The following is a 107,546-nucleotide window of genomic DNA, read 5'->3' as shown; positions in this document are numbered from 1 at the left end:
CCAGCGGCCGGTTTTGCGCTGCTTTTAGATGCGGCACGCAAGACCAACGATGTTCAGTTGTATGCGCGTGCTGTGGATGTCGCACTGCAAGCCCGCTCGGGCGACGGGGCCTTGATGGCCGCACGCAGTTGGACCCAAGCCGCACCGCAAGACCGAAAGGCCAACGGGCATTTGCTGCAAATTTTGATTGCCCTCAACCAAGTGACAGACAGTTTGGGGCCACTCAAGAAAGAGCTGAGTTTCGCGCCAGAAGCTGAGCGCAACGCCGTGATCAGCCAGATTCCGCGTCAGTACGCACGCGTCAGCGACAAAAAACAAGCAGCCGACATCGTGCAGCAAGCGCTCGAACCGTATTTGCGCAACAACGCCACTGCGAGCGAGGCTTGGACCAGCGTGGGCCGCATGCGCTTGGCCCATAACAACACGGCGGCGGCACTGGAAGCCGCACGTCAAGGCAGCGCGGCGGACAACAAGGCCCTGAGCCCTGCCCTGTTGGCGCTGGAACTGATGGGTCGTCAAATCAAAGAAGCAGAGCCTCTGGTGACGCAAGCCTTGCGCCGCCAAAATACGCCCGAGTTGGCCATGAGCTACGTGCGTGTGTTGATTGAATTGCAACGCTACGACACCGCCAGCGAGCAGCTGCAAACCATCACCCAAAACTTCCCGCAGCACGCGGATGCCTGGTTGGTTTTAGGCTCACTGCAATTTGAACAAGGCCAAGACGCGTTAGCCGAACAGTCACTCTCGCGTTATGTGGCGCTGGCCGCCAACAGCGACAACGAAAACACGGCACGCGGACTCGCTCAAGCCCAAACACGCCGCGCCAGCTTGCTCGCTCGTCAAGGCAAACTCAGCGAAGCGCGTCAATTGTTGGCGCAACTGCCATCGCGCAATGCCGACGAACAACGCAGCCGACTGCTGGCCGAAGTGCAGTTACTGCGCGAGCACCGTCAATGGCAAACAGCCTATGAGCTGCTGGCCACCGTCAGCGCGAACGACACCGATTTGTTGTACGAACAAGCCATGCTGGCCGAAAAGCTCAACCGCCTCGACGACATGGAAAAACTGTTGCGCAACGTGATGCAGCTCGATCCGTCGTACCACAACGCCTACAACGCTTTGGGGTTTTCGCTGGCAGATCGCAACTTGCGCTTGGACGAAGCCAAACAACTCATCATCAAAGCGCTGACATTTGTGCCAGATGACCCCTTCATCACCGACAGTTTGGGCTGGGTTGAGTTTCGACTGGGTAATGCATCCGCAGCGTTGACCTATTTGCAAAAGGCCTACAAAGACCGCACAGACCCAGAGATTGCCGCGCATTTGGGCGAAGTGCTGTGGCACCTCCAACGCACCGACGACGCACGCAAAGTGTGGCGCGAAGCACTCGACGTCGCCCCCAACAACGAGACCTTGCAAGAAACTTTGCAGCGCCTCAAGCCTGCGCTCTAAACCATGCGGTTTGGTGGCTGTGATGCGTGGCGACTTTGGCCTGTGTTTGTCGCATGCATGTGTGCGCTGGCAGGCTGCGCGTCACCCAACTTGCCAACCACAGAGCCGCCAACCGTCATCAACGATGTGCCCGTCAACGCTCCCGAATGGCAGGGGCGTCTGAGCTTGCGCATCCAAAGCGATCCCGCCACATCGATGAGCGCTGGTTTTTTACTGCGCGGCGAAGCCACCTACGGACGTTTGGATTTGTACTCGCCCCTAGGCACCACATTGGCGGCACTGCGGTGGACCCCAAGTACGGTTCAATTACAACAAGGAGGCCAACTGCAACGGTTCGATTCGCTGGACGAACTCACCGAGCAAGCCACGGGCGCAGCCCTTCCTGTGCATGCCTTGTTTGACTGGCTCAATGGGGTGCCCAGCATGGCGCCAGGTTGGCAAGCAGACCTCTCTCAATTGCCTCAAGGCTTGCTCATCGCGCAACGTGTCTCGCCCACACCCACTGTGCATCTCCGCATCAAACTCGATTAAGCACTCACACACCATGCGCGCGCTGACCCATGTTTTGGCCCCTGCCAAATTGAATTTGTTTTTACACATCACAGGCCAGCGCCCTGATGGCTACCACTTGCTTCAATCCGTTTTCATGCTGATTGATTGGTGCGACACGCTGCACTTTGACGTGCGAGACGACGGACAAATAAGCCGCGAAGACTTGACCACCCCCCTCCCCGCCGATGACTTGATCGTTCGTGCCGCCAAAGCGTTACAGGCCGCTAGCGGCACGTCGTTAGGCGCACATATCGCGATTGAAAAAAACATTCCCGCACAAGCGGGCATGGGTGGCGGCTCGTCGGACGCAGCCAGCACCTTGCTTGCGTTAAATCGTCTCTGGAAGCTGAATTGGCCCCTCTCGCAACTGCTGCCTATTGGTTTGCGGTTGGGGGCGGACGTGCCTTTCTTTTTGCAAGGTCACAACGCTTGGGTGGAAGGTATTGGCGAAAAAATCACCCCCATTGAATTGCCACCCAGTCGGTTTGTGGTGGTCAAACCCAACGCCGGACTGAACACCGAAAGAATTTTTCGCGACCCGAATTTGAAAAGGGACTCAGAAACTGCTATACTGCCGGTCTTCGCTGTTCATCCTTTCGACTTCGGTAGAAACGATTTGCAGCCAGTTGCTCAGGCGCTGTGCCCTGAAATAGATCAAGCCATTCAATGGCTGACCTCTTTCGGTTTAAGTCCACGCATGACAGGATCTGGCAGTGCAGTTTTTGCGCAAATGCCCAGTGATGTGTTGATAGAATCAGCATCGCACAATTGGCAAATGCGGGTGTGCAGCAACATGATGGTTCATCCCTTGGCTGGGTGGGTTGTCAGAGAAAGTTAACGGTTAGCAGCTGCAAAGCTGTTGACCTGTGTAGGGGAGTCGCCAAGTTGGTTAAGGCACTGGATTTTGATTCCAGCATGCGAAGGTTCGAGTCCTTCTTCCCCTGCCAAAATTTATGTTTCTATTCGACGGCATGTTGGCGTCATTGGTCCTGAAGCGAAAGTCACTCCGTCATCATGTCCACCCCTACCCCAGACTTCATGATTTTTACCGGCAACGCCAATCCTGCGATGGCTGCCGAAATCGCCACGCATCTTGGCATTGAAGTGGGTGCAGCCCACGTCGGACGCTTTTCTGACGGTGAAGTGACTGTCGAAATCAATCAGAACGTGCGCGCTCGTGATGTGTTCGTGGTGCAAAGTACTTGCGCCCCCACCAACGAAAGCTTGATGGAATTGCTGATCATGGTCGACGCCTTAAAGCGCGCCTCAGCAGAACGCATCAGCGCCGTGATTCCTTATTTCGGTTACGCCCGTCAAGACCGTCGTCCTCGCTCAAGCCGCGTGCCTATCTCCGCCAAACTCGTGGCTGACTTGCTGCAAACTGCTGGCGTTGCACGCGTGCTGACCATGGATTTGCATGCCGATCAAATTCAAGGCTTCTTCGATATCCCCGTGGACAACATTTACGCCTCGCCGGTGTTGCTGGGCGACTTGCGTCAAAAGAATTACGAAGACCTGATTGTGGTCTCGCCTGACGTCGGCGGCGTGGTGCGTGCTCGCGCCTTGGCCAAGCAACTCGGTTGCGATTTGGCCATCATCGACAAGCGTCGCCCCAAAGCGAACGTGTCTGAAGTCATGAACGTGATTGGCGACATCGATGGTCGCAACTGCGTCATCATGGACGACATGATCGACACCGCTGGCACCTTGGTGAAAGCAGCAGAAGTGCTGAAAGCACGTGGCGCTAAGAAGGTTTACGCCTACTGCACACACCCTATTTTTTCAGGTCCCGCCATCGAACGTATTGCCCAAGGCGATGCGCTCGACGAAGTGGTCGTGACCAACACCATCCCACTCAGCGAAGCTGGGAAGGCTTGCAAAAAGATTCGCCAACTCACCGTGGCCCCGCTGATCGCAGAGACGATCCAGCGCATTGCCAAAGGTGAGTCGGTCATGAGCTTGTTCTCCGACCAAGACCAGCTGTTCTAAACAGCTCGTTTCGTCGCGGAACATTAACCTGGGCTGCTTCGGCAGCCTTTTTTTGAAACGAGAGCCACACTGGTCGCGGTGGGTTCCTACAGGAGTTAATTATGAAATTTGTCGCTTTTGAGCGCGCTAAGCAGGGAACGGGTGCGAGCCGCCGTCTGCGTATCACAGGTCGTACACCAGGCATCGTCTATGGTGGCGCTACTGAAGCTTCGTTGATCGAAATCGATCACAACGCTTTGTGGCATGCCCTGAAAAAAGAAGCCTTCCACGCTTCTGTGTTGCAAATGGAAATCGACGGCAAGAGCACTGAAGTGTTGTTGCGCGACGTGCAATACCACCCCTTCAAACAACTCGTCTTGCACATCGACTTCCAACGCATCGATGCCAACACCAAGATGAAGAAAAAAGTGCCTTTGCACTACTCAGGTGAAGAAAACTCGCCAGCTGTGAAGGCTGACCAGTGCTTGATCAACCACATCGCCACTGAGTTGGAAATCTCTTGCATGCCAAAAGATTTGCCAGAGTTCATCGCTGTGGACTTGAGCAACCTGACCAAAGGTCACTCGTTGCACGCCAAAGACATCACCCTGCCCGCAGGCGTGACTGTTGTGGCTCCTGGCAGCTCCAACCCCGTGTTGGTCGCTGTGGTGGCAACAAAGGCTGAGGCACCTACACCTCAAGAAGCCGCCGCTGCTGCTGGCGACAACAAAAAGAAGAAGTAATTTCTTTTTAGCGTTTGCTTTGAACGGCCCACCTCGGTGGGCCGTTTTGCTTGTGGGCACCTAGATAAAGCGCGCCACACACCCTCACGGATAATTTGCACATGATCAAGCTGCTCGTTGGCCTTGGAAATCCAGGCCCAGACTATGAATCCACCCGCCACAACGCTGGCTTCTGGTGGATAGACACCATCGCTCGCGACCTCAAAGTTCAGCTGCAGCCAGACCGTGCCTACCACGGCTTGGTGGCACGCACCACCGTCAAAGGCCAAAACGTGTGGTTGCTGGAGCCGCAAACCTTCATGAACTTGTCTGGCAAATCCGTCGGCGCTTTGGCTCGGTTCTTCAAGATACAACCCGATGAAATCTTGGTGGTTCATGATGAGCTGGACATCCCACCTGGCGAAGCCAAACTCAAACTCGGCGGCAGCCACGCCGGACACAATGGCCTGCGCGACATCCATGCGCAACTCGGCACCGATCAATATTGGCGACTGCGTATCGGCATTGGCCACCCCGGGAATAAATCTGAAGTGGCCAATTGGGTGCTGAAAAAACCAGCCCCCGACCAACGCAGCGCCATTGAAGACTGTGTGTCGCGTACCAGTTTGGCTTTGCCCCATTTGCTCGCAGGCGATATGGTCAAAGCCACGCAAATGATTCACACGGCGAAGCCCCCCCGGCCCAAACCCCCTAGGCCGGCGAACTTAGCCGTCAAAGAGGAGTCCAGCCATGCGACAACGCCACCTTCTGCACCAGACCTCGCCATCAAGCCAGCGTCTCACTAACCACAAGATAGCCCTGTTAACTTGGGCCACCCTCCTGATCGCGCCTGAAGCTGCAGCGCAAACGGTATACCGCTGTGGTGATCAATACAGCGCCAGCCCCTCATGCAACGGCGCGATCATCCCCTCGGTCGCGGATGCCCGCAACGCGCGCCAAGCCCAAACACAAAAAACGCAAACCTTGCAAGCCCAGCAAGAAGCAGATGCTTTGGAAAAAAATCGACTCAAGTCGGAACAACTGGGCAAACGCAATGTGGCAGCGCTTCCCACGTACAACCGTGACGCCCTGTTCAGCAACACCGTCGAACACGCAGCGCCTGTGCCGCCTTCTCACGGCAAGCATCAAAAATTGGCCAATCCCTATTTCACAGCCAAAGACAACACGCCCAAGCCACCCAAAACAAAGGTTGAAAAAAATGGCGCTAGCCCGAAAGCTGCGCCATAGACCGCCTAGGCCTGGGAAGGTTCACGGATTTTGTTGCTGCAACAGCCGAAATTTAGCCATCAAGGCATCACGTCCTTCTAACCGCTGCGGATTCACAGGAATACACGCCACAGGACACACTTGCACGCATTGCGGCTCATCAAAATGCCCCACGCACTCCGTGCATTTGTCGGGGTTGATCTCGTAAATTTCAGGGCCTAAGAAAATCGCCTCGTTGGGGCACTCGGGCTCACACACATCGCAGTTGATGCATTCGTCGGTGATCATCAAGGCCATAAAAAATCCGCAAAATTCAAAGATAGAAAAGGATTATCTCCGCCAGCAACATCCGCACAGGCCGTGCGGTTGCTTGTCACAGCTTGGCGTCTGCTGGCGTGGCTTTGGCAACGGTTTGACGGTAAAGCGGTTGCGGCGGCATATCTGCCAAATGCGCCGTATCGGCCCAGTCAAGGATATGCAGCGTGGCGTCACGCCAAACCACCTGATTCAAGCCAGCATTGGGAATATCGCAGACACGCGGGCCATTCAAGGACAAGGTTTGGGCATGGCGCCAGATCATGTCGAGTACACCGCCGTGGGTGACCACCACCAAGCGCTCACCGGCGTGCTGCTGCGCCAATAAAGCCATCGCCGCGATCACGCGGTCATAGAACACCTGCGTGCTCTCCGCGCCCTCCACGGCGTAATGCGCATCAAATTTCAACCAACGCTGCCAAGCATCGGGGTGCTGAGCCTGAATGTCGGAAGCACGCAAGCCCTCAAACACGCCAAAGCACTGCTCGCGCAAACCCGTTTCGGTCACACACGACTGGCCCAAGGCTTGCGCCACGGCTTGGGCCGTTTGCTGGGCACGTACCAAGTCACTGCTGATCAAACGCGTGGGCACACGCCCCTCTCGCTGCCAAGCCGTCAAGCCGTCTTCAAAACGGCGTTGCAAGCGTTGTGCTTGCAACAGCCCTATGTCATTGAGCGGCACGTCAATTTGGCCTTGAAAACGCAGTTCGCGGTTCCAATCGGTCTCCCCGTGGCGGATGAGCAAGAACTCGGTCATGCGGGCATCAAGCAGCGGCTGCTTTTTTGGCCATCAAGCGCTGATAAACGCCTGGCGACACCAGGTTACGGCCATCACCCTCGCCACCGAGCATCGAAATTTCACGCACAAACGTGCTGGAGATGAATTGGTACTCTGCGCTTGGCGTGAGAAACACGGTTTCCACATCGGGCATGAGTTGGCGGTTCATACCCGCGAGTTGAAATTCGTAATCAAAGTCGGTGACCGCACGTACACCACGCACCATGACTTTGGCGTTGTGTAAACGTGCAAAGTCGCGCACCAAACCCGTAAAAGGTGCCACCTCAATTTGGGGGTGCGCCGCCATGGCCTCACGCGCCATGTCCATGCGCTCGTCCAAGGTGAACAAGGTTTTCTTGTGATGCGCTGTGGCCACGGCCAAGATCACCTTGTCAAACATGGCGGCAGCGCGCAACAAGATGTCTTCATGGCCCAAACTGATGGGGTCAAACGTGCCAGGGTAGATGGCAATCACGGGCTTGGACATGGACGCTCCTGCAAATTTCTAACGATGAAACACATCAAGCGATGCGGCGTAACAAATGCGCATGAACCGCACCCGCCTTCAAATGGCGATGCTGCATCAAGCCCAAAGGCGCCAACGCCTCGTCGGCCCACGCCGCTGGAGCCTCTAAATACACCCACCCCTCGGGTTTGATGGCTTTGGCTGCGGCCTGCAAAGCGGGCTCAAACAAGGCGCTGTCAAACGGCGGGTCTAAAAAGACCAAATCCACACTGGACGGCATGAGTTGTTTGAGACACGCCACGCCATCGGTGCGCTGCACATGCACAGTTGTGGCTTTCAGGCGCGTGACCTGGTTGTTCAATTGCGCGACCAAGGCTGGGTCGACCTCGCACAGCAACACATGCGCCGCATAGCGTGAGGCCGCTTCAAGACCCAAAGCCCCCGTGCCTGCAAACGGATCCACACAGCGCCAACCGAACAAGGACTGGCCCAACCAGTTGAACAAGGTCTCTCGCACGCGGTCAGGCGTAGGACGCAAGCCCGGTTTCAACGCAACGGGCAACTTGGTGCGGCGCCATTGGCCGCCGATGATGCGAACTTCGCCAGCACCTTTGTGCGGCTTGGCTGGCTTTTGGGGAGTGGGGGTGATGGGTTTCATAGAATGGCTTGATTCTAGAAACCTCCGCACATGTTTAGCTTTTTCAAGAAAAAAATCTCCCCCCCTGTCGACACGCCTCAAAGCGCCCCCGCCCCTGAGGCGTCCGCGCCAAGCGCGGCCATGGCAGAACCCGCTGAGCGCCCCCGTCAAAGCTGGCTCAAACGTTTGGGCGCAAGCTTGCGTCGCACCGGCCAAAGCATCAGCACCGTCTTCACGGGCACCCAAATTGACGATGCCCTGTACGAAGAGCTCGAAACCGCGTTGCTCATGGCCGACACCGGCGTGCAAGCCACCGAGTACTTGTTGGCAGATTTGAAGCAACGCGTCAAAGACACGCACACCACCGAGCCATCCGCCGTCAAGGCTTTGTTGGCGGCCAGCATTGCGCACTTGCTCCAACCTCTCGAAAAGCAACTCGTCATTGGTGCGCACAAGCCCACAGTGATCATGGTGGCGGGCGTCAACGGGGCCGGTAAAACCACATCCATTGGCAAGCTGACACGCCATCTCAGTGACAACGGCGCTTCGGTGCTGTTGGCTGCGGCCGACACCTTCCGCGCGGCCGCCAAAGAGCAACTGGCGATTTGGGCCAACCGCAACACCGTCGAGATCGTCAGCCAAGAAGGCGGCGACCCGGCAGCCGTCAGTTTTGATGCCGTCACCGCAGGCCGTGCGCGCGGCAAAGACGTGGTGCTGGTCGACACCGCAGGCCGCCTGCCCACCCAACTTCACCTGATGGAAGAGTTGAAAAAAATCAAGCGCGTGGTGCAAAAGGCCGAAGCCAGCGCGCCCCATGAAGTGCTCTTGGTGATTGACGGCAACACAGGTCAAAACGCCTTGGCACAAGTCAAAGCCTTTGACGACACCTTGGGCCTCACCGGCCTGATCGTCACCAAACTCGACGGCACGGCCAAAGGCGGCGTGCTGGCTGCCATTGCCTTGTGGGGCCAAACGCGCGCCGCTGCGGGCGGATCGGTCGTGCCGGTTTATTTCATTGGCGTCGGCGAATCTGTGGAAGACTTAGAAACCTTCAACGCCCAAGAATTTGCCGAGGCGCTGCTCGGTTAAATCACCCACTCAAATGCAAGGAACCTGCGCATGAACGTCAACGATCCCGTCCACGACCACGCGCTAGGCGATGCCCCCGAACGGCGCATCGATGCCTTGATCGCCCATTACGCGCAAAGCCATCAAAACGCCACCAACGAAGCCTTGCATTGCGTGTGCGTGCCGCTCATCATGTACAGCTTGGTGGGTCTGATTCATGCGCTGCATCCTGTGGCGGCGTTGGTATTTCTCAGCGCCAGCATGGTGTATTACCTGCGTTTGTCGCAACGTGCCGCCGTTCTGATGTTGCTCTGGAGTTCCGTGCTGTGGATGGCCATCACCTCTTTGCATGCACAACAGGTCCTGATTTACACCAGCGTCTTTGTCTTGGCGTGGATTGGACAATTCATCGGGCACAAACTGGAAGGCAAGAAACCTTCGTTCTTTGAAGATCTGCAATACCTCTGGATTGGCCCTTTGTTTGTGGCGCAAGTGTTGTTGCGCCGTTTTGGTTGGCGCTGGTAAGCACCACCCGTCCTTTCAGCGCCACAAAAAAAGCCCGCTGTTGCATGCAACAGCGGGCTTTGTCATTCAGCGCATGGCTTATTTTTGGGTCATGTTGCCGCGGAATTGGCCACCACGTTGGATTTCCAGCTCGTGGTACTCCAAGGTACCCGACACTTTGCCTGTGCTGTGAATCAACAAATGCTCTTTGCAAATAATGTCTTCGTTCAGCTCGCCGTGCACATCGATTTCGCGTGCGCGGACCGTGCCAGTCACTTGGCCTTTGTTACCGATCAACAAGTCATCCGCGATGAGTTCGCCGGTCACATTGCCGTTGATCACAGCCTTGCCAGGCGCAGCGATAGAGCCCTTGAATGTGACGCCCTCACCAATCACGAGGTTGTTGTTGTTTGGGTTGATATCAGCCATGCGTGTCCTTTGGATTCTGAGTTGATCTTCAATAAAGATAGATGAATTTTAGAGCCATGCACGCCTCTGAAAATGAATAGATTTTGAGTAGATAAAACCTAAATAAAATCATAAAACATAGACAAATAAGAATGAAAACCAGATAATCCTACGCAATACATCAGAAAAACTATTCATGATCTCCAATAAAACAGATTTCGCCTTGAAAACAGTGCTGGCCATCGCCAGTCAGCCTGCAGGCCGGCCTTTGACCACCAAAGCCATGTCCGAGCGACTCAACTTGTCGGTCTCCTACTTAGAAAGTATTTTGAAAGCCCTCAAAGCACAAGGCTTGATCCGCTCCGGCAAAGGCCCAGGCGGCGGCTATCAAATGGATGCGGACCCGTCCTTTGTCACGGTGTGGGACATCGCCAAGATTTTTGAAACACCACTCATCACCAGCCCAGCCAACCCACACGAAGGCGCGTTGGTCAGCACCGACTTTGAACTGGGATTGCAGCAAGTCATTGAGCGCCACCTGACGGCCACCACCTTGGCCGAGTTGGTCGACGTGCGTGAGTGGGACACGCCAGCGAGTGGCACATCCAACAATCGCTTCAAATTCAAACCCCTGCCCGAGATGTTCATTCCGCGCGCGCCCAACTCCGTCTTTCAGCTGTCCATGCGCTGCTGAACCACAGCGTGTTCGTTAGGCGTCTTCTTTTTGAAACGCGCCTGCCAAACACGTCAACACCAAGGTGTCGCGATGGCCGCTGGGCGCCAAGGGCTGAATAGGCGTGGTTTCATGAATCACCCGAGCGTCATCTAACAAGAGCAAAGACCAAGGCTCGGTCAAGGTAAATCGCTGGCCGCCAGGGCCTTGCGCTTCAAACACACGCGTCTCACCGCCTTTGATACCCGTGCGATTGACCATAAACACCCCCACCAAATCCACGCCATCACGATGCGCGCCTTCGGGTGTGGGGCGTCCAATGCCATCGGTGGTGTCAATGCGAAATTGATGCGCTTCGATGCAACCTTGGGTGCGTGGCGCATCAGGATGTTTGAATGCTCGAAGGGCTTGCGCTGTCTCGCCAAAGGCGCCTATCAACTGCTGCCACACAGGCAGCGCAACGGTGTCCGAGCGCATCGGCTCAAACCAACGCTGCATGCCCCCGTGCAACGCGTTGTAATCGAGCGATTGCCAATGCGCCCTGTGCGCCACTTGTGTCAACACGCCAGCCTGATACGCAAAACATGAATGACGGCGGCGGCGGTAATGGCCACCGTCTTTCAAATAAAGATCTGGCGGCATGTCATGCCAGTCGCTGCATAAGGCGTTCAGTTCAGCGAGGCTGCAATGCGCCCACCGCGCCACATCGTGCGCACCCAAGACCGCATAACCTTTGGTTTGCAACTCAGGCAACATCTGTTCGAGTGCAACGGCGGGGGGTAAAAATTGAGGTTCGGACATAGGCCCAATTTAACCGAGGCTAAGCCCTCACTTCTAAAATAGGGGATGCAAATTTCTTCACCCATCGACATCGTTTACCTCTGGGTCGATGGCAACGACGATGGATGGCGTGCCAAACGCCAAAACGCCTCTGATCTCTTGAGCCCACAAGGCAACCAAACCATCGCCCGCTTCGGCAATGTGGAGGGCCGCTTTCGAGACAACGACGAGTTGCGTTACAGCTTGCGCGCACTGACGCAGTTTTTTCCTGATCACGGCCATATCTACATCGTCACCGACGGGCAAGTGCCCGCATGGCTGAAACCCTCCAACCGGCTGAGCTTGATCGATCACCGTGATTTGATTCCAGAAGTCTCCTTGCCCACGTTCGACTCGGGCAATATCGAGTCTTACATTCACCGCATTACTGGGTTGGCGGAGCGTTATTTCTATTGCAACGATGACGTGTTCTTTGGCGCCCCCGTGCAAGTCAGCGATTGGTTTTTTGAGGGCGGCTTTTACGTCGCGTGGTCTGACGACCCCGAGGTCGTGGGGCATGCCATGCAAACCGATGCCACGTCGCTCGAAAACGCCAGCCGTCTGTCAAAAGAATGGCTCAAGGCAGCAGCAGAGGCGCAGCCCGGCGCATGGATTCAGCCCAAACGTGTGCACCAGCTCGACCCGGCGTACACACACACGGCACGAACCTTTGCACATTCGCCGCGCCCCATGCTGAAGTCCATCTTGATGGCGCTAGAAGACGAAGCGGCCGACATGTTTGCGCGTGTGCGCTCTACCGTTTTTCGCAGCTGGGACAAGCCCACCATCGTCTCGGACTTTGTCCTGCGCTGGGCTCTGGCGCACGGCATCGCCCAAATCAAAGACCACTCACACCTGTACGTCGCCACTGGCGATGCGCAGGTCGGTCCAGCGCTTGAGCAATTGAAAACACAATTTGGCCAGCTCGATTTCTTTTGCATCAACGACACCACCGATGACGCCATGCCAGATGATCCGCGCTTGATCCAAGTGCGCCACACCTTGCAGCAACTGCTGCCGACGCCGTCTGCGTACGAACTTAACGGAAACCATCAAGGCCGCAACGCCCACCATGACAGCGCCATGCCGCTGAACAGCGCACGCAACACGCGCCGCCACGCAAAAGGGTAAACCCTAATTTTTCTAGGTTTTAGCACTCTCCCCTTGCAAGTGCTAATATTGAGTTATTGGTATCCGAAAGGACTACAAAATGACAAATTTGACACATGCTGCGCCCCTCTCCGTCGTGAACCCATGGTCGATGGTGCCCCCGCTGGGCAACATCGATGCGTACATCACGGCGGCAAACCGCTTGCCCATGCTGACGCTGGAGCAAGAGCAAGAGTTCGCCCGCAAATTGCGCGACAACAACGACCTCGAAGCCGCTGGAAAGCTGGTGCTCTCACACCTGCGTTTGGTGGTGTCTGTGTCGCGCCAATACTTGGGCTATGGCCTGCCCCATGCTGACTTGATTCAAGAAGGCAACGTGGGCTTGATGAAAGCCGTGAAACGCTTCGATCCCGACCAAGGCGTGCGCTTGGTGAGCTACGCCATGCACTGGATCAAAGCCGAGATTCACGAATACATCTTGAAGAACTGGCGCATGGTCAAGGTCGCCACGACCAAAGCCCAACGCAAGCTGTTTTTCAACTTGCGCTCGATGAAGCAAAGCTTCAAAGCCGATGCGGGCGAAGGCGATGCCTCCACGCACCGCAACACCTTGAATGCGGTCGAAATTGACACCGTCGCCCACAAGCTCAACGTCAAACCCGAAGAAGTCATCGAGATGGAAATGCGCATGTCCGGTGGCGACGTGCTGCTCGACCCCACGCCCAGCGATGACAACGAAGACGCCTACGGCCCCATCGCCTACTTGACCGACACCAACCACGAGCCCACCGCCATGATCGCCGCGCACCAACGCGATGTCTTGGCCTCGGACGGACTGACAGCAGCGCTGAACGTGTTGGACGCACGCAGCCGCCGCATCGTGGAAGAGCGCTGGCTCAAAGTGCAAGACAACGGCTCAGGTGGCATGACCCTGCACGACTTGGCCGCCGAATACGGCGTCAGTGCTGAACGCATTCGCCAAATCGAAGTCGCGGCGATGAAGAAAATGAAAACAGCCTTGGCTGAATACGCCTAAGCAATTTCTTCGTGCAGATCTGAAAATGGCCGCAATTGCGGCCATTTTTCTTTGAAAAGAAAATCAAAAAATTTGACAGCAGTGACAACCATATGTAAAATTAAATTATAAATTTAGGAAGCAAGCATGACCATAAAAAATTTAATATCTCTTTTGGCAATCTCCTTATTGTTATTTGGATGCGCTCAAAATCAAGGAAACTTGAAAAGCAACTATACAGAAAACTCTCAAGAAAATAGACAAATTATTCTTAATGCAACAAAAAAGGAAAACACCTACGTCGATGCTATCAAGAATAGCCTTGCAAACGGAAAATCTTGTAACGAAGCAGCATTCAAATCGACCGAGGCACAACTTGTGCTAAAAGAGGTTTTATACAAAGATGAAAATAGTTCGAATAAAATTGAACTCATGAGTACAAACAAAAAAATATCTCAATCACAAAATATTGCATTGCAAGCTGTATTGCCTGAGTTTAGGAGATGCAGAAACTTAGTTAGAGAGTCTATGTCCAGCGTGCCACACTTAAATGAGGTTCCAGTTTATTTTGCAAATAAGTCTGATTACATATATGCAAAATTAACTTCAAAGGAATGGTCAATAGCACAAGCAAATCAAGCTCGTTCAGAACTAAATCAAGAAGTTTCAAGCAAAATGTTAATCGCTGTTCGAAAACTTACTGATGATCTTAGAAATGAAGCGCAACAAGAAGTGTCATTATTATTACAGCAACAGGCAATTAACAACTCACAAGCTTTTTCAATTAGGCAACAACAGTCACAACAACAACAGCAAGGCTTAAATCAATTGGAGCAGGGCTTAAGAATGCTTAACAACCCAAGAGCAGCGTCTTATGCGCCACAACCTCCCATGAATATTAACTGTACATCTACGAAATGGGGGAATTCAGTAAACACAAGCTGCAACTAGTAATTATGAGAGTTTACTATTTAACGCCAAGCCAATATGGCATTAGCAATTTAAATTTAAGCCGTTTAAAAATATCTCGAATAAATCAATTAAATGATCCATTTGAATTTATGGAATTTAACTTGCAAGATTTAAGAAACAAAAAGGCAATAGAAAATTTTAAAGAAAAAATCAACCATGAATACGGTTTAACATGCTTCAGTGAGAACTGGAGAAATCCCTTACTTTGGAGCCATTATGCAAACAAGCATGAAGGAATCGCACTAGGGTTCGACATCTCAGATGAAATTTTGAGTAAAGTAACGTACACCAACGAACGTGTAAATATATATTATGACGAATTTCAGAAATTTATTCTGAATGGCGAATTGATGATTGACAAATTAATACGAACAAAATTTTATCACTGGCATTACGAAAAAGAGCAGAGATTCTTCATCCCTCTGAGAGATGCCGTGTTAGATAATGACAATTATTATTTCAACTTCAATGAACACATCAAGTTAAAAGAAATTATCCTAGGCGTTCGTTGCATCTACACTAAAGATGAAATTCAAAAAATTACAAATCAGAATTTTCAAGAGATCAATATAAGAATAGCAAAAATGGCACCTAATACATTTGAGATGGTGGAATAAAAATCTATAATTAACGAGTTTTTAACAGCCCTTGAATGTCTTGCGCCAGCGCCTGAGCCCCACTACCGTAACGGCTGTAAAGACGCAAGTTGCCCTGTGTGTCGTACACGTAGCTGCCGGCCGAATGGTCCATGGTGTAGCTGGTGGGTGTTTTACCCTCGGACCGTTTGTAGTACACCTTATAGTCTTTGGCGACAGCGGCCAATTGCTCAGGCGTGGGAATAAAAGCCACAAACGTCGGCTCAAAGTTGCCCATGTAGGCCTTGAGCAACTCAGCGGTGTCTCGGGCAGGATCGACGGTGATGAACGCACCCTGCAACTTCTCGCCATCCGCCCCCAACAAATGTTTGACCTCGGCCAGCTCAGCCATTGAGGTGGGGCACACGTCAGGGCACTGGGTGTAGCCAAAAAACAGCACCACCACTTTGCCCTTGAAGTCGCTCAAACTGCGCGTTTGTCCGTGGTGATCGGTCAAGGTGAAGCCTTTGGCGTAATCGGCCCCTGTCACATCAATGGCGTTGAACTTGGGTTTGTCAGGCGCACAAGCCGTCATAGCCATCGCCAAAATAGCCAGGGCACATGCGCTGAAAAAACGTCGGGTTGGAGTCATCACAGGTAATGGTCGATTAAGAGCGCTGCGAACAGCAAGCTCAGATGAATGAGCGAAAAGCGGAAGGTCTTGCGCGCCAACTCATCCGAGTAATTGCGCCAAAGTGCGAACGCGTAGCCACAAAAACCCACACTCAAAATGATCGCACTGACCAAGTAAAACCAACCGCTCATGCGATAAATGAAAGGCATCAAACAAGCCGCAAACAGCACAAAGGTGTAAAGCAACACTTGCAAGCGTGTGAATTCATTGCCGTGGGTCACCGGCAACATAGGCAAGCCCGATTTGCGGTAATCCTCGACGCGGTACAAGGCCAAGGCCCAAAAGTGCGGCGGTGTCCACAAGAAAATGATGAGGAACAAAATCAAGGCTTCAGGCCCCACATCGCCCGTCATGGCGGCCCAACCCAACACAGGCGGCATAGCCCCCGAGGCGCCACCGATCACGATGTTTTGCGGAGTCAGGGGCTTCAAGATGACCGTGTAAATCACGGCATAACCGACGAACGTGGCAAAGGTCAGCCACATGGTGAGCGGGTTGACCAAGGCATACAAAATCCAAGAACCGACCACGCACATGAGGGTTGAAAACACCAGCGTCTCGGCGTCACTCAATTCACCCTTGGCTGTGGGCCGCCAAGCCGTGCGTTTCATGCGTGAATCGATGCCTTTTTCCACCAAGCAGTTGAAGGCAGCCGCGGCTCCGGCGACGAACCAAATGCCCAAGCAGGCCCAAGCGCCGAGTTTGACTTCGTCCCATGAAGGAACGCTGGGCACAGCCAACACCATGCCAATCAAGGCGCAAAACACGATGAGTTGGATCACGCGGGGCTTGGTCAGTGCATTGAACTGACGCAAACGAATGAGGAAAGGCACAGCGAGGCTCATAAAACGGGTCTCGTAACAATCAATTCAAAGCGGTACGCGACACACGCGCACCCGTTAACAACCACACCAACACCACCACCATCGCAGCGGCACCACCGGTGTGCAACACAGCAGCCACCAAAGGCCAATCCAACACCACGTTGGACAACCCCGTCAGCAACTGCAAGAACAACAAACCCAACAACAACTTTGCGGGCGATTCAGCGACACGACGCAAACGCAAGGCGAGCCACATCAAATAAGTCAACACCAAGTACGCTGCGAGTCGATGCACGTAATGAATGGCCGTGAGGGACTCAAATGTCAAAGGCTCGCCTTGTGCGTTTTGCCCTAAGTGACGCCACAGGGTAAAGCCCTGCTCAAAGTCCATCAGCGGCCACCAGCTGCCTTGGCACTGCGGAAAAGTGTTGCAAGCCAACACCGCATAGTTGGTGCTGACCCAGCCACCCAACAGCACTTGCACGGTCAGCGCCACCAACCCCAGCAGCGTGGCCATGAACATCCCAGTAGACATGTTCGAAGCCGTTGCCGCACCACTTTGCAGACGATCACGCTGGACTTGCAAGGTCAACAAAGCCAGCAACACCAAAGCCCCCATCAAGTGCAAAGTGACGATCAGCGGGAACAGCTTCATCGTAACCGTCAAGGCACCAAACGCGCCTTGGACACACACCCAAACCAAGGTGAAAGTTGGCCACGCCACACCCCCGTAGCTGCCGCCACGCCAGCGGCGTGCCCAAGCAAACGTCGCCAAAGTCAAGATGAGTCCGCCCACCGCCATGGCCATGTAACGGTGCACCATTTCAATCCAAGCTTTGGTGTGCGTCACAGGGCCGGTGGGCATTTGGCTTTGCTCTACGGCAATGCTGGCTTGTGCGCCCACAGGACTGGCGTGTCCATAGCAACCCGGCCAATCGGGACAACCCAGACCGGAATCGGTCAAGCGGGTGAACGCACCAAACAACACCAAATCAAAGGTCAAGAAAAGTGTCACCAAAGTGAGCAGCTGAACACGTCTGGCCGTTGAGGCGCGCGGATTACGCAGCCAAACCCAACACAGTGGAACCATCGCGACGAGCGCGCCCATCACCAACAGGTGAAGAACTGGGCCGAAGTCAAAGTTTTGCATCAACGGCCTGCTTCGTCCCAAGCGGCTGCAGCACGCAGCAAGCGCTCTAAATCTTTTTTGGCTTTGAGGGCACCTTCATCGCTGAGTTGCGCAGGGAAACGCATCATCCATTCGCCATGTGGATCGACCACAAACAAATGGTCCTTCAAAGCTTGCCCCTCGGCAGGAACCAACCATGGCTGCAAGGCTTGCGGGTCAATGCGCAAAACATTCGCCTCTTTCAAACCGGGCATGATTTCAGCGGGCACATTGGCCTTGTCGGTAACCAACCACACCCACTCCGTGCGATCGCGCTCTTTGCCTAGGCTCATCAAAATTTGGCGCTGCAAATACAAATTGCGCAGACAGGTGGCATCACAAGCGGCATCAGCCACGCTGACCAACAGCCATTGGCCTTTGAGTTCAGGCAACTGAATTTGCTGCCCCTCCAGACTTTGCACCGTGACGTTGGGCAACGCACGCGTAGGCTGGATCAACTCACCAAAGTTGCGACGCCCTTCAGGTCGCACCACGTAATAGGTGAAGTAGGACGCCAGCACGGGCGCCGCACAAATGAGCAGCACAGCCAGCATTCGCAAGCGACCCATCTGGGTGCGTTTGGCATCGGCTTGCGCGACGGCGTTCGGTGAAGGCAAGTCGTACACCGTCATCCCTAAGGGATGATCGGATTCAGGGCGTGGAGCGTCGGACATGGCGATAAGGAATGATGAATTGAAACCAAAGATAAAGCATGAGCTGCACAGCAGCCAAGGCAAACCATTGAAAGGCGTAGGCGAGGTTTTTGTCGATTCCAGAGGCAATTTCAGGCCACTCACGCAGCAACCCATCCGATGCCGGATCGGTTTGCAGCACAGTCGCAGAAAAATGGGCACCCACTTGCGCAGCCATTTGATCGAGGTCTAGATTTTGCCGAATGTTGGAAGTCCTTGAGTCAGCGCTGGCATCTGCCTCAGCATGACCTAAGCTCAACACGGACGATGGCGGTGGTGCCAAGCGGCCTTGCAACTGAACCACACCTATTGGCGTCTCGATGGGCGCTAGCTGCAAGCGATCTTGGCTGTTGCGTGGTATCCAGCCGCGCTGCACCAGCACGGTGGTGTGATCATTCAAGGCCAAAGGCGTCACCACCCAAAAGCCCGCACGACCTTGCATGGGGCGGTTGTCCAAATAAACGGTGTGCTCGCGCAACCAACGCCCTTGGAGCTGCACGCGACGGTGCAATTGTGCAAACAACGCAGGCTCAGCCAGCAAAGCTTCGGTACTCAATACAGGCGCAGACTGTTGCGCCACGATGGCAGCATGCTGCGCTTGCTTTTGATCGGCACGCGACAGTTGCCAAAAACCCAAACGCACCGTCACCGCCACACCGACCCACATGGCCAGCGTCACCCATGCGAAAGCACGGCTGCGCGGTAAAGAGATAATGGTGCTTATGAAATTCATTGTTGCAATTGCGTTCTTGGCTATTTTGGTGAGCTTGGGCTCCGCGCTTGTGTTCATGATGCGAGACGGTCGCAATGGGCAAGCAAAATCAAACAATATGGTGAAAGCTTTGGCTTTTCGCGTCGGATTTTCAATCCTGATTTTTTTGTTTATTTTGATCGGCTGGAAACTTGGATTCATCCACCCAACAGGCATCGCAGCGGGTCAATGATCGAAACATCCACCGTTCGTGATCTCAACAAAAAAGGCCGCACATGCGGCCTTTTTCACGGGTGATCTGTTTGACTTACAACCAGTAGATCAGGATGTACAAGCCCAACCACACCACGTCCACAAAGTGCCAATACCAAGCAGCGCCTTCGAAACCGAAGTGCTTGTCTGCCGTGAAGTGACCCTTTTGCAAACGCAAGGTGATGACCAACAGCATCAACATGCCCAAGAAGACGTGGAAGCCGTGGAAGCCGGTCAACATGAAGAAGGTAGAACCGTAAATGCCCGACGTGAGCTTCAAGTTCATTTCATGGTACGCGTGGTAGTACTCGTAGCCTTGAACAAACAAGAAGACCACACCCAACAACACGGTCAACCACATGAACTTGATCGCGGTCGAGCGATGGTTTTCACGGATTGCGTGGTGAGCCACCGTCAAAGTCACGCCAGAGCTCAACAACAAGGCCGTGTTGATGGTGGGCAACCAGAAAGGTGTCATGGTTTGGAACGGCTCAATGATGCCGGCGGGTGAAGCAGTCATACCTGCAGCCATCGAAGGCCAGACAGCTTTGAAATCAGGCCAGAGCAAGGCGTTGTCCAAGCTACCCAACATTGGCACTGAGTGCGAGCGAGCCCACCACAAAGCCGAGAAGAACGCGCCAAAGAACATCACTTCTGAAAAGATAAACCAGCTCATGCTCCAACGGTAAGACAAGTCAATTTTGTGACCGTACTGACCGCCTTCGCTTTCAGCGATGGCGTCGCCAAACCATTGGTACAACACGCCCAGCCAAACAGCAAGACCGAAGAACAAAGAATATTTGCCCCAATCTGCGCCATTGATCCATTGGCCTGCACCCAAGATCACAAAAAACAAACCCAATGCAGCAAACGCCGGATGGCGCGACTCGTGGGGCACAAAGTAATACGGTGTTGAACCGTGTGCGGTGCTACTCATGTTCACTCCTTCAATTCTTATTTAGCAACGACCAGATTGACCAACACGATCAACCCAATCACAAACAACAACGCTGCCACAACACCCACACCCAGCACATGTAAAGGTTTGATGTTGGCAACATCTTCTTGAAACCCGCTACCTTTGCGAATTCCGATAAACGACCAAGCTACCGCGCGCACAGAACGCCACAAAGAGCCTTTGTTACTCACACGCCTTCTCCTGTTTGATGCAGCACACCCAAGGCAGCTGTCGGTGCAGGTGGGGTCTTAGAGCCCACCTCAAAGAAGGTGTATGACAAAGTGATGGTGGTCACATCCTTGCCTAATTTAGGATCAATTACAAACACCACGGGCCACTGCTTTTTCTCGCCAGGTGCCAAGGTGTATTGGTTGAAACAAAAACATTCCAGCTTGTTGAAATGGGCCGCCGCTTGGCGTGGCGCATAACTGGGAATGGCTTGGGCCGACATGACACGGTCTTGCACGTTTTCAAATTCGTACATGACCGTCATCATCTCGCCCGGATGAACTTGCAACGAGCTTTGCGCAGGCTTGAACTTCCAAGGACCACGGGCATTGGCATCAAACTCCACCGTGATGGTGCGGCTGGTGTCAATTTGCGTGTTGGTCACTTTGGCACGAGCAGAGCCCGCGCCTGGTAACTCACGCTCGCCCAAAGCCAAGATGTTGATGCCCGTGAACTCGCAAATGGCTTTGTACATGGGCACCAAGGCATACCCAAACGCAAACATGCCAGCTGCCACGACGAGCAGCTTTTTGAACATCAGCAAGTTATTGCGTGTGGTGGACATGGCTTCAGCGATTCAACAGCATGACTTTGGCGAAAAAGCCAACAAAGAAGACCACCGCCACAGAGGCCAAGATCAGGCCCATGCGGAAGTTTTTTTTGCGCTGCTCGGGCGTCGTCATCATTAACCAATCACGCGGGTTGCAGTGGCATCCAGCTTGGGTGGGTTTTCAAAGGTGTGGAAAGGTGCAGGAGAAGGAACTTCCCACTCCAAGCCTTCCGCAGCTTCCCAAGGCTTGGCAGAAGCTTTCACACCGTTGCCGCGCATGGCGGGCACCACGACGAACAGGAAGAAATAAACCTGAGCAAAACCGAAGAAGAAGGCACCGACCGAAGCCAGGGCATTGAAATCGGCAAACTGCATGGGGTAGTCAGCGTAGCGACGTGGCATGCCGGCCAAGCCCAAGAAGTGCATGGGGAAGAAGGTCACGTTGAACGAGATCAGGGTCCACCAGAAGTGAATCTTGCCGCGTGTTTCGTTGTACATCACACCGGTCCACTTAGGGCACCAGTAGTAGAAGCCAGCGAACATGGCAAACAAGGAACCTGCCACCAACACGTAGTGGAAGTGAGCCACCACGTAGTACGTGTCTTGCACTTGCGTGTCAATCGGAGCCATCGACAAAATCAGACCGGTGAAACCACCCATCGTGAACACGAAGATGAAGCCCACAGCAAACAACATGGGGGTCTCGAAAGTCATCGAGCCTTTCCACATGGTCGCGATCCAGTTGAACACTTTCACGCCCGTTGGCACAGAGATCAACATCGTGGCGTACATGAAGAACAACTGACCGGTCACAGGCATGCCTGTGGCGTACATGTGATGCGCCCACACGATGAACGACAAAATCGCGATCGACGAAGTGGCGTACACCATGGAGGCGTAACCGAACAAACGCTTACGTGCAAATGCAGGCACGATGTGGCTGATGATGCCGAAGGCCGGCAAGATCATGATGTACACCTCAGGGTGACCGAAGAACCAGAAAATGTGCTGGTACATGATCGGGTCACCGCCACCAGCGGGGTTGAAGAACGTAGTGCCGAAGTGGCGGTCCGTCAACGTCATGGTGATGGCACCGGCCAACACAGGCATCACCGCGATCAGCAAGTAAGCCGTGATCAACCATGTCCAAACGAACATAGGCATCTTCATCAAGGTCATGCCAGGGGCGCGCATGTTCAAGATGGTCACGATGATGTTGATCGAACCCATGATGGACGAAGCACCCAAGATGTGCATGGCAAAAATACCAGCGTCCATCGAGGGACCCATTTGCAGGGTCAAAGGTGCATACAAAGTCCAACCCGCAGCGGGAGCGCCACCGGGCATAAAGAACGAACCGGCCAACATGGCAGCCGCAGGAATCATCAACCAGAAGCTGAAGTTGTTCATACGGGCAAAAGCCATGTCAGACGCACCGATTTGCAGCGGGATCATCCAGTTCGCAAAACCCACGAAGGCCGGCATGATGGCGCCGAACACCATGATCAAACCGTGCATGGTGGTAAGTTGGTTGAACAACTCAGGGTTGATCAGCTGCAAGCCGGGCTGGAACAGCTCAGCGCGAATCAACAGCGCCAAAACGCCGCCAATCATCAACATAGCAAATGCGAACAACATATACAAAGTACCAATGTCTTTGTGGTTGGTCGCGTAAACCCAACGGCGCCAGCCGTGTGGGGCACCGTGGTGGTCGTCGTGGCCGTGGTCGCCCACTGCGTGACCGTGAGAGTCGAGTACTGCGCTCATGATGTTTTCCTTCTAAACGCTAGTGAATTAACGGGCGGCTTTGACATCAGCAGGCTGAACCAGCTGGCCGGTCTTATTCGACCAATTATTTTTTGTGTATGTGATGACGGCCGCAATGTCGGTGTCGCTCAGTTGCTTCCAAGCTGGCATCGTCAAGTTATTTTGACCATTCAACAATATTTTGATTTGCTTGGACTTGTCAGCGTCCAACACGACAGCTGCGCCGTCGAGTGGCTTGATCGGGCCTGCACCTTTGCCGTTAGGCTGGTGACATGCCGCGCAATTGGCTGCATAGACTTTTTCACCACGCTTGGTGATGTCGTCCAAGGTCCACACTTTCGATGGATCGTCTTGCAACGCAGCCATTTTCTTTTGCTGATCCGCCACCCATGCGCTGTAGTCTTCTGCGCTCAACACTTTGACGTGAATGGGCATGTAAGCGTGCTCTTTGCCGCACAACTCTTGGCACTGGCCGTAGTAGCTACCGACCGCTTCGGCACGGAACCACGTGTCACGCACAAAGCCGGGGATCGCGTCTTGCTTCACGCCCAAGGAGGGCACAGCAAAGGCGTGAATCACGTCATTGGCGGTGGTGATGATGCGAATCTTTTTGTTCACAGGCACGACCAAAGGATTGTCAACTTTGAGCAAGTAGTCATCCAAGTCAACGCCTTTGGCGCCGTTGTTCGACATTTCGCGCTGTGCGTTGTCCAAAGTCGAAATGAAGGCAATGCCCTCGCCTTGGCCTTTGAGGTAGTCGTAACCCCATTTCCACTGGTAACCCGTCGCTTTGATGGTCAGGTCAGCATTGGAGGTGTCTTTTTGAGCGACCACGGCCTTGGTGGCGGGAAGCGCCATCAAGATCACGATCACAAAAGGAATGACGGTCCATGCAATTTCAACTTTGACAGACTCGTGAAAAGAAGCAGGCTTGTGACCCACGGATTTGCGGTGTTTCCAGATGGAATAAAACATCACACCAAACACGGCCACAAAAATCACCGTACAGATGATCAGCATGAACCAATGCAACCAACCTTGCTCTTGGGCAATTTTTGTCGCACCGGCTTGCAAATTCAGTTGCCTGACGCCCGGGCCTCCGGGCAAGTCATTCACAGCCCAAGCTGCTGTACTCGCCCAGGCGGCGGCGAACAGCAAACCCGAAGCCACCTTTTGTAAAAGATTGTTCTTCATCACGTTAGATTGCCTCAATTGATAGCTTTCAGCATTACAAACACAACAAACACTGATTTAACTCAATGCAAAGTGTTGGTGTTTGTCCTATAAATATCCAGCAAGGATTCTAGCAAGGCTCAATCCCGCTTTGACTGCCCCAGCAGTGAGCGCATATCTTGCAGGGTCACCGTACTTTGGCTGGCCATTTTGGCGCGAGGCAAAGGTTTCAGTGCATGGCCATAAATGACCTCAACCGTGACGGCCAAACGACCGTCTGGCGAAGGCTGGGCCAGCGTCAACAGCATTTGTTCCAGTTGAGCTCGCCAACCGCGTCCCCGCATCCCAGTAAACCGGTCTTGATGCAAATTACGCCCCAAAGCTCGGCATTCGGCCAACAAACTCGCTGGGCTGTCATACGTGAGGGTGATGCGCTCCATGTCCATGACTGGCTCAGCAAAACCCGCTTGCACCAGCATATCGCCCCAATCATGCATATCGGTGAAGGCATGGCAGGCAGGCGGCCACCCCGCATGGGCATAGACCGCGTTGAGCTCGCGCAAAGTGTCTGGTCCGAGACACGAGAACATCAAAAACCCATCTGTCGCCAGCATTTGGTGCCATTCACGCAGCAGAGCCTGTGGATCAGCGGCTGTATGAAGCGCCATGTTGGCCCACACCATATCGGCACAACCAGGCGCTGGTTGGGCAACCGACATGTGGTCAAGGCGCCCCAACCGTTTCCACCACGGGGTTTGCAGCGCTTTTTGCGCCTGCGTTTGACGCGCGGGGGTTGGCTCGACCACATCGCACTGCGCCTTGGGGTAACGCGCGCGCACGGTTTGGTGGGTATGGAGGCCACCGCTGACAGGCGCCCAGTCCACCCAGCGCTGTGGTTCTAGGCGAATCCATTGCAGGCGGTCCGCCATGCGACGTCCCACCTCTTCGTTCAGCCAAGGCGACTCGGCGTGTGGCCACTGCGCCCAACGGGCGCTGGCAATGGGGTCAAGGGTTGGGGGGCGGTCGGCAGGTGTATCAGACATGGGTCAGCAGTATATTGAGGCATGACGTTCGCATCCCGCAGCAAAGCCTTGTTCGGACATGGGTTGGGTCCATGGCTCAAGGCGCGCCAGTGGCCCAGCCTTTGCCAGATTTGCCAAGCCTGGCCCAGCCGACCGGTGTGTGAAAACTGCATGGCGCTCTTCGCGCAGCCACGGCCACGCTGCCCCACCTGCGCATTGACCCTCACCCAAACCACATGCCCGCATTGCAACCCAAGCCCACCACCGCTGGATGCTTGCGTCGCCGCTGTGAGTTACACATTTCCATGGTCCGAGTGCGTCGCACGCTTTAAATTTCATGCAGATCCAAGCTTAGGTCGCAGCTTGGCCGAGGTCATGCGGCATGCGCCTTGGGTAGAACCAGCTCTCGAAGCAGCCTCTGCCGTGATCGCCATGCCTCTGTCTGCCCAACGACTGCGCGAACGCGGTTTTAACCAAGCCTTTGAGCTGGCCCGTCATCTCGCGCCAGACAAAGCGGATGCCCACACCCTGAGACGCGCGACAGACAGCGCACACCAAGTTGGCGCCGAACGCGATGCCCGATTTGACAATGTGCGCGATGCCTTCTGGGTCGACCCATCGCGCATGACACGCGTCAAAAACCAGCGCTTGGTTTTGCTGGACGATGTGATGACCACGGGCGCCTCACTGTTTGAAGCCGCGCGAACCTTGCGCGCAGCGGGTGCAACGCACATCACGGCCTTGGTGTTGGCGCGCACCGAAACGCGCGATCACATTCAAGACGACTGAAGCATGCGAGACAATGGGGGCATGTTTCATATCGTCCTCGTTCACCCTGAAATTCCGCCCAACACGGGCAACATCATTCGCTTGGCGGCCAACACCGGCTGCACCCTGCACTTGGTTGAGCCCTTGGGATTTTCGATGGACGACAAGCACATGCGCCGTGCGGGACTCGACTACCACGAGTACGCGCCCGTCTTGCGCCACGCCGATTGGGCCACGTTCTTGACAGATGCCCAGCCAGCCCCAGACCGCATGTTCGCCCTCACCACAAAAGGCTCGGGAACGGCTCACGACATGGCGTTTCAGCCGGGCGACTGGTTTGTCTTCGGTTCAGAAACCAGCGGCTTGCCCGCTGAAGTGCGCGACACCTTTGCGCTCAACCAACGCCTGCGTTTGCCCATGCGCGAGGGCCAACGCAGCCTCAACCTCTCAAACGCTGTGGCGGTGATCGTGTTTGAGGCTTGGCGACAAAACGGTTTTACGCATAAAGCCTAGTCAACGACTCGGCCACGCAAACGGGCTTGTCAGCGCCCTCTCGCTGCACAGACACGAGCCATGTCAGTTGCATGCCGTTGTTGTCAATCGGCTCGCAAGCTTGAAGCGTCATGTGTGCACGCAAGCGGCTGCCAACTGGCACAGGCGCTGTAAAACGGACTTTGTTCAAGCCGTAATTCACGCCCATGCGCACGTTGTCGATCTTGAAAGCTGTGGCAAAAAAACGCGGCAGCAACGACAAGGTCAAAAATCCATGCGCAATGGTGGTCCCAAAGGGGCCTGCTTTGGCCCGCTCAAGATCGGTATGAATCCATTGATGGTCGCCCGTGGCTTGGGCAAATTGGTCGATTTGATCTTGGGTCACAGTCAGCCAATCGCTGACAACGCCCTCTTGACCCACCGATGCCTGTACGTCTTGCAATGTGTTGAATATCTTCATAGGCAAGACTTTGACGCACATTGAAACAACTGCAAAGCTTGCCCTGTCGACGAAGAGACAGGACGCCTAAGCCAAACAAGCACCTTATTCCACGCTGCGCGGCGCGCGGCTGGCATCGTTGTTGGCCTCGACCAAGACCGTCAACATGCGCACAAATTCTTGCCGCTGTACCTCGGGCAAAGGCGCCAAGATGCGTTGCTGCGTGCGCAACACCGAAGGGCTCACCTGCGCCAGCAACTGCGCCCCTTCAGGCGTGGCATGCAGCAAGCGTGCTCGCCGGTCCTCGGGCGACACTTGGCGTCGCACCCAGCCATGCGCCTCCAAGCGGTCGACCACGCCGCCAATGGTGGAGGTGTCAAACCCAATGCTGGCAGCCAAAGTTCGTTGGTCAATGGCAGGCTGAGCCACCACCGCATTCAAGGCCGCAAACTGAACGGGCGTGAGCCCAAACGCTTGGGTCTCTTCCATGAACAAGCCCACCGCAATTTGTTGCAAACGGCGGATATGGTGACCCGGTAAATCGGTCAAGGGCAAAGAAGTTGTAACGTCAGACATCAGGCGAAAAACACGAAAAATGAGGCAATGAAGCAGAAGAATGTATCACTCAAGCCCTCAACGAGAGGCTCCCCATATGCGACAGCGTGCAAGGCCTTATAGCCAAGCGTTAGAAGCACTGACCTACACTAGAGGCTTGATTTCTATAGATTTATTCAACCCATGAGTGCATTTCTCGAAGAAGAAGTTTTGTCCGTCCACCACTGGACCGATCGCCTGTTCAGCTTCACCACCACGCGTGATCAAGCGCTGCGTTTCTCCAACGGCCACTTCACCATGATTGGCCTGCGTGGCGAAAATGGCAAGCCGCTGCTGCGCGCTTACAGCATCGTCAGCCCCAATTACGAAGAGCATTTGGAGTTTTTGAGCATCAAGGTGCAAGACGGCCCGCTCACCTCCAAGCTGCAACACATCAAAGTGGGCGACAAAATCGTGGTCGGCCGCAAGCCCACTGGCACCTTGTTGATCGACTATTTGCTACCCGGCAAAAACCTGTATTTACTCTCCACAGGCACAGGCATGGCGCCGTTCTTGAGCGTCATCCGCGACCCCGACACCTATGAGCGCTTTGAAAAAGTGATCTTGGTGCACGGCGTGCGTGAAGTCAAAGAACTGGCCTACCACGACTACATCACCCAAGAACTGCCCAAGCATGAGTTTTTGGGCGAGATGGTCAGCAAACAACTGCTGTACTACCCCACCGTCACCCGCGAGCCGTTCCGCAATCAAGGCCGCCTGACCGATGCGATGGAAAGCGGCAAGATGTTCAGCGACCTCGGTCTGCCGCCCCTCGACCCAGTGAGCGACCGCGTGATGATTTGCGGTAGCCCACAAATGCTCAAAGACTTGAAGCACATGCTGGAAGAGCGCAAGTTCCAAGAAGGCAATACCACTAAGCCCGGTGACTTCGTGATCGAACGTGCCTTCGCCGAGCAATAAGCCAAGACACGCATGCCAAGCACTCAGCGGACCACGCTGAGTGCTTTTTTTACGCCTGAATACTCAACCCCACCAACTGCTCCAGCTCGGCGTGAGACAAACCTTCCACGCAATCGACCAGCTGCAAACCTTGAGACGACACCACCAAGGTGGCCAAGTCGGTGTAAATGCGTTTCACGCAAGCCAAACCGGTAAGAGGGTAAGTGCATTCACGCACCACTTTACTTTGGCCTTGCTTGGTGAGCAAATCCATCATCACCCAGGTTTGCTTGGCGCCAATCGCCAAATCCATGGCGCCACCGACCGCTGGAATTGCACCGGGCTCGCCCGTGTGCCAATTGGCCAAATCGCCACGCTCGCTGACCTGAAACGCACCCAGCACGCAAATGTCCAAGTGCCCGCCACGCATCATGGCAAAGCTGTCGGTGTGGTGAAAATACGACCCGCCCGGCATCAAGGTGACGGGCTGCTTGCCCGCGTTGATCAAATCGAAATCTTCTTCGCCGGCAGCGGGCGCAGGGCCCATGCCCAAGATGCCGTTCTCGCTGTGCAAAATAATTTCTAAGCCTGCTGGCAGGTGATTGGCCACCAAGGTGGGCATGCCAATGCCCAAATTCACATACGCGCCTTCGGGCATGTCTTGCGCCACACGGGCGGCCATTTGGTCTTTGGTTCTGCGGATGTAGGCCATGCTCAAGCCTCCTTCTTAAAACCACCACCTTGGGTGGCGACACGCGGCACTTTCACCACATGGGTGACAAAAATCCCCGGCGTCACGATGACCTCGGGGTCCAAAGCCCCCAACTCAACCACCTCATGCACGGAGGCCACGGTTCGCTTGGCGGCCATGGCCATCGAAGGTCCAAAGTTGCGGGCCGATTTGCGGTACGTCAGGTTGCCCCAACGGTCGCCCTTTTCCGCCTTGATCAAGGCCACGTCGGCATGAATCGGGTATTCCAAAACATACATGCGACCCTGGATTTCACGGGTTTCTTTGAGGGAACCATCGGCATTTTTGGCCAGTTCGGTGCCGTAGCCCGTCGGCGAGAAAAACGCGCCCACACCTGCGCCCGCCGCACGGATGCGCTCAGACAAATTGCCTTGCGGCACCAACTCCAGCTCCAATTTTCCTGAGCGGTAAAGTTCATCAAACACATAGCTGTCGGCTTGGCGCGGGAAGCTGCAAATGATCTTGCGCACGCGCCCCGTTTTCAACAACGCCGCAATGCCCGCATCACCGTTGCCGGCGTTGTTGTTGACCAACGTCAAGCCTTGCACCGCGCTGTCAGACAGCGAAGCGATCAGGCCCTCAATCAGTTCATCGGGAATGCCTGCGGTACCAAAGCCACCAATCATCACGGTGGCTTGGTCGGGAATATTCGCCAACGCTTGCGCGATGGAGTCAGCCACTTTGTTGATCATGGTGCTTACACGCGCTCAACAATCATGGCGATGCCCTGCCCCACGCCAATGCACATGGTGCACAAAGCGTAACGGCCGCCAGTGCGGTGCAACTGGTTGATGGCTGTCGTCACCAAACGTGCGCCGCTGGCACCCAGAGGATGGCCCAAAGCAATGGCGCCGCCGTTGGGGTTGACACGTGGGTCGTTGTCTTGCAAACCGAGTTGACGCAACACAGCCAAGCCTTGCGCGGCAAAGGCTTCATTGAGCTCGATGACATCCAAATCAGCCAAGGTCAAGCCCGTCAGCGCCAGCACTTTTTGTGTAGCAGGTGCGGGGCCAATGCCCATGATGCGAGGTGGCACACCAGCGGTGGCCATGCCCACAATGCGCGCGCGGGGCGTCAGGCCTTGCTTGGCCGCTGTTTTTTCGTCAGCCAACAGCACGGCACAGGCACCGTCGTTCACACCGCTGGCATTGCCTGCGGTCACTGTGCCGTCAGGGCGAACCACTGGTTTGAGCTTGGCCAGCGACTCCATGCTGGTCGCGCGTGGATGCTCGTCTTGACTGACCACCACGGCATCGCCCTTTTTCTGAGGGATGGTGACGGGGCAAATTTCAGCGTCGAAGTAACCCGACTGCTGAGCGGCCACCGCTTTCATTTGACTGGCGAAGGCCATCTTGTCTTGGTCTTCACGGTTGATGTTGAAGTCGGTGGCCACGTTCTCTGCGGTCTCGGGCATGGAATCGACGCCATACTTTTCTTTCATCAATTTGTTGATGAAGCGCCAGCCAATGGTGGTGTCGTACACGGTGTTGCTGCGGCTGAAGGCGCTTTCGGCCTTGGGCATCACAAAGGGGGCGCGGCTCATGCTCTCCACACCGCCGGCGATCATCATCGTGGCTTCACCGGCTTTGATGGCGCGAGCGGCCGTGCCAATCGCATCCATACCCGAACCGCACAAACGGTTGATGGTCGCACCAGGCAACTCCATCGGCAAGCCAGCCAACAAACTCGCCATGTGGGCCACGTTGCGGTTGTCTTCACCGGCTTGGTTGACGCAGCCATAAATCAAATCTGTCACAGCCAACCAATCGACATTGGGGTTACGCGCCATCAACGCTTTGAGTGGCACAGCGGCCAAATCGTCTGCACGCACAGAGGACAAAGCGCCGCCGTAGCGACCAAAAGGTGTGCGAATGGCATCACAAATAAAAGCTTGGTTCATGGTCTTCCTCGTTCATTTTGAATCTCGATGACTGAATATAGCCAATCGCACCTCCTTGCGACTCAGTCAGGACGCCTGAGTGACAATGCAACCATGTTTGAACCCAGCCAAGCCGATGTTCGGCGTTTTTTCTGTTCGGTCTATGCCAAATGGCGCGACGCGCAACCCATGGATGCGCTTGAAACGCTTGCCAGCCAATGGGTGGCCGAACACCCCGAGTACCACGCCGACTTTGCCGATGTCGATGCCGCTTTGGCACGCATGTACGAGGTCAAGGACGGGCAAGTCAACCCCTTCCTGCATTTGTCCATGCACCTCTCAGTGAGTGAGCAATGCTCGATTGACCAACCGCGTGGCATCCGTCAAGCCGTTGAGTTACTGACTGCGCGACGCGACAGCTTGCACACGGCCCACCACGAAACCATGGACGCCTTGGGCCAAATGATTTGGGAAAGCCAACGCAGCGGTCGCCCACCCGATGGCCATGCCTACATTGACGCCGTGCAGCGGCGCGCCACACGCGATTGAAAACTCAATGGCCTCAGACGTGAAAAAGCCCGCTAGCAGCGGGCTTTTTCATAGCGGAACAGAAGCAGTTCAGCGGAATTTCGACTGTGGCAAGGTTTTGATGTCGCCTTGTTGTGAAGCCACGTAGTTCGCCAATTCTTTCAGTTCAGCGTTGCTGAATTGCTTGGCGACACCACCCATCACACCATTGCTACGGCCCCATGACGAGGTGCCTTCAACTTTGTAAGACTTCAGAGCGACAAACAAGTAGTCGGCGTTTTGGCCGGCAATCTTGGGGTAGCTTGGATCGATAGGCTTGGCAAAGTTAGCGCCGTGGCAAGAGGCACATGCGCCCTTGGTCAACAAAGCGGCGACATTGCCTTTGGCTTCGGTAGCGGCTTCGGGCAACGCAGCGCCCTCGACCTTGCCGTGTGCAGCGTAGTAAGCAGACACATCCGCAATGTCTTTCTCGGTCAAGCTCACAGCAATGCTGCGCATGGTGGGGTGCTTACGCTCGCCCTTTTTGTAAGCCGTCAATGCCGAGGCGATGTACTTCTCGCCTTGGCCTGAGATTTTGGGGACTTTGTACACTTCAGGAAAGCTGGCCTGATAGCCAATGATGCCGTGGCAACCAATGCACATGGCGATTTTGGATTCACCAGCTTTGGCATCGCCTTTGAGCTCTTGAGCTTGGCTAGAAAAGGTCGCAGCGGCGACAACGAAAGCTAACGCGGTTGAGAGAAACTTGTTCATAGTGCAAATCCAGCCAAGACAGATTGATTAAAGTCAACCACGAATTATATAGAGCGCCTCACCATGAAATTCACCGGTACCGAGAACTACGTCACCACCCCCGATTTGATGCTCGCCGTCAATGCGGCCATGACCCTCAAACGCCCCTTGTTGGTCAAAGGCGAACCTGGCACAGGCAAGACCATGCTGGCCGAAGAGGTCGCGCAGGCACTGGGCATGCCCTTGCTGCAATGGCACATCAAATCGACCACCAAAGCACAGCAAGGCCTGTACGAGTACGACGCGGTCAGTCGTCTGCGCGACAGCCAAATGTCCGATTTAGATGGTGGCGAGCGCGTCAAGAACATCGACAACTACATCATCAAAGGCGTTCTGTGGCAGGCCTTCATGGCTGAAGAGCCTGTGGCACTGTTGATTGACGAAATCGACAAAGCCGACATCGAGTTCCCCAACGATTTGTTGCGTGAACTCGACCGCATGGAGTTTTATTGCTACGAAACGCGCCAGCTGATCAAAGCCAAAAACCGTCCGCTGGTGTTCATCACCTCGAACAACGAGAAAGAGCTGCCCGACGCCTTCTTGCGCCGCTGCTTTTTTCATTACATCAAGTTTCCAGATGCGGACACCATGCGCCAAATCGTGGCTGTGCATTTCCCCAACATCAAGCAAGAGTTGTTGAGCATGGCGATGAAGACCTTCTTCGACATCCGCAACTTGCCAGGCTTGAAGAAAAAGCCATCCACGAGCGAATTAATCGACTGGCTCAAACTGCTGGTCGCCGAAGACATTCCCTTGTCTGCCCTGCAAACGGCAGACGAAAAAGTCGCCGTGCCGCCTTTGGTCGGCGCCCTGTTGAAAAACGAGCAAGACGTGACCCTGTTTGAAAAACTGGTGTTCATGCAAAGCCGCAACCGTTGATCGACACCCATGCTTGCACAATTGATTGAAGGCTTGACCGATGCCTTGGGTTTCGTGATTGGCGCCCTGCTCGGCTACGGCTTGGGCGTAACATTTGGACTGAACTTGTTTGCCGAAGGTTACGGCGCGGGCAGCATGATTGCGATTTTGCTGGTCGGCTTGGGCGGCGGCATCGGCTTGCAAGCTGCCCGCCACCTGCGCACACGCAAGGCGCAACAAGACTAAAGCGCCATGCTGATCGATTTTTTTTACACCCTGCGCGCAGCCAAACTGCCGGTCTCCGTCAAGGAATACCTCACGCTCTTGGAAGCTTTGAAAGCCCAAGTCGTAGGCCCTGGCAGCGATGCCTGCAGCTTGGATGACTTCTATTTCTTGAGTCGCCTCATCTTGGTCAAAGATGAAAAGCACTACGACAAATTTGACCGTGCCTTTGGCGCGTACTTCAAAGGCGTCGACATGCTGACCGACTTCACCAAAGAAGTGCCGTTGGACTGGCTCGAAAAAATTCTGCAAAAAGAACTCACCCCAGAGCAAAAAGCCGCCATTGAAAAAATGGGCTGGGACGAGTTGATGGAGACGCTCAAGAAACGTCTCGAAGAACAAAAAGAACGCCATGAAGGCGGCAACAAATGGATTGGCACCGGCGGCACATCGCCGTTTGGTAATGGGGGCTACAACCCGCAAGGCATTCGCATTGGCGGCAAAGGGGGCAACAAAAGCGCCGTCAAAGTGTGGGACCAACGCAGCTACCAAGACTACGACGACACCCAAGAACTGGGCACCCGCAACATCAAAGTGGCCTTGCGCCGTTTGCGTCGGTTTGCACGTGAAGGCTCCGTCGAAGAACTGGACTTGGACGGCACCATCCACAAAACCGCGGCCAACGCCGGTTACCTCGACATCTTGATGCGTCCCGAGCGCCACAACAACGTGAAAGTGCTGCTGCTCATGGACGTGGGCGGCACGATGGACGAGCACATTGCCCGCGTGGAAGAAATGTTCTCAGCCGCGAAGGCTGAGTTCAAGCATCTGGAGTTTTATTACTTCCACAACTGCGTCTACGACTTCATGTGGCGCAACAACAAACGCCGCTTTGCCGAGAAATTCGCCACCGTCGACATCCTGCGCAAGTACAACAAAGACTACAAACTCATCTTCATTGGCGACGCCACCATGAGTCCGTATGAAATTGTGCAGCCCGGCGGCAGCGTGGAATACAACAACGAAGAAGCGGGCGCGGAATGGCTGCAACGCCTCACCCATGCGTTCCCCAAATACGCTTGGATCAACCCAGAACCCCAAGGCGTGTGGCAATACCGTCAAAGCGTCAGCATCATCCAGCAGCTCATGAGCAACCGCATGTACCCCATGACGTTGAAAGGCTTGGAAGAAGCCATGCGGATGCTGAGCAAGTGAGCCTCTAAAATACCTACTGGCCGCCGCCGTAGTTCAATGGATAGAACGACTCCCTCCTAAGGTGTAGATATGGGTTCGATTCCCGTCGGAGGCACCAGCGCCTCCATTTTTATCTAACGCCTATTGCGCAAAAAAAGAGGCCTCTTGCGAGGCCTCAATACCTTGGAAAAGCATGGATCTGAGGCAATCCATGCGCAGATTCAAGCATCAAAATGTGTAGCGCATGCCAAGCATCGTGGCTGTGTTGCTTGCGCCAGCGGGTGCCGGTGTACCAAAAATAGGACTCAAGTTCATATTGCTCCCTGTATTGCTGGTGCTCGCAGTTTGCAAATAAACAATAGTGTCCTTGAACATGACGTAGTCCACGCTGATAGCTGTTTGGGTAGCTTTGTTGCCGTCATTCGTCTTGTCTTTGATGTCGTAGTAACCACCAGAAATCGTGATCTCCGGATTCAGTTTGTAGGCCAAACCGAGTGCAGTGGCTGTGGTGTGTGTTGAACCGGCCACGATACCGCCACTTGCCGGCACCTGTGCCCCAGAGGGAATCTTGCCGTCAAACAAAGCAGCGCTCATCGTCCAATCGCCCATGGTGTAAAGCGCCCCCACTGAAGTCAATCGGTTGGTGTTTGCCGCATTGGTGAAACCGTAGGCGGTTGCGTTCGTGCCAGTGCCAACAGCACCATTGCCCTTACCGTTGTAGTACAGCGCCGATAGGCGCAACCCGCCATCGCTGTACATCGCGGTGATTGAGTCTTGGGCATTGGCGCTGTCGTTGCCGTTCGTGTTGCCAAAAACGTGCTGAACGCTGACTGTGGTGTTGGCGAACTTGGGGGACGTGTAGGTCAATGAGTTGTCGTTGTAGACGGTGCCAAACATAGCATTACCCGTGCCATTCCAAGCGCGAGTAGCGCTGTTCATGCCGACCAATGTTGTCAACGTAGAACCAAAGTAACGGGCACCACGGGCATCCGTACTGGCCATGGCAAAGTACATGGGGGCGACTTGGCGACCCAGTTTCAAATCACCTGCTTTGCCAGACAACCCGATGAGGGCCATTTGGTTGAAGTTTGTTGTTGTGCCCGCAGAATTAGCACCGCCGGTGGCGCCATCGTTGAGTTTGATGTTGCCCTGCAACTGGAAATAGGCCTTGTTGCCATTGCCCATGTCGCGTTGCCCTTTGATGCCCAAGTTGCTACCGCCAATGCCGCCGTCTTTGATGCCTGTGGATTTTCCTGCGTCAGCAGTAGTCGGTGTATAGGCTGGGCTGGCAGTGCTGGAGGACATGTTCAACACGCCAGCATCGAGTGCCCCGTAAAACTCAACACTGTTTTGTGCTTGGGCGACGCCAACACAGCTCAGGGCAGCGACGGCCAGTAGATTCAATTTTTTGTTCATAAAGTCTCCTCGTTGAATAAAGTGGATGAAATTTGGATGCTCATTGGAAAATTTTGAGTGCAAGCGATTCCAAGACGCGATTTTTCTTGAATTGATGGAACTTCATTTACCTATTTGTGACAGAGATTTATCTATTGACGACACGTGCTATGCCTTCAAGGGATAACCCCATGACTGTCAAATGACGCGATGCCATCTGCTCAGGCGTAACAGATAACTGGTCAATCAAAACCCGGGCCATGGGCCATTCGCCATAGCCCGAGGCCGGGTTGAGGTGACCGACCGCCCCCAGGTCCACGGTCTCGCTGCCCCAGTCCTTTGCCAGTGCCAGAACACGCGCACGATCCGCCAGCGGGTCGTTGTCGCTGGTAGCGACCAGACTGCGAAACGGCAAAGGCTTGCGCGGTACCGGCAGCCAGCCACCGGCCTGCAGCGCGGCCAGTGTGGGGTAGCCCTCGGGCATGGGCTGGTCAAAGTCGGGCGGTGTGGCCAGCAGGGCACCCACCACGCGGTGCGCATGCGCGCTGGTGTGCGCCCAGTGCGCCACCATCACGCAGCCGCCGCTGTGCGCCACCAGCACCACCGGCTCGGTGATGGTCGCCATGGCCGCTTCGATGGCTTGCACGCGTTGGCTGCAGTCGAGGTCTTCGCGGCCCATCGGCGGCACGGTGCACACTTGGGGCAGTTGGGCTGCGAGCCATGTTTGCCAATGGGTTTCCACGTGGTCGCGCAGACCGGGAACGATCAAAACAGTGGGGGACATCGGGAGCTTTCAGGGGCTTTCAGGCAAGGCTCTGGCCAGCGGCGAGCAGGGCCGAGAGCAAGGCCTCGGGAGGCTGTGCGCCTGACACGGCTTCACGTTGGTTGAAGACAAACAGCGGCACACCCGAGGCTCCGCCGGGCAAGGTCCAAATCGGTGGCGCATCGAGGGCTTCGGCTTCGGCGCTGTCCACGCCATGGGCTTGCGCCAGAGATGCCAGAACTTGGTCGTCGCCGATGTCGAGGCCCTGCACAAAGAAAGCCTCGAACAGGGCGTTCAACAGCGATTCGTGCTGCTTGGGGTGTTGCTGCGCGGCGAAGGCCAGCAGGCGGTGGGCACGCCAGGTGTTGGGGAACACGGCAATGCGTTCGTGGTGGATCGTCAGACCGGCACGGGCCGCTGCGGCCTGAACCTGTGCGCGGCGCGCACGCACCGCCTCGGGGCCGCCGAGCCGGTGTTCGTAAAACGCTTGGTAAGGCCAGCCCTGCGGTGGCGTCTGCGGGATCAGCTGCACCGAATGCCAGCGCAGCTGAACCTGCACGCCCGGCTGGCGCTCGGCCAGCCGCTGGCGTGCTGTGTTCAGGTGCGTTTTGCCGATCCAGCACCAGGGGCAGATCAGATCGAAGTACACATCGATCTGCACCGAGGCGCTTGGCGCGACAGGCATCAGGCCGCCTTGCGCAAAAAGCCCTGGTTGCCGCCGTTGCGGTTGGGCGAGAAGCCGTTGGCGGCCAGCGATTCTTCCACCGTGTCGTAGAACACGCCGATCTTCAGGATCTCGCGGGCTTCCTTGCCGGTGGCCACTTCGCGGCCGAATTCGCGCGAGATGCGCACCAGCTGTTCGATCTGCTCGACGGAGCTCATCTTGGCGGTACGCGCCTGGTTCCACAGGTTGTCTTCGATGCCGCAGCGCACATGCAGGCCCATGGCGATGCCCATCATGTTGATCGGCAGCACATTGCGCATGCTGCTTTCCACGGTGAGCTTGGTGCCGTCGGGGATGGCGCGCAGGAAGTTGGCCAGGTTGTAGACATTGGGCGCGTCCATACCGCCGCTGATGGCGACCCAGTTGCAGACCAGCGGGCCTTTGTAGACGCCACGGCGCATCAGGCGCTCCACCGTCTCAAAGCTGTTGAGGTTGTAGAACTGGAAGGCGCTCTGGATACCGGCGGCGCTCAGGCGGCGGATGTGCTCTTCGTACCAGGCGGGGTTGGAGGGCACCACCATTTCGCTGTAAGCGCGGCGGCCTTCGGGCGTGGCCATGGAGGTGCCCGCGATGTCGGCCTCTTCCATGTGCTCAATCACGTTCATCTGCACGGTGTTGATGGTCACCGTGACTTGGTCGGGCTTGGGGTCCAGCTCGGCCAGCATGTGACGGGTGTCGTCGGACAACCACTTGGCGATCTCGCCTTCACCAACCGGTGCGAACGAGATCGAGCCACCGACTTGGATGATCATGTCGGGCACGGCTTGGCGCACCCCGGCGATCAGCTCGTTGAACTTGGACAGGCGCTTGCTGCCCTTGCCATCGAGTTCGCGCACATGCAGGTGCAGCACGGTGGCACCGGCGTTGTAGCAGTCCACCGCCTTTTGAATCTGTTCTTCCATCGTGACCGGGATGTCTTCGGGGTAGTCCGAAGGAATCCACTCGGGGCCGTAGGGGGCGGCGGTGATGATGAGTTTTTCCTGGTTTTCAGGATAGAGGTGGCCGTCGAGAAAATACATAAGGGGTCTCCAAAAAAATCAAAAATCAAAAAGGTTTGGTGCCGACGATGCCTGCGCGTTCCATCTTGCGGTGGCAGGGCGGGTAGTCCATCACGGCGTAGTGCTGGGTGGCGCGGTTGTCCCAGATGGCCACGCTGTAGGGTTTCCAACGCCAGCGCACCTGGTATTCGGGGATGTAGGCCTGGCTGATCAGGTACTGCAGCAGGTCGCCTGCACCCTGGTTGAAGTCCTGGCCGTAACGCACCTTGTCTTTGTTGTGAAAGTTCACGAAGTGCGTGGTGAAGCCGTTGACGAAAAGCACCTTCTCGCCGGTGTCGGGGTGGGTGCGGATCACCGGGTGTTCCGAATCGGGGTATTGCGCCTTCATGGCCAGACGTTTCTCGATTGGCATGGCGGCCGCGAAGGTGGCGTTGAAGCTGTGGTTGGCGATCAGTCCTTCAATTTGCTGCTTCACACCTTCGGGCAGTTTCTCGTAGGCCAGTGCCATGTTGGCCCAGATGGTGTCGCCACCCACGGGCGGGCATTCGATGCAGCGCAGCACGCAACCCAGCGCCGGTTTTTCACGGAAGGTGCCGTCGGTGTGCCAGGAGTTTTCGTAGCGGTCTGGCGGGTTTTCGGGTGTCTTGTAGATTTGCACCAGACCAGGGGCTTCGGGATGGCTGGGCACCATGGGGTGGGTTTCGAGTTCGCCCAGTCTCCGGGCAAACGCCATGTGGTCCAGGCGCGAGAGTTTGTCCAGCGTCTGGTCCCGCAAGAACAGCACCTTGTGCTGGAGCAGGGCGGCGTAAATTTCTTGGAACAGGCCGTCGTCGCGCACGGCGTCGGCGAGGTTGACATCCACGAGTTCCGCGCCGATGGCGCAGGTCAGGGGTTCGATGCGCATGGTGATCCTTCAGATGACAAAGATGGACGAGCCGATGGTTTTGCGGGCTTCGAGGTCGCGGTGGGCCTGCACCGCGTCTTGCAGTGCGTAGCGCTGGTTGATCTCGATGCGGATGCGGCCAGCGGCGATGTGGCCGAATATTTCACTGGCCAGCTCGGCCTTTTCGGCCGGATCAGCGATGTAGTCGGCCAGCGCGGGGCGGGTAAGGTAGAGCGAGCCTTTTTGGGCCAGCAGGTTCGGGTTGAAGCCATCAATCGTGCCGCTGGCGGTGCCCACGCACACCATCAAGCCGCGGCGGCGCAGCGAGTCGAGCGAGGCGATGAAGGTGTTCTTGCCGACGCTGTCGATCACCACATCCACACCTTGGCCACCGGTGAGTTCACGCACGCGTTTGGCAATGTCCTCGTGGCTGTAGTTGATGGTGTGGTCGCAACCGTGCGAACGGGCCACGGCCGCTTTTTCTTCGGTCGAGACCGTGCCGATCACATTCAGGCCCAACAGCTTGGCCCATTGCGACACGATCAGGCCCACGCCACCGGCGGCGGCGTGCAGCAAGAGGGTCTCGCCCGGTTTGAAGTCGTAGATGCGGCGCATCAGGTAGGCCGAGGTCAGGCCGCGCATGGTCATGCCGGCAGCGGTTTCAAAAGGGATGGCGTCGGGCAGTTGGATCAGCGGGGCCGCCGGGATCAGGCGTTCTGTGCTGTAAGCCCCCAGCGTGTTGAGAAAACCGGTGTAAGTGACCCGGTCGCCCACCGCCACGTTGGTGACGTCGGGGCCTATGGCTTCCACCACACCTGCACCTTCGACGCCCATGCCGTTGGGCAGCGGGATCGGGTAGGTGCCGTTGCGAAAGTAGGTGTCGGCGTAGTTGAGGCCGACGGCCACATGGCGCAATCGCACTTGGCCGGGGCCGGGCTGGCCGACTTCGGCGTCTTTGTACTGAAGGACTTCGGGGCCGCCAATGCGGTCGAATGTCACGGCTTTGGCCATGGAAAGTCTCCTAAATTGGTTTTTATCAAGGTTTAAATTTAGGTTTGTTTGCGTAAATCCCATTTGCCAATTCACGACTTTCAATTAGCATTTCGTGACACTTTCATAGAGCAAGCAAGCGTCACATTCTTTTTTTAGGAGATTTCATGAATCACCGAAATGCCCTGCAAGTTCGTGCTGCCGTGCTCTCGCATTACGGTGATGTCGCTAAAAATTTAGGACTAAGCCCGCATCTCATGCTGCGTAAGGTGGGTTTGACGCCGCGCATGCTCGCATCACCAACGCAACTGATTCCATTCAAAAGCGCCCTTGATCTGCTGGAAATTTCTGCCAAAGAAAGTGGTTGCAGCACGTTCGGACTACAGCTGGCCGAAGCACGTTTGCTTTCCGACTTCGGTCCAATTAGCTTGCTACTGACCCATCAACCGTCTATACGCATGGCTTTGCAGACGATTGCCCAATACAGACATCTGCTCAATGAAGCCTTGGGTATGCACATCGAAGATGTGGGTAAAACCACACTCATCCGAGAGGAGATCATCAGCGACTCCCCTGGCGGAACGCAGCAGTCCACAGACATGGCGGTGGGTGTGTTGATGCTGATTTTCCGAGCCATGCTGAGTCAACATTGGCGACCACAAGCGGTTCACTTCACCCATCCCGCCAATAGCGATCTACAAGTTCACAGACGCCTGTTTGGTTGCCCGCTGCATTTCAACAGTGACTTCAATGGGCTGGTTTGCCTGAAAGCAGACATGGACCGCCCCAACGAACGTGCGGATGCCACGATGGCCAGTTATGCACAGTCTTTCATAGAGGCGATGCCCAAACGCGGTCAAAGTTCGGTGCTTCAAGATGTACGTCGTTCGGTCTACTTACTGCTCCCCATGGGGCGAGCCAGTGTTGAGCAAATCGCTTCAGGCTTGGGCGTGAACGTGCGCACGCTTCAACGTCGACTGGACGACAGTGGCGTGAGTTTTTCGGAAGTCCTCAACGAAGTGCGTTGTGAACTTGCACAACGCTACATCACGCACACCCCCCACTCCATGGGGCGCGTTGCAGAGCAACTCGGATATTCCAATCTCAGCTCTTTCACCCGTTGGTTCACGTCTCAATTTGATTGTTCACCAACGTTGATGAGAGCGCGTGGCATAGATGAAACCCCGATGAGCATGAACCCGAAGTGACGTGTAAAGGTAAATTGTTGTCGTGAATAGGTAAGTAAGGGAAGCGTTCTTTGAGAACAATCACGTGGTTATTCAACTGACGGGGCGTTCGATCCCGATACACACCACACTGGAGACAAGACATGCTACTGCGTACACACATTCGCAAAATTCAACGAGCGATCCTCATTTCTCTCACGGGCACCTTCATGATGTCGGCTGCCATGGCTTGGACGGACAAGCCTGTCAAATTGCTAGTGCCCGCACCAGCTGGCGGCAACATCGATGTCATCGCACGCTTGCTGGCCGAGCAACTTGCCGCGGATATTGGTCAGCCCATGGTGGTGGACAACCGGCCCGGTGCGGGCGGTGCGATTGCCGTGCAAGTCTTGCGTTCAGCGCCGGCAGATGGACAGACGGTGCTGGTGACTGCCAGCAATGTGTTGACAGAGATTCCTCATGTGCTCAAAAGCGGCTTTGACCCGAACAAAGATGTTCGCCCAGTAGGCATCGTTGCACGTGGAAATTTGGTCATGATTGCAGCGCCGACGGTTCCTGCTAAAGACTTCAAAGGATTTGTTGCGTACGCACACAAGAACACGGGAACTCTGGGTTTTGCTTCTTACAGTGCTGGCACCATTTCGCATTACGCTGGCATGATATTGAACCAAAAGGCGGGCCTCGATTTGCAGCATGTGGCGTTTCAGGGTTCACCACCTGCCTTGGCACAGGTAATGGGTGGGCAAATTCCCGTCATGTTCGATGGCTATGCGACCTCTCGCAATTTAATTGCAACCGGTAAGGTGCAAGCCTATGCCGTAGCTGCCAAAAATCGACTCACTCAGTTGCCTGATGTGCCAACCTTGACGGAGCTGGGTTACCCAGAACTCGATTTTTCGAACTGGTTGGGTGTTGTCGTGTCCGCTTCTATGCCGACCGAATTGCAAGAAAAAATTCATAAGGCAGTGCGGCAAGTTGCCCTCAACCCTAAATTCCGTGGCCGCATGTTTGCGGCAGGTTTTGAAGCCGCAGAGGACTGGAGCATTCAGCAGTTGACACAGTCAGTTCGAACTGATTTTGATCGAAATGCGGCCATCGTTCGACAGTTCAATATCCAGATCAACCAGTGATCGCGCTTTACGCTCGCTGTGCCCTTTTGTGGCCTGGGCTGGCCATGTCTGCCGTGGTGGCCGTGGCGGCACTGTTTTTGGCAGACCATTACGGGGCACCTGTGATGCTGTTTGCCTTGCTGTTAGGCATGGCCGTCAACTTTCTCTCTGAAGATGCGCGTTGCAAAGCGGGCATTGAGTTCGTGGCTCGTCAGGTATTGCGCTGGGGCGTCGCTTTGTTGGGCCTGAAAATCACGATTGCACAGGTACAGGCTTTGGGCTGGCAGTCTGTGTTCATGGTGGTGCTTGCCGTTGCACTGACCATCGGCCTAGGCTTGTTGATGGCAAGATGGATGGGCTTCAGTGCCTTCTTTGGTTTGTTGTCTGGTGGAGCTGTGGGCATTTGCGGGGCTTCGGCTGCATTGGCGATTGCGGCCGCTTTTCCAAACCACCCGCAAAAAGACCGCGCCACCCTGTTTGTGGTCATCAGCGTGAGCACGCTGTCAACCGTGGCCATGGTGCTGTATCCGATGTTGACGCATTGGCTAGGGTTCAATCCAGAACAATCGGGCTTCTTTCTTGGCGGCACCATTCATGACGTGGCGCAGGTGGTAGGCGCGGGCTACAGCATGAGCCAGCAGACGGGCGATGCGGCCACGGTGATCAAACTCATGCGTGTGGCCATGCTGGTGCCGGTGATCATGGTCGCCGCTTGGATGACTCGAATAGCACATGCACAGCAGGCTCGGGATGGGGATGGGGAGGCTGTGGATACAACAGCGAGTCGCCCGCCTTTACTGCCGTGGTTCGCCGTGGTGTTTGTGCTGCTGGTGCTTCTCAATAGTTTTCTGCCCATGCCTGATTGGGTGAGCAGCACAGGGCATGCGTTGTCTCGGGCTTTTTTGGTAGCAGCCATGGCCGCCATCGGTATAAAAACTCACCTCAAGGACATCTTGAGTGTGGGCTGGAAACCCGTGGCCCTAATGCTTTTAGAAACCTTAATTTTGGCTGTGCTTGTCTACGGTTTTCTCTTGGGGCTAGCGCATTGATTGCAAAAATCGCACGATGCTTGGGTAGACCTGTCGACGTTGCGCACGTCAAGATTGAATACAGATGCGCATCCATTGGCAAGTCTGCGACAGCCCTAGGCCCATTTGAGGCCTACCCTTCCAGTGTCAAAACTCACCCACACTGGAGACACGCACCATGAAACTCACCGTATTCAAGCGCATGGCCGCACCGCTTGCGAGCCTTTGTTTGGCCGCCTGTGCCCAATTGGTTACACCTGCGCCAAACTGGACCACGTTGTTTGACAGCGCCAGCAACCTCAATGGTTGGACCTTGGTGGGTGATGCGAATTGGCGTTTGCAAGAGGGCGCCATTCAGGCCGACTTGCTGCGCAGCAAAGGCCCCAGCTATCTCGTCAGCAAACAAACTTTCACAGATCAAGAAATTTACGCAGAAATGTGGGTGGACACACACACCAACAGCGGCATCTTTATTCGTTGTCAAGACCCTCAGAAAATTGGCGCTGACAACTGCTATGAAATTAACGTGTGGGACACACGCCCTGACCCCAGTTACGGTACGGGTGCCATCGTGGATGTCGCCAAAGTCTCTCCCATGCCCAAAGCCGGCGGGCAGTGGAACACCTTAGAAATCAAGGCTAAAAATAACCACTTGACGGTGAAATTAAACGGGGTCGTTACGGCCGACGCCACAGACAGCAAATTCAGCAGCGGCTATTTAGCGCTTCAGTTTGGCAGTGGCGTGGTGAAATTTAGAAAAGTACTGACGCGCCCGATTTAAGCGGCCATTAACTCGGGCTCTGCGACGGCTTGAGCCATCGCATCGCTCAAGTCTTTGAAATATTGTTCTGACAAAGCCGTGGTCACCAAATATTTGGTGCGGCGGTTTTTGCCTTTGAAGACTTGTTCAATCAAGCCAGCTTCTCGCAACAAATCTAACTTGCGCTGGATCGTCGCAGGGGAAGCAATGCAGGACAGCTCCATGGCATTGCTGACCGTCATGGGGTTGTCTTGGGTATGACGCAGCAAAATTTTGTCCAGCAGCTGTTTGGCAAGCGGATCAATTTCAGCCATTCGGCTCGAAGGCTCTGTGTTCAAAGATTCGATCAGCTGAAGATAACGCAAGTAATAGGTTTTCAAAAGGAGGCCTCCAACTGTTAAAGCTGAGAATTTCACAAATTGGATGTTGCTGTATTCCCTTGTACGCAATATTAGCATATACGCCAAATGGCGTATGAAAATTTTTGAGCGATCCTTCCTCGAAAACGGCCTCATCCATGACAAAAGACGCAGTGGCGACGCCACACCGTCGGCGCTTGCCTTATGCTGAAAAAATGACTGCTTCTAGAACTCGTCTTTCAGCCACGGCCTTTGCCACGCTGTTGCTCATCGCGCTGATGATGGGCTCTAACCATGTCGCCGCTCGGTTTGCTTTTCAAAACGGTGTGGACGTTGCCACCGCCGTCACCGTCCGCAGCGGCATCACGGCCGCCGTGGTGGCTTACCTGCTGTGGCGCCATCGCGTGTCCATGCGCTTGACCCAGCAACACAAACGCGGCTTGCTTGCTGTTGGACTGCTGGTGGGCATTCAGAGCCTCTGCTTGTATTCGTCTGTGGCGCGCTTGCCCGTGGCGTTGGCACTACTGGCGTTTAACACGTACCCCTTGTGGACGGCGCTGTGGGCGCGCGTTGTGTATGGACACAGAGCAGACCCTACGCTGTTGCGCGCCATGCCCGTGATGCTGCTGGGCTTGGCCTTGGCGCTAGACGTGCTCGGTGCAGCTTCAGGACTGGGCGCACAAGCACAATGGAGTGCCATTGGCATCGGCGTGGCATTTGCCCTCACCGCTGCCGCCACTTTTGGCTTGGCTTTGGTCTTCACCCAACATGAAGCCGGCGATTTAGATGGACGACTGCGCACCTTCAGCACCATGAGCTTGGTGTTTTTGCTCAGCAGCAGCGTCGTGGTGGCACAAGGCGGACTTCATCTGCCCACAGCCGCAGCCGGTTGGTGGGGTTTGGCTGCATTGACGTTTTTGTACGGCACCGCCTTCACCATCATGTTCACGGTGCTGCCGCGTCTGGGCGTCGTGGGCAACTCTGCCATCATGAATGTCGAGCCGGTGTTTGCTTTGGTGCTGGCTTGGGTCATGTTGGGCCAAGCGATTGCCCCTGTCCAAGTGGCCGGCGGCTTGCTGGTGGTTGCCACAGTGATGTTTTTGGGGCTACGCAAGCGATGAGCTTTTTATTTTTGACCTCGGCGAGGCGCAGCCTTCAGCAAAGCCTCGACCTCTGCCTTCCACCACTTCGCCTGCCCCGTCGTGCCATGGCCCGCAGTTTGATCGCTGGCAGGAATCAAGAGCAAGCGTGAATTGGGAATGCGTTTGAGCACCTTGTCCATCACGCCCAACTCAGGCGGGTTGCGCTCATCATCGGCCGAGTTGATGGCTAAGACGGTGGCTTTGATTTTTTCTAAGTTCGCCAGCGGGTTGTAGTCGCGCGACGAGTCCCATTGGTACAAGTGATCGTTCGCGTCGCCTGGGAAGGCCGCTTTTAAGCGCTGGTCCAACAACTGGTCCGCCTTCTCGCGCGTCGAGGCCAAGCGTTGCAAGGCTTGGTTGCCACCGCTGGTCGCCGTGGCATAAAACACCGAGACAAATTGCCAGCTGCGCGGTTGGGTGGTGTAGTTGCCGCCCATCCATTCGGGGTCGTTGCGAATCGAATCAGTGATGAGTCGGCGCATCATCCAATTGCGGCCAGACATCTCGCTGGGCATCGACGCCATCGGCACCATCACATCCATGAAGTCAGGATGCGTCATGCCCCACAACCACACCTGCATGCCGCCCATGGAGTTGCCCAAAATCAGGCGCACATGTTTGACGTTCAAGCCTTCGGTGAGCAAACGAAACTGCGCACTGACCATGTCATCGTAGTTGTAGCGCGGAAATTTTGCGCGCAAACCGTTCGAAGGTTTGCTGGAACGCCCCGTCCCAATGGCGTCGGGCAAGATCACAAAATATTTGCTGGCATCCAAGGCTTGACCAGGACCAAACAGTTCGCCACCAAAGGCGGGATTCAACATGCCCGTGCCTGTCCCCGTGGTGCCATGCAAGATCACCACAGCTTCATTCGCGGGGTCCCCGAGGGTCGTGTAACCCACATTTAATTCAGGCATTACCTCCCCTGTGTGAAAGCGAAAGTCCTTGGCTACCCAAACACCTTCTTTGCGGTTGGAGAAGTTTTGCGCATCTGCACTGGCTAGAAAAAAGGTCAAAGCAACCCCTAAAAACAAAGAGAAAAAACGGGTCATAAAAATAGCCTTTCAAAACGGTCTTAGCACCATGAATTAGCTCACGCGCTGCGAGCGCGTGACTTTAAAGAACCCTCATGCTGCACTGTATCGCGCAGCTTGCAACAGACCCATGGCGAAAACCAAGGCAACTGCAGTACCAATCGCCTTGGTGACTCGATCACAAGAAATTTCAGTTTTAATCCAACCCATTAAAAGGAGACCTTCGTGAAACTCAATCGCTTCAATCGCACCCTACAAAGTGCCACCCTCACACTGGGCATGGCCCTGAGCACTCTGGCCATGGCGCAAGCCCCTGCCGCCGCGCCCGCTGCTGCGGCCATCCCGCCCACTTGGGCACAAGGCCGCACGGCTGAACAAGCTGCCCTGAACTTGGTGCCCCATCCCCCCGGCATGACGGCGCTGCCAGTGAGCGATATTCCCACTGACAAACTCAAAGTTCCCGCTGGCTTCAAAGTCGAACTGTGGGCCTCTGGCATGCCCAACGCACGCTCGATGGTGCAAACACCCAACGGCACCTTGTTTGTAGGCACCCGTTTCCCAGGCAACGTCTATGCCGTGGTTGAGAAAGACGGCAAGCGCGACGTGAAAGTGATCGCCAAAGGCTTGCATCGCCCCAACGGCGTGGCATTCAAAGACGGCTCGCTGTATGTGGCCGAACTGTCGCGCATCATTCGCTACGACAACATCGAGGCAAACTTAGACAGCCCACCTTCACCCGTGGTCGTGTTTGACGCATTACCCAAGGACGAACCACACGGCTGGAAGTTCATGAAGTTGAGCCCAGACGGCAACTACTTGTATTTCCAAATTGGCACGCCCGCCAACATCACCGTGCAACCCGTCACGCATGCTGTGATTGTTCGCTTGAACTTGAAGACCAACATCTTGGAAACCGTGGCTCATGGCGTGCGTAACAGCGTGGGCATGGACTTCCACCCCGTGACCAAAGAGCTGTGGTTCACCAACAATGCGCGCGACTGGGTGAATGACGATCTGCCAAACGACACGCTGCATCGCATCACGCGTAAAGGCATGAACTTTGGCTACCCCTTCTGCCATCAAGGCGATCTGCTGGACATCGACTTCGGCAAAGGCCGCTCGTGCGATGAGTTCGACAAGCCCGTCTCCAAGATTGGCCCTCACGTCGCTGCGTTGGGTATGCGCTTCTACACAGGCAAACAATTCCCTGCTGAATACACCCACAACATCTTCATCGCTGAGCACGGCTCATGGAACCGTACCAAGAAAACCGGTTTCGATGTGGTGCGTGTGGCGCTCGATGCCAAGGGCAACGTGACCAAGAAAGAAGTCTTCATCTCCGGTTGGATTCAAGGCGATGATTTCTGGGGCCGCCCTGCCGACGTGCACGTCATGAAAGACGGCTCAATGCTGGTCTCTGACGACGTTGCCGGTGCCATCTTCCGCGTCTCACACAGCAAATAATGTTCTCGAACGTTTCAAAGGCCATTCCTGGAATGGCCTTTTTTTTCTTAGCACTCACCACCTCTTACGCGACAGCAGCCCCTGACGCTGTCGCGGGCCAAGCCAAAGCGCAACTCTGCGCGGCGTGCCATGGAGAGAACGGCGTGTCGGCCATTCCCGGCACGCCCCATTTGGCGGCGCAACCACCGCTGTCGATCTTTTATCAACTGCTGCAGTTTCGTGACCAACGACGCAAAGGTGGCGGCATGGAAGCCATCGCCGCCACACTGAGCGAACAAGACATGCGCGACATCGCAGCGCACTATGCCCGTCAGCCTGCGCCTGCTGCGCATGCCGGTGGCGACGCTGCACACATTGCACGCGGTCAACAAATTGCCCAGCAGCAATATTGCGCGTCATGCCATGGCGCGCAGTTGCAGGGGCAAAAGCATGTGCCACGCCTGTCGGGTCAGTCCAGCGAGTACTTTGTGACGCAACTGCGTAATCTGCGTTCTGGCGCACGCGCAGACATGGACGGCACCATGGCCAGCGCCGCACGCAGTTTGACTGACGAGGAAATCGAAGCCATGGCGGCCTACGCCCGTAGCCTGCCTTAAAACGCCAAAGCGCCACGCTTGATTTAGATCAAGCGTGCGCGCATGATGCCAAGGTCTAATTCGGCATTACCTTGGAGAAACCTATGAAATCAAATGTGGGCGGCATTGACCGCGTCTTGCGCATCGTGGCGGGCTTGGTCTTGATTGCATTGGCAGCCACGGGGCAAATCGGCGCTTGGGGCTACGTCGGTGTGATCGTTTTGGCCACTGGGCTGTTTAGTTTTTGCGGCGCGTACACCTTGTTTGGTCTCAGCACTTGCCCGATGAAAACAGAGGAAGACCTTAAAAGCTAAGCGCTTGCGACAGATCAATCTTTCGCAGCAAAACAAGGTGCAAGATGGTGTCATCACTTTTCACAAGGATGGCACCATGAAACTCTGGATTGATCTTTTCACCACCGACTACGGGCTGATGAGCATCATCGGCCTCGCCTTCATCATCGGCATGGGCATCTTCTTTCTCAGGATGTTCTTGGGACTGACGAAGACCTGAACTTCAGCCACAACAGGCCCGCCCCCGTCACAGCGACGGGGAGCAGCGAACCCCAATTGAGCCAACTCCAGCCTTGGCTGGTCACCAAAGCACCCGATGCGAATGAAGTGAACGCCATCGTGGCGAACACACAGAAATTAATGGCAGCTTGTGCACGATTCTTTTCAGCGGCTGTGTAAGCCTGCATCGACAACGTGGTGCTGCCGGTGAACAAGAAGTTCCAGCCCACGCCCAGCAAAAACAAAGCAAACAAGAATTGATGCAGATCTGTGCCTGACAAGGCCACCGCAATGCATGCCGCGTTGAGCACCACGCCAACGCCCATGATGGACAGCACGCCAAAGCGTTTGATCAAATGTCCTGTGAAAAATCCTGGGGCAAACATGCCAATCACATGCCATTGCAGCACCCAAGCTGTGTCTTCAAAAGGCAAACCACACACTTGCATCGCCAAAGGCGTGGCCGCCATCAGCAAGTTCATCACCCCGTACCCTAAAGCAGCCGCCAAAGTGGCGATCACAAACACAGGCTGTCGCATGATGACGCTCAAAGGGCGGCCAGTGTCTGCATGCATGGGTCCAGCCGTGACTGCGGGGAACTTGATCGAACTCACCACGGCCATCGACAAAACAGCAATCAAGGCCAGTGCCACATAAGCGCCTGCAAAGGGTTTGTCCATCAAACTCTTGGTTTGAATGGCCAAATTAGGGCCAATGATGGCACCCATCAAACCACCCGCCATCACCAAAGACACCGCTTTTTCGCGGTAGTCCACGGCGCACAACTCTGCGGCAGCGAAGCGGTACAACTGGGCGTTCGCGCTGTAATAACCGGCCACCACGGTCGCCGTTACCAACAGCCAAAACGATTGAATCGATACGGCCCAAGCCCCCAAGCCCGCGGACAGCAAGGCCACCAACAACCCCAGTTGAAAAGAGCCCTTGCGCCCAAACCGTTGCTGGGATTTGGCGACCAAACCGGTGCTGAGTGCGCCGCCCACCACATAGCCCATCACGGGCAAGGTCGCCATCCACGACACCGGGGCCAAACTCAAGCCCACCAAGCCATTGATCGCGATGAAGGTCACGTTGTTGGTAAGGAACAGCCCTTGGGCGATGGCAAGGAAAAGCAGATGGCGGTTCATGACGACCTAAGACAAAGGGGATAAAAGGGCAGTTTTAAGCGAGGGTATCCCAAGCTTTGAGGGTTTCAGCTGCATACATCAAGGCAGGACCACCGCCCATGTAAACACACACCGCCAGCATTTCTTCCAACTCTTGGCGAGTGCAACCCAATTTGAGCAGCGCTTTGACATGAAAACCAATGCAGCCCGAGCAATGTTGCGTGATGCCAATGGCAAGCGCCATCAGCTCTTTGTGTTTGGTGCTGACCGCTCCTTCAGCCATGGCCGATTTGGCCAATTGCCCAAAACCTTGCATCGCATCGGGTTGTGCTTTACGAAACAACCCCAACGACTCGTTGATGCCTTGAATCAAGTTGGCATGGTCAAAAGTGCTCATCAAATTACTCCATCAAAAGTTCAAAGACAGACTGAACAGTCTTGCGTGGTGAATCTAAATTGTATGCTTAAATAATTGATTGCTTATATTAAAAACTCCCCGCATGATCCACATTCAAGATGAAAGGATTCATGACTGGGTGACTCAGCAAATCACAGATTCAGCGTAAGCTCACACAAATTTTTTTCTTGAACCCAGAGGAAATGCCATGAACACCAACTTCATCCAAGACACCCAAGCGCTGCTCAACCACGATGGACAGACGATGCCCCAACCCACACGTCGCTTGGCCTTGCAGTCCGCGCTGGGCTTGGGCTATGCCGCGGCAGCCATGCCGTTGATCGCACAAACAGCCATCAAAACCTCAGGTGAGGGTTTGGTCGAAGGTGAAGTGTTGATCGATGTCAACGGTTTTCAAATGCCCGCCTACCGATCTGCCCCTGTTGGAAAAACCAACTTGCCCGTGGTCTTGGTGATCTCAGAAATTTTTGGTGTGCACGAATACATTGCCGATGTCACACGACGTTTCGCCAAACTGGGCTACTTGGCCATTGCCCCTGAGCTGTTTGTACGCCAAGGTGACCCCAGCACTTATGGCGAATTGGCCAAGCTCATGAGCGAGTTAATTGCCAAAGTACCAGACGCACAAGTGATGGCCGACTTGGACGCCACTTTGAAATGGGCCAGCCAAAACGGCGGCAATGCCGATCGTGCGGCCATCACCGGCTTTTGCTGGGGCGGTCGCATCACATGGTTGTATGCCGAGCACAACCCAAAACTCAAAGCAGGCGTGGCTTGGTACGGTCGCATGGAAGGCCAAACCAATGCCAACAATCCCAAACACCCCATCGACTTGGTCACTGCACTGAAAGCACCTGTACTGGGTTTGTACGGCGGGGCAGACACGGGCATTCCCGTCACGTCGGTCAACGCCATGAAACAAGCCTTGGCGCTCGCTGCCAATCAAGGCAACTCAGCGGCCAAGGCCAGCGAGTTTGTGGTGTACCCAGACACCCCCCATGCTTTCCACGCAGACTATCGCCCCAGCTACCGCGCCACGCCTGCGACAGACGGCTGGAGCCGCGCTATAGCTTGGCTCAAACAATACGTCTAAGCAAGCACCGTTTAGGCCACAAACACCCGCGCTTTTCGCGGTGTGAGCACCAAAGTCTCACCCTCTGTGAATCCCTGCTCGTAGAACTGCGATGCAGGGATTTGCGCTTCAATGATCTGCGCATCAGAAGGGCTGTCACCTTCAGCCGCGATCAACTCCAAACGGGCAATCGGTCCCACCACAATGGCTCGGGTCAGTTTGGCCACGATGCCTTCGTCGCCTGATGTGTAGCGACGCACATCCAAGTCATGCGGACGCACATACGCAAAGGCCTTAGCGTCTTGCGCGGCATGGTGCTCGGGGCTGGCCACGCGCACGGTTTGGTCTTCCACACCGATGTGCATTTCGCCCTCGTGGGCACGGCCATGGAACAAGTTCACATCGCCTAAGAAGCCATACACAAATGGGCTGGCTGGATGCTCCCACACCTCTTGAGGTGAGCCTACCTGCTCGACATTGCCTTTGTTCATCACCACCACGCGGTCGGCCACTTCGAGCGCTTCTTCTTGGTCGTGGGTCACAAAGATGGTGGTCACATTCAAATCGTCGTGCAAGCGGCGCAACCAGCGGCGCAGCTCTTTGCGCACCTTGGCATCCAAAGCACCAAAGGGCTCGTCCAACAACAACACTTTGGGTTCCACCGCTAAGGCGCGTGCCAAAGCAATGCGCTGGCGTTGGCCACCTGAGAGCTGTGAGGGATAGCGGTCGGCCAGCCAATCGAGTTGCACGAGACTCAGCAAGTCGTGCACTTTTCGATTAATTTGTTCTTCGCTCGGGCGTTCGCTGCGCGGTTTCACGCGCAGGCCAAAGGCTACGTTTTCAAACACGGTCATGTGGCGAAACAAGGCGTAATGCTGAAACACAAAACCCACTTGACGCTCGCGCACATGCACGTGCGTGGTGTCTTCACCGCTGAAAAAAATGGTGCCTGAGTCACCCGTTTCTAAACCCGCGATGATGCGCAGCAAGGTGGTTTTGCCGCAGCCCGAAGGGCCTAACAAAGCGATCAACTCGCCAGAGTGGATGTCTAGGCTCACATCGCCCAGTGCTTGAAAAGCGCCAAATTGTTTGTGAATGTTTCTGATTTCGATGCTCATGATTCGGGTCTCATCTTCTTAAATTTCACGGCGTTGCGACTAGGTGTGTGTGAATTCCATGCGCTCATGCGTGTGGGCGTTCCATGGGCAAATCAGCCGTGGCCTTCAGCTCACGCGCATGACGCCACGCCACCACAGACTTAATAGCCAAGGTCACCAAAGCCAACAAGGCCAACAGCGAGGCCACGGCAAACGCCGCCACCGATTGGTATTCGTTGTACAAAATTTCCACATGCAATGGCATGGTGTTGGTCTGTCCGCGAATGTGGCCCGACACCACCGACACCGCGCCAAACTCGCCCATGGCACGGGCGTTACACAAGATGACGCCGTAAATCAAACCCCACTTGATGTTGGGCAGCGTGACATACCAAAAGGTTTGCCAGCCTGTGGCACCCAACACAATGGCGGCTTGCTCTTCGTCATTGCCCTGCGCTTGCATGAGCGGAATCAGCTCACGTGCGATGAAGGGAAACGTGACAAACACGGTGGCCAACACAATGCCAGGCACCGCAAAAATGATGTGAATGTCATGCGCTTGCAACCAAGGGCCAAACCAGCCCTGTGCGCCAAACATCAACACATAAATCAAACCCGCCACCACGGGTGACACCGAGAACGGCAAGTCCACCAGTGTGGTTAAAAACGCTTTGCCTGTGAACTCATATTTGGCAATGGCCCATGCAGCCGCCACACCAAACACCAAGTTCAGCGGCACGGCAATGAGAGCGGTGATGAAGGTCAAGCGAATGGCCGACCAAGCGTCGGGCTCTTGCAACGCTGCCCAATACGCCTCAAAGCCTTTGCGCAAGGCTTCAGTGAAGACAGCCGCCAAAGGCAAAACCAAAAAGAAAAACATAAACGTCAGCGCCACGCTAATCAGGCTGTAGCGCACCCATGCGGGTTCTGTGGTGCCCGCTTGTGCGCGGCGCAGAGATGGGTTCAAAGTGGTACTCATGCCGATACTCCCGTACGGCGGCGCTGCCAAGCTTGCAAAGCATTGATCACCAAGAGCAACACAAACGACATCACCAACATCACTACGGCCACGGCAGTGGCGCCCGCGTAGTCATACTGCTCCAACTTGCTGATGATGATGAGCGGCGTGATTTCAGACACCATGGGCATATTGCCCGCAATGAAAATAACCGAGCCATATTCACCAATCGCACGCGCAAACGCCATGGCAAAACCCGTCAGCAAGGCAGGCGCAATGCTGGGGAAAATCACACGGGTGAAAGTTTGCCAACGCGTGGCGCCCAAACACGTCGCCGCTTCTTCGAGCTCCTTCTCAGCGTCCTCCAACACGGGTTGAACCGTGCGCACCACAAAAGGCAAGCCAATGAAGATGAGGGCAATCACAACACCATTGGGGTTGAACGCGAGTTGAATACCGAGCGGCTCTAAATACTGCCCCACCCAGCCGTTGCCCGCCAACAAGGCTGTTAGCGAAATACCAGCCACAGCCGTGGGCAAGGCGAATGGCAAATCCACCAACGCGTCCACCACTTTTTTACCGAAAAAATCGTAGCGCACCAGCACCCACGCCACGAGCAAACCAAACACCACGTTCACCAAAGCTGCGATCAACGAGGCACCAAAGGTCAAGCGGTAAGAGGCCATCACACGCGGGCCGGTGACGGCGACAACGAATTGGTCCCACGTCAGCGTGAATGTTTTGAACAGCAGCGCAGAAAGCGGGATCAACACAATCAGGCTCAGATACGTGAGCGTGAAACCGAGGGTGATGTTGAAGCCTGGGAGCACGCGCGCAGGTCGAGAAAAAGTGCTCATGCGATTTGAAATCCTAAAGACGAAACAGAGGCCGCGGGACTTGCTGCAGGCAGAGGGTGCAAAGGCGAGCCCACCAACGATTGCAACAAAGCCAAACCCAAAGGCCATTCACCAAAGCCCGACTCGATGTTGATGTGCCCCGCATTTTGCAAACGCACAAACTCACTGCCCCATGCGCGGGCATAGGCACCCGCGGTGCGCACAGGACAAAACGGGTCATTGCTGCTGGCCACCAACACGCTGCGGTAAGGCAAGGCTTGGTAAGGCACAGGCGCGAAATCCACCAAAGGGCCACGACGCTCAGGGTCTGCAGGCGCCACCAACAAAGCACCTTGAATGCGCGACGCCACCTCAGGGGGTAAATGTGTGGTGGCGATGCAGCCCAGGCTATGCGCGATGACCACAACGGGGCCGGGTTGCGCCAAGATGGTGTCGCTGATGCTGCGAACCCAAGCGTTGCGCGTGGGCTGCATCCAGTCGTCTTGTTTGACGCGCACAGCACCGACCAAAGACTCTGCCCACAGAGTTTGCCAGTGACCGGGGCCTGAATCGCGCCAACCTGGAACGATGATGAGGGTGGGTGTTTGAGACATGGCCGCGATTGTGTGCAAGCCCCAGCCAATCACAAACAACAGTTTTGTAGTTTGTTAATAGCCAACTCATCTATGCAGCCACAGGGCGCATCAGGCCAAAGGTCTTGAGGTTTGACGGACAATGTCTCAGTTCTATTTTTCAAGCAGGAGCCCCCATGCACTCACCTCTGATTCGTCGACCTTTACAGGCTGTGGCGGCCTTGGTTTTTCTGAGCGCCAGCGCCATGAATGCATGGGCAGGCAAAACCTTAGACACTGTCAAACAACGCGACCAAGTGGTGTGCGGGGTCAACACGGGCTTGGCTGGTTTTGGCGCAGCCGACAGTCAAGGCAAATGGACCGGTTTGGATGTGGACGTGTGCCGCGCTGTGGCCGCCGCCGTGTTGGGCAATGCCGACAAGGTGCGCTACGTGCCGCTGTCTGCGCCCCAACGCTTCACAGCCCTGCAATCGGGTGAGGTCGATGTGCTGTCGCGTAACACCACGTTCACCCTGACACGCGATGCCTCCATGGGCTTGCATCAAACCGCCGTGACCTATTACGACGGCCAAGGCTTCATGACGCCCGCCAAGAACAACCTGAAAAGTGCCAAGCAACTCAAAGGGGCCACCGTGTGTGTGCAATCGGGCACCACCACCGAGAAGAACCTGACTGACTTTTCACGCGCCAACAAACTCGACATCAAACCCGTCGTGTTCGAAAAATTTGATGCAGCCAATGCCGCCTACTTTGCGGGCCGCTGCAAGGCCTACACCACCGACGCCTCAGGATTAGCCTCCATCCGCGCCAAAGAAGCCAAGACACCGAAAGACCACGTCATCCTGCCCGAGCTGATTTCCAAAGAGCCTCTGGGCCCCTTGGTGCGTCGGGGCGACGACGAGTGGCTGGCCATCGTCAAATGGACGGTGTATGGCTTGGTCGAGGCAGAAGAAGTCGGCATCACAGCCGCCACGGTCGACAAACTCAAAGCCGAAAGCACCGACCCCGTGGTGCTGCGCTTGCTTGGCAAGTCCGAAGACACCGGCAAACTTCTGGGCCTAGACCGCGACTGGTTGGCACGCGCCCTCGGTGCAGTTGGCAACTACGGCGAAATGTTCGAGCGTCACTTGGGTGAAAAAACACCCATGGCCCTCAAACGCGGTTTGAATGCGCAGTGGAACAAAGGCGGTTTGCAATACGCCATGCCCATTCGCTGATGAAACACAAACCACGCACACATCACACCACGTTCTCGCGCTGACTCGCCATGCCTCTGCACAGCCGCCGCACCCGCGCCCTGCTCTACCAAGTTCTGTTGGTCTCCCTGTTGGTGGGCGTGGCGTATTGGCTGTTGAACAACACGCTTACAAATTTGCGTGCGCGTGGCATTCAAAGTGGGTTTGGATTTTTGTTCGACACCGCGGGCTTTGACATCGGCGAGTCAATGATTCCCTACGATTCAACGCAGGCCTATTGGCAAGCCTTCTTGGTTGGCCTGCTCAACACCTTGCGCGTGTCGGTGTTGGGCATGGTGATCTGCACGGTATGGGGCGCCTTGTTAGGGTTGGGACGCGTGTCCCACAACGCTTTGGTGCGGGGTTTGTGCTACGGCTACACCGAGCTGTTTCGTAACATTCCCCTGCTGCTACAACTCTTCATGTGGTACGTGTTGCTGGTCGAGTTCATGCCCGACACCGATGCATCACTGCACGTCAATGACTGGCTGTTTTTGAGCAAAGGTGGCTTGACACTGCCGTGGCTGATTCATGCCGATGGCGCTTGGGCTTGGGACGTGCCTGTGTGGCGCATCGTCGAAGGTGTGGGTGAAGTCACAGGCGGTGCCAGCGTAACGCCTGAGTTCTTGGCCTTGACGTGGGGTTTGAGCCTGTACACCTCGGCCTTCGTTGCGGAGTTGGTGCGTGCTGGCATCCATGCTGTGCCGCGTGGTCAAACCGAAGCGGCCAAAAGCATCGGTTTATCGGCTTGGCAGACGCAGCGCTTGGTGGTGCTGCCGCAGGCCATGCGCGTGGTCATTCCACCGCTGACCAACCAGTATTTGAACTTGATCAAGAACTCATCCTTGGCGGTGGCCATCGGCTACCCCGACTTGGTCAACATCTCCAACACGGCCTTGAACCAAACGGGCCGCGCTGTGGAGTGCATCGCCATCGTGATGGCGGTGTACCTGAGCTTGTCATTGCTGACCGCTGCGCTGATGAATGTGTACAACCGCCGCATGGCGTTGAGGGCGCGTTGATGCCACGTCAACCCACCACACATCCGTGGGTCGCGGCCAGACCCGCACCCGTCACGCGCAACTCATGGTGGCAGTGGTGCCACATCCATCTCTGGCCCACGAAAGGGCAAGCTGTGGTGAGTGGCTTGCTGCTGATGGCGCTGCTGTGGTGGCTACCGACGGCCCTCAACTGGGCGCTGTGGCGGGCGGTATGGCAAGCCGATGCCGACAGCTGTCAAGCCCTGCGCGGTGTTGGTGCCTGCTGGGGCGTGGTGAGCGAAAAATACAGACTCATCTTGCTCGGGCGTTACCCCTTTGAGGCGCAATGGCGGCCTGTGGTGGCCACACTCGCATTGGTCACGGCACTGGTGCTGAGTTGTCTACCGGTCTTGTGGCGGCGCAACTTGGCACTGATGTGGGTGGCCGTGTGGCTGCTGTTTTTTGGTTTGATGGGCGGCGGCACTTGGTGGGGCGTACCGACCGGCTTGCAAGTGGTATCCAGCGACCAATGGGGTGGCCTGCCGCTGACCTTGATGCTGGCCACACTTGCCATCAGCTTGGCGTTTCCGTTGGGCGTGTTGCTGGCCTTGGGGCGGCAAAGCACACTGCCCGCCTTGCGCAGCGTGTGCGTGGGCTACATCGAGTTGGTGCGCGGCGTGCCTTTGATTTCAGTGTTATTCATGGCCAGCTTCATGTTTCCTTTGCTGTTGCCCAGTGGCACCTCGCCCGATGTGTTGCTGCGCGTGTTGGTGGGCATCACCTTGTTCTCAGCGGCTTACACGGCAGAAATTGTTCGCGGTGGTTTGCAAGCGGTGCCCCTAGGACAAGTGGAGGCCGCCGCCACCTTAGGACTCAGTTATTGGCAAACCCAGCGCTTGGTCGTTTTGCCCCAAGCCTTGACGCATGTGGTGCCGGGGCTGATGAACAACTTCATTGCCATCTTCAAAGACACCTCCTTGGTGACCATCGTGAGTTTGTACGAACTCTCGGGCGCTTTGGGGCTGGCCATCAGCGGCGATCCAAACTGGCGGCCTTTCAAAATTGAAGGCTATCTGTTCATCACCCTGATTTACTTTGTTTTTTGCTTCGCCATGTCGCGCTACAGCCTGTGGGTTGAGCGCCAACTCGCGCACCGCTGATGCCCCTAAGGAACACCCGTGTCTGACCCTATCCTGAGTTTCGAGAACGTCAACAAATGGTTTGGCGATTTTCATGCGCTGCGTGACATCAACATGCGCGTGCAACGTGGTGAACGCATCGTCATTTGCGGCCCATCGGGCTCGGGCAAGTCCACCTTGATTCGCTGCATCAACCGCTTGGAAGAGCATCAAGAAGGCCAACTCACGGTAGCCGGCGTGACGCTGAGCGACAACCTGCAAGACATCGACCAAGTGCGTCGCCAAGTGGGCATGGTGTTTCAGCAATTCAATTTATTTCCGCACCTCACCGTACTGGAAAACCTCACGCTGTCACCCATTTTTGTTGCCAAACTGCCCGCCGCTGAAGCGAACCAACAGGCCATGCAGCAACTCGAACGCGTGCGCATTGCCGACCAAGCCCACAAGTACCCCTTGCAACTTTCAGGTGGTCAACAACAACGTGTGGCCATCGCACGGGCCTTGTGCTTGCGTCCACAAATCATGCTGTTTGACGAACCCACGTCGGCCCTTGACCCCGAGATGATTCAAGAGGTGTTAGACGTGATGACGGAGTTGGCCCAACAAGGCATCACCATGCTGTGCGTCACCCACGAAATGGGCTTCGCACGCGCAGTGGCCGACCGCGTGGTGTTCATGGATCAAGGACAAATTGTGGAAGAAGCCCCGCCCTCCGAATTCTTTGAGCGCCCACGCCATGCACGCACACAGTCGTTTTTAGCCAAGATCATTGGCCACTGAACATCACTTCTTCAAATAGATTTGGTCAAAGCTGCCGCCATCGGCAAAGTGGTCTTTGTCGGCCTTGGCCCAACCGCCAAAGGCTTGGTCGATGGTGAACAGGGGCAACTTGGGCAGCTGCTTGACGTACTTGGCTTGAGCTTTGGCAGAAATGGGACGGTAAAAGTTTTTGCCCGCGATGTCTTGACCTTCGTCGGTGTACAGGTAATTCAAATAGGCTTCGGCCACTTTTCGGGTGCCTTTGCGATCGACGTTTTTGTCCACGAGGGTGACTGGCGGCTCAGCCAAGATGCTGATCGATGGATAGACGATGTCGACCTTGCTGCCGAACTCTTTTTCTAACAAATGGGCTTCGTTCTCCCAAGAAATGAACACATCGCCTTGGTTGCGCTGCGCAAAAGTCACCGACGAACCACGCGCCCCCGTGTCGAGCACAGGCACGTTTTTGTAGAGCGCGGCCACAAAGTCTTTGGCTTTGGCGTCGCCCCCGTATTTGCGCTTGGCGAATTCCCAAGCGGCCAAATAATTCCAGCGTGCACCGCCCGATGTTTTGGGGTTGGGGGTGATGACGCTGATGCCTGGCTTGACCAAGTCGTCCCAGTCTTTGATGCCTTTGGGGTTGCCTTGGCGCACCACCAACACAATGGTGGAGGTGTAAGGCGCAGAGTTATGCGGCAAGCGTTTTTGCCAATCTTGAGGGATCAAACCGCCGTGTTTGTAGAGCGCATCCACATCACCGGCCAATGCCAACGTGACCACATCAGCGTCGATGCCGTCGATCACCGAACGGGCCTGTTTGCCTGAGCCACCATGCGATTGCTTGATGCTCACCTCTTGACCGGTCTGGGTTTTCCAATGTTTGGCAAAGGCGACGTTGAACTCGGCATACAACTCGCGGGTCGGGTCGTAAGACACATTCAGCAGTGTGACAGGCGCTTGCGCTGCTGAAAAACCGCTGACGGCAAGCAAGGCCGTTGCTGCAAATGCCTTGAGAAAGTGTTGACGTTGAATCATGTGTGTTCCCTTTGAATTCATCTGAAAAGTTTCGATGGATGAATTCTGAGAGCGTTGCGCTCAAAAGGGAACGACTGAGTTTTTGGTTGTTAATTACCAAATCATCTAAGGCTTATTCCGTCAGCGTTTGAGCCGTTAGCACTCACAACGCATTGACTGGAATTTTCAGGTACGACACGCCGTTGTCTTCCTTTGGAGGCATCTCGCCCGCACGGATGTTAATTTGCACGGACGGCAAGATCAACACGGGCATGGCCAAGGTGGCATCGCGCGTGGTGCGCATGCGGATGAACTCGGCTTCGTCAATGCCATCGTGCAGATGGATGTTGTGCGCACGCTGCTCAGCCACAGTGGTTTCGAATCGAATGGGGCGATCGTTGGGCGGATAGTCGTGGCACATAAAGAGACGGGTCTCAGGCGGCAAGCTCAACAACTTGCGCGTCGAGGCGTACAAAGTCTTGGCATCCCCGCCCGGGAAATCACAGCGTGCCGAGCCGACATCGGGCATGAACAAGGTGTCGCCTACAAACACCGCATCGCCAATTTGATAGGCCACGCAAGCAGGCGTATGGCCGGGAACAAACAAAGTGCGTGCCGTCAGGCTGCCAATCGCGAAGGCTTCGTTTTCTTTCAACAGGTGGTTGAACTGGGTGCCATCTTCTTTGAAGCTAGGCTCCAAGTTGAAGATGCCTTTGAAGACGTGCTGCACCGTGGTGATGTGGTCGCCAATCGCGGTTTGCCCCCCCAACTGCGCCTTCAAATAAGGCGCAGCGGTGAGGTGATCGGCATGCGCATGTGTTTCCAAAATCCATGACACCTGAAGATTTTTTTCACGCACAAACGCAATGACTTTGTCTGCCGATGCGGTGCTGGTGCGCCCTGATTTGGGATCGTAGTCAAGCACCGAGTCAATGATGGCGCAGGCACTGCCCTCTTTCTCATAGACCACATACGTGATGGTCCACGTTGCCGGATCAAAGATGCCGTGGACAACAGGGTTTGAAACAGACGACATGGCTAGCCTTTCAAATATAAGAAATAGCTGATATATTAACCCCGTTTCACAATGTCTGCATCCATCACCACGAAAGCTTCATCATGCAAATAGATTGGATTCATTTCACACCGTGGATGTCACTTGCGGGTGGCGTCTTGCTGGGCTTGGCTTCGGCCATGTTCATTTTGCTAAATGGCCGAATTTTGGGCATCAGCGGCATCTTGGGTGGGCTGATAGCGCCCAAAGTACGCGACGCAAGTTGGCGAATTGCGTTTGTATTGGGCTTGTTCGCCTCACCCTTGGTTGTGCGTCTGTGGTTGCCTGCGGACTGGTTCAGCGCACCCCGCATCGACGCGGGCTGGGCAACGGTGGTGATCGCCGGTTTGATGGTGGGCCTAGGCACGCGCTACGGTGCGGGTTGCACCAGCGGGCACGGCATTTGTGGTTTAAGCCGTTTGTCACCTCGCTCATTGGTGGCCACGCTGTCATTCATGGCGGCTGGATTTGCCACCGTGTTTGTGATTCGCCACATCATTTAAGGAGTCCCTCATGCATCGCATTTTTGAATTCATCGTTGGCCTTTTGTTTGGCGTCGGCTTGCTGCTCTCGGGCATGACAGATCCCGGCAAAGTACAGGGCTTTCTAGACCTTGCAGGCTTGTGGGACCCGTCTCTGGCCTTTGTGATGGGCGGCGGCGTGTTGGTTGGCCTGTTCGCTTTTACCTTTGCCAAAAAACGCACCACTACTTTTTTAGGTGGCGCCTTGCATTTGCCCACCGCCACACACATCGACAAACGTTTGGTGCTGGGCGGTTTGCTGTTTGGTGCAGGATGGGGACTGGCTGGTTTCTGTCCTGGTCCAGCCTTGGTGTCGATGGCGGCAGGGCAAGACAAAGCGCTGGTGTTTGTGCTGGCCATGCTGCTAGGCATGGGGCTCTATGAATGGGCAGAACGCAAGGCGCACACCCAGCGCAGTTAAAGGATGCGACGCAGTCTGTGCAAAACACGCTGCGTCCTTTTGTAAACTCAGCATCAGCACACACACACAAGGACTCAGATGAGCGTTCAAATCACCCAACACAATCCCAGCTTTGCAACCGCGCCACAAATTGAGCCCCAAGACATGGCGGCGATTGCAGCACATGGCTTCACCACCGTGATCAACAACCGCCCCGATGGTGAAGGTGGTCCAGCGCAGCCCACTTCAGCACAGATGGCAGCAGCCGCAGCCGCAGCGGGCTTGAGCTACCACTACCTGCCGGTGATCAGCGGTCAAATCACGCCTGAACAAACGCAACAATTCGCCGCCCTGATGAAAGCGGCAACGGGGCCTGTGTTGGCGTTTTGCCGCAGCGGCGCGCGCTCTACCAACATTTGGAGCATGGGGCGCTAAGCAACAGCAGCGCCCGTCTATTCCAACTTAGGCGGCAAAGCCTGGGTTGGGTAAAACGCCCTCCAGTTTGGGCGTATTCAATCTGCGTTGAGACACTTTGCCACCGCTGGCTTTGAGCCATTGCTCAACCACTTCCCAAACTGGTTTGAGGTTTTGGTGCTTGGCCTCTTCAGCCACAGGTGCCCAACCCGCCACCTTGTAGGTCTTGTTGGCGTCAATGAGTTTGCCTTTGAGGCGCATTTCACCAATGCGGTTGCCCATTTTTTCATTCGGGCGGCACACGTATTCAAGACCACCGACACGCACCATGTCACCGCCTTGTTGGTAGTACGGGTCGGGGTTGAACAAGTTGTCGCACACATCTTCGAGCACGGTCTTGATGGTCTCGCCGGTCATCTCGTTGACCGTGGCGTAAGAGTAAGTCGTGGCCGTCATGTCCATCAACCACTCGCGCGTGATGGCTTGTCCCGGCAAAAGGGAGGTGCCCCAACGAAAACCTGGCGAGAAGGCCATGTCAGCGCCTTGCACATCCATCAACGCATCGAGTAGCAACTGATCGCCCGTGCCATTGAAGTTGCCACGGCGGTACAACGTGCCCTCGGTGATAGCCAAGGTCTCGTTCAACTTGGCTTCGTAAGGTGCGCGGATCTTATTGATGAGCGCATCCATCTCTTTGTCGGCTGGCAGCATGTTAGAGAAGATGGGCAGCAGCTTGTAACGGAAGTCCGTGATCTTCTTGTTCTTCACCTCGAAGTCGAGCACGCCTAAGAACTTGCCATTGGAGCCTGCGTTGGTGACGATGGTTTTACCGCCTTTGTTGCTCACCAAAGTGGCCACGGGCATGCCATCGTGGGTGTGGCCGCCTAGGATGGCGTCAATGCCACTGACGCGGCTGGCCATTTTCAAATCCACGTCCATGCCGTTGTGTGATAACACGACCACCACCTGCGCACCCTTGGCGCGGGCTTCGTCGACCATCTTTTGCATGTTTTCGTCTTGAATGCCAAACGCCCAGTCGGCCACCATGTAGCGTGGGTTGGCAATCGGTGTGTAGGGGAAGGCTTGGCCGATGATGGCGCAAGGCACGCCATTCATTTCACGGATGACATAGGGCTTGAACACTTGGTCGCCAAAATCTTGGGTCTTGATGTTTTGCGCTACAAAGTCGACCTTGCCAGCAAAGTCTTTGTTCACAATTTCTTGCACGCGCTCCATGCCGTAGGTGAATTCCCAGTGGCCGGTCATCACGTCAACGCCAAGCAATTTACAAGCGTCGACCATGTCTTGGCCGTTGGTCCACAACGAAGTGGCTGAACCTTGCCATGTGTCACCGCCGTCAAGCAACAACGCGCCGGGGCGGCTGGCTTTGAGACGCTTGACCAAAGTGGCCAAGTGCGCGAATCCACCTACTTTGCCATAGCGCTTGGCGGCCACTTCAAAGTTCAAATAGCTCATGCCATAGGCTTCGGCGCTACCAGGGCGCACGCCTGCGGTTTTGAGCAAATGCTCGCCCACCAAATGGGGCAACTGGCCTTTCATGCTGCCAATGCCAAGGTTGACACTGGGCTCGCGGAAATAAATGGGTTTTAACTGCGCGTGGCAGTCGGTCATGTGCAGGAATGAAACTTGACCAAACTTAGGAATGTCGTACAGACCCCGAGCGGCCACGCCTGCATCAGCCTGCGCAAAGGCATTCATGTTGAGACCAGCCATTGAGCCAGCACCCATGACTTGCATGAATTCACGTTTGGTTAAGTTCATATCAGCACCTACTTATTTAAATTGCGTAAAAAAGCCGCAGATGAAAAGCTCATGCTGCGGCCATTTAGAGATTACTTGTTGACAGGCGACGCAGGGTCGAGCAACAAAGCCATCACGTTTTTGATTTGCGTTTCGGTCAAGATGCCCTTGTGCGCAAAGCGCGGCATGTTGGAACACGCGTTGTAAGCACGCGCATTTAGCAGCTTGCCCCACGTGTATTCCACGATCGGCTTAGCAACTGCACTGTTGGGATCAGTCACGCCACGGATCTTGCCGTAGTTGTACAAACTTGGGCCCAAGGTGCCGTAAGACAACTCAGTCTTGCTGATTTGGTGGCAGTTGTAGCAATTGCCGCCGTTGACCGAATCGGTCTTATCAGTCCAAGTTTTACCGGCACCGCTTTGTGCCACTTTTTCGCCTTCTTTGAAGTCACCCAAGTATTTGCCATCGGCTGGCGCCTTGATGGTTTTCATGTTGCGAGCTTCGATTTCGGCAGTCACTTTGGCATCCAATGCGACACCGGTGCGATCAGACTCAGCACACAAACGGTTGTCTTCGTCAGGGTTCAAGCGGTCGAGTTTGGCTTGGCCTTGATCGCGGAATGAGCGACCCAAGACGTCTTGTGTCAATTTATCGAGGTCGGCGCTCGAGGGCATGGGCGTGGTGCATGCGGTCAGCAAGGCCACAGCGGCTGCGCCCAAAGCAATTTGATATGTGCGGTTCATTTTTCGTTGTCCTTATCGTTTGATCGCGGGCGCGATGGCTTCGCCACCTTTGCCGTTCACACCCATGTACACGCCCAAGGCGATAGTGGCGTCGCTGCCAAACAAGGGGTAAGGGAAACGTTGTTGACGGTAACAGTCGTTCAAGCGCAACTGAGCGCCCCACATTTGACCGTTGGACACGCGGTAAGCGGGCCAAGCACCGAAACCAGCGCCTGCACCTGGGTTCTTGGTCAGGTTCGGCAAGTCTTGCAAGCGGATGCGTTTGTCGTCTTGGCTGTGGCATGTGGCACAGGCAAAGTCGTGTGAGCCGCCGCGCATGAAGAACAGGCGTTGGCCCACTTCATACATCTTGCGTTCTTCCACGTGGCTTTGTGAGAGGTTGAACTTCATGCCTTTGGATTCTGCAGAAATCCATGTGGCCAGGGCCGTCACATTGTTTTGCTCATCTTTGCCAAATGCTGTTTTGGCAATGTCTGCCGCATTGAAGCCTTGCAACTCTTGCATGCAAGTCAGCAAGCGTGATTCGAGATCTTGCACACGACCTGTATCTGAAAAATAACGGGGCAACTCGACCCAAGCGCCTTTGACAACGCCTGCGCCTTTACCCAGATCGCATTTTTCGAGGGATGCATTTTTAGGGCCGCGTTTTTTCTTCCAAAGGTCTTCACCTTTGACTTCAAACAACTCGGCAGGGTTGCCGTCTTGCAACATGGCGCGGTATTCCGCGATGCTGTCGGTCGACGACTTTTGGGCGAACGCAGCGGCCGACAAGCCGATGAGCCCTAAAGCGATTACTAGATTCTTCATTCGTGTCTCCACTGCGTTCTTGTTGATTACGAAACGGTTGCTTCGTCAGAGCGTGTGTCGCCCTTGTTGTCTTTCCAAGTAATGCCCACTTTGTCGCCGGCTTTGGCACCTTTGATGGTGAATTGCAAGAAAGGGTTCTTAGACACAGCTGGGCCCCACTCAGCGGTCATCACGACTTTGCCGTTCAGAGTCGCGGTTACGTCTTGGATGTGCCAAGCGGGAATGATTTTGCCGGTGCCGTCTTTGCGTTGACCGGATTCCATTTCGTGGCTCATCAAGACACGGATGGTTGCTTTGTCGCCAGCTGCTTGGGCGCGGATGCGCATTGGATCTGCCATGGTATTTCTCCTGAAATTTCTAAATTAGCCGCCGCAGCCGCCGAGTGTCACTTTGACTTCCTTCTTGGCGAAGAAAGCTTTGCCGTCGTTGGTGATCGCGATGGCGTACACGTCCGACGATTGGCCCATCTTGGCGCGTGTAGAGAAGTTGGCTTCCACTTCAGGCGACACGTTAAACATAGCGATCAAAGCAGATGGGTTTTTCTCAACCAACAACAAGACGCGCTTGACGTTGCCCAAGCTGGTGCTCACACCCAATGGCACCACAGCGCCGTTTTCGGCGATGTCTGGACCCGTGATGGTGACGTCTTTGCTTTCCACGGGGGCTGCGCCACCCATGGCTTTGACGGCTTCGGCCACGCTTTTGGCATCGAAGGCTGCTTTGTCAAACGCTTGCGCGTATTGAGGGAACAGGCCAGTAGAGGCCAAGAGGCCTGCCACAGCGGCGCTGTGCTTGAGGGTCTCGCGACGATTTTGCATGTAGTGCTCCTAAAAATACTTGGATGTTATTTTGCCGCACCGGCAGCGAGCCAGTTGGCAATCAGTTTGATGTCTGCCTCGGGTGCAGATTGTGCGGGCATGGGGATAGGACCCCACACGCCTGCGCCGCCTGCCTTGATTTTGCCTGCCAAATACTCAGCCTTGCCTGGGTACTTTTTGGCTATGTCGGTAAAGCTGGGGCCCACCACTTTGGTGTTCTGTGCATGACAGGCCGTGCAATTGTGTTTGCCCAACAAAGCCAACGCGGGATCAGCCACTTTGACTACGGACTTAGGCGCAGCAGGGGCCGCGGCTGAGGAACCCGTAGCGACTGATTTATTTTCAGGCACCGCTGTATTCGCACCGTGTTGTTGCCCCACCAAACGGTTTTGGTCAGCCAAGTTGCCGTGCGCATTGCGTGCGTAGTCGGGCAACATCGACGCCACTTTGGCTTCCGGAATGCAGTCTTTCATGCACGCCACGTTGGCGGTATCGGGTTTGGCAGTGCCGTTGAACTCTTTGCCCGCCCACATCGCATGTCGGGTGGTCATGCCGTTTCGGTTAGGCATGCGCTTTTGCACTTCAGCGATATTTTTGTCTGACAACACAAAGTTTTCAGGCACCACATCAGCCAAGCTCAACAGGTAAGCGGTGACGGCATACACCTCATCGGGCTTGAGTGACTTGGGCGCAGTCCATGGCATGGCACGGTTGATGTAGTCCCACAGCGTCGAAACCGTGGCCACTTTCATCAGGGTGGTGCGCCCTGGGAAATCGGCACGCTTCAAGTTGGCCACGTTGCCAGTTTTGATGTCGTCTTTGGTCGTGCCGCCCACCAATGGGCTAAAAACTTCGTTGGACTCACCAAACACGCCGTGACAATGGGCGCACTTGGCTTCCCACAAGTCTTGGCCTTGGGCGACCGAGCCTGACCCTGCAGGTAAACCTTTGAAGTCGGGGCGCACATCGATGTCCCACGCAGCCACTTCTTTGACAGTGGCAGGGCGGCCTACGCCGGGATAAGCCGTGCTTTGTGCACTGGCAAAACCAGCAGCAGCCAACAAAGCTGTGGTCAAGATGACTTTACGAAACTTGGACATTCTTGACCTCACCGTTTTCTTGCACCAACCAAGATTGGATGGCGTTGTTGTGATAAATCGAACGTGTGCCACGCGCAGCACGGAGGTGCTTGTATGTGGGTTGCACGAAACCCGTGTCGTCAGTGGCACGGCTTTGGATGATGGCGGGTTTGCCGTCCCACACCCAGTCGATGTTGAAACGTGTCAGCGCTTTGCTCAGCACCGGTGTTTCCAAACGGGCTTGGCGCCAGTTGCGACCACCGTCCACAGACACGTCGACTTTTTGAATCTTGCCGCGGCCCGACCAAGCCAAGCCAGTGATGTTGTAGAAGCCTTTGTCCAGCAACACTTGGCCGCCTGAAGGCGTGGTGACAACGCTCTTGCATTCTTGGATGTTGGTGTACTGGCGGTGTTGGCCATCGGGCATCAAGTCCATGTAATGGACGGCTTCGTCTTTGGCTGCGTAGGGCATGTCGCCCACTTCAATGCGACGCAGGTACTTGACCCAGCTCACACCTTGAATACCAGGCACGATCAGGCGCAAGGGGTAGCCGTTTTCAGGGCGCAACATTTCGCCATTTTGGCCGTAGGCCACTAACACTTCGCCTGACAAGATCAGGCTCATAGGAATGGTGCGGGTCATGGATGAACCGTCGCCACCTTCGGCCAAGATGAATTTAGCGTTCTTGAAATCAGCGCCAGCGATTTCGAGCAAGGTGATAAGCGGCACGCCAGTGAACTCACTGCATGACACCATGCCGTGCGTGTATTGCACCGTGGGCACCGCCACGTTGCCCCACTCGACAGCCGTGTTGGCACCACACTCGATGAAGTGGAAACGTGAGACAGAAGGTAAGCGCATGATTTCATCCATGGTGAACACTTTGGGTGTTTTCACCATGCCGTTGATCATGAAGCGGTGCTTGGATGGGTCGATGTCCCACCAACCTTGGTGGTGACGCTCAAAATGCAAACCGCTTGGTGTGACGATGCCAAACAACGACTGCAACGGTGCAAATGACACCGAGGCTTGGGTGGTTTGTGTCAAGCCTGGACTTTGACGGCGCTGCACGTTGGACTCAAACTTGGAAGGCACGCCGTAGCCGTTGTTGGCGGCCACGCCTTGGCCAAGGCCTGTGGCGTGCTCGGGCAGGTTCAAGATGTTGGCGTCCCCACCCTCAGTCGGCACAGGGTTGCCCTGCGCCAACGCCATAGGTGCAGCAGCCCCTGCGGCGGCAGCGGCAAATGCGCTGCGAATGAAGTTGCGTCGACCCGTCTTGCTCTCGGCAATGACGGTGCGAATGCCGTCACGGTCTAAAAAATTTTCGGGCGCTTTTTGAATGCGTCCCGATTGAATGCCATCTGGTGTTTTCACAGACAGTCCTTCCACATCAAGTTATATATCAATTGAAGCTAATATAAATCATCTCTGATACAAAGACCATCGGGTTTACGCCATAACCCAAATTAACTTAACGAAACTTGTAGTGGCGTTTGTTCAAGACAGCAGCTACTGCGGTGGTGTCTTCTGGAAAAAATCCGAGATTAAGTTCTGTATTGCAGTACTCCACCATGCCGCGCAAAGCACCTGCCGTGTTGATGCGACCTTTCGGTTTGTAAATCGCACTGCCATTGCCTCCGACGCGACGAATGTGGCATTCGTTGCATTGGTTTTCTGCAATCAGCTTCTCTCCTGTGTTGAGGTCGGCATCTTTGAACAATGCATGCTGCTGCGCATGGGCCACGGCCGACATCATCAACAAAATCAAGATCCAAAAAAATTTCATGACATATCTCTTCGTTATCTTTCTTGCAAAAGCTCGGGTTGCAATACTTTGTAATGTCGCCCATGTTTGTCCAAGGGTGCGATCACGCCGGAGCGAACCAAAGCGGTAACCTCACGACTGACAGTTTCCAGCTTGAGATCCATCATCGCACCCATGTCATCTCGACCAAACAAGGTGGCGGTGCCATCTTCGGACACCTCATGCATTTTGTAAATGAAATGGCACACACGCTGACGTGCACTGCCAAAGTTCAACTCAGCCAACCAATCGTCAGCCTGCTTCAGCGCACTTTGCCACTTCTCCATGAGCTTGCGATGTAAGCGTGGGCTATTAGCCCCGAGTTGGTGAATGACATCCAGCGGAATGCGGCATAAGGACACTTCACTCAAAGCCACAGCTTGACTGTCGTAGCGGCCTGTGGCCAAGGCTTCCAGACCCACCACATCGCCTGCAAACAGCACACGCACCACACGCTCTCGACCATCCGCCGTGACGCGCACCAACTTAACCAGCCCCTTGCGTAACGTAAAAACGCCCAGCGCTTTGTCTGATTCGTCGTACAAGGGCTGGCCAGACTGGTACACCAAGTCGTCAATCGGTGCGTGGATGAGGTTGAAGTCTTCTTCATTTAAATCGGCGAACAACACCATTTCGCGAATGCCGCAGTTGCGGCAGTCGGATGTGCCACGCCACGCGGATTCAGTCTTGATCGGAATCATGCGCCTGCTACCACACGACGGGCCACTGCAAGCTGCTCATCCAAATAAGCGCCGTAAAAATCCGGCAGATATGCGCCTTTCAAACGAGTTGCCACTTCACGTCCCTCAAAGCCAAAAAACAAAACGGTGGGGGCCAACTTGATGCCCTGCTTGCGCACCCACGCATCGTGCGTGAGGGTTGTGCCATCAAAATCCGCCAAAGCACGGTTATCGCGCATGTCGATTTGCACCACCTGCAAACCTGAGGCTCGCAAGGGCTGCAAATAGTTCTCGCGCACCACTTTGCAAAAAGCACAGCCATGCAGACTAACCATCACCACCAAGGGTTGCTTGATACGCAGTGCTTGGCCAAGCGAAGCAGCCAACGAGTCAGTCATGGGCAAAGTCACAGGCGCGGCTAGGGTCGTCAGAGAACCTGTGCCCGCAGCGAACAAGGCGATGCTTTGCAAAACTTTGCGCCGAGACAGACGTGTGGCATGCGTCACTTGGCTTCATGCTCCATGAGCAAATAGGTGTTGTAGGCGTTCATACGGTTAGCAGATTTAAAAAGTGGCATTTTGTCAAATTTTGACCAATCCGTTGCGTCGTAGGCACTTTCAAACGGTTCCATGTCCCTGGCAGCTCGACCCATGACTTCACGTAAATAGATCAAGTAATCGCGCGTCAAAGTCATATCCCCCTTGGGGTCGTTGGAAATAGGGCCATGACCTGGTACTACCCATCGGGTATCAAATTGGAGCAAGTTTTCCATAGCACCAATCCAGTGGCGGCTGTCTGCTTGCCCCACAAATGGAATGCGATTGCGAAACACCAAGTCGCCTGCAAACAATACCTTCTGTTTTGGCAAGTAGACCACCAAGTCTTCAGCAGTATGGGATGGACCAACCGGTTGAATGTCAAAGCGCACACCGCCCACAACGAGCATTTTGGATGTGCTCAACCATTCATCGGCAGGTACCAAGCGGGTTTTCTCGTCTACCCACGGCCAAAGTTCTTGACGTGAAATGTCCAAGCGTAAACGCGCCGTGTCGGAGGTGAGGTACTCACGCGCAGCCCCATGAGCCACGATGCGTGCCCCCACATCTTTGAACACTTGCAAGCCGTAAATGTGATCAGCGTGGTAATGCGTCAGCACCACCGTGTGGATGGGCTTGTTTGTCACCTTGGCGATTTCAGCCAATAAGCGACGCGCCAGTTCGGGTGAACCCAAAGCATCAATCACCACCACGCCTGCAGGCGTGACTACAAAGCCCGCATTGGAGATGAAATTTTGGTTAGCCGACGACCCCATTTCGGAAGCGCCTTGGACGTAGTACACGTTGGGCACAACTTGCTTGGCCTGCATCAGAGGTTGGGGTGAAGCCACTTGCGATCGTGGCATTTCAGCATACGAAGAAGTGACCAAACCAACGCAACACAGCCACAAACCCATGCTTAAAAACCCAATAAACGGTGCTTTCAACATCACTTCTCCCAAAGAGGCAAGCGGTATTGGACTTGATGTGTACCAAGTTATACGTATGCCAGAGCACGTAGCATAAACCAAATATAAGCAAGGACTAAATCATATAAAACAGACTGTACGCCACCCGCTTAAATACGCTCCCTATAAGCTCGCCGACGTTGATGCAGGGGCAGCACGTAAAACGAATTCAAATTCTCAAGTTATATTTTTCAGCCGGTTAAGAGCACCAGCACTGGGTAAACCCCGTGCAGGCGTTATGTCATTCTGGATATATTACCGATCACTGATTAATTTCTCTTTTCAACGAGGTCACGATGAAAAACACACATTCCCAATTGCTGCGTTTACTCGCTGCGACAGTCTTTTACGTGAGTTTGAGCGTTAACGCATACGCCGAAGACAAAGTCATGCAACTCAACAACCGAGTAACCGCAGCCATGTGTGCCAATTGCCACGGCACTGAAGGACGCACCGTCGAGGGATCGGCTATTCCAGCTCTGGCAGGCATGCCCAAGGACTATCACGTGCAACAAATGCAAGCCTTTAAAAATGGCACACGCCCTGCGACGGTGATGCATCAAATCACCAAGGGCTTGACCGATGCCCAAATGGACACCATTGCTAGCTACTACGCTTCCATTAAGCGTTAATTAAGGATTCATCATGAAACGTCGCAGCTTTGTTCAAGCCTCTATGGCTCTTGGTTCTTTGGGTGCATTTAGCAGCATGGTTGGTTGCGCATCCGTAGGTCGTGTACCCGAAAAAGCCCGTGTGGTGGTGATTGGCGGCGGCTACGGCGGCGCCACAACCGCGAAATACATCCGCATGCTCTCGAACTACCAAATCGATGTGGTGCTGATTGAGCCTGACGCCGCCTTTGTGTCTTGCCCCATCTCCAACTTGGTGATTGGCGGCAGCAAAACCATGGCCGACATCACCACGCCCTATGACAAACTCTCGGGCAAGCATGGCGTGCAAATGGTGCGCGACTATGTCATCAGCGTCGATGCTGAGAAGAAAACTGTCACCTTGGCCAGCGGCCCCAGCATTCGTTACGACAAGCTCGTCATGTCGCCCGGCATTGACTTGATGTTCAACACCATCGAGGGCTTGAAAGAGGCCAATACCTCTGGCCAAATTTTGCAGGCGTGGAAAGCCGGTCCCGAAACCTTGGCGCTGCGCAAACAACTCGAAGCCATGCCAGATGGCGGCGTGTTTGCCATCACGATCCCCGAAGCCCCCTACCGCTGCCCGCCCGGCCCTTACGAGCGAGCGAGCCAAGTGGCGCATTACTTCAAGCAGCACAAACCCAAGTCGAAGGTGCTGATCTTGGATGCCAACCAAGACGTGACCTCCAAAGGTCCCTTGTTCAAAAAGTTTTGGGCCGACAACTACAAAGGCATCTTGGAGTACGTGCCGCAACACAAAGTGGTGGCGGTCGATGCCAAAACCAACACCCTGAAATTTGAAATTCAAAACGATGTGCAAGCCCAAGTGCTCAATGTGTTGCCCGCTATGCGTGCAGGCAGCATTGCGGTGCAATCCAAGCTGGCTAACGTGAATGCACGCTGGTGCGGCGTGAATTTTCAAACCTTCGAGTCCACACAAGCCAAAGACATTCACGTGATTGGCGACTCCATCATGATCGCGCCGCTCATGCCCAAGTCAGGTCACATGGCCAACTCACACGGCAAAGTGACGGCGGCAGCCATCGTGGCCCAACTCTCCGACATGGCCATCAACCCGGCCCCCTTCTTGACCAACACCTGCTACAGCTTTGTGAACGACAAACTGGTGGTGCATGTGGCCTCGGTGCATCAGTACGACGCCAAAGACAAAACCTACAAAACCGTGGCTGGCTCAGGTGGCGTGTCACCGGCCCCTAGTGAACTAGAAGGCGTTTACGCCATGAATTGGGCGCAAAATATTTGGGCAGATTCACTGCTTTAAAGAGACACACATGACCTACCTGAAATCATTCAAAAACTTCGGTCTGGCTTTGATGCTGACCCTAGCCTGCGTTTGGGCACATGCCCAAGACATCAAAGTGGTCTATCACGTCAACACGGGCGTAGAAACCGCAGCAGGCATTTTGGGCAATGTGCGCAACCACCTGAGTGCAGACCCCAGCGCCAAGATCGTGGTGGTGACGCACGGTTTGGGCATCGACTTTTTACTGGATGGTGCCAAAGACAGCAAAGGCCGTGAATTCAGTGGCGTGGTCAGCGACTTGAGTGGCAAAGGCGTGCAGTTCAGGGTGTGCAACAACACCTTGGTCTCACGCAACATCGATCCCAGCAAAGTCTCGATGGACGCCAAAATCGTACCGTCTGGCGTGGCCGAGGTGGCGCGTTTGCAAGCCAAAGAAGGCTACGTCTACCTCAAGCCCTGATCAATGGGCGATGTCGCTGTCGATGGCAATTTGCGTGCAAACAGCACGGCATAAAGTAACGACACGGTCATTGATGATGCGGTAGTAAATTTGCACACCTTCACGGCGACGACCCAAAATCTTCGCCTTGAACAAGGTGTTCAGATGCTGCGACATATTGGGCTGGGTGGTGTCAATTTCCGCCAACAACTGCCCCACATTTTTCTCTTCGTTGCACAAGCAATTGATGATTTTCAAGCGCATGGGCGCAGACATGACGCGAAACGTTTCTGCCGCCAAAGAAAACATGAGGTCTAAATTTTCCTGTTGCTCTATCGCTTGCGCTTTGGCACTCGGCACTTTTTGAGCAACGGTCTTCACCGTTTTGACGGCGGCTTTTTGAGCAGCCGATCGTGCCGACGCTTTGGTTTTGATAGTGGTAGTGCTGGCCATGATGAAAGAGCTTATCAGTTGCGTAAATCTGCCACTGTCGCTTGCAGGTCTTGCGCCCACACACGGCGGTTGCGGCCATTGGCCATTTGAATGTCACCGTAGCGCACTTGCGCCAACAGCGGTGGCGCACACAACGTGCGCCACAACGAACTCACGAGCGTGTCGTGGTCGTGATAGCAAGGCGCAAAACTGTGTTCACCTGTACTCGCTTCTAAAAATTGCAAGGCAATAGGCTGCACTGGCACGTCGGCCGAAATGGCCGCCTGCAACAAATTGGCATGAAAAGGCAGCAAACTCACGCCATCGCCCGTGCCCCCTTCGGGGAACACAGCCAGCACTTGGCCTTGACGCAGCGCATCGGCCATTTGGTGCACCACACGCATGGCATCGCGGTTGGACGAACGCTCGATGTAGAGCGATCCGCCACCTGTGGTGAGCACGCCCACCAACGGCCATGCACGAATTTCTGACTTCGCGACAAAACGGCAATGGCAAGCCGCATGCATCACCAAAATATCAAGCCATGAAATGTGATTCGCCGCCATCAGCACAGGGCCTTGTGCTGGATGACCTTTGACACGCACCTCAATCCCGATGATGGCCAACATGCCACGCGCCCACACTTCGACCGCTCGGGCTTGCTGCTCATCACTGAGCTTGCCAAAGGTTCGTCGAACGGACACATAACCACGCACGATCCACGCTAAGACGCGCACAAATTTCCAAACGGCTTGAAGGACGTGCATCAGCAGGCGCTCGTCACGCTTGGAACGCCAAGCGTCCGGCGACCAAGGTGGTTTTGACACGCCCAGGCAAAGCCATGCCCGTCATGTCAAACGCAAACGGCGTGTGCTTGCCTTGGCTGCGCAACGCTTCAGGCATCACCTGCCATTGCACTTCGGGATCGAACACGACCAAGTCGGCGACACCACCCACGTGCAACTGCCCTGCGTCACTGGCTTTCGCCGCCGCTTTGCCAGCGCCTGCACGCAGCACGCGCGCGGGCTGTGCGGTCAACACATCCAAAGCACGCATCACGCCTGCGCCGCTGTCTTGCGCCCACTTCAGGGACAAGCTGAGCAAGAGCTCCAAGCCTGTGCCGCCGGGTTCTGCTTCGGCAAAAGGCAAGGCCTTGGCATCGGCATCCACGGGGGTGTGGTCAGACACCAAGGCGTCCAAGGTGCCATCGGCCAAAGCAGCGCGCAAAGCATCGCGGTCGCGTTGTTGGCGCAAAGGTGGTGTCAAGCGTGCGCGGCTGTCGAAATAACCCATGTCGTGGTCGCTCAGATGCAGCGAGTTGATGCTGACATCCGCCGTCACGGCCAAACCCTCTTGCTTGGCGGCACGCACCAATTCCACCCCTTCGGCGCTGGAGATACGGCACAAATGCACGCGCGCTTTGGTACTGCGCATCAGCGCAAAAATGGTGTGCAGGGCAATGGTTTCGGCTGCTACGGGCACGCCACTCAAACCCAAACGCGTGGCCAAGGGGCCGCTGGCTGCCACACCCTTGCCCAAATGCAACTCTTGCGGACGCAGCCACACGGTGTAGCCATAGGTTGCTGCGTATTGCAAGGCACGTTGCAGCACTTGGGTGTTTTCCAAAGGCACTTCAGCTTGGCTAAAGCCAATGCAACCGGCCTCGGTCAACTCCGCCATTTCGGTCAACACTTCGCCTTTGAGGCCACGCGTCAACGCCCCCAAAGGAAACACGTGCGCACGGTGCAAGCGCTCGGCACGGAACTTGAGCATCTCCACCAAACCGGGCTCATCCAGCACGGGGTCGGTATCAGGGGGGCACACCAAGCTCGTCACGCCACCGGCCACCGCAGCCGTCAACTCTGAGTCCAACATGCCTTCATGCTCATGCCCAGGCTCACGCAGGCGCACTTGCAAGTCGACCAAACCCGGGGCGACGATGCAACCCGTGGCATCCACAGTTTGCTTAGGGCGAAACCCAGCAGGCATGGCCTCACCGGGTTTGACGATGGCCAACACATGACCGTCCGCGACGACCACATCGGCGATTTGGTCGAACCCAGAGGACGGGTCCATCACGCGACCGTTTTGAATCAGGATGTTCATGCTTCATTCCCCGCCACGATAGACATCACGGCCATACGCACAGCAATACCAAAAGTGACCTGCGACAAGATCACACTTTGCGGTCCATCGACCACCGCAGACTCAATTTCAACGCCACGGTTGATCGGCCCAGGGTGCATGACGATGGCATCGGGTTTGGCCAACTGCAACTTCTCTTGCGTCAAGCCAAACGACTTGAAATACTCTTGGCTCGACGGCAGCAACGCACCACTCATGCGCTCGTTTTGCAAGCGCAGCATGATGACCACATCGCAGCCCTTGATGCCTTCTTCCAAGTTGTTGAACACGCGCACGCCCATGGCCGACAAGTCGCTGGGCACCAAAGTTTTGGGGCCCACCACGCGCACTTCAGCACAACCCAACGTGGTCAGCGCATGGATGTCCGAGCGCGCCACACGCGAGTGCAAAACGTCGCCCACGATGGCCACGGTGAGGTTGGTGAAATCTTTTTTGTAGTGCCGGATGGTGTACATGTCCAGCAACCCCTGCGTGGGGTGTGCGTGACGGCCGTCACCGGCGTTGACCACATGCACATGCGGCGCCACGTGTTCGGCAATGAGGTAAGGCGCGCCCGACTCGCTGTGGCGCACCACAAAAATATCGGCAGCCATGGCGCTCAGGTTGGCGATGGTATCGAGCAACGACTCGCCCTTGGCGGCGGATGAACGCGCAATATCTAAGTTGAACACGTCCGCCGACAAACGCTTGGCCGCGATCTCGAATGTGGTGCGGGTGCGGGTGCTGTTTTCAAAAAAGAGGTTGAACACGCTCTTGCCACGCAGCAGCGGCACTTTTTTGACTTCACGGTCATTGACCGACACGAAGTTGGCCGCGGTGTCGAGGATGTGCGTCAAGATGTTGCGCGACAAACCTTCGGTGGACAGCAGGTGAATCAGTTCACCGTTTTTATTGAGTTGTGGGTTGCGTTTGTAGAGCATGTCAGCCCTTCACAGAAAAATTAAATTGACCGCTCTCGGCCTTGGCCAAAGCGAGCGATTGGCTGGCGGGCAAGGCCACACGGGCGGCCGCAAAATCGGCTTGGATGGGCAACTCGCGCCCACCACGGTCCACCAACACGGCCAACTGCACGCTGGCGGGACGGCCATAGTCAAAGATCTCGTTCAACACGGCGCGAATGGTGCGGCCGGTGTAGAGCACGTCATCGAGCACGATCAAGTGCGCACCGTTCACCTCAAACGGCAACTTGGTGGCGCCGCCATCTGCCAAGCCGCGCTTGGCGAAATCATCACGGTGCATGGCCGACGAGATGCTGCCCGCCTCGCCTGCCAGCGCCAAGTCTTTTTGCAAGCGCGCAGCCAACCAAGCACCACCCGAGGTGATGCCGACCAAACGGGTCTCTGGCGTGAGCATGCTGCGCACACCTTTGAGCAGCTCTAAATACAAGCTCTCAGCGTCGAGTAACAGATTGCCGCTCATGCCCAAACTCCGTCAATGAAATGGTCCACATGGGTACTCATAAGTTTTCCCTGAAAAATTGGTTGAGGATGATGCAAGCCGATGCCGCATCGGCATCTTTGGCACCTTGCGCATGGGCCTCGGTGGTGCTGTAACGCTCGTCCACTTCAAACACCGGCAAGTTAAAACGTCCGTTCAACTGGCGTGCAAATTTCTTGGCTTTGGCCGTGTTCTCGTGCGCAGCACCGTCCGGGTGATAGGGCACGCCCACCACCAAAGCATCGGGTTGCCACTCGGCAATGCGTTTGGTGATCAACACCCAACGTGCATCGCCTTCGGCATTGACTGTGGCTTGCGGTTGTGCATCGCGCAACATGCGACTGCCATAGGCCACACCGGTGCGTTTGACCCCAAAGTCGAACGCTAAAAATGATTGAAAGTGGGCAGGCACCGCAGGCTTCAGTGCCGACACCAGCGGTGCCGCGGCTTGGGCGTTCACGTCTCGCGCTTCGCTCATGCGTGCCCCACTTGGCTGGACAGCATCCACGACTGCAGGCCCAACAAAGCCATGGCACGCTCGTAGCGTTGCGCCACCGGCGTCTCAAAAATCACAGCGGTATCCGCAGGCACGGTCAACCAACTGTTCTCGGCCAACTCCGACTCCAACTGACCTTCACCCCACGACGAATACCCCAGCGACACCAACACACGGCGCGGGCCATTGCCCGCCGACAAGGCCTCCAGCACATCCTTGGAGGTCGTCATCTCTAAGCCACCCGGAATGCGCATGGTGGAGGCATAAATGGAATCAGGTTTGGAGATCGCGCTCAGTGCGGCCTCTTCTTCGGTGAGCTCAGGGTCGGGATTGGCCAGCATGGCATCGTGCAACACAAAGCCGCGCTCGGTGTGCACAGGGCCGCCTTGCAGCACCGGTGCGTCGATCAAATCAAGACGGTTCAAATCTAAGTCGACTTTTTCAAACAAACCGCGCATCGACAAATCGCTGACTTTGTTGATCACCAAGCCCAAAGCACCGCGCTCGCTGTGCTCGCAGACATAGACCACGCTTTTGGAAAAAGTCTCGTCCTCCAACCCGGGCATTGCAATCAAAAAGTGATGCGTCAAGTTGATGGAGGCAGAATCAGCGGTCATAGTGCAATTTTAAAGGGTGAACATGCCAAACACTTCGCGCCACACAGCGCATGTGGCCAGTGGACTGATGTGGTTTCGACGCGATCTGCGTGCATTTGACAACGCAGCGCTCTACCACGCGCTAAAAAGCTGCACCCACGTGCACTGCGTCTTCGTGTTGGACCGCGCCATTTTGGACAAATTGCCCCGCCAAGACCGCCGGGTGGAGTTCATCCGCGAGTCCTTGGTCACGCTGGACACCGAATTGCATGCGATGGCGGGCCAAGCAGGCGCGGGACTGATCGTGCGCCACGCCGTTGCCGCCGACGAAGTGCCCCGTTTGGCCAAAGAACTGGGCGTGCAAGAGGTGTTTGCCAACCACGATGACGAGCCCGACGCCTTGGCACGTGACGCCCAAGTGCGCGGCGCCTTGGCCAACGCAGGCATTGGTTTTCAGACCTACAAAGACCACGTCATTTTCGAGCGCAGCGAAGTGCTCACCCAAATGGGCAAGCCTTATGGCGTGTTCACGCCCTACAAAAACGCGTGGCTGCAAAAAATCAACCCGTTTTACCTGCGCAGCTACCCCGTGGGCAAATACATCAAAGCCTTGGCAGCACGCCCCAAGGCCTACCAAACCAGCGTTCCCACGCTGGCCGATCTGGGCTTTGAAACAACCAACCTGAGCACCTTGCATGTGCCCACCGGCAGCCCCGGCGGCTTGGCTTTGTTTGAAGATTTCTTTGACCGCATGGACCGTTACGACGAAACACGTAACTTCCCCGCCATCAAGGGCCCGAGCTATTTGGGGGTGCATTTGCGCTTTGGCACGGTGTCCATCCGCCAGCTCGCGTCCACTGCGTATCAGCGCATGTTGACAGGCTCAGCAGGCGCCGAAGTGTGGCTGTCGGAACTGATTTGGCGCGATTTTTATCATCAAATCTTGCACCACCACCCGCGTGTGGTGAATGCGGCCTTCAAACCCGAATACGACGCCATCAAATGGGCGCACAACAAACACGCCAAAGAACAATTTGCCGCATGGTGCGAAGGCCGCACAGGCTACCCACTGGTGGATGCAGCGATGGCGCAAATCAACCAAACGGGCTACATGCACAACCGCCTGCGCATGGTTGTGGCCAGCTTTTTGGTGAAAGACCTCGGCATTGATTGGCGTTGGGGTGAGCAGTACTTTGCCCAACATCTGAACGACTTTGACCTCGCCGCCAACAACGGCGGCTGGCAATGGGCCAGCTCCAGCGGCTGCGATGCGCAACCGTACTTTCGCATCTTCAACCCCACCAGCCAGAGCGAGAAGTTCGACCCCGAGGGCAAATTCATCCGCCGCTACGTGCCAGCGCTGGCCAAGTTGCCCAATGCGGCCATCCACGCGCCTTGGCTGGCCAAACCCATGGAACTCGACGCAGCGGGACTGGTGCTAGGGCGCGACTACCCCAAGCCCATCGTCGATCACGCACAAGCCCGCACGGAAACGCTGGAGCGTTATGCGGTTGTGAAAAAAGTGAAATAAACGGCCCAGCAGAACACTTGGCCTCGCGCCCTTGGGCGCGTTTGCAGGGCCCTTGGGCGCTTTTACAAAGCCCTTGGGCGCTGGCGCGTGGCTTTAAATTTGCACCATTTCGAAATCTTCTTTGCGTGCAGCGCACTCAGGGCAGGTCCAATTCATGGGCACATCGGCCCAAGCTGTACCGGGGGCGATGCCGTGTTCAGGGTCGCCCGCTTCTTCGTCGTAAATCCATCCACAAATTAGACACATCCAAGTATTCGCCACAGCATTTCTTTCGTCAGCACATAGAATGAAAAGCATTGTATAGACCGGCTATGGCGCAAGAAATTACCCCCTCCTCCACTGACATCACGCTCTCCGACGAAACGGTGGGCGCACCGCCTTGCGTGCTGGTGTTCAACGCCAACGACCCCAGTGGCGCAGGCGGCATCAGCGGCGATACGTTGGCCTGCGCATCCGTAGGCGCGCATGCCTTGACGGTGGTCACCGGCACCTATCTGCGCGACACCGCTGAGATTTTTGACCACGTCGCGTTTGACGACGAAGCCGTGGCCGAGCAAGCCCGCAGCGTGCTGGAAGACATGAACGTGCGCGTGATCAAAGTTGGCTTTTGTGGCGATCCCGAAAACCTGAGCGTCATTGCCGAAATCAGCACCGACTACGCCAATGTGCCCGTGGTGGCCTACATGCCCAATTTATCGTGGTGGGAAGACGAAAAAATCGACGCTTATTTGGATGCGTTTCGCGAACTCATCTTGCCGCAAACAACCCTGCTCATTGGCAACCACAACACCTTGTGGCGCTGGTTGCTGCCCGAGTGGAGCCAAGAGCGCAGCCCCGGCCCACGCGACATTGCCCGTGCCGCCGCCGAAATGGGCGTGCCTTATGTGTTGGTCACCGGCATCAGCCAGCCCGACCAACACCTTGAAAACGCCTTGGCCACTGCGCACACCGTGATGCTGAGTGAACGCTTTGAACGCTTCGATGCCATCTTCGCCGGCGCTGGTGACACCTTGAGCGCGGCCTTGGTCGCCATGCTCGCAGCGGGCTCAGACCTCGAAGAGGCCACCCATGAAGCTTTGGAGTTTTTGGACCAAAGCCTCAACAGCGGCTTCAGACCCGGCATGGGCCACGTCTTACCCGATCGCTTGTTTTGGGCAGAGCTGGAAGACGACGCCACCGACGGCGACGAACGCCTGCCCACCGCCGAAGATTTCTCGCTCCCCCGACACGAAACCAAACACTGAACCCCATGACCGATTTGAACCAAGCCCTGTTTGACCGCGCCGCCCAAGTGATTCCAGGCGGCGTGAACTCGCCCGTGCGCGCCTTTCGCGCCGTGGGCGGCACGCCCCGCTTTGTGCAACGCGCACAAGGCGCTTACTTTTGGGATGCCAATGGCCAAAAGTACATCGACTACATCGGCTCTTGGGGCCCCATGATCTTGGGCCATGGCAACCCCGTGGTTTTAGAAACGGTGCAAAAAGCGGCCTTGGATGGTTTTTCGTTTGGCGCCCCGACCGAGCGCGAAATCGAATTGGCCGAAGAAATATTGAAGCATGTGCCCTCCATGGAAATGGTCCGTTTGGTCAGCTCGGGCACCGAAGCGGGCATGAGCGCCCTGCGCTTGGCACGCGGCGCGACAGGGCGCAACAAGTTCATCAAATTTGAAGGTTGCTACCACGGCCACTGCGACGCCTTGCTGGTCAAAGCAGGCTCAGGGCTCGCCACCTTTGGCAACCCCACCAGCGCGGGTGTGCCGCCTGAGGTGGTGCGGGACACCTTGGTGCTCGAGTACAACAACATCGCCCAACTGGAAGAGGCCTTCGCTTTGCACGGAAAAGAGTTGGCCTGCGTGATGATCGAACCCATCGCTGGCAACATGAACTTTGTGCGTGCATCTGTGCCCTTCATGAAGCGCTGCCGCGAGCTGTGCACCGAACACGGCGCACTCTTTGTGTTTGACGAAGTCATGACGGGTTTCCGCGTGGCACTGGGCTCGGCACAAAGCGTTTATGCCCAACTGATTCCCGGCTTCAAACCCGACGTGACCGTGCTGGGCAAAGTCATTGGTGGCGGCATGCCACTGGCGGCGTTTGGTGGCCCTCGCGCCATCATGTCGCAACTGGCCCCCACGGGCCCCGTTTACCAAGCAGGCACCTTGAGCGGCAACCCCGTGGCCACTGCCTGCGGTTTGGCCACCTTGCGCGAAATCGCCAAGCCTGGTTTTTATGACGCTTTGGGCGCCCGCACCCAAAGCTTGGTCGACGGCTTAACGGCTGCTGCCAACAAAGCTGGCGTGCCCTTCAGCGCCGACTGCCAAGGCGGCATGTTTGGCTTCTTCTTGTTGCCCGAGCTGCCCCAAAACTACGCCAAAGTGATGACCAGCGACAGCCCTAAATTCAACCGCCTGTTCCACGGCTTGCTGGACCGCGGCGTTTACATCGCCCCCGCGCTGTACGAAGCTGGATTCGTGAGCGCCGCCCACACCGAAGCCGACATTGCCCAAACCGTGCAAGTGGCCGCCGAAGTGTTTGCGCAGCTATGAAAAAACGGGTTCTTGTCCTCGCAGCCGCCCTCGTTCTGCCCGCTGCCCACGCCGTTGATTTGGCCCGCACATGGTTCAACCCTGGCTTTTACTCCCACCATGTCGAGCGCGATAAAAACCTCAACAACGTCAACACGGGTTTGGGCATTGAGGTGCCGCTGAGCGATGTGTACTCGGTCACGGCAGGCGTATTTGAGAACAGCGACCGTGCAACGTCACACTACGTCGGCCTGTATGTCATGCCTTTTGACATCGGACCGTTCAAGGCGGGTGCCGTGGTCGGTGGCTTCAACGGCTACCCCAACGCCAACCACGGCGGCTGGTTTCCAGCCATCATTCCCGTGGTCGCGCTCGAAGGACGACAATTGGGGCTGAACGTGAGCTTCATCCCTACCGTGCAAGACAAACTACACGGTGCGATCAGCTTCCAACTCAAATACCGCTTTAAGCCTTAATTGCATTTTTAGACTTTCGTCCTGACACGGCGTATTTTCCTTAGAAGGACCTCCATGAAAAAAACATTCCAACTGCACGTTGAAGGCAAACACCCCGATCGTTTGCTCGAAGCCATCAAGCACGAGATTCGCAAATACCTCAAGCGCGAACGCCGCCGCGACTTACCCGAAGGCGCAGACTTTTGGGACTTCGATTGCAAATTTGGCGTGACCGAAGAAGCCGCTGAAGTGGTGCACTTGGCCACCATCATCGAGCGCATCGACGCCGTAGTTGCCGACAAAGGCACCCAGTTTTATGTGGAACTCTTGGCCAAAGGTGGCGTGCGCACGCCACGCCCGGCCGGTGAACAACAAGACATGCACGGCCTGCATGAGGACGATGATTTGGACGAGATCAACGATTGATCGCTGATCCGTGAGGCATCAACAGCGCCATTAACGCGACGAAAGCCCAGCAAAAACGCCACCTTGAAGGTGGCGTTTTGCTTAGGGGCTGAGACAGCGAAGGACCTGCCGAGCACCCTTAAGTTTGGGTTTTCGAAGCTGCCGCAGCAGCCCTGAGTTTGTCCTTCTTGCTCGGGCGTTTGCCTTTGATGCCACCCGTGCCGTCATTCAACGGGGACACAGGAGGCGGCACTTCGGTCGGCTCAAAACCTTCCAGCACGTCGAGGGGCAGCTGCACTTGGGCGCGTTTTTGAATGAGTTGCCAATGCGCCAGCGTGGCCGTCGTCACAAAGCTCACAGCTTCGCCACTTGCGCCCGCGCGACCTGTGCGGCCAATGCGGTGGGTGTAATCGGTGGCGGAACGCGGTAGATCGTAGTTGACCACCACAGGCAGCTGCGCAATGTCGATGCCGCGCGCGGCGAGGTCGGTGGTGACCACCACTTCCCAGCGATCTTCTTTGAACTCGGCCAGCACATCTTGGCGCGCGCCTTGGCTCATTTCGCCATGGAACGCGGTGGCAAACACACCTGCTTTGTAGAGCTTGTTGGCCACATGCTCACACGCGTAACGCGTGGCGACGAAGACCAACACGCGCTTCCACGCGTGGGTTTTGATCAAGTGGCGCAGCAAGGCTGTGCGGCTTTTTTCATCCACCCGAATCGCACGTTGTGCAATGTCGGGCGCGTGCGCTTCGGTATGCGCGATGGTGATGCGGGCAGGGTTGCTCAGCAGCGCCTCGGCCAAGGTTTGCACCGTGGGCTCAAAAGTGGCACTGAACAACAGGTTTTGTCGCTTGGCTGGCAGCAACGCCAAGATGCGTTGCAGCTCTTCAGCAAAGCCGAGGTCGAGCAAGCGGTCGGCCTCGTCCAACACGAGGTGTTGCACTTGGCCTAAGTGCAAGGCGTTGTGGTCGACCAGGTCGAGCAAGCGGCCGGGCGTGGCCACCACCACATCGGCACCGCTGCGCAGGCTCATCATTTGCGGATTGATCGACACACCACCAAACACCGTGCCCACTTTGATGGACTGCGTGAGGGGCCGCGCCAAATCGCGCAGCACATCGCTCACCTGTGTGGCGAGCTCGCGTGTGGGGACGAGCACCAACACTTGGGTGATGCGCTTCTTAGGTGCATCGTCACGCGGCGCTGTGACGGCCATGAGCAGCTGCAAGAGCGGGAGTACATAGGCTGCCGTTTTACCGGAACCGGTTTGCGCAGTGGCCAGCACATCGCGCCCCTTGAGCACGGGGCCAATGGCTTCGATCTGAACAGGGGTGGGCGCAATGAAACCCGCTTGAGCCGCCGAGCTTTGCAACTCGGCGTTGAGGCCAAGTTCAGCGAAGTTCACGCTTGCTGGCTCGTGCGCTGACTCAAGCGTTGAGGCTGGAGCCGCGTTGGTGGTTAACGCAACAACGGGGGTGTTGGCCTGTGCGGGCTGCGCCGCATCGAGCGGCGCGTTGGGGTGATCAATGCTCAATGGAGGCGATCAATGACGGAAATGGCGCACGCCGGTGAACACCATCGCCACGCCGCGTTCGTTGGCCGCATCGATGACTTCTTGGTCGCGCATGGAGCCACCGGGCTGGGCCACGCAGGTCGCGCCGGCGTCCACCACCACATCGAGTCCGTCGCGGAACGGGAAGAAGGCGTCGCTGGCCACCACGGTATGTTGCAGGCTGAGCTTGGCGGCTTCGGCCTTGATGCTGGCGATGCGGGCTGAGTCGAGGCGGCTCATTTGGCCTGCGCCCACGCCCATGGTCATGCCGTTTTTGCAGAACACGATGGCGTTGGATTTGACGAACTTGGCCACTTTCCAGGCGAACAACAAGTCGTGCAGTTCTTCGGGGGTGGGTTGTTTGACGGTGACGATTTTCAAGTCGGCCAAAGCCAACTCGTGGTTGTCCGCGCTTTGCAGCAACAGGCCCGAGCCCACGCGCTTGGTTTCCAAAGCGTTGCGCACGTCGCCATAGTTGGCGGGCAAGGCGATTTTCATCAAGCGCACATTCACTTTGCTCTTGAACACTTCGAGTGCTTCGGCGCTGAAGTCGGGGGCCATCAGCACCTCAACGAATTGCTTGCTCACCGCTTCAGCAGCGGCTTTGTCCACAGGGCGGTTGAAAGCGATGATGCCGCCGAACGCGCTGGTGGGGTCGGTCTGGAAGGCTTTGCTGTAGGCCTCCAGCGGGTTCGCACCCACGGCAACGCCGCAAGGGTTGGCGTGTTTGACGATGACGCAAGCCGCGAACTGTGAAGGGTCGCCGTTGGCTCCCGTGTCGAAGCTCTTCACACATTCCCAAGCCGCATCGGCGTCGGCGATGTTGTTGTAGCTCAACTCTTTGCCTTGCAACTGCACGCCGGTGGCGAGCGAGCCCGCAGCGGGGGCCAGGTCGCGGTACCAGGCGGCTTGTTGGTGGCTGTTTTCGCCGTAGCGCAGGTCTTGCACTTTGACGTATTGCTCGTTGAACTGGCCACTGAATTGGGCGCGCTCGGGCACGTAGTCTTCGCTCAGCTTCTCTGCTTCAAAGTTCACGCTCGACAAGTAGTTGCTGATCGCGCCGTCGTATTGGCTGATGCGGTTGAACGCAGCCACCGACAAAGCAAAGCGCAGTTTGTCGCTGAGTTTGCCGTTGGCTTTCAACTCGGCCATCACAGCGGGGTATTGGCTGGCGTCGGTGACGATGCCCACGTCTTTCCAGTTCTTGGCGGCAGAGCGCACCATGGCGGGACCGCCGATGTCGATGTTTTCAATCGCGTCGGCCAGCGTGCAGCCGGGCTTGGCCACGGTGGCTTCAAACGGGTAGAGGTTGACGATCAACAGATCAATCGTGTCGATGTTGTGTGCCTTCAAAGCAGCCATGTGCTCGGGCGTGTCGCGACGTGCCAGCAAACCACCGTGCACTTTGGGGTGCAGGGTTTTCACACGGCCATCGAGCATTTCGGGGAAGCCGGTGACTTCGGCCACTTCGGTCACGGGCAAGCCTTGTTCGGCCAAGAGCTTGGCGGTGCCGCCGGTGGAAATGAGGCCCACGCCCAAGGCGTGCAAGTCACGCGCGAGTTCGACGATGCCGGTTTTGTCAGAGACGGAGATGAGTGCTTTCATGCTTTTCTTTGCTAAGAGGCTTATTTGAGAAGTTTGTGATCGAGAAGTTTTTTACGCAAGGTGTTGCGGTTAAGCCCCAGCCATTCGGCCGCGCGGGATTGGTTGTTTTCGGCCTGCAGCATCACGATTTCGAGCAGCGGCTTTTCAACCAGACGCACCAACATGTCGTGCATGTTGTCAGGCTCGGTGCCATTGAGGTCCCGAAAGTAGGTTTCGAGGCTGGAACGAACCACCTCTTCAATATTTTTTTTACTCATGCAAAACCAAAGAATCGACAGACAAAACGGGTTCGGGCAAGCGCTCATGGCGCTGGGCCAAATCATCAAAAAAAGCAGCGACAGCGCGGTGCTGCGTGGCGCTGTCTTCTAAGGTATTCATGTGTTGGCGGAAAGCCTCGCCCGCGGGCAGGCTTTGCACATACCAAGCAATGTGTTTGCGCGCACTGCGCACGCCAGTGAGCTCGCCATACAGGGCGTAATGTTCGTCCAAATGGTCTAACAACAAACGACGTACCTCCGCCACCAAAGGCTGTGCCAAGTGCTCGCCGGTGGCCAAGAAATGCGCAATTTCGCGAAAGATCCAAGGGCGACCTTGGGCAGCGCGGCCAATCATCAGCGCGTCTGCGCCAGTGCGTTTTAAAACCTCTTGCGCTTTTTCAGGCGAATCAATGTCGCCATTCGCCACCACCGGCACTTGCACCGCTTGCTTGACGGCGGCAATAGTGTCGTATTCGGCAAAACCTTTGTAGCCCTGCTCGCGGGTGCGGCCATGCACGGTGATCATTTGCACGCCCACCGCCTCTGCGGCGCGGGCCAAGGCCACCGCGTTTTTATGGGTGTCGCACCAACCGGTGCGCATCTTCAAAGTCACCGGCACGCCGTGCGGTTGTGCGGCATCGACCACCGCTTGCACGATGGACATGGCCAAGGGCTCGTCTTGCATCAAGGCCGAACCCGCCCATTTGTTGCACACCTTCTTGGCGGGGCAACCCATGTTGATGTCGATGATTTGCGCGCCGCGCTCAATGTTGTAAACCGCAGCGTCGGCCATCATGGCGGCGTCGGTGCCTGCAATTTGCACGGCAATGGGACCGCTCTCGCCTGTGTGGTCGGCACGGCGCGAGGTTTTGAGCGACTTCCACAAATCTTTACGCGATGTGACCATCTCGCTCACCGCATAACCCGCGCCCAGCTGTTTGCACAGCATGCGAAACGGCCTATCGGTCACGCCAGCCATCGGCGCGACAAACAAGTTGTTTGCCAATGTGTAGGGACCGATGTGCATGGGTAAAGAAAGTAAATGGTGCTTAAAAAGGAGGCGCAATTGTACCTGCTTAAAATTTCAGCAAATGCAAGTTTGATGAAGGAAAAATCGGGCTTTCCCGAGGGTTTGGAAGCAGGTCACTACACTTCATCGCATGGAAATTTGGATGCAATCTGTGCTGGCCGCCTTGGCCTTGCCCGAGTTCGGCTTGAGCACGGTCTTTGTGGTGTCGTTGGTATCGGCCACGCTGCTGCCTTTGGGCTCTGAGCCCGTGGTGTTTGGCTTGGTCAAACTCAACCCCGAGCTGTTTTGGCCCGCCATCCTCGTCGCCACGGCGGGCAACACCGTGGGCGGGGCCATCAGCTGGTGGATGGGCCACGGCGCACACCGTGTGCGCGACAAACTGCGCCACCAAGAAACCTCCGGCCACAACGCACGCGCCCTGCGCTGGCTGCACGCGCTCGGGCCCAAAGCCTGCTTGCTCAGCTGGGTGCCCGGGGTGGGCGACCCGCTATGCGCTGTCGCAGGCTGGTTGCGCTTGCCGTTTTGGCCCTGCGTGGGTTACATGGCCATCGGCAAATTTGCGCGTTATGTGGTGATGACGGGTGGGTTGCTTTGGGTGTTTCCGCAGCATTGGGGGATTGCTTAACAACGTGCTTTAGGAGATTTAGCCACTAGAGCAACAATCAATTTAAAAAGAGTTTCGAGCTACTGATCTGTGCTTTAACGGCTATTAGGATTTTTGACCGCAGTCGATGTGCCCACACGGAGCAGAGCATGAGCGAAAGTCAAATCACGATCCCCACGGAAAAGAGCCTCACAGCACTCGTGTACTTTGTACGAGGTGAAAAAGTATTTATAGACGCCGATCTCGCCATGCTTTACGGCGTTGAGACGAGCGCTCTTAATCGTGCAGTAAAGCGCAACCCAGATAGATTTCCTGCCGACTTCATGTTTCAACTCGATGCCCAAGAATGGGAAAACTTGCGATGCCAAATTGGCATAGCAAGTTCACATGGAGGTCGTCGGGCTGCCCCTCATGCTTTCACAGAACAAGGTGTGGCCATGCTCTCTAGCGTGTTGAACGCCACGCGAGCGGTGCAGGTAAACATTGCCATCATGCGCACCTTTGTACAGCTACGACGCCTCATGGATAGCAACCGCGACTTAGCACGGCGCATCGACTCGCTAGAGGCCCGTTACGACGAGCAGTTTTCTGCTGTCTTTGATGCAATCAAGCAGCTAATTACTGACGAAAGCCGACGCAAAGGCAAGCCGCCAATGGGCTTTTTATAGCGTTTGATTAGGAAACGGCTTTCATCCGCAAAGACGCAGCTACGGGGAATGTGGTTCTGTCACGCCATCCAACGGACATAGGGATCACCTCATGTGCTTGATTACTTTTTCACACAAATGAATGAAGTCTTCGACGGACAGATCGTTCTTGGCATCGTTTGTCCGCCATGAACAGATCGTGAAATCTGTCGGCCCTCTGCGTTCAGACACATGATCTACAGATGGCAGCAGTGCGAATTCGCTTTTGTAGCGGCTACCCTGCTCTTTTGCTTTGTCGTTGTCCCATGTGCTGAGCAGTGACCAATCAAGCGCCTCGCCTGTGTAAGCATCTTTGCCATCGCTGCGAATCACAGCCTCATGGATCCGCATTTTGTACTCTTCCCTTGTGATGTCAGGCCGATGCTTCCGGTCCCTTTTCACGTGAGCGGTTGCCTTAGCGCTTAACCAACGCGCATACTTTTCAGCTGCTACAACATCAATTAAGAAGTAAGGCAGTGGATATTTTTTGGACATTTTGAAGCCGTGTGAGATGAACGCACCGCGGAATTTGACCCATTGCTGGCGCAGTCAATCCCTCATATTGCACAAAGCACCTATCGGCTGATGCTTCGTCTGTAACGTTTAAAGCCCAAGGGCTACAGCTTAAGCAGCAACAGCCACGTCAGCCTCAACCCCCATGCGATCCAGCGCATCGGCCAATTGACCCACGGTGCGATCGACGTTGTGCAGCTTTTCCAAGCCAAACAAGCCAATGCGGAAGGTCATGAAGTCCGCAGGTTCATCGCATTGCAAGGGCACACCAGCTGCCGTTTGCAAGCCCAACGCCAAAAACTTTTTGCTGTTGTGCATGCCTGTGTCGGTGGTGTAGCTCACCACCACACCAGGTGCTTTAAAGCCTTCTGCGGCCACGCTGCGAATGCCGCGACCTTCCAGCAACGCACGTACTTTGGCACCCAATTCGATTTGCTCGGCACGCACCTTTTCAAACCCATAGGCACGGGTTTCTTGCATCACTTCGCGCAGTCGCGTCAAAGCGTCGGTGGGCATGGTGGTGTGGTACGAGTGGGTGCCGTTTTCGTAGCTCTCCATGATTTGCAGCCACTTCTTCAAGTCGCAAGCAAAGCTGGTGCTGGTGGTCTGCTCGATGGCCGCGCGCGCGCGCTCACTGAGCATCACCATGGCGCAGCACGGCGAGCCACTCCAGCCTTTTTGCGGCGCGCTGATCAGCACGTCCACGCCCGTCTTTTGCATGTTGACCCACATAGCACCCGACGCGATGCAGTCGAGCACAAACAGGCCACCCACTTGGTGCACCGCGTCAGACACTTGGCGCAAGTAGTCGTCGGGCAAGATCAAACCCGCTGCTGTTTCAACGTGCGGGGCAAACACCACCGCAGGCTTCTCAGCCAAGATGGCAGCCACCACCTCGTCCACAGGGCACGGCGCCCAAGCGGCTTGTGAGCCGTCTTCGATGCGGCGGGCTTTCATGACCACGGTTTCAGAGGGGATGTGGCCCATGTCAAAAATCTGCGTCCAGCGGTAGCTGAACCAACCATTGCGAATGACCAAGACTTTCTGACCTGTGGCGAACTGACGCGCCACCGACTCCATGCCAAAGGTGCCGCTGCCGGGCACCAACACCGCCGACTTGGCCGCATAGACCTCTTTGAGGATGCTAGAAATGTCCTTCATCACGCCTTGAAAGCGTGTGGACATGTGGTTCAACGCGCGGTCGGTGTAGACCACGGAAAACTCCAGCAATCCGTCGGGGTCAATGTTGTTCAAAAGTCCTAGCATGTCTGTCTCCGCAATTTTTAAGTAGGCGGAGATATTAGCTGCTGAACAAAAAGTTCATCACATCACCGTCTTTCACCACATATTCCTTGCCCTCCGCGCGCATCTTGCCCGCGTCTTTGGCGCCTTGTTCGCCTTTGAAGGTGATGAAGTCGTCAAACGCGATGGTTTGGGCACGGATGTAGCCCTTCTCAAAGTCGGTGTGAATCACGCCAGCGGCTTGTGGGCCGGTGTCGCCCACATGGATGGTCCACGCGCGCACTTCTTTCACGCCAGCGGTGAAGTAGGTTTGCAAGCCCAGCAAGGTGTAGGCAGAGCGAATGAGGCGGTTCAGACCTGGCTCGTCTTGGCCGAGTTCTTTCAAGAACTCCAAGCGGTCCGCGTCTTCCATCTCAGACAACTCGGCTTCGATCTTGGCGCAGATGGCCACCACGGGTGCGTTTTGCGCTTGGGCAAAGGCCTTAAGGCGATCTAAGAACGGGTTGTTCTCGAAGCCATCTTCCGACACGTTGGCCACAAACATCGCAGGCTTGGCGGTGATGAAGAAGAACTGCTTGAGTTCGACCAGTTCTTCTTTGCTGAAGTCGATGGTCCGCACGGGCTTGGTGTCGTTGAGTGCAGCTTGGCACTTTTCCAGAATCGCCATTTGCTTGACGGCTTCTTTGTCGCCAGAGCGGGCGATTTTGCTCACGCGGTGAATCGCTTTTTCGACGGCGGCCAAGTCGGCCAAGCAGAGCTCGGTCTGAATGACTTCGATGTCGGCAATGGGGTCGACCTTGTTGGCCACGTGGATCACGTTGTCGTCTTCAAAACAGCGCACCACGTTGACGATGGCGTCGGTTTCGCGGATGTGGGCCAAGAACTTGTTGCCCAAGCCTTCGCCTGTGCTGGCGCCAGCCACGAGGCCTGCGATGTCCACAAATTCAACGATCGCAGGGACGATGCGCTCGGGCGTGATGATCTCGGCCAACTGCTGCAAACGTGGGTCCGGCACTTCGACCACGCCGGTGTTGGGCTCAATCGTGCAAAAGGGGTAATTCTCAGCCGCGATGCCCGCTTTGGTCAGGGCGTTGAACAGGGTGGATTTGCCAACGTTGGGCAAACCCACGATGCCGCATTTCAAACTCATAAAAATATCCTTAATAACTGGGCGCGATTGTACTAATCCCTAAAAAATCAACGGCCTCTTGACAAATGTGCATTTTGCACATTTATACTGTGAACACTTTTCCAAGTTGCTCACATGAACAAGACCACCCCCGCTCCTTTGCACACCGAACAGCAGACCTTGCTGGCCGCGATGGGCCATCTGCTGAAACCTTTCGCCCAGCTGTGCTTGGCCAAAGGCGTCCCCATTCAAGCCATTGAAGAACTGGTGCGCCATGCGTATGTGGATGCAGCCAAACAAGCTTGCGACGGTGGCAACCCCGAACGTTTGACCAGCCGCATCAGCACCATGACCGGGTTAACGCGACGTGAAGTCGCCCGCATTCAACAAACCGTCACCCCTAAGTTGCCCGTCACGCGGTCTGCCGCCAATGACTTGCTGACGCACTGGATCTCACACACCGACTATGTCGACAAAGCCCACAAGCCCATCGCTATTCCGCGGCAAGGCCCCGCCCCCAGCTTCGAAGCGTTGGCTGCGAATGTGACGAAAGACGTGCACGCCCGCTCACTGCTGGCCGAGATGATTCGACTGAATTTAGTCACGCACCGCGCATCCACAGACACGGTCGAGTTGCTGGAAGACATCTTTGTGCCCAACGACAACTGGCCACAAATGATTGGTTTCTTGGGCACCAACGTGGGCGAGCACTTAGAAGCCGCCGTGACCAACGTGCTCGGCGATGGGCACCAGCACTTTGAACAAGCCCTCTTGGCCGACGAGCTGTCAACCGAATCCATCACCCAAGCCAAGACGCTGATCAGCGCGCAGTGGCGCAGTTTGATCACCACGCTCGGGCCTCAATTGCAAGCCCTGATGGACGCCGACAAAGCGGCCAACCGCGTGCAAGACCAAGCGGTACGTATTGGCCTGTATTCCTTCTCCAAAGCGATGCCATCGCCCGATCTTTCTTCAGATTTACCTCAATGAACGGAGCGTTCCACATGCGATCAATTCAAACCAACCCCAACTTCACACGTCGAACCCTGCTTTTGGGCATCGTTGGCACAGCGGCAACACAGCTGACCGGCTGCGGTGGCGGCGGCTCTGACGTCGCTGGCTTGTCCAGTGGCGGCACGAGCTCGTTCACCAGCGGCACGATTTCAGGGCTGGGCTCAATCATCGTCAACGGCATTCGTTACAACGACGACGCGGCCACCTTGCTGTCACGCGACGACGGCACCTCATTTGGCGACACGCTGAAAGTGGGCATGGTGGTGTCCATCCAAGGCTCGCCCGTCACGGCGGCCACGACCACCAATGGCACAGCGACGGCCACGGCTTACCGCATCAGTTGCGGCAGCGAGTGGGAGGGGCCCGTCTCCAACATCAGCGCCAGCAGTTTTGACATGCTGGGCTTGACGGTGGATGTCTTGGCAAGCACGGTGTTTGAAGGCGTGGCGACGCAATTGACAGACCTGACCACCGCGCATTTTGTAGAAGTACACGGCTATGTGGACCAGACCACGGGCCATCTGCAAGCCACCCGCGTTGAAGTGTCTGCCACGCAGCCCACGCAATACAAACTCAGTGGCATGATCAACAGCTTCAGTGCCCTCAATCACACCTTCAAACTGGGCACGACCGGCCAGTCTTCCAACATCATCAGTTGGGACAGCAACACGGTCGTTCCCAGCACTTGGTCCGACGGCGTGTTTGTTCGCGTCAAGATGACACCGCTGCTGCTCGCCACGCAAATTCGCTTGCTCACCTCGCCGCTGGCACAACTCAACGCCGAAGACGAGCATGACGCCGAGATTCACGGCTTCATCTCGGCCTTTGTTTCCCTCGCGAACTTCACCGTCAACGGCATCCCCGTCGATGCCAGCACCGCACGCATCGCCGGTGGCACCTTGGCGCTTGGCGTTCGGGTGGAGATTCACGGTGCGGTCAGCAACGGCGTTTTGGTCGCCACCAAGGTGGAGACGCCCAACAACACAGACGTGGCATCGCACGAGTTCGAGTTCCACGGAACAGTGAGCAATCTCAATACCACCGCAACACCAAACACATTTAGCTTGCGCGGACTCACATTCACGTATGACAACACCACCAGCATCGAAGGCGTGACCTTGGCAAACGGTGCGCGTATCGAAATCAAAGCCAAGCGTACCGCGGGTGTGTGGAAAGCCACCGAAATCCGCGCAGACGATTGATTTTTCATCCACGATAAAAAGGTAAACACCATGACACGCAACACCAAACTCTCGCAAACCATCATCGTCACAGCCACCGCTGCAATGCTGATGTTGGCCCCTGCCGCACGCGCCGAGATCGTGCAAACACAAGAGCTCGCCACCCAAAACCAAGCCGAACAAGACCGCGCCAAAGTGCAAAGTTTTGTCGAGCGCGCCACTGTCAAAGAAAAGCTGGAAGCCATGGGTGTGGCGGGCTTGTTGGCCAAAGACCGTGTGGCAGCTTTGAGTGAGCAAGAAGTTCACGCCTTGGCCGAACGCATTGACGCCATGCCCGCAGGCGGCAGTCTGAGCCAAATGGACTTGGTGATTATTTTGCTAGTGGGCATTTTGGTGGCGATTGCCATTTGAAAGGAACAACGCGATGCGAACACAGATCCACACCACACAGCACGCATGGGCCATCCCTGTCCTATGCGTGGCGTTCATGGCCTCAGCCGCTTGGGCAGATCGCCCAGACGGTGCAGGACAAGGCAAACACCGACGCACGCAAGAGCAGTCTGAGCGTTGGCACGAAGGCGAAGAGTCAAGGGGCAACCGTGAATCAAGGGAACCCAGAGAAGCGCGCCAAGGCGCGTACTTTGAGCCCAGACACCACCAAGCCGTGCGCGACATGTACGGCGCACAAATAGGACAAGGCCGATGCCCACCAGGCTTGGCGAAAAAGGGAAATGGCTGCCTGCCGCCCGGGCAAGCCAAAAAATGGACCATTGGTCAGCCTTTGCCTGCAGGTGTGACGCTCTACCCCGTCCCCCTTGAATTGAGGCAACGTTTGGGACCACCGCCCGCAGGCTACAAATACGTGCGCGCGGCGAGTGACATCTTGCTGATTGCCATTGGCACCAGCATGGTGGTTGATGCCATTGAGGATTTGGGTGGTCTCTAAACGCACACACGGCCTCGGGCTGCTTGTGGCCTTTGCGCTGGGCGTCTCAGGCTGTGCCTCTGTGCCCAGCGCCCACAGTTTCGACACCCGCAGCCCATTACCGGCCGAGGTGGAACTCAGCCAAGTTGCGTTTTATCCGCAAACACAAGACCAATGCGGCCCAGCCGCTTTGGCCACGGTGCTTCACCATGCAGGGGTCGCGCGCACGTTGGAACAACTGGCAGCCGATGTGTATGTGCCGCAACGACAAGGCAGCTTCGCCTTAGAAATGCTGGGGGGTGCACGTCGCGCAGGCGTTGTGCCTTACGTCTTGAAAGGCCAACCCCAGGCGCTGTGGCAAGAGGTGGCAGCTGGGCACCCCGTCGTGGTGTTGCAAAATTTACGCTGGGATTGGCTACCGCTGTGGCACTACGCCGTGGTGGTGGGTTATGACCAAGCGGCAGGCACAGTCACCTTGCGGTCTGGCGATGAAAAGCGTTTGACCATGCCGGTGTCCGAGTTCACGCAAAGTTGGGCAAAAGCCAAGCAGTGGGCGTTTGTGGCTTTACCGCCCGATCAGCTCCCAGCGACGGCCTCTGCAGCCGAGTACGTGCAAGCGGCCATCACGCTTGAGCGCGTCGCCCCCCTGCAAGCAATGCAGGCCTACCAAACCGCGCTTCAAGCTTGGCCTGATCACCTAGAAGCACGACTCGCGCTGGGCAACAGCTACTACCAGCAGCGCGATTTACAAAGCGCACAAACACAGTACGAACTCGCCACCACTGCGCACCCCAACGCCGCCGATGGCTGGAACAACTTGGCGCAAGTGCTGTACGAAACCCATCAAGAAGCCCCAGCCCATGCGGCGATTGCCAAAGCACTGGCCTTGGGCGGGCCGCGTCTCGAACGCTACAAGTTGACCGCGCTAGAACACCCAGTCCGCTGACACACGCTGCCCCACACGCAGCACTTGGCCCACGCCTTGGACGGGAATGGCATTCATGCCAAACGTGATGCCGCCATCCACGCGTGCATCTAGCCGGTACTGCTGCAAGGCGTCCCCGACCGAAGGCGTCGTCAAAGCAGTGTCCGGATCGATGTTGGGAATCGGGCAACGTGGGCAGGGTTTGACGGGTTGAAGTTGCACGGGGACGCCACTGTCGGTGGCCAGCGTCATCACGCCCACGCGATCCTCGTCGTGCGGCAACAAGGCATGCTCAGGCGCATCGCCCAGCACCACATTGGGACGAAAGCGGCGCATGTCTACCGCCGCAACGCCTTGTCGCAGCAAGCGGGCGTTGAGTTCAGCCAACGACGCGTTGCTTGCAACCAAGACCGGAAATCCATCGCTGAATTGGTTCAGAGCCTCCACGCCTTGTGTCCATGTCAAGCTGGCCACGCGTTTGTGACGCGCGTCAAACTGCACCAAGCGCAAAGGGCCATGGCTCAACCCCAAAAATTGGGTCAGCCACTGCGCACATGCGACGCCCATGTCAAAGGCGGGCACGGTGTCTTGCCAAACGCGCACCAACACAGACGTGTTCGACGCGCTGGGTTGGTTTGAGATCAGCGGTAAATCAGTCATCCCAGGCGCTTGCAACTGCCAAGCGGACAACGCGCCATTGCTGGCGGGGACTTGCATCGGTTGAATCAACGCCATGCGCGGCAAATCGCGCTGCGTGACCATGTCGCCCTGCGCATCCACCACCATCCAAGTGCGGTCCGAGGCCAAACCCATGGACGTCAAAACAGCCTCTTGCACCGACACACCCGCACACGACTTGATGGGATAAATCCACAACGCGTTCAAGCGCGCGTGGAACTGCGATGAGGGCGCCAGCGCGGACTCTGAACAAGGGGCAGTGGCGGATGGGGTTGCTGCAGAAAGGGGCATGCTTCATTGTGCCGCCCTCCTACAATCTTGCCCATGGCTCAAAAATTTGACGTTTGTATTCGGGGTGACGGTATGGTGGGGCGCACTCTGGCGCTGCTGCTGGCACGCCAACGCTTGCGCGTGGGCTTGGTTTCGCACGGCACACCTGCCGGCCGCGGCACACCTCAAGACGTCAGGGCTTATTCCCTCAACAGCGCATCGCGCGACTTGCTGTCTGCGCTGCGCTGCTGGCCCAGCCCGCAACACGCCACGCCCGTGCAACACATGCGTGTGTGGGGCGACGATGGCGGCTTCACGCATTTTGAAAGCCCCACGCCCAACGGTCTGACTTGGATTGTGGATGTGCCGGTGTTGGAAACCCAACTCGCCGAAGCGGTGCGTTACCAAGCTGAAATCACCTGCCTCACAGACACCGACAGCCAAGCCACACCCGCCGACTTGACCGTGATTTGCGAAGGCCGCCACAGCGCCACACGCGCGGCATTGGGCGTGGACTTTGAGGTGATGCCTTACCAACAACACGCCGTGGCTGCCCGCGTGCGTTGCAGCACACCGCATCGCCAACAGGCCTTGCAATGGTTTTCTCACGGTCCCGAAGGTCTAGAAATTTTGGCGCTGCTGCCCATGGGCGGCGCACAAGGCGACACCGCCAGCTTGGTCTGGTCGCTGCCGCCCACGCGAGCGCAAGCCGTGTTGGCACTTGATGCCACCGCATTTGCACACGCCTTAGAAGACGCCAGCCAAGGGGTGCTGGGCCAACTCACGCTCACCAGCGAACGCGCCATGTGGCCCTTGCAACTGGCTCGCGCCCAGCACTGGACCGGTCAATTCGCAGACGGCAGCGCGTGGGCCTTGGCGGGCGATGCGGCACACAACATTCACCCGCTGGCCGGTTTGGGGCTGAACCTCGGTTTGGCCGATGTGGCCGAACTGGCAGAGGTTTTAAAAACCCGCGACGGCAAAGACTACTGGCGCAACGCGGGTGACCGCTACTTTTTACGCCGCTACGAGCGCGCCCGTAAAGCGGGCCTGCTGCCCACTTGGGTCGCCTGCGATGGTTTGCAACGCCTGTTCGCACATCCCAATACCGGCGTGCAAGCCCTGCGCAACTGGGGCATGAGCGGCTTCAACAGCTTGGCGCCCATCAAAGCGTGGGCCATGCAACAGGCCATGGGTTAAAAACAGGTGAACGCCTTTTGAAGCGACCAAGCCGCACGTCTTTATCTCTGACTTCCCTTTTCACGAAACAAACCACCATGTCCTTTTCAATTCGCCAATGGCTCGCCACTGCTTTACTCGCCCTGAGTGTGACGGGCTCAGTTTGGGCGCAGGGCCAAGAGGCCACCATTCGCAAAAACATCAGCGAACGCATCCCGCAAATTCCCAAAATCGAAGAAGTCACGCGCTCACCGATGCCGGGTTTGTATGAAATTCGCTTGAGCACCAACGAAATTTATTACACCGATGCCGAAGGCAACTTCCTCATCCAAGGCAGCCTGATCGACACCAAAAATCGCCGCAATCTGACCGAAGAACGCGAAGCCAAATTAGGCGCTGTCGACTTCAACACACTGCCCATCAAAGACGCCATCACCATGGTGCGCGGCAACGGCAAACGCAAACTCGCCATTTTCGAAGACCCCAATTGCGGCTACTGCAAACGCTTTGAACGCGACTTGGCCAAAGTCGACAACGTCACGATTTACCTGTTCCTCTACCCCGTGCTGGGCCAAAGCTCGGTCGACAAATCCAAAGCTGTGTGGTGCGCCAAAGACCCTGCCACCGCGTGGAGCGACATGATGACGCGCGACCAAGCCCCCGCCAACGCAGCCGCCTGCAACACCGCCGCCATTGAACGCAACACCGAGTTCGGGCGCAAACACAAAATCACCGGCACCCCCACGCTGATTGCGCAAGACGGTACCCGCGTGCCAGGCGCCATCAGCACGCCGCAAATCGAAAAACTTTTGGCAGACGCCAGCAAATAAGCGAGACACCCAGCATGGTCCACTCCCCCATCACCCCAGACTCCAACGCCGGTCTTTTGATCCAACGCTTGGGCTACGCGGGCTTGCTCCCCTTTGTCACACTGGCCTTGCTGCTGCACATCGTCACCCCTGAAGCGCACCCTTTTGTGGCCATCGCACTCAGCGCCTATGCGGCCACCATCGCTGCCTTTTTGGGCGGCATCCATTGGGGCATTGGTTTGCGCCACAACGCACCGCAACGCAAGCTGCACATGATGTGGGGCGTCACGCCCTCGCTGGTAGCGTGGGTGGCAGTCATCATGCCGGCCTTTGCAGGCTTGCCCGTGCTGGCCTTGCTGCTGGTCGCTTGCTACTTGGTGGACCGCAAAACATGGCCCGAAGCGGGCCTGCGCGAATGGATGACGCTGCGCTTTCGCCTGACCGTGGTGTCTGTGCTGTCTTGCCTCATCGGCGCGGCAGCGACCTGACATGGCGGCCCTCCACGACCGCGCGAAAGCGGCCAACCCACAAACCCGCGCTGAAGCGGCCAACCTCCACTACCGCGTCGAAGCAGCTGACCTACACGCCCATCTGTATGGTGTGACCCTGACCGTGGCCCAACCTGCGGCCCAGCAGCGCGTGTCGCTGCCGGTGTGGATTGCGGGCAGCTACATGGTGCGCGAGTTCTCCAAACAAATCGTGGGCATCACCGCTCGCCAAGGCACACGCGCTGTGGCCGTGCAGCAACTCGACAAATGCACCTGGGAGGTGGACTGCCAAGCAGACGCGCCCGTCACGCTGCACTACCAAGTGCACGCCCATGACGACTCGGTCCGCACCGCTTGGCTGGATGCGCAACGCGGCTTTTTCAACGGCACCAGCGTGTGTTTGCAAGTGGCCGGTCAAACCGAGCAGCCCCATCAACTCGAACTGATCGCACCGCAAAGCCACTGGCAAGTCGCCACCGGCCTGACGCCCCTCAAAATCGACCGCCAAGGGTTTGGCACCTACGTGGCCGCCGACTACGACGAACTGGTCGACTGTCCTGTCGAAATGGGCACCTTCTGGTCGGGCACCTTCAAGGCAGGCGGCATTGAACACCGCTTCGTGGTGGCAGGCGCCACACCGGCCTTTGACGGCGAACGCTTGCTGCGCGACACGCAACGCATTTGCGAGCAAGCCATCGCGTTTTGGCACGGCAAAAAGCGCGGCCAGACACCGCACAAGAACTATGTGTTCATGCTCAATGCCGTGGCCGATGGCTACGGCGGCCTAGAACACCGCAACTCCACCGCCTTGATTTGCCAACGCGCTGACTTGCCGCGCTTGGAAGAAACACCAGCCGCCCCAGCCAAAACGCAAGCGAACGCCCACAGCAAAACCAGCCCAGCGCTGAGCGACGGCTACACCATCTTGCTGGGGCTGATCAGCCACGAGTACTTTCACACCTGGAACGTCAAGCGCTTGCGTCCGTTTGAATTTGCGCAATACGACTACAGCCGCGAAAACACCACCGAGTTGCTCTGGTTCTTTGAAGGTTTCACCAGCTACTACGACGACCTCTTGCTGCGCCGCGCACATCTGATCGACGATGCTGTCTACCTGCGCCTGCTTAACAAGACCGTCAACCAAGTGCTGCAAACGCCGGGTCGCAAGGTGCACACCGTCGCGCAATCGAGCTTTGAAGCCTGGACCAAGTACTACCGCAACGACGCCAACACGCCCAATTTGACGGTGAGTTACTACACCAAGGGCGCCTTGGTGGCCCTGTGCCTCGACCTCACCCTGCGCCAGCACGGCGTGAAAAACCACAGCGTCTCGCTGGACGACGTGATGCGCGCCTTATGGCAACGCTGCTGCACCGGCAAACGCAGCGGTCCCATGCAAGAAGCTGATGTGCTGGCCGTGTTGCACGACCTCACCGGTCGCTCATGGGCACCTGAGTTCAAAGCGTGGGTGCATGGCACACGCGAGTTGCCTTTGGAAAAACTGCTCACAGCGCACGGCGTAGCCATCCATCAAGACCCAGCCCCCCTCGCCCAACGCTTGGGCCTGCGCGTGAGCGAAGACCACAGCGTGCAGATCAAACAAGTGTTGGCAGACGGTGCGGCACAGCGTGCGGGCTTTGCACCGGGGGACGAATGGTTGGGATTGGAAGTGACCGCGCCCACCACCAAGTCAGCACCCCACACAGCATGGCGCATCAAGAAGCTGGACGATGTGCTGCTGTACGCAGGCCGCGCCACGCAGCTGACCGCCTTGGTCAGCCGCGACCACCAACTGCTGCGCCTACCGCTGAGCTTGCCCAAGGCCAAAGCGCACAGCACTTGGCGATTGGCCATTCAAGACAGCCACAAAGTGGCAGCTTGGTTGGCCGCTTAAACCCACGGCAGCGTGCGTGCCGCACATGCCGCACGTGCCGCTGCCACGCCAACCCCAGCGGCTTACTTCAAGCTTCGCAAATCCACCACGCGCTTGGCTTTGCCTTGGCTGCGCTCCACGCCGCCCTCGGCTTTGAGCGTCACGCTGATGCTGGTGCCGACAAACATCTTCACATCGTGCTGCAATGCCTGAGCGGCAGCGCGAGCTGCTGAAGCATCGGGGTCGATGCCAGGTCGGGTTTCGACCACCACGGTCAAGTTGTCCATCGGGCCTTCGCGGGTCAGCACGCATTGGTAGTGCGGGGCCAGCTCAGGGCGCTTCAAGATGTACTCCTCAATTTGTGAGGGGAACACGTTCACGCCGCGCACGATCATCATGTCGTCGCTGCGACCGGTGATTTTTTCCATGCGACGCATGGTGCGCGCCGTGCCGGGCAACAAGCGCGTCAGATCACGGGTGCGGTAACGGATGATGGGCAAGGCTTCTTTGGTCAAGCTGGTGAACACCAACTCGCCCATTTCGCCGTCGGCCACAGGCTCGCCCGTTTCGGGGTTGATGATCTCGGGATAGAAGTGGTCTTCCCAAATGGTGGGGCCGTCTTTGGTCTCCACGCATTCGCTGGCCACCCCTGGGCCCATGACTTCGGACAAGCCGTAAATATCCACGGCATCAATGCCGCAGCGCTGCTCGATGGCGCGGCGCATGTCGTTGGTCCAAGGCTCTGCACCAAAGATACCGAGGCGCAAACTCGACTCCGCAGCGGATAGCCCCAAGCGCTCAAACTCATCTGCAATGGCGAGCATGTAACTGGGCGTGACCATGATCAGGTCGGGCTTGAAATCTTGAATCAACTGCACTTGGCGTTCGGTCTGACCGCCGCCAAAGGGAATGACCGTGAGGCCCAATCGCTCGGCGCCGTAATGCGCGCCCAAGCCACCGGTGAACAAGCCGTAGCCATAGCTGACATGCACCATGTCGCCGGGGCGAGCCCCTGCCGCACGGATGCTGCGCGCCACCACATTGGCCCAGGTGTCGATGTCGTTTTGGGTGTAGGCCACCACCGTCGGTTTGCCCGTGGTGCCGCTCGACGCGTGAATGCGCACGCACTGTTCACGCGGTTTGGCCAACATGCCAAACGGGTAGCTGTCGCGCAAATCGGCTTTGGTGGTGAACGGGAACTTGGCCAAGTCGGCCAAGGATTTGCAATCGTCGGGGTGCACACCCGCCGCATCAAACTTGGCGCGGTACACGGGCGAATTGGCGTAGGCCTGTTGCAGCGTGGCTTTGAGGCGCTTGAGTTGCAGGGCGCGCAACTCGTCGATGCTGGCCTTCTCGATAGGCTCTAACGGAAACTGCTGAGAGGTGAATGCGGGTTTCATGCGGGGATCACCGTGCCTTGAATTTGGGCGCTTTTGCCGCGAAACAGGGCGATGGTGTCGCCGTGTTGGTTGGTCACGCGCATGTCGTAAATACCGTGGCGACCTGACAGCGTTTGCTCCACGCCTTCGCAAGTCAACACGTCGCCTAACTTGGCGGGTTTTAAAAACTCAATGCTGCAACCCGCTGCAACGGCGGCTTTGTTGTAGCTGTTGCAAGCAAACGCAAAGGTCGAATCGGCCAAGGTGAAGATGAAGCCCCCGTGGCAGATTTGATGGCCGTTCAAATGCAGCGGCTGCACAGGCATGCGCAGCACGGCGCGCCCAGGCTCACACACCAAAATTTCGATGCCCATGGTGTCTTTGGTGGCGGTGTCCACCGCGAACATGGATTGGGCCACCTGTTGCGCCAGCGCGATGGCTTGCGGGTCGTTTTGCAATTCGGTGCGCATCATTCGCCTTTGAAAACAGCAGGACGTTTTTCCAAGAACGCGGTCACGCCCTCGATGTAGTCGTGGGTGCAACCGAGCGACGATTGCGCGTCGCGCTCAGCGTCTAAGTGCTGAGTGAAGCTGCGCGTGCCCGCGTCGCGCAAGAGGTGACGCGTTTCAACCAAGGCCTTGGTGGGCATGACGGCCAACTTCTGGGCATAAGCCAAAGCGGCGGCCACGCTGTCGTCGGCGACCTCCCAAATGAGGCCCCATTCTTTGGCCTGCGCGGCGGGCAGTTTGTCGCCGGTCATGGCCAAGGCCATGGCGCGCGCCATGCCCAAACGCTCCACCAACAGCCAACTGCCGCCCGCATCGGGAATCAAACCAATCTTGCTAAAAGCTTGGATGAAGCTGGCCGTCGGCGCCGCAATGGCGATGTCACAACACATGGCCAACGAAGCCCCTGCCCCCGCTGCCACGCCATTGATGGCGGCCACCGTGGGCATGCGCAAACCTTGCAACTTGCGCGCCGTAGGGTTGAAGGCTTGATCAATCACGGGGCCCGGGTTGGCACGCGCGATCAAATCGGGGCCAGGCGCAAAGTCAAACTCCGACAAGTCGGCCCCCGCACAAAAGCCCCGCCCTGCCCCCGTGATGACTACGGCGCGAATGGCCGCATCGGCCTCGGCACGGTCTAGCGCGGCCCACAGGTCGTGGTGCATTTGACGGGTGAAACTGTTGAGGGCTAGTGGGCGATTCAGCGTGAGCAAAGCAACGCTGCCGCGCGCTTCGTACAAGACGGTGGCACCGTCGTTGGCAGTGAGGTTAGATGCGGTCATGGGTGATCTCCTGGCGAGAAATTTAGCATTAACCGACCGATCGGTTGGTTAATGTTTACCCTTGGATCGCTCCGCCTGAAGGCCACGCAAGCTTGGCTATAGTTAGAGCCAAAACCTTCTTACAAAACTTTTGGAGCTGCCCCCATGGCCTACGAATTCATCACCGTTCACACCGAAGCCGACAAAGTGGGCGTCATCACCTTGAACCGCCCCAAACAGCTCAATGCGCTGAACGGCCCCTTGATGGTGGAGTTGGGCCAAGCCCTCAAAGCGTTTGACGCAGATGAAAGCATCGGCTGCATGATCATCACAGGCAGCGAAAAAGCGTTTGCGGCAGGCGCTGACATTGGCGCGATGGCGACGTACAGCTTTGGCGACGTGTACAAAAACGACTACATCACCCGCGACTGGGAAACCATCCGCAGCATTCGCAAGCCCGTGATTGCGGCAGTCAGCGGCTTCGCTTTGGGTGGCGGCTGCGAGCTGGCCATGATGTGCGACTTCATCATCGCGGCCGACAACGCCAAGTTTGGTCAACCCGAAATCAAACTGGGCATCATCCCAGGCGCAGGTGGCACGCAGCGCTTGCCACGCGCGGTGGGCAAAGCCAAGGCCATGGACTTGGCGTTGACCGGTCGCATGATGGATGCCAATGAAGCTGAAAAAGCAGGTTTGGTCAGCCGCATCGTGCCGCTGGACAAATTGATGGAAGAAACCTTGGGCGCTGCGCTGATGATTTGTGGCTACTCACAAATTGCCACGATGGCGGCCAAAGAGTCGGTCAACCGTGCGTTTGAAAGCGGTTTGGCCGACGGCGTGATGTTTGAGCGCCGCCTGTTCCACGCCTTGTTCGCCACCGCCGATCAAAAAGAAGGCATGGATGCGTTTGTCAACAAGCGCCCTGCTGCATTTAAAAACGCCTAAGGAAAAGCCGCGTCGCCCGATGATCGAATTCAAAGCATTGCTCAAGTGGAAGCGGCTCAGACCGGTCATCTTGATAATTGGCGTGTTGGTGCTGGTGCAAATGGGCAGCGGATTGTTTGCCTACAAACAATCCAAAGCACTGCTGCTGGAGAGCAAGCTCAAACGCGCGCAAAACCTCACGCACGGCTTGATCGTGGCCGTGGTGGACCCGCTGGTGGAGAAGGACTTCTCCACCATCGAGTCGCGCATGATGCAAACCATGTACAACGACGAGGTGCTGTCCATTCAGGTCGTGGACAAGCAAGGCAAAGTGCTCACGCACCTCGCAAGAACGCCGGGTAACGAACCTGTCGAGATCTTTCACGACGCCGTACTGCCAGTTCCCAATCCCGTCGATGTGAATCACTTGAGCAAGGTTGAGGGCGACATTTTGGTGTGCTGGGAAAAGGTGAATGTGGGTGTCGATTTAGCTTGGATTCGCCTCGACATGATGGGCTCCGTCGATGGCGGGGAGCTCGATGTCATCAAACGCAATGCATTGGTGTTGTCATCGATCTCGATCTTGTTGGGCTTGGTGGCGATGGGTGTGTTTTTGTGGCGCGCTTATTTCTCAGCCATACGCCGCGAGTTGAGCGTCACGGACCAACTCAAAGACACCTCAGACATGCTGTACCAGTCAGAAAAGCTGGCGGCCTTGGGGCAGTTATCTGCGGGCGTTGCGCATGAAATCAACAACCCGATTGGGTATGTGTCGTCCAACATTGCGTCGCTGGTGAGCTACTTTGAGGCGTATCAAAAAATCATTGATGCCTATGAGCAGCATTGCCAGCCAGGCCAAGGGGCATTAACGCTGGAACAAGTCAACGCGATCAAAGAAGACATCAATTTTGAGTTCATCCAAAGCGATGTGGCCTTCTTGCTGTCGGAAACCCGGGAGGGCATTCAACGCGTCAAGACCATCATTCAAGATTTGAAAGACTTCTCACGCACCGAGAAAACAGCCGCTTGGTCCAAAGCCGATGAGGGTGTCCCGAATTTTGTGTAAACGGAGCGAGTGTTAATTCGTCGGCATCCTTCCCTCAAACTGGATCGTAAATCGGTTCAGCACAGGCTTCCAGTTTTGCACCGGCATCGTCCACTTCTTGGCGATGTTGTTCAGCGCC

At 56.2% G+C, this 107,546-nt stretch carries 130 protein-coding genes and 2 tRNA genes (1 of these 132 running past the window's edge); 62 read left to right on the top strand and 70 right to left on the bottom strand.

Features of this window, described 5'->3' with window-relative positions; genetic code table 11:
* From C5F52_RS13545 to C5F52_RS13510, 8 genes are all read left to right on the top strand, one after another.
* Positions 1-1,452 carry the 3' portion of a tetratricopeptide repeat protein gene (locus C5F52_RS13545; protein WP_104798887.1) on the top strand. Its footprint begins 192 nt before the window's first position, so only the last 1,452 of its 1,644 coding nucleotides appear in the window; its start codon lies beyond the left edge, outside the window; it ends in the stop codon at positions 1,450-1,452.
* A gap of 42 nt (positions 1,453-1,494) precedes the next feature.
* Positions 1,495-1,983: a lipoprotein insertase outer membrane protein LolB gene (locus tag C5F52_RS13540; RefSeq protein ID WP_161499702.1), complete on the top strand. Its 489-nt coding sequence runs from the start codon at positions 1,495-1,497 to the stop codon at positions 1,981-1,983.
* A gap of 13 nt (positions 1,984-1,996) precedes the next feature.
* On the top strand, positions 1,997-2,842 hold the full coding sequence (gene ispE, locus C5F52_RS13535) for a 4-(cytidine 5'-diphospho)-2-C-methyl-D-erythritol kinase (RefSeq protein ID WP_104798885.1): 846 nt from the start codon (positions 1,997-1,999) through the stop codon (positions 2,840-2,842).
* A 32-nt stretch (positions 2,843-2,874) separates the two neighbouring features.
* A tRNA-Gln gene (locus C5F52_RS13530) sits at positions 2,875-2,951 on the top strand.
* A 67-nt stretch (positions 2,952-3,018) separates the two neighbouring features.
* Positions 3,019-3,993 carry a ribose-phosphate pyrophosphokinase gene (locus tag C5F52_RS13525; protein WP_104798884.1) on the top strand — a complete coding sequence of 325 codons (975 nt, stop codon included), beginning with the start codon at positions 3,019-3,021 and terminating at the stop codon, positions 3,991-3,993.
* Positions 3,994-4,094: 101 nt separating this feature from the next.
* Positions 4,095-4,715: a 50S ribosomal protein L25/general stress protein Ctc gene (locus C5F52_RS13520; protein ID WP_104798883.1), complete on the top strand. Its 621-nt coding sequence runs from the start codon at positions 4,095-4,097 to the stop codon at positions 4,713-4,715.
* Between the two features lie 101 nt (positions 4,716-4,816).
* Positions 4,817-5,500 (top strand): aminoacyl-tRNA hydrolase, encoded by a 684-nt coding sequence (gene pth / locus C5F52_RS13515; RefSeq protein WP_104798882.1) that lies wholly within the window; start codon positions 4,817-4,819, stop codon positions 5,498-5,500.
* Positions 5,445-5,942 carry a hypothetical protein gene (locus C5F52_RS13510; protein WP_104798881.1) on the top strand — a complete coding sequence of 166 codons (498 nt, stop codon included), beginning with the start codon at positions 5,445-5,447 and terminating at the stop codon, positions 5,940-5,942. The genes pth and C5F52_RS13510 overlap by 56 nt, the downstream gene beginning before the upstream one ends.
* 21 nt (positions 5,943-5,963) lie before the next feature.
* Here the strand turns inward: C5F52_RS13510 and C5F52_RS13505 are convergent, their stop codons facing one another.
* The 4 genes from C5F52_RS13505 to rsmD form a co-directional block, all read right to left on the bottom strand.
* On the bottom strand, positions 5,964-6,218 hold the full coding sequence (locus C5F52_RS13505) for a YfhL family 4Fe-4S dicluster ferredoxin (RefSeq protein ID WP_104798880.1): 255 nt from the start codon (positions 6,216-6,218) through the stop codon (positions 5,964-5,966).
* Between the two features lie 76 nt (positions 6,219-6,294).
* The gene (locus C5F52_RS13500; protein ID WP_104798879.1) at positions 6,295-6,993 is read right to left on the bottom strand and encodes a histidine phosphatase family protein; all 699 of its coding nucleotides are present in this window, start codon (positions 6,991-6,993) and stop codon (positions 6,295-6,297) included.
* A gap of 7 nt (positions 6,994-7,000) precedes the next feature.
* Positions 7,001-7,501: a pantetheine-phosphate adenylyltransferase gene (gene coaD / locus C5F52_RS13495; RefSeq protein ID WP_104798878.1), complete on the bottom strand. Its 501-nt coding sequence runs from the start codon at positions 7,499-7,501 to the stop codon at positions 7,001-7,003.
* 34 nt (positions 7,502-7,535) lie between these two features.
* Positions 7,536-8,138: a 16S rRNA (guanine(966)-N(2))-methyltransferase RsmD gene (gene rsmD / locus C5F52_RS13490; RefSeq protein WP_104798877.1), complete on the bottom strand. Its 603-nt coding sequence runs from the start codon at positions 8,136-8,138 to the stop codon at positions 7,536-7,538.
* 30 nt (positions 8,139-8,168) lie between these two features.
* Between rsmD and ftsY the strand changes: the two genes are divergently transcribed.
* Together ftsY and C5F52_RS13480 are read left to right on the top strand one after the other, a co-directional pair.
* Positions 8,169-9,206, top strand: a complete 1,038-nt coding sequence (gene ftsY / locus C5F52_RS13485; RefSeq protein WP_104798876.1) for a signal recognition particle-docking protein FtsY — start codon at positions 8,169-8,171, stop codon at positions 9,204-9,206.
* Between the two features lie 30 nt (positions 9,207-9,236).
* Complete coding sequence (locus C5F52_RS13480) at positions 9,237-9,710, top strand: DUF962 domain-containing protein (protein ID WP_104798875.1); 474 nt, start codon at positions 9,237-9,239, stop codon at positions 9,708-9,710.
* 78 nt (positions 9,711-9,788) lie between these two features.
* Here C5F52_RS13480 and C5F52_RS13475 read toward each other — a convergent pair whose 3' ends face one another.
* Positions 9,789-10,118 carry a polymer-forming cytoskeletal protein gene (locus C5F52_RS13475; protein WP_104798874.1) on the bottom strand — a complete coding sequence of 110 codons (330 nt, stop codon included), beginning with the start codon at positions 10,116-10,118 and terminating at the stop codon, positions 9,789-9,791.
* 175 nt (positions 10,119-10,293) lie between these two features.
* Here C5F52_RS13475 and C5F52_RS13470 point away from each other — a divergent pair, with 175 nt between their 5' ends.
* The gene (locus C5F52_RS13470; protein ID WP_104798873.1) at positions 10,294-10,791 is read left to right on the top strand and encodes an Rrf2 family transcriptional regulator; all 498 of its coding nucleotides are present in this window, start codon (positions 10,294-10,296) and stop codon (positions 10,789-10,791) included.
* A 15-nt stretch (positions 10,792-10,806) separates the two neighbouring features.
* Here C5F52_RS13470 and C5F52_RS13465 read toward each other — a convergent pair whose 3' ends face one another.
* A complete protein-coding gene (locus C5F52_RS13465; RefSeq protein WP_104798872.1) occupies positions 10,807-11,571 on the bottom strand; it encodes a 2OG-Fe dioxygenase family protein in 765 nt (254 codons plus the stop codon).
* A 45-nt stretch (positions 11,572-11,616) separates the two neighbouring features.
* Here C5F52_RS13465 and C5F52_RS13460 point away from each other — a divergent pair, with 45 nt between their 5' ends.
* From C5F52_RS13460 to C5F52_RS13450, 4 genes are all read left to right on the top strand, one after another.
* Positions 11,617-12,720, top strand: coding sequence for a Stealth CR1 domain-containing protein (locus C5F52_RS13460; protein WP_104798871.1), 1,104 nt, complete (start codon positions 11,617-11,619; stop codon positions 12,718-12,720).
* Positions 12,721-12,799: 79 nt separating this feature from the next.
* Positions 12,800-13,735, top strand: coding sequence for an RNA polymerase sigma factor RpoH (rpoH, locus tag C5F52_RS13455; protein WP_104798870.1), 936 nt, complete (start codon positions 12,800-12,802; stop codon positions 13,733-13,735).
* 126 nt (positions 13,736-13,861) lie between these two features.
* Complete coding sequence (locus C5F52_RS29675) at positions 13,862-14,665, top strand: hypothetical protein (protein ID WP_146100084.1); 804 nt, start codon at positions 13,862-13,864, stop codon at positions 14,663-14,665.
* Between the two features lie 5 nt (positions 14,666-14,670).
* Positions 14,671-15,303 carry a DUF2971 domain-containing protein gene (locus C5F52_RS13450; protein ID WP_161499701.1) on the top strand — a complete coding sequence of 211 codons (633 nt, stop codon included), beginning with the start codon at positions 14,671-14,673 and terminating at the stop codon, positions 15,301-15,303.
* 10 nt (positions 15,304-15,313) lie between these two features.
* On the opposite strand, the gene C5F52_RS13445 is transcribed toward C5F52_RS13450, so the two are convergent.
* From C5F52_RS13445 to C5F52_RS13425, 5 genes are read right to left on the bottom strand one after another with little or no spacing between them, the layout of a single operon-like run.
* Positions 15,314-15,913, bottom strand: a complete 600-nt coding sequence (locus C5F52_RS13445; RefSeq protein WP_201747018.1) for an SCO family protein — start codon at positions 15,911-15,913, stop codon at positions 15,314-15,316.
* Complete coding sequence (gene cyoE / locus C5F52_RS13440; protein WP_104798867.1) at positions 15,913-16,800, bottom strand: heme o synthase; 888 nt, start codon at positions 16,798-16,800, stop codon at positions 15,913-15,915. The genes C5F52_RS13445 and cyoE overlap by 1 nt, the downstream gene beginning before the upstream one ends.
* A 19-nt stretch (positions 16,801-16,819) precedes the next feature.
* Positions 16,820-17,929, bottom strand: coding sequence for a heme A synthase (locus C5F52_RS13435; protein WP_104798866.1), 1,110 nt, complete (start codon positions 17,927-17,929; stop codon positions 16,820-16,822).
* The gene (locus tag C5F52_RS13430; protein WP_236657869.1) at positions 17,929-18,621 is read right to left on the bottom strand and encodes a hypothetical protein; all 693 of its coding nucleotides are present in this window, start codon (positions 18,619-18,621) and stop codon (positions 17,929-17,931) included. The genes C5F52_RS13435 and C5F52_RS13430 overlap by 1 nt, the downstream gene beginning before the upstream one ends.
* Positions 18,599-19,306, bottom strand: a complete 708-nt coding sequence (locus C5F52_RS13425) for an SURF1 family protein (protein WP_236657868.1) — start codon at positions 19,304-19,306, stop codon at positions 18,599-18,601. The genes C5F52_RS13430 and C5F52_RS13425 overlap by 23 nt, the downstream gene beginning before the upstream one ends.
* Here C5F52_RS13425 and C5F52_RS13420 point away from each other — a divergent pair.
* Positions 19,305-19,583 carry a twin transmembrane helix small protein gene (locus C5F52_RS13420; RefSeq protein WP_369952046.1) on the top strand — a complete coding sequence of 93 codons (279 nt, stop codon included), beginning with the start codon at positions 19,305-19,307 and terminating at the stop codon, positions 19,581-19,583. The genes C5F52_RS13425 and C5F52_RS13420 overlap by 2 nt on opposite strands.
* 75 nt (positions 19,584-19,658) lie before the next feature.
* On the opposite strand, the gene C5F52_RS13415 is transcribed toward C5F52_RS13420, so the two are convergent.
* The 7 genes from C5F52_RS13415 to C5F52_RS13390 form a co-directional block, all read right to left on the bottom strand.
* The gene (locus C5F52_RS13415; protein WP_104798862.1) at positions 19,659-20,540 is read right to left on the bottom strand and encodes a cytochrome c oxidase subunit 3; all 882 of its coding nucleotides are present in this window, start codon (positions 20,538-20,540) and stop codon (positions 19,659-19,661) included.
* 17 nt (positions 20,541-20,557) lie between these two features.
* A complete protein-coding gene (locus C5F52_RS13410) occupies positions 20,558-20,752 on the bottom strand; it encodes a DUF2970 domain-containing protein (protein ID WP_104798861.1) in 195 nt (64 codons plus the stop codon).
* The gene (locus C5F52_RS13405) at positions 20,749-21,354 is read right to left on the bottom strand and encodes a cytochrome c oxidase assembly protein (RefSeq protein ID WP_104798860.1); all 606 of its coding nucleotides are present in this window, start codon (positions 21,352-21,354) and stop codon (positions 20,749-20,751) included. Before C5F52_RS13405 ends, C5F52_RS13410 begins: the two co-directional genes overlap by 4 nt.
* A gap of 4 nt (positions 21,355-21,358) precedes the next feature.
* Positions 21,359-21,472 (bottom strand): cytochrome oxidase small assembly protein, encoded by a 114-nt coding sequence (locus tag C5F52_RS30235; RefSeq protein ID WP_236657876.1) that lies wholly within the window; start codon positions 21,470-21,472, stop codon positions 21,359-21,361.
* 2 nt (positions 21,473-21,474) lie between these two features.
* Positions 21,475-23,106: a cytochrome c oxidase subunit I gene (gene ctaD, locus C5F52_RS13400; RefSeq protein WP_104798859.1), complete on the bottom strand. Its 1,632-nt coding sequence runs from the start codon at positions 23,104-23,106 to the stop codon at positions 21,475-21,477.
* Between the two features lie 27 nt (positions 23,107-23,133).
* Positions 23,134-24,300: a cytochrome c oxidase subunit II gene (gene coxB / locus C5F52_RS13395; RefSeq protein WP_104798858.1), complete on the bottom strand. Its 1,167-nt coding sequence runs from the start codon at positions 24,298-24,300 to the stop codon at positions 23,134-23,136.
* Between the two features lie 119 nt (positions 24,301-24,419).
* On the bottom strand, positions 24,420-25,322 hold the full coding sequence (locus C5F52_RS13390) for a methyltransferase domain-containing protein (protein WP_104798857.1): 903 nt from the start codon (positions 25,320-25,322) through the stop codon (positions 24,420-24,422).
* A 21-nt stretch (positions 25,323-25,343) separates the two neighbouring features.
* Here C5F52_RS13390 and C5F52_RS13385 point away from each other — a divergent pair, with 21 nt between their 5' ends.
* Together C5F52_RS13385 and trmL are read left to right on the top strand one after the other, a co-directional pair.
* Positions 25,344-26,090: a ComF family protein gene (locus tag C5F52_RS13385; protein WP_236657867.1), complete on the top strand. Its 747-nt coding sequence runs from the start codon at positions 25,344-25,346 to the stop codon at positions 26,088-26,090.
* A 21-nt stretch (positions 26,091-26,111) separates the two neighbouring features.
* On the top strand, positions 26,112-26,582 hold the full coding sequence (trmL, locus tag C5F52_RS13380; RefSeq protein WP_104798856.1) for a tRNA (uridine(34)/cytosine(34)/5-carboxymethylaminomethyluridine(34)-2'-O)-methyltransferase TrmL: 471 nt from the start codon (positions 26,112-26,114) through the stop codon (positions 26,580-26,582).
* Here trmL and C5F52_RS13375 read toward each other — a convergent pair.
* Positions 26,566-27,021: a MaoC family dehydratase gene (locus C5F52_RS13375; RefSeq protein WP_104799070.1), complete on the bottom strand. Its 456-nt coding sequence runs from the start codon at positions 27,019-27,021 to the stop codon at positions 26,566-26,568. The genes trmL and C5F52_RS13375 overlap by 17 nt on opposite strands.
* Before the next feature lie 84 nt (positions 27,022-27,105).
* Positions 27,106-27,576: a MarR family winged helix-turn-helix transcriptional regulator gene (locus C5F52_RS13370; RefSeq protein WP_104798855.1), complete on the bottom strand. Its 471-nt coding sequence runs from the start codon at positions 27,574-27,576 to the stop codon at positions 27,106-27,108.
* Positions 27,577-27,738: 162 nt separating this feature from the next.
* Here C5F52_RS13370 and C5F52_RS13365 point away from each other — a divergent pair, with 162 nt between their 5' ends.
* On the top strand, positions 27,739-28,515 hold the full coding sequence (locus C5F52_RS13365; protein WP_104798854.1) for a ferredoxin--NADP reductase: 777 nt from the start codon (positions 27,739-27,741) through the stop codon (positions 28,513-28,515).
* Between the two features lie 49 nt (positions 28,516-28,564).
* Here C5F52_RS13365 and C5F52_RS13360 read toward each other — a convergent pair whose 3' ends face one another.
* The 3 genes from C5F52_RS13360 to pcaF are packed head-to-tail and all read right to left on the bottom strand — an operon-like array spanning position 28,565 to position 31,145.
* Positions 28,565-29,206: a 3-oxoacid CoA-transferase subunit B gene (locus tag C5F52_RS13360; RefSeq protein WP_104798853.1), complete on the bottom strand. Its 642-nt coding sequence runs from the start codon at positions 29,204-29,206 to the stop codon at positions 28,565-28,567.
* A gap of 2 nt (positions 29,207-29,208) precedes the next feature.
* On the bottom strand, positions 29,209-29,937 hold the full coding sequence (locus C5F52_RS13355; RefSeq protein WP_104798852.1) for a 3-oxoacid CoA-transferase subunit A: 729 nt from the start codon (positions 29,935-29,937) through the stop codon (positions 29,209-29,211).
* 5 nt (positions 29,938-29,942) lie between these two features.
* The gene (gene pcaF, locus C5F52_RS13350) at positions 29,943-31,145 is read right to left on the bottom strand and encodes a 3-oxoadipyl-CoA thiolase (RefSeq protein WP_104798851.1); all 1,203 of its coding nucleotides are present in this window, start codon (positions 31,143-31,145) and stop codon (positions 29,943-29,945) included.
* 93 nt (positions 31,146-31,238) lie between these two features.
* Between pcaF and C5F52_RS13345 the strand changes: the two genes are divergently transcribed.
* On the top strand, positions 31,239-31,673 hold the full coding sequence (locus C5F52_RS13345; RefSeq protein ID WP_104798850.1) for a DUF1841 family protein: 435 nt from the start codon (positions 31,239-31,241) through the stop codon (positions 31,671-31,673).
* A 69-nt stretch (positions 31,674-31,742) separates the two neighbouring features.
* Here C5F52_RS13345 and C5F52_RS13340 read toward each other — a convergent pair whose 3' ends face one another.
* Positions 31,743-32,405, bottom strand: a complete 663-nt coding sequence (locus C5F52_RS13340; protein WP_104798849.1) for a c-type cytochrome — start codon at positions 32,403-32,405, stop codon at positions 31,743-31,745.
* A gap of 63 nt (positions 32,406-32,468) precedes the next feature.
* Here C5F52_RS13340 and C5F52_RS13335 point away from each other — a divergent pair, with 63 nt between their 5' ends.
* The 4 genes from C5F52_RS13335 (at position 32,469) to C5F52_RS13320 (ending at position 34,836) form a co-directional block, all read left to right on the top strand.
* Positions 32,469-33,323: a MoxR family ATPase gene (locus C5F52_RS13335; protein WP_104798848.1), complete on the top strand. Its 855-nt coding sequence runs from the start codon at positions 32,469-32,471 to the stop codon at positions 33,321-33,323.
* A gap of 9 nt (positions 33,324-33,332) precedes the next feature.
* Positions 33,333-33,548 carry a hypothetical protein gene (locus C5F52_RS13330; protein ID WP_104798847.1) on the top strand — a complete coding sequence of 72 codons (216 nt, stop codon included), beginning with the start codon at positions 33,333-33,335 and terminating at the stop codon, positions 33,546-33,548.
* A 6-nt stretch (positions 33,549-33,554) separates the two neighbouring features.
* Positions 33,555-34,739 carry a VWA domain-containing protein gene (locus C5F52_RS13325; RefSeq protein WP_104798846.1) on the top strand — a complete coding sequence of 395 codons (1,185 nt, stop codon included), beginning with the start codon at positions 33,555-33,557 and terminating at the stop codon, positions 34,737-34,739.
* A 22-nt stretch (positions 34,740-34,761) separates the two neighbouring features.
* Positions 34,762-34,836, top strand: a tRNA-Arg gene (locus tag C5F52_RS13320).
* 110 nt (positions 34,837-34,946) lie between these two features.
* On the opposite strand, the gene C5F52_RS13315 is transcribed toward C5F52_RS13320, so the two are convergent.
* The 6 genes from C5F52_RS13315 to C5F52_RS13290 all read right to left on the bottom strand — a co-directional run bounded on the left by C5F52_RS13315 (position 34,947) and on the right by C5F52_RS13290 (position 40,492).
* Positions 34,947-36,134, bottom strand: a complete 1,188-nt coding sequence (locus C5F52_RS13315; protein WP_104798845.1) for a porin — start codon at positions 36,132-36,134, stop codon at positions 34,947-34,949.
* Positions 36,135-36,261: 127 nt separating this feature from the next.
* Positions 36,262-36,897, bottom strand: coding sequence for an alpha/beta hydrolase (locus C5F52_RS13310; protein WP_104798844.1), 636 nt, complete (start codon positions 36,895-36,897; stop codon positions 36,262-36,264).
* 19 nt (positions 36,898-36,916) lie between these two features.
* On the bottom strand, positions 36,917-37,561 hold the full coding sequence (locus C5F52_RS13305) for a DsbA family oxidoreductase (protein ID WP_104798843.1): 645 nt from the start codon (positions 37,559-37,561) through the stop codon (positions 36,917-36,919).
* Positions 37,561-38,619, bottom strand: a complete 1,059-nt coding sequence (locus C5F52_RS13300; RefSeq protein WP_104798842.1) for a 3-keto-5-aminohexanoate cleavage protein — start codon at positions 38,617-38,619, stop codon at positions 37,561-37,563. Before C5F52_RS13300 ends, C5F52_RS13305 begins: the two co-directional genes overlap by 1 nt.
* A 25-nt stretch (positions 38,620-38,644) precedes the next feature.
* Positions 38,645-39,502, bottom strand: coding sequence for a TauD/TfdA family dioxygenase (locus C5F52_RS13295; protein WP_104798841.1), 858 nt, complete (start codon positions 39,500-39,502; stop codon positions 38,645-38,647).
* Between the two features lie 9 nt (positions 39,503-39,511).
* Positions 39,512-40,492 carry a quinone oxidoreductase gene (locus tag C5F52_RS13290; RefSeq protein WP_104798840.1) on the bottom strand — a complete coding sequence of 327 codons (981 nt, stop codon included), beginning with the start codon at positions 40,490-40,492 and terminating at the stop codon, positions 39,512-39,514.
* 146 nt (positions 40,493-40,638) lie between these two features.
* Between C5F52_RS13290 and C5F52_RS13285 the strand changes: the two genes are divergently transcribed.
* The 4 genes from C5F52_RS13285 (at position 40,639) to C5F52_RS13270 (ending at position 44,576) form a co-directional block, all read left to right on the top strand.
* Positions 40,639-41,679: an AraC family transcriptional regulator gene (locus tag C5F52_RS13285; RefSeq protein ID WP_104798839.1), complete on the top strand. Its 1,041-nt coding sequence runs from the start codon at positions 40,639-40,641 to the stop codon at positions 41,677-41,679.
* 122 nt (positions 41,680-41,801) lie between these two features.
* Positions 41,802-42,788 carry a tripartite tricarboxylate transporter substrate binding protein gene (locus C5F52_RS13280; protein ID WP_201747016.1) on the top strand — a complete coding sequence of 329 codons (987 nt, stop codon included), beginning with the start codon at positions 41,802-41,804 and terminating at the stop codon, positions 42,786-42,788.
* A gap of 44 nt (positions 42,789-42,832) precedes the next feature.
* Positions 42,833-43,816: a YeiH family protein gene (locus C5F52_RS13275; protein WP_104798838.1), complete on the top strand. Its 984-nt coding sequence runs from the start codon at positions 42,833-42,835 to the stop codon at positions 43,814-43,816.
* Between the two features lie 157 nt (positions 43,817-43,973).
* Positions 43,974-44,576: a DUF1080 domain-containing protein gene (locus tag C5F52_RS13270; protein ID WP_201747015.1), complete on the top strand. Its 603-nt coding sequence runs from the start codon at positions 43,974-43,976 to the stop codon at positions 44,574-44,576.
* Here the strand turns inward: C5F52_RS13270 and C5F52_RS13265 are convergent.
* On the bottom strand, positions 44,573-44,869 hold the full coding sequence (locus tag C5F52_RS13265; RefSeq protein WP_161499700.1) for a hypothetical protein: 297 nt from the start codon (positions 44,867-44,869) through the stop codon (positions 44,573-44,575). The two genes, C5F52_RS13270 and C5F52_RS13265, sit on opposite strands and share 4 nt — an antisense overlap.
* A gap of 260 nt (positions 44,870-45,129) precedes the next feature.
* Here C5F52_RS13265 and C5F52_RS13260 point away from each other — a divergent pair, with 260 nt between their 5' ends.
* Entirely contained in the window at positions 45,130-46,035 is a 906-nt protein-coding gene (locus C5F52_RS13260; RefSeq protein ID WP_104799067.1) for a DMT family transporter, read from the top strand.
* A 5-nt stretch (positions 46,036-46,040) separates the two neighbouring features.
* On the opposite strand, the gene C5F52_RS13255 is transcribed toward C5F52_RS13260, so the two are convergent.
* Positions 46,041-47,108 carry an alpha/beta fold hydrolase gene (locus C5F52_RS13255; RefSeq protein WP_104798836.1) on the bottom strand — a complete coding sequence of 356 codons (1,068 nt, stop codon included), beginning with the start codon at positions 47,106-47,108 and terminating at the stop codon, positions 46,041-46,043.
* A 282-nt stretch (positions 47,109-47,390) separates the two neighbouring features.
* On the opposite strand from C5F52_RS13255, the gene C5F52_RS13250 reads away from it, so the two are divergent.
* The 4 genes from C5F52_RS13250 (at position 47,391) to C5F52_RS13235 (ending at position 49,642) form a co-directional block, all read left to right on the top strand.
* Positions 47,391-48,554: a sorbosone dehydrogenase family protein gene (locus C5F52_RS13250; protein WP_104799066.1), complete on the top strand. Its 1,164-nt coding sequence runs from the start codon at positions 47,391-47,393 to the stop codon at positions 48,552-48,554.
* A gap of 32 nt (positions 48,555-48,586) precedes the next feature.
* Positions 48,587-49,150, top strand: coding sequence for a cytochrome c (locus C5F52_RS13245; protein WP_161499699.1), 564 nt, complete (start codon positions 48,587-48,589; stop codon positions 49,148-49,150).
* An 83-nt stretch (positions 49,151-49,233) separates the two neighbouring features.
* Complete coding sequence (locus C5F52_RS13240) at positions 49,234-49,443, top strand: DUF2892 domain-containing protein (RefSeq protein WP_104798834.1); 210 nt, start codon at positions 49,234-49,236, stop codon at positions 49,441-49,443.
* A 76-nt stretch (positions 49,444-49,519) separates the two neighbouring features.
* On the top strand, positions 49,520-49,642 hold the full coding sequence (locus C5F52_RS13235) for a DUF3149 domain-containing protein (protein WP_104799065.1): 123 nt from the start codon (positions 49,520-49,522) through the stop codon (positions 49,640-49,642).
* On the opposite strand, the gene C5F52_RS13230 is transcribed toward C5F52_RS13235, so the two are convergent.
* On the bottom strand, positions 49,611-50,786 hold the full coding sequence (locus C5F52_RS13230) for an MFS transporter (RefSeq protein ID WP_104798833.1): 1,176 nt from the start codon (positions 50,784-50,786) through the stop codon (positions 49,611-49,613). The genes C5F52_RS13235 and C5F52_RS13230 overlap by 32 nt on opposite strands.
* A 34-nt stretch (positions 50,787-50,820) precedes the next feature.
* Positions 50,821-51,162: a carboxymuconolactone decarboxylase family protein gene (locus C5F52_RS13225; RefSeq protein WP_104798832.1), complete on the bottom strand. Its 342-nt coding sequence runs from the start codon at positions 51,160-51,162 to the stop codon at positions 50,821-50,823.
* 208 nt (positions 51,163-51,370) lie between these two features.
* On the opposite strand from C5F52_RS13225, the gene C5F52_RS13220 reads away from it, so the two are divergent.
* On the top strand, positions 51,371-52,276 hold the full coding sequence (locus tag C5F52_RS13220) for a dienelactone hydrolase family protein (protein ID WP_104798831.1): 906 nt from the start codon (positions 51,371-51,373) through the stop codon (positions 52,274-52,276).
* A gap of 11 nt (positions 52,277-52,287) precedes the next feature.
* Here C5F52_RS13220 and C5F52_RS13215 read toward each other — a convergent pair whose 3' ends face one another.
* The 4 genes from C5F52_RS13215 to C5F52_RS13200 form a co-directional block, all read right to left on the bottom strand.
* Positions 52,288-53,373 carry a sulfate/molybdate ABC transporter ATP-binding protein gene (locus C5F52_RS13215; RefSeq protein WP_104798830.1) on the bottom strand — a complete coding sequence of 362 codons (1,086 nt, stop codon included), beginning with the start codon at positions 53,371-53,373 and terminating at the stop codon, positions 52,288-52,290.
* 64 nt (positions 53,374-53,437) lie between these two features.
* Positions 53,438-54,331 (bottom strand): sulfate ABC transporter permease subunit CysW, encoded by an 894-nt coding sequence (gene cysW / locus C5F52_RS13210; protein WP_104798829.1) that lies wholly within the window; start codon positions 54,329-54,331, stop codon positions 53,438-53,440.
* The gene (cysT, locus tag C5F52_RS13205) at positions 54,328-55,167 is read right to left on the bottom strand and encodes a sulfate ABC transporter permease subunit CysT (protein ID WP_104798828.1); all 840 of its coding nucleotides are present in this window, start codon (positions 55,165-55,167) and stop codon (positions 54,328-54,330) included. The genes cysW and cysT overlap by 4 nt, the downstream gene beginning before the upstream one ends.
* Positions 55,164-55,760: an alpha/beta hydrolase gene (locus C5F52_RS13200; RefSeq protein ID WP_104799064.1), complete on the bottom strand. Its 597-nt coding sequence runs from the start codon at positions 55,758-55,760 to the stop codon at positions 55,164-55,166. Before C5F52_RS13200 ends, cysT begins: the two co-directional genes overlap by 4 nt.
* Before the next feature lie 155 nt (positions 55,761-55,915).
* Between C5F52_RS13200 and C5F52_RS13195 the strand changes: the two genes are divergently transcribed.
* Genes C5F52_RS13195 through C5F52_RS13180 form a run of 4 tightly spaced genes read left to right on the top strand, consistent with a single transcriptional unit; the run spans position 55,916 to position 59,873 of the window.
* Entirely contained in the window at positions 55,916-56,956 is a 1,041-nt protein-coding gene (locus tag C5F52_RS13195; protein WP_104798827.1) for an amino acid ABC transporter substrate-binding protein, read from the top strand.
* A 50-nt stretch (positions 56,957-57,006) separates the two neighbouring features.
* Positions 57,007-57,996 (top strand): amino acid ABC transporter permease, encoded by a 990-nt coding sequence (locus C5F52_RS13190; protein ID WP_104798826.1) that lies wholly within the window; start codon positions 57,007-57,009, stop codon positions 57,994-57,996.
* Positions 57,996-59,114, top strand: a complete 1,119-nt coding sequence (locus C5F52_RS13185; protein WP_104798825.1) for an amino acid ABC transporter permease — start codon at positions 57,996-57,998, stop codon at positions 59,112-59,114. Before C5F52_RS13190 ends, C5F52_RS13185 begins: the two co-directional genes overlap by 1 nt.
* 18 nt (positions 59,115-59,132) lie before the next feature.
* Positions 59,133-59,873 carry an amino acid ABC transporter ATP-binding protein gene (locus C5F52_RS13180; RefSeq protein ID WP_304598607.1) on the top strand — a complete coding sequence of 247 codons (741 nt, stop codon included), beginning with the start codon at positions 59,133-59,135 and terminating at the stop codon, positions 59,871-59,873.
* Between the two features lie 3 nt (positions 59,874-59,876).
* On the opposite strand, the gene C5F52_RS13175 is transcribed toward C5F52_RS13180, so the two are convergent.
* Positions 59,877-60,887, bottom strand: a complete 1,011-nt coding sequence (locus C5F52_RS13175; RefSeq protein ID WP_104798824.1) for a sulfate ABC transporter substrate-binding protein — start codon at positions 60,885-60,887, stop codon at positions 59,877-59,879.
* A gap of 142 nt (positions 60,888-61,029) precedes the next feature.
* Positions 61,030-61,902, bottom strand: a complete 873-nt coding sequence (locus C5F52_RS13170) for an MBL fold metallo-hydrolase (RefSeq protein WP_104798823.1) — start codon at positions 61,900-61,902, stop codon at positions 61,030-61,032.
* 83 nt (positions 61,903-61,985) lie between these two features.
* Here C5F52_RS13170 and C5F52_RS13165 point away from each other — a divergent pair, with 83 nt between their 5' ends.
* From C5F52_RS13165 to C5F52_RS13155, 3 genes are all read left to right on the top strand, one after another.
* Positions 61,986-62,423: a YeeE/YedE family protein gene (locus C5F52_RS13165; protein ID WP_104798822.1), complete on the top strand. Its 438-nt coding sequence runs from the start codon at positions 61,986-61,988 to the stop codon at positions 62,421-62,423.
* 10 nt (positions 62,424-62,433) lie between these two features.
* Positions 62,434-62,862 carry a YeeE/YedE family protein gene (locus C5F52_RS13160; RefSeq protein ID WP_104798821.1) on the top strand — a complete coding sequence of 143 codons (429 nt, stop codon included), beginning with the start codon at positions 62,434-62,436 and terminating at the stop codon, positions 62,860-62,862.
* Positions 62,863-62,940: 78 nt separating this feature from the next.
* Positions 62,941-63,276, top strand: a complete 336-nt coding sequence (locus C5F52_RS13155; protein WP_104798820.1) for a TIGR01244 family sulfur transferase — start codon at positions 62,941-62,943, stop codon at positions 63,274-63,276.
* Positions 63,277-63,303: 27 nt separating this feature from the next.
* Here C5F52_RS13155 and soxB read toward each other — a convergent pair whose 3' ends face one another.
* From soxB to C5F52_RS13100, 11 genes are all read right to left on the bottom strand, one after another.
* Complete coding sequence (gene soxB / locus C5F52_RS13150; RefSeq protein WP_104798819.1) at positions 63,304-65,037, bottom strand: thiosulfohydrolase SoxB; 1,734 nt, start codon at positions 65,035-65,037, stop codon at positions 63,304-63,306.
* A gap of 71 nt (positions 65,038-65,108) precedes the next feature.
* On the bottom strand, positions 65,109-65,762 hold the full coding sequence (soxX, locus tag C5F52_RS13145) for a sulfur oxidation c-type cytochrome SoxX (RefSeq protein ID WP_104798818.1): 654 nt from the start codon (positions 65,760-65,762) through the stop codon (positions 65,109-65,111).
* Positions 65,763-65,774: 12 nt separating this feature from the next.
* Positions 65,775-66,569, bottom strand: coding sequence for a sulfur oxidation c-type cytochrome SoxA (gene soxA / locus C5F52_RS13140; RefSeq protein ID WP_104798817.1), 795 nt, complete (start codon positions 66,567-66,569; stop codon positions 65,775-65,777).
* A 26-nt stretch (positions 66,570-66,595) separates the two neighbouring features.
* Positions 66,596-66,907, bottom strand: a complete 312-nt coding sequence (soxZ, locus tag C5F52_RS13135; RefSeq protein WP_199220168.1) for a thiosulfate oxidation carrier complex protein SoxZ — start codon at positions 66,905-66,907, stop codon at positions 66,596-66,598.
* A 24-nt stretch (positions 66,908-66,931) separates the two neighbouring features.
* Positions 66,932-67,387: a thiosulfate oxidation carrier protein SoxY gene (soxY, locus tag C5F52_RS13130; RefSeq protein ID WP_104798815.1), complete on the bottom strand. Its 456-nt coding sequence runs from the start codon at positions 67,385-67,387 to the stop codon at positions 66,932-66,934.
* A gap of 26 nt (positions 67,388-67,413) precedes the next feature.
* Positions 67,414-68,487 carry a c-type cytochrome gene (locus C5F52_RS13125; protein ID WP_104798814.1) on the bottom strand — a complete coding sequence of 358 codons (1,074 nt, stop codon included), beginning with the start codon at positions 68,485-68,487 and terminating at the stop codon, positions 67,414-67,416.
* A complete protein-coding gene (soxC, locus tag C5F52_RS13120) occupies positions 68,471-69,841 on the bottom strand; it encodes a sulfite dehydrogenase (protein WP_369952043.1) in 1,371 nt (456 codons plus the stop codon). The genes C5F52_RS13125 and soxC overlap by 17 nt, the downstream gene beginning before the upstream one ends.
* Positions 69,842-69,938: 97 nt before the next feature.
* Entirely contained in the window at positions 69,939-70,253 is a 315-nt protein-coding gene (locus tag C5F52_RS13115) for a hypothetical protein (protein ID WP_104798813.1), read from the bottom strand.
* Between the two features lie 14 nt (positions 70,254-70,267).
* Positions 70,268-70,972, bottom strand: a complete 705-nt coding sequence (locus C5F52_RS13110) for a Crp/Fnr family transcriptional regulator (RefSeq protein WP_104798812.1) — start codon at positions 70,970-70,972, stop codon at positions 70,268-70,270.
* The gene (locus tag C5F52_RS13105; RefSeq protein ID WP_236657865.1) at positions 70,969-71,457 is read right to left on the bottom strand and encodes a thioredoxin fold domain-containing protein; all 489 of its coding nucleotides are present in this window, start codon (positions 71,455-71,457) and stop codon (positions 70,969-70,971) included. Before C5F52_RS13105 ends, C5F52_RS13110 begins: the two co-directional genes overlap by 4 nt.
* Entirely contained in the window at positions 71,454-72,353 is a 900-nt protein-coding gene (locus tag C5F52_RS13100) for an MBL fold metallo-hydrolase (RefSeq protein WP_236657864.1), read from the bottom strand. The genes C5F52_RS13105 and C5F52_RS13100 overlap by 4 nt, the downstream gene beginning before the upstream one ends.
* Positions 72,354-72,805: 452 nt before the next feature.
* Between C5F52_RS13100 and C5F52_RS13095 the strand changes: the two genes are divergently transcribed.
* The 3 genes from C5F52_RS13095 to C5F52_RS13085 are packed head-to-tail and all read left to right on the top strand — an operon-like array spanning position 72,806 to position 74,829.
* Positions 72,806-73,087 carry a c-type cytochrome gene (locus C5F52_RS13095; RefSeq protein ID WP_236657863.1) on the top strand — a complete coding sequence of 94 codons (282 nt, stop codon included), beginning with the start codon at positions 72,806-72,808 and terminating at the stop codon, positions 73,085-73,087.
* Between the two features lie 13 nt (positions 73,088-73,100).
* The gene (locus C5F52_RS13090) at positions 73,101-74,387 is read left to right on the top strand and encodes an NAD(P)/FAD-dependent oxidoreductase (RefSeq protein WP_104798810.1); all 1,287 of its coding nucleotides are present in this window, start codon (positions 73,101-73,103) and stop codon (positions 74,385-74,387) included.
* Between the two features lie 10 nt (positions 74,388-74,397).
* Complete coding sequence (locus C5F52_RS13085; protein ID WP_369952042.1) at positions 74,398-74,829, top strand: DsrE family protein; 432 nt, start codon at positions 74,398-74,400, stop codon at positions 74,827-74,829.
* On the opposite strand, the gene C5F52_RS13080 is transcribed toward C5F52_RS13085, so the two are convergent.
* The 7 genes from C5F52_RS13080 to C5F52_RS13050 all read right to left on the bottom strand — a co-directional run bounded on the left by C5F52_RS13080 (position 74,830) and on the right by C5F52_RS13050 (position 79,935).
* Entirely contained in the window at positions 74,830-75,117 is a 288-nt protein-coding gene (locus tag C5F52_RS13080) for a metalloregulator ArsR/SmtB family transcription factor (protein WP_104799058.1), read from the bottom strand.
* A gap of 158 nt (positions 75,118-75,275) precedes the next feature.
* Positions 75,276-76,007, bottom strand: a complete 732-nt coding sequence (locus C5F52_RS13075; RefSeq protein ID WP_201747014.1) for a 1-acyl-sn-glycerol-3-phosphate acyltransferase — start codon at positions 76,005-76,007, stop codon at positions 75,276-75,278.
* Between the two features lie 13 nt (positions 76,008-76,020).
* A complete protein-coding gene (locus tag C5F52_RS13070) occupies positions 76,021-77,346 on the bottom strand; it encodes a dihydroorotase (protein WP_104798809.1) in 1,326 nt (441 codons plus the stop codon).
* On the bottom strand, positions 77,343-78,305 hold the full coding sequence (locus C5F52_RS13065; protein WP_104798808.1) for an aspartate carbamoyltransferase catalytic subunit: 963 nt from the start codon (positions 78,303-78,305) through the stop codon (positions 77,343-77,345). The genes C5F52_RS13070 and C5F52_RS13065 overlap by 4 nt, the downstream gene beginning before the upstream one ends.
* Position 78,306: 1 nt before the next feature.
* Positions 78,307-78,804, bottom strand: a complete 498-nt coding sequence (gene pyrR / locus C5F52_RS13060; protein WP_104798807.1) for a bifunctional pyr operon transcriptional regulator/uracil phosphoribosyltransferase PyrR — start codon at positions 78,802-78,804, stop codon at positions 78,307-78,309.
* Between the two features lie 37 nt (positions 78,805-78,841).
* Complete coding sequence (gene ruvX, locus C5F52_RS13055) at positions 78,842-79,300, bottom strand: Holliday junction resolvase RuvX (RefSeq protein ID WP_104798806.1); 459 nt, start codon at positions 79,298-79,300, stop codon at positions 78,842-78,844.
* Positions 79,297-79,935 (bottom strand): YqgE/AlgH family protein, encoded by a 639-nt coding sequence (locus C5F52_RS13050; RefSeq protein ID WP_104798805.1) that lies wholly within the window; start codon positions 79,933-79,935, stop codon positions 79,297-79,299. Before C5F52_RS13050 ends, ruvX begins: the two co-directional genes overlap by 4 nt.
* A gap of 22 nt (positions 79,936-79,957) precedes the next feature.
* Between C5F52_RS13050 and C5F52_RS13045 the strand changes: the two genes are divergently transcribed.
* Entirely contained in the window at positions 79,958-81,445 is a 1,488-nt protein-coding gene (locus C5F52_RS13045) for a deoxyribodipyrimidine photo-lyase (RefSeq protein ID WP_104798804.1), read from the top strand.
* A gap of 93 nt (positions 81,446-81,538) precedes the next feature.
* Here the strand turns inward: C5F52_RS13045 and C5F52_RS13040 are convergent, their stop codons facing one another.
* Positions 81,539-81,691 (bottom strand): rubredoxin, encoded by a 153-nt coding sequence (locus C5F52_RS13040; protein WP_100132383.1) that lies wholly within the window; start codon positions 81,689-81,691, stop codon positions 81,539-81,541.
* A 65-nt stretch (positions 81,692-81,756) separates the two neighbouring features.
* Between C5F52_RS13040 and C5F52_RS13035 the strand changes: the two genes are divergently transcribed.
* The 4 genes from C5F52_RS13035 to C5F52_RS13020 are packed head-to-tail and all read left to right on the top strand — an operon-like array spanning position 81,757 to position 84,850.
* A complete protein-coding gene (locus tag C5F52_RS13035; protein ID WP_104798803.1) occupies positions 81,757-82,689 on the top strand; it encodes a bifunctional hydroxymethylpyrimidine kinase/phosphomethylpyrimidine kinase in 933 nt (310 codons plus the stop codon).
* The gene (hemL, locus tag C5F52_RS13030) at positions 82,686-83,990 is read left to right on the top strand and encodes a glutamate-1-semialdehyde 2,1-aminomutase (protein ID WP_104799056.1); all 1,305 of its coding nucleotides are present in this window, start codon (positions 82,686-82,688) and stop codon (positions 83,988-83,990) included. The genes C5F52_RS13035 and hemL overlap by 4 nt, the downstream gene beginning before the upstream one ends.
* On the top strand, positions 83,987-84,445 hold the full coding sequence (locus C5F52_RS13025) for a hypothetical protein (RefSeq protein WP_236657862.1): 459 nt from the start codon (positions 83,987-83,989) through the stop codon (positions 84,443-84,445). Before hemL ends, C5F52_RS13025 begins: the two co-directional genes overlap by 4 nt.
* A 54-nt stretch (positions 84,446-84,499) precedes the next feature.
* Positions 84,500-84,850 carry a DUF6172 family protein gene (locus C5F52_RS13020; protein ID WP_104798802.1) on the top strand — a complete coding sequence of 117 codons (351 nt, stop codon included), beginning with the start codon at positions 84,500-84,502 and terminating at the stop codon, positions 84,848-84,850.
* A 118-nt stretch (positions 84,851-84,968) separates the two neighbouring features.
* Here the strand turns inward: C5F52_RS13020 and C5F52_RS13015 are convergent, their stop codons facing one another.
* The 4 genes from C5F52_RS13015 to dusB form a co-directional block, all read right to left on the bottom strand.
* On the bottom strand, positions 84,969-86,237 hold the full coding sequence (locus tag C5F52_RS13015; RefSeq protein ID WP_104799054.1) for a DEAD/DEAH box helicase: 1,269 nt from the start codon (positions 86,235-86,237) through the stop codon (positions 84,969-84,971).
* A gap of 138 nt (positions 86,238-86,375) precedes the next feature.
* Entirely contained in the window at positions 86,376-87,989 is a 1,614-nt protein-coding gene (gene purH, locus C5F52_RS13010; RefSeq protein WP_104798801.1) for a bifunctional phosphoribosylaminoimidazolecarboxamide formyltransferase/IMP cyclohydrolase, read from the bottom strand.
* Positions 87,990-88,009: 20 nt separating this feature from the next.
* Positions 88,010-88,246, bottom strand: a complete 237-nt coding sequence (locus tag C5F52_RS13005) for a helix-turn-helix domain-containing protein (RefSeq protein ID WP_104798800.1) — start codon at positions 88,244-88,246, stop codon at positions 88,010-88,012.
* The gene (dusB, locus tag C5F52_RS13000) at positions 88,239-89,273 is read right to left on the bottom strand and encodes a tRNA dihydrouridine synthase DusB (RefSeq protein WP_104798799.1); all 1,035 of its coding nucleotides are present in this window, start codon (positions 89,271-89,273) and stop codon (positions 88,239-88,241) included. The genes C5F52_RS13005 and dusB overlap by 8 nt, the downstream gene beginning before the upstream one ends.
* 133 nt (positions 89,274-89,406) lie before the next feature.
* Here dusB and C5F52_RS12995 point away from each other — a divergent pair, with 133 nt between their 5' ends.
* Together C5F52_RS12995 and C5F52_RS12990 are read left to right on the top strand one after the other, a co-directional pair.
* The gene (locus tag C5F52_RS12995) at positions 89,407-89,901 is read left to right on the top strand and encodes a YqaA family protein (protein WP_104798798.1); all 495 of its coding nucleotides are present in this window, start codon (positions 89,407-89,409) and stop codon (positions 89,899-89,901) included.
* A 128-nt stretch (positions 89,902-90,029) separates the two neighbouring features.
* Entirely contained in the window at positions 90,030-90,548 is a 519-nt protein-coding gene (locus C5F52_RS12990; RefSeq protein ID WP_104798797.1) for an ORF6N domain-containing protein, read from the top strand.
* An 84-nt stretch (positions 90,549-90,632) separates the two neighbouring features.
* Here the strand turns inward: C5F52_RS12990 and C5F52_RS12985 are convergent, their stop codons facing one another.
* The 3 genes from C5F52_RS12985 to ychF form a co-directional block, all read right to left on the bottom strand.
* A complete protein-coding gene (locus C5F52_RS12985; protein ID WP_236657861.1) occupies positions 90,633-91,061 on the bottom strand; it encodes a hypothetical protein in 429 nt (142 codons plus the stop codon).
* Positions 91,062-91,190: 129 nt separating this feature from the next.
* Complete coding sequence (locus C5F52_RS12980) at positions 91,191-92,345, bottom strand: aminotransferase class V-fold PLP-dependent enzyme (protein ID WP_104798796.1); 1,155 nt, start codon at positions 92,343-92,345, stop codon at positions 91,191-91,193.
* A gap of 34 nt (positions 92,346-92,379) precedes the next feature.
* On the bottom strand, positions 92,380-93,471 hold the full coding sequence (gene ychF / locus C5F52_RS12975; protein WP_104798795.1) for a redox-regulated ATPase YchF: 1,092 nt from the start codon (positions 93,469-93,471) through the stop codon (positions 92,380-92,382).
* 114 nt (positions 93,472-93,585) lie between these two features.
* On the opposite strand from ychF, the gene C5F52_RS12970 reads away from it, so the two are divergent.
* From C5F52_RS12970 to C5F52_RS12950, 5 genes are read left to right on the top strand one after another with little or no spacing between them, the layout of a single operon-like run.
* Positions 93,586-94,440, top strand: a complete 855-nt coding sequence (locus C5F52_RS12970; RefSeq protein WP_104798794.1) for a DUF6502 family protein — start codon at positions 93,586-93,588, stop codon at positions 94,438-94,440.
* A gap of 14 nt (positions 94,441-94,454) precedes the next feature.
* Positions 94,455-95,666 carry a DUF5666 domain-containing protein gene (locus C5F52_RS12965; protein WP_104798793.1) on the top strand — a complete coding sequence of 404 codons (1,212 nt, stop codon included), beginning with the start codon at positions 94,455-94,457 and terminating at the stop codon, positions 95,664-95,666.
* Positions 95,667-95,696: 30 nt separating this feature from the next.
* Positions 95,697-96,056 carry a PA2779 family protein gene (locus C5F52_RS12960; protein ID WP_104798792.1) on the top strand — a complete coding sequence of 120 codons (360 nt, stop codon included), beginning with the start codon at positions 95,697-95,699 and terminating at the stop codon, positions 96,054-96,056.
* A gap of 13 nt (positions 96,057-96,069) precedes the next feature.
* The gene (locus C5F52_RS12955) at positions 96,070-96,591 is read left to right on the top strand and encodes a hypothetical protein (protein WP_104798791.1); all 522 of its coding nucleotides are present in this window, start codon (positions 96,070-96,072) and stop codon (positions 96,589-96,591) included.
* Complete coding sequence (locus tag C5F52_RS12950; protein ID WP_104798790.1) at positions 96,563-97,516, top strand: PA2778 family cysteine peptidase; 954 nt, start codon at positions 96,563-96,565, stop codon at positions 97,514-97,516. The genes C5F52_RS12955 and C5F52_RS12950 overlap by 29 nt, the downstream gene beginning before the upstream one ends.
* On the opposite strand, the gene C5F52_RS12945 is transcribed toward C5F52_RS12950, so the two are convergent.
* Positions 97,496-98,464, bottom strand: a complete 969-nt coding sequence (locus tag C5F52_RS12945) for an MOSC domain-containing protein (protein ID WP_104798789.1) — start codon at positions 98,462-98,464, stop codon at positions 97,496-97,498. The genes C5F52_RS12950 and C5F52_RS12945 overlap by 21 nt on opposite strands.
* A 33-nt stretch (positions 98,465-98,497) precedes the next feature.
* Here C5F52_RS12945 and C5F52_RS12940 point away from each other — a divergent pair, with 33 nt between their 5' ends.
* From C5F52_RS12940 to C5F52_RS12925, 4 genes are all read left to right on the top strand, one after another.
* The gene (locus C5F52_RS12940) at positions 98,498-99,643 is read left to right on the top strand and encodes an FAD-dependent monooxygenase (RefSeq protein WP_201747013.1); all 1,146 of its coding nucleotides are present in this window, start codon (positions 98,498-98,500) and stop codon (positions 99,641-99,643) included.
* A 77-nt stretch (positions 99,644-99,720) separates the two neighbouring features.
* Positions 99,721-100,452 (top strand): DsbC family protein, encoded by a 732-nt coding sequence (locus C5F52_RS12935; protein ID WP_104798787.1) that lies wholly within the window; start codon positions 99,721-99,723, stop codon positions 100,450-100,452.
* A 14-nt stretch (positions 100,453-100,466) separates the two neighbouring features.
* Positions 100,467-100,919: a DUF3429 domain-containing protein gene (locus C5F52_RS12930; protein WP_104798786.1), complete on the top strand. Its 453-nt coding sequence runs from the start codon at positions 100,467-100,469 to the stop codon at positions 100,917-100,919.
* Position 100,920: 1 nt separating this feature from the next.
* Entirely contained in the window at positions 100,921-102,813 is a 1,893-nt protein-coding gene (locus C5F52_RS12925) for a M61 family metallopeptidase (RefSeq protein ID WP_104798785.1), read from the top strand.
* Between the two features lie 62 nt (positions 102,814-102,875).
* Here C5F52_RS12925 and paaK read toward each other — a convergent pair whose 3' ends face one another.
* The 3 genes from paaK to C5F52_RS12910 are packed head-to-tail and all read right to left on the bottom strand — an operon-like array spanning position 102,876 to position 105,459.
* Positions 102,876-104,192: a phenylacetate--CoA ligase PaaK gene (gene paaK / locus C5F52_RS12920; RefSeq protein ID WP_104798784.1), complete on the bottom strand. Its 1,317-nt coding sequence runs from the start codon at positions 104,190-104,192 to the stop codon at positions 102,876-102,878.
* The gene (gene paaI / locus C5F52_RS12915; protein WP_104799052.1) at positions 104,189-104,641 is read right to left on the bottom strand and encodes a hydroxyphenylacetyl-CoA thioesterase PaaI; all 453 of its coding nucleotides are present in this window, start codon (positions 104,639-104,641) and stop codon (positions 104,189-104,191) included. Before paaI ends, paaK begins: the two co-directional genes overlap by 4 nt.
* Positions 104,641-105,459, bottom strand: a complete 819-nt coding sequence (locus C5F52_RS12910; RefSeq protein ID WP_104798783.1) for an enoyl-CoA hydratase-related protein — start codon at positions 105,457-105,459, stop codon at positions 104,641-104,643. Before C5F52_RS12910 ends, paaI begins: the two co-directional genes overlap by 1 nt.
* 144 nt (positions 105,460-105,603) lie before the next feature.
* Here C5F52_RS12910 and C5F52_RS12905 point away from each other — a divergent pair, with 144 nt between their 5' ends.
* Together C5F52_RS12905 and C5F52_RS12900 are read left to right on the top strand one after the other, a co-directional pair.
* On the top strand, positions 105,604-106,383 hold the full coding sequence (locus C5F52_RS12905; protein ID WP_104798782.1) for an enoyl-CoA hydratase: 780 nt from the start codon (positions 105,604-105,606) through the stop codon (positions 106,381-106,383).
* Positions 106,340-107,428 carry a histidine kinase dimerization/phospho-acceptor domain-containing protein gene (locus C5F52_RS12900; RefSeq protein WP_104798781.1) on the top strand — a complete coding sequence of 363 codons (1,089 nt, stop codon included), beginning with the start codon at positions 106,340-106,342 and terminating at the stop codon, positions 107,426-107,428. The genes C5F52_RS12905 and C5F52_RS12900 overlap by 44 nt, the downstream gene beginning before the upstream one ends.
* Positions 107,429-107,546: the final 118 nt, after the last annotated feature.

It is taken from the genome of Limnohabitans sp. TS-CS-82, from assembly GCF_002943475.1.
This window is presented reverse-complemented; position numbering and strand designations above follow the sequence as displayed.

Excerpts from the sequence above, each read along its gene's own strand:
- soxA (WP_104798817.1), bottom strand. The coding sequence starts at position 66,569 with ATGAAGAATCTAGTAATCGCTTTAGGGCTCATCGGCTTGTCGGCCGCT.
- C5F52_RS13255 (WP_104798836.1), bottom strand. The coding sequence starts at position 47,108 with ATGACCCGTTTTTTCTCTTTGTTTTTAGGGGTTGCTTTGACCTTTTTT.
- rpoH (WP_104798870.1), top strand. The coding sequence starts at position 12,800 with ATGACAAATTTGACACATGCTGCGCCCCTCTCCGTCGTGAACCCATGG.
- C5F52_RS12905 (WP_104798782.1), top strand. The coding sequence starts at position 105,604 with ATGGCCTACGAATTCATCACCGTTCACACCGAAGCCGACAAAGTGGGC.
- C5F52_RS13310 (WP_104798844.1), bottom strand. The coding sequence starts at position 36,897 with ATGTCCCCCACTGTTTTGATCGTTCCCGGTCTGCGCGACCACGTGGAA.
- C5F52_RS13510 (WP_104798881.1), top strand. The coding sequence starts at position 5,445 with ATGCGACAACGCCACCTTCTGCACCAGACCTCGCCATCAAGCCAGCGT.
- C5F52_RS13365 (WP_104798854.1), top strand. The coding sequence starts at position 27,739 with ATGAGTGCATTTCTCGAAGAAGAAGTTTTGTCCGTCCACCACTGGACC.
- C5F52_RS13025 (WP_236657862.1), top strand. The coding sequence starts at position 83,987 with ATGAAAAAACGGGTTCTTGTCCTCGCAGCCGCCCTCGTTCTGCCCGCT.
- C5F52_RS13500 (WP_104798879.1), bottom strand. The coding sequence starts at position 6,993 with ATGACCGAGTTCTTGCTCATCCGCCACGGGGAGACCGATTGGAACCGC.
- C5F52_RS13250 (WP_104799066.1), top strand. The coding sequence starts at position 47,391 with ATGGCGCAAGCCCCTGCCGCCGCGCCCGCTGCTGCGGCCATCCCGCCC.
- C5F52_RS13215 (WP_104798830.1), bottom strand. The coding sequence starts at position 53,373 with ATGAGCATCGAAATCAGAAACATTCACAAACAATTTGGCGCTTTTCAA.
- C5F52_RS13480 (WP_104798875.1), top strand. The coding sequence starts at position 9,237 with ATGAACGTCAACGATCCCGTCCACGACCACGCGCTAGGCGATGCCCCC.
- ispE (WP_104798885.1), top strand. The coding sequence starts at position 1,997 with ATGCGCGCGCTGACCCATGTTTTGGCCCCTGCCAAATTGAATTTGTTT.
- C5F52_RS13330 (WP_104798847.1), top strand. The coding sequence starts at position 33,333 with ATGCTTGCACAATTGATTGAAGGCTTGACCGATGCCTTGGGTTTCGTG.
- C5F52_RS29675 (WP_146100084.1), top strand. The coding sequence starts at position 13,862 with ATGACCATAAAAAATTTAATATCTCTTTTGGCAATCTCCTTATTGTTA.
- C5F52_RS13450 (WP_161499701.1), top strand. The coding sequence starts at position 14,671 with ATGAGAGTTTACTATTTAACGCCAAGCCAATATGGCATTAGCAATTTA.
- ftsY (WP_104798876.1), top strand. The coding sequence starts at position 8,169 with ATGTTTAGCTTTTTCAAGAAAAAAATCTCCCCCCCTGTCGACACGCCT.
- ctaD (WP_104798859.1), bottom strand. The coding sequence starts at position 23,106 with ATGAGCGCAGTACTCGACTCTCACGGTCACGCAGTGGGCGACCACGGC.
- C5F52_RS13355 (WP_104798852.1), bottom strand. The coding sequence starts at position 29,937 with ATGATCAACAAAGTGGCTGACTCCATCGCGCAAGCGTTGGCGAATATT.
- C5F52_RS13230 (WP_104798833.1), bottom strand. The coding sequence starts at position 50,786 with ATGAACCGCCATCTGCTTTTCCTTGCCATCGCCCAAGGGCTGTTCCTT.
- C5F52_RS13185 (WP_104798825.1), top strand. The coding sequence starts at position 57,996 with ATGCCACGTCAACCCACCACACATCCGTGGGTCGCGGCCAGACCCGCA.
- C5F52_RS13125 (WP_104798814.1), bottom strand. The coding sequence starts at position 68,487 with ATGTCCAAGTTTCGTAAAGTCATCTTGACCACAGCTTTGTTGGCTGCT.
- C5F52_RS13270 (WP_201747015.1), top strand. The coding sequence starts at position 43,974 with ATGAAACTCACCGTATTCAAGCGCATGGCCGCACCGCTTGCGAGCCTT.
- C5F52_RS13465 (WP_104798872.1), bottom strand. The coding sequence starts at position 11,571 with ATGTCCGAACCTCAATTTTTACCCCCCGCCGTTGCACTCGAACAGATG.
- C5F52_RS12985 (WP_236657861.1), bottom strand. The coding sequence starts at position 91,061 with ATGTCCAAAAAATATCCACTGCCTTACTTCTTAATTGATGTTGTAGCA.
- C5F52_RS12970 (WP_104798794.1), top strand. The coding sequence starts at position 93,586 with ATGAACAAGACCACCCCCGCTCCTTTGCACACCGAACAGCAGACCTTG.
- C5F52_RS12930 (WP_104798786.1), top strand. The coding sequence starts at position 100,467 with ATGGTCCACTCCCCCATCACCCCAGACTCCAACGCCGGTCTTTTGATC.
- cyoE (WP_104798867.1), bottom strand. The coding sequence starts at position 16,800 with ATGAGCCTCGCTGTGCCTTTCCTCATTCGTTTGCGTCAGTTCAATGCA.
- C5F52_RS13525 (WP_104798884.1), top strand. The coding sequence starts at position 3,019 with ATGTCCACCCCTACCCCAGACTTCATGATTTTTACCGGCAACGCCAAT.
- C5F52_RS13020 (WP_104798802.1), top strand. The coding sequence starts at position 84,500 with ATGAAAAAAACATTCCAACTGCACGTTGAAGGCAAACACCCCGATCGT.
- C5F52_RS12990 (WP_104798797.1), top strand. The coding sequence starts at position 90,030 with ATGAGCGAAAGTCAAATCACGATCCCCACGGAAAAGAGCCTCACAGCA.
- C5F52_RS13110 (WP_104798812.1), bottom strand. The coding sequence starts at position 70,972 with ATGATTCCGATCAAGACTGAATCCGCGTGGCGTGGCACATCCGACTGC.
- C5F52_RS13345 (WP_104798850.1), top strand. The coding sequence starts at position 31,239 with ATGTTTGAACCCAGCCAAGCCGATGTTCGGCGTTTTTTCTGTTCGGTC.
- C5F52_RS13165 (WP_104798822.1), top strand. The coding sequence starts at position 61,986 with ATGCAAATAGATTGGATTCATTTCACACCGTGGATGTCACTTGCGGGT.
- C5F52_RS13445 (WP_201747018.1), bottom strand. The coding sequence starts at position 15,913 with ATGACTCCAACCCGACGTTTTTTCAGCGCATGTGCCCTGGCTATTTTG.
- C5F52_RS13375 (WP_104799070.1), bottom strand. The coding sequence starts at position 27,021 with ATGAAGATATTCAACACATTGCAAGACGTACAGGCATCGGTGGGTCAA.
- C5F52_RS13275 (WP_104798838.1), top strand. The coding sequence starts at position 42,833 with ATGTCTGCCGTGGTGGCCGTGGCGGCACTGTTTTTGGCAGACCATTAC.
- C5F52_RS13220 (WP_104798831.1), top strand. The coding sequence starts at position 51,371 with ATGAACACCAACTTCATCCAAGACACCCAAGCGCTGCTCAACCACGAT.
- C5F52_RS13435 (WP_104798866.1), bottom strand. The coding sequence starts at position 17,929 with ATGCAAAACTTTGACTTCGGCCCAGTTCTTCACCTGTTGGTGATGGGC.
- C5F52_RS12925 (WP_104798785.1), top strand. The coding sequence starts at position 100,921 with ATGGCGGCCCTCCACGACCGCGCGAAAGCGGCCAACCCACAAACCCGC.
- soxX (WP_104798818.1), bottom strand. The coding sequence starts at position 65,762 with ATGAACCGCACATATCAAATTGCTTTGGGCGCAGCCGCTGTGGCCTTG.
- C5F52_RS12965 (WP_104798793.1), top strand. The coding sequence starts at position 94,455 with ATGCGATCAATTCAAACCAACCCCAACTTCACACGTCGAACCCTGCTT.
- C5F52_RS13155 (WP_104798820.1), top strand. The coding sequence starts at position 62,941 with ATGAGCGTTCAAATCACCCAACACAATCCCAGCTTTGCAACCGCGCCA.
- C5F52_RS13300 (WP_104798842.1), bottom strand. The coding sequence starts at position 38,619 with ATGTATTTTCTCGACGGCCACCTCTATCCTGAAAACCAGGAAAAACTC.
- soxY (WP_104798815.1), bottom strand. The coding sequence starts at position 67,387 with ATGCAAAATCGTCGCGAGACCCTCAAGCACAGCGCCGCTGTGGCAGGC.
- C5F52_RS13235 (WP_104799065.1), top strand. The coding sequence starts at position 49,520 with ATGAAACTCTGGATTGATCTTTTCACCACCGACTACGGGCTGATGAGC.
- C5F52_RS13265 (WP_161499700.1), bottom strand. The coding sequence starts at position 44,869 with ATGGCTGAAATTGATCCGCTTGCCAAACAGCTGCTGGACAAAATTTTG.
- C5F52_RS13470 (WP_104798873.1), top strand. The coding sequence starts at position 10,294 with ATGATCTCCAATAAAACAGATTTCGCCTTGAAAACAGTGCTGGCCATC.
- C5F52_RS13390 (WP_104798857.1), bottom strand. The coding sequence starts at position 25,322 with ATGTCTGATACACCTGCCGACCGCCCCCCAACCCTTGACCCCATTGCC.
- C5F52_RS13195 (WP_104798827.1), top strand. The coding sequence starts at position 55,916 with ATGCACTCACCTCTGATTCGTCGACCTTTACAGGCTGTGGCGGCCTTG.
- C5F52_RS13475 (WP_104798874.1), bottom strand. The coding sequence starts at position 10,118 with ATGGCTGATATCAACCCAAACAACAACAACCTCGTGATTGGTGAGGGC.
- C5F52_RS13075 (WP_201747014.1), bottom strand. The coding sequence starts at position 76,007 with ATGCACGTCCTTCAAGCCGTTTGGAAATTTGTGCGCGTCTTAGCGTGG.
- C5F52_RS13405 (WP_104798860.1), bottom strand. The coding sequence starts at position 21,354 with ATGTCCACCACACGCAATAACTTGCTGATGTTCAAAAAGCTGCTCGTC.
- C5F52_RS13260 (WP_104799067.1), top strand. The coding sequence starts at position 45,130 with ATGACTGCTTCTAGAACTCGTCTTTCAGCCACGGCCTTTGCCACGCTG.
- purH (WP_104798801.1), bottom strand. The coding sequence starts at position 87,989 with ATGAAAGCACTCATCTCCGTCTCTGACAAAACCGGCATCGTCGAACTC.
- cysW (WP_104798829.1), bottom strand. The coding sequence starts at position 54,331 with ATGAGTACCACTTTGAACCCATCTCTGCGCCGCGCACAAGCGGGCACC.
- C5F52_RS13360 (WP_104798853.1), bottom strand. The coding sequence starts at position 29,206 with ATGGCCTACATCCGCAGAACCAAAGACCAAATGGCCGCCCGTGTGGCG.
- C5F52_RS13050 (WP_104798805.1), bottom strand. The coding sequence starts at position 79,935 with ATGACCGCTGATTCTGCCTCCATCAACTTGACGCATCACTTTTTGATT.
- C5F52_RS13420 (WP_369952046.1), top strand. The coding sequence starts at position 19,305 with ATGGCCAGCGTCACCCATGCGAAAGCACGGCTGCGCGGTAAAGAGATA.
- rsmD (WP_104798877.1), bottom strand. The coding sequence starts at position 8,138 with ATGAAACCCATCACCCCCACTCCCCAAAAGCCAGCCAAGCCGCACAAA.
- C5F52_RS13200 (WP_104799064.1), bottom strand. The coding sequence starts at position 55,760 with ATGTCTCAAACACCCACCCTCATCATCGTTCCAGGTTGGCGCGATTCA.
- trmL (WP_104798856.1), top strand. The coding sequence starts at position 26,112 with ATGTTTCATATCGTCCTCGTTCACCCTGAAATTCCGCCCAACACGGGC.
- C5F52_RS12945 (WP_104798789.1), bottom strand. The coding sequence starts at position 98,464 with ATGCCCCTTTCTGCAGCAACCCCATCCGCCACTGCCCCTTGTTCAGAG.
- C5F52_RS13190 (WP_104798826.1), top strand. The coding sequence starts at position 57,007 with ATGCCTCTGCACAGCCGCCGCACCCGCGCCCTGCTCTACCAAGTTCTG.
- C5F52_RS13100 (WP_236657864.1), bottom strand. The coding sequence starts at position 72,353 with ATGCCACGATCGCAAGTGGCTTCACCCCAACCTCTGATGCAGGCCAAG.
- C5F52_RS13160 (WP_104798821.1), top strand. The coding sequence starts at position 62,434 with ATGCATCGCATTTTTGAATTCATCGTTGGCCTTTTGTTTGGCGTCGGC.
- C5F52_RS13315 (WP_104798845.1), bottom strand. The coding sequence starts at position 36,134 with ATGAACAAAAAATTGAATCTACTGGCCGTCGCTGCCCTGAGCTGTGTT.
- C5F52_RS13280 (WP_201747016.1), top strand. The coding sequence starts at position 41,802 with ATGCTACTGCGTACACACATTCGCAAAATTCAACGAGCGATCCTCATT.
- C5F52_RS13065 (WP_104798808.1), bottom strand. The coding sequence starts at position 78,305 with ATGCTCTACAAACGCAACCCACAACTCAATAAAAACGGTGAACTGATT.
- C5F52_RS13430 (WP_236657869.1), bottom strand. The coding sequence starts at position 18,621 with ATGTCCGACGCTCCACGCCCTGAATCCGATCATCCCTTAGGGATGACG.
- C5F52_RS12910 (WP_104798783.1), bottom strand. The coding sequence starts at position 105,459 with ATGACCGCATCTAACCTCACTGCCAACGACGGTGCCACCGTCTTGTAC.
- C5F52_RS13425 (WP_236657868.1), bottom strand. The coding sequence starts at position 19,306 with ATGTGGGTCGGTGTGGCGGTGACGGTGCGTTTGGGTTTTTGGCAACTG.
- C5F52_RS12960 (WP_104798792.1), top strand. The coding sequence starts at position 95,697 with ATGACACGCAACACCAAACTCTCGCAAACCATCATCGTCACAGCCACC.
- coaD (WP_104798878.1), bottom strand. The coding sequence starts at position 7,501 with ATGTCCAAGCCCGTGATTGCCATCTACCCTGGCACGTTTGACCCCATC.
- C5F52_RS13070 (WP_104798809.1), bottom strand. The coding sequence starts at position 77,346 with ATGAACATCCTGATTCAAAACGGTCGCGTGATGGACCCGTCCTCTGGG.
- C5F52_RS13245 (WP_161499699.1), top strand. The coding sequence starts at position 48,587 with ATGGCCTTTTTTTTCTTAGCACTCACCACCTCTTACGCGACAGCAGCC.
- C5F52_RS12950 (WP_104798790.1), top strand. The coding sequence starts at position 96,563 with ATGCCATTGAGGATTTGGGTGGTCTCTAAACGCACACACGGCCTCGGG.
- C5F52_RS13285 (WP_104798839.1), top strand. The coding sequence starts at position 40,639 with ATGAATCACCGAAATGCCCTGCAAGTTCGTGCTGCCGTGCTCTCGCAT.
- C5F52_RS13385 (WP_236657867.1), top strand. The coding sequence starts at position 25,344 with ATGACGTTCGCATCCCGCAGCAAAGCCTTGTTCGGACATGGGTTGGGT.
- C5F52_RS13045 (WP_104798804.1), top strand. The coding sequence starts at position 79,958 with ATGCCAAACACTTCGCGCCACACAGCGCATGTGGCCAGTGGACTGATG.
- C5F52_RS13035 (WP_104798803.1), top strand. The coding sequence starts at position 81,757 with ATGGCGCAAGAAATTACCCCCTCCTCCACTGACATCACGCTCTCCGAC.
- C5F52_RS13240 (WP_104798834.1), top strand. The coding sequence starts at position 49,234 with ATGAAATCAAATGTGGGCGGCATTGACCGCGTCTTGCGCATCGTGGCG.
- paaK (WP_104798784.1), bottom strand. The coding sequence starts at position 104,192 with ATGAAACCCGCATTCACCTCTCAGCAGTTTCCGTTAGAGCCTATCGAG.
- C5F52_RS13460 (WP_104798871.1), top strand. The coding sequence starts at position 11,617 with ATGCAAATTTCTTCACCCATCGACATCGTTTACCTCTGGGTCGATGGC.
- C5F52_RS12980 (WP_104798796.1), bottom strand. The coding sequence starts at position 92,345 with ATGCTAGGACTTTTGAACAACATTGACCCCGACGGATTGCTGGAGTTT.
- C5F52_RS13085 (WP_369952042.1), top strand. The coding sequence starts at position 74,398 with ATGACCTACCTGAAATCATTCAAAAACTTCGGTCTGGCTTTGATGCTG.
- coxB (WP_104798858.1), bottom strand. The coding sequence starts at position 24,300 with ATGAAGAACAATCTTTTACAAAAGGTGGCTTCGGGTTTGCTGTTCGCC.
- C5F52_RS13325 (WP_104798846.1), top strand. The coding sequence starts at position 33,555 with ATGCTGATCGATTTTTTTTACACCCTGCGCGCAGCCAAACTGCCGGTC.
- C5F52_RS13290 (WP_104798840.1), bottom strand. The coding sequence starts at position 40,492 with ATGGCCAAAGCCGTGACATTCGACCGCATTGGCGGCCCCGAAGTCCTT.
- C5F52_RS13225 (WP_104798832.1), bottom strand. The coding sequence starts at position 51,162 with ATGAGCACTTTTGACCATGCCAACTTGATTCAAGGCATCAACGAGTCG.
- C5F52_RS13175 (WP_104798824.1), bottom strand. The coding sequence starts at position 60,887 with ATGATTCAACGTCAACACTTTCTCAAGGCATTTGCAGCAACGGCCTTG.
- C5F52_RS12995 (WP_104798798.1), top strand. The coding sequence starts at position 89,407 with ATGGAAATTTGGATGCAATCTGTGCTGGCCGCCTTGGCCTTGCCCGAG.
- paaI (WP_104799052.1), bottom strand. The coding sequence starts at position 104,641 with ATGCGCACCGAATTGCAAAACGACCCGCAAGCCATCGCGCTGGCGCAA.
- ruvX (WP_104798806.1), bottom strand. The coding sequence starts at position 79,300 with ATGAGCGAAGCGCGAGACGTGAACGCCCAAGCCGCGGCACCGCTGGTG.
- pth (WP_104798882.1), top strand. The coding sequence starts at position 4,817 with ATGATCAAGCTGCTCGTTGGCCTTGGAAATCCAGGCCCAGACTATGAA.
- C5F52_RS13040 (WP_100132383.1), bottom strand. The coding sequence starts at position 81,691 with ATGTGTCTAATTTGTGGATGGATTTACGACGAAGAAGCGGGCGACCCT.
- C5F52_RS12935 (WP_104798787.1), top strand. The coding sequence starts at position 99,721 with ATGTCCTTTTCAATTCGCCAATGGCTCGCCACTGCTTTACTCGCCCTG.
- C5F52_RS13505 (WP_104798880.1), bottom strand. The coding sequence starts at position 6,218 with ATGGCCTTGATGATCACCGACGAATGCATCAACTGCGATGTGTGTGAG.
- C5F52_RS13005 (WP_104798800.1), bottom strand. The coding sequence starts at position 88,246 with ATGAGTAAAAAAAATATTGAAGAGGTGGTTCGTTCCAGCCTCGAAACC.
- dusB (WP_104798799.1), bottom strand. The coding sequence starts at position 89,273 with ATGCACATCGGTCCCTACACATTGGCAAACAACTTGTTTGTCGCGCCG.
- cysT (WP_104798828.1), bottom strand. The coding sequence starts at position 55,167 with ATGAGCACTTTTTCTCGACCTGCGCGCGTGCTCCCAGGCTTCAACATC.
- C5F52_RS13090 (WP_104798810.1), top strand. The coding sequence starts at position 73,101 with ATGAAACGTCGCAGCTTTGTTCAAGCCTCTATGGCTCTTGGTTCTTTG.
- C5F52_RS13080 (WP_104799058.1), bottom strand. The coding sequence starts at position 75,117 with ATGTTTTCTTTGGCGGCAGAAACGTTTCGCGTCATGTCTGCGCCCATG.
- ychF (WP_104798795.1), bottom strand. The coding sequence starts at position 93,471 with ATGAGTTTGAAATGCGGCATCGTGGGTTTGCCCAACGTTGGCAAATCC.
- C5F52_RS13335 (WP_104798848.1), top strand. The coding sequence starts at position 32,469 with ATGAAATTCACCGGTACCGAGAACTACGTCACCACCCCCGATTTGATG.
- C5F52_RS13370 (WP_104798855.1), bottom strand. The coding sequence starts at position 27,576 with ATGTCTGACGTTACAACTTCTTTGCCCTTGACCGATTTACCGGGTCAC.
- pyrR (WP_104798807.1), bottom strand. The coding sequence starts at position 78,804 with ATGAGCGGCAATCTGTTACTCGACGCTGAGAGCTTGTATTTAGAGCTG.
- C5F52_RS13170 (WP_104798823.1), bottom strand. The coding sequence starts at position 61,902 with ATGTCGTCTGTTTCAAACCCTGTTGTCCACGGCATCTTTGATCCGGCA.
- C5F52_RS13340 (WP_104798849.1), bottom strand. The coding sequence starts at position 32,405 with ATGAACAAGTTTCTCTCAACCGCGTTAGCTTTCGTTGTCGCCGCTGCG.
- pcaF (WP_104798851.1), bottom strand. The coding sequence starts at position 31,145 with ATGAACCAAGCTTTTATTTGTGATGCCATTCGCACACCTTTTGGTCGC.
- C5F52_RS13305 (WP_104798843.1), bottom strand. The coding sequence starts at position 37,561 with ATGCCTGTCGCGCCAAGCGCCTCGGTGCAGATCGATGTGTACTTCGAT.
- C5F52_RS13415 (WP_104798862.1), bottom strand. The coding sequence starts at position 20,540 with ATGAGTAGCACCGCACACGGTTCAACACCGTATTACTTTGTGCCCCAC.
- C5F52_RS13295 (WP_104798841.1), bottom strand. The coding sequence starts at position 39,502 with ATGCGCATCGAACCCCTGACCTGCGCCATCGGCGCGGAACTCGTGGAT.
- C5F52_RS12900 (WP_104798781.1), top strand. The coding sequence starts at position 106,340 with ATGCGTTTGTCAACAAGCGCCCTGCTGCATTTAAAAACGCCTAAGGAA.
- soxB (WP_104798819.1), bottom strand. The coding sequence starts at position 65,037 with ATGAACTTAACCAAACGTGAATTCATGCAAGTCATGGGTGCTGGCTCA.
- C5F52_RS13520 (WP_104798883.1), top strand. The coding sequence starts at position 4,095 with ATGAAATTTGTCGCTTTTGAGCGCGCTAAGCAGGGAACGGGTGCGAGC.
- soxZ (WP_199220168.1), bottom strand. The coding sequence starts at position 66,907 with ATGGCAGATCCAATGCGCATCCGCGCCCAAGCAGCTGGCGACAAAGCA.
- C5F52_RS12955 (WP_104798791.1), top strand. The coding sequence starts at position 96,070 with ATGCGAACACAGATCCACACCACACAGCACGCATGGGCCATCCCTGTC.
- C5F52_RS12940 (WP_201747013.1), top strand. The coding sequence starts at position 98,498 with ATGGCTCAAAAATTTGACGTTTGTATTCGGGGTGACGGTATGGTGGGG.
- C5F52_RS30235 (WP_236657876.1), bottom strand. The coding sequence starts at position 21,472 with ATGACGACGCCCGAGCAGCGCAAAAAAAACTTCCGCATGGGCCTGATC.
- C5F52_RS13115 (WP_104798813.1), bottom strand. The coding sequence starts at position 70,253 with ATGAAATTTTTTTGGATCTTGATTTTGTTGATGATGTCGGCCGTGGCC.